Genomic DNA, 115,343 nt, shown 5'->3' on the forward strand with positions numbered 1-115,343 from the left:
GATCGACCTCGTGATCGAGGAGAAGGAATTCGTCGCCATCATGGGCCCGTCCGGATCGGGCAAGTCCACCGCGATGAACATCATCGGCTGCCTCGATGTGCCGACATCCGGCCACTACCTCTTCCAAGGCATTGACACGACCGGCTTCGACCGGAGTCAGTACACGCTGCTGCGCCGACACATGCTGGGTTTCGTCTTCCAGGGGTTCAACCTTCTGGCACGGACGTCGGCAGTCGAAAATGTCGAACTCCCGCTCATCTATCGTGGTGTGGACCCGCGCGAGCGCCGCCGCAAAGCCATGTACGCGCTGGGCCAGGTGGGTCTCGCCGGTCGTGAAGGTCACACGACGCAGGAACTCTCCGGCGGCCAGCAACAGCGCGTTGCAATTGCCCGCGCCATCGTCACCAATCCGGCCGTGCTTCTGGCCGACGAGCCGACCGGCAATCTGGACACGAAAACCAGCCGCGAAATCATGGATCTCATTACCCAGCTGAACCATGAAAACGGAATCACGGTGATCATGGTAACGCATGAAGACGACATCGCGGCCTATGCCAAGCGCAACCTCCGCTTTGTCGATGGTCACATCCAGTCCGACAGCCTGCTTGCCCCGGAGCGCGCTGATGTTCTTTGAAACGATCAAGCTCGCGCTGCGCGCCATCCGACGCAATCTGCTGCGCTCCTTCCTGACGGTACTGGGCGTCGTGATCGGGGTTGCGGCGGTGATCGCCATGGTCACCATCGGCAACGGCACGACGGCGCAGGTCAGCGCCGAGATCTCGAAACTGGGCACGAACCTGCTCTTTGTCCGGCCCGGGCAGTTCGGACCCGGGCGCGCATCGACAGATGCGAAAAAGTTCACACTGCGCGATATCGAGGCGATACGCGAGCAGGTCGGCGGATTGAGGGCTGTAGCCGGGGTAAACCAATCGACACAGACTGTGGTCTTTGGTGGGCAGAGCCGATCCGTCACCATTATTGGATCCGGTGGGGACTACTTGGTCGCCCAGGACTGGGAACTGGCATCCGGTCGCAGCTTCATGACCTCCGAAGAGCGTGGCGGACAATCGGTCTGCCTCATCGGCGAAACCGTACGGTCCCGCCTGTTCGGCTCCACCCCGGCGCTAAACCAGAGCGTAAGGGTTGGCAGCGTGCCCTGCGAGGTGATCGGTGTTTTGGCGAAGAAGGGTCAAAGCGGCATGGGCAACGATCAGGATGATGTCGTGATGATGCCGCTCAAGGTATTCCAGCGGCGGATCGGCGGATCGAATGATGTGTCCAGCATCATGGTGTCGGCGGAGAACGGCATATCTACCTCCAAGGTCCAGGCAGACATGGAGCGGCTTTTGCGCGAGCGACGCAAGATCGTTGCCGGGCGCGAGGATGATTTCTCCGTCAATGACATGACCCAAATGGCCGCGACCCTGACCGGCACCACGACACTGATGACAGGCCTGCTGGGTGCGGTCGCGGCCGTCTCCCTGCTCGTCGGCGGCATCGGCATCATGAACATCATGTTGGTCTCCGTCACAGAACGCACCCGCGAGATTGGCATTCGCCTTGCGATCGGGGCGGTAGAAAGCCAGGTCCTGATGCAGTTTCTCGTCGAAGCCGTGACGCTCTCGGTCTTTGGCGGCCTGGTCGGCATCGCGCTTGGCCTGGCCATCGCCTATGGTTCTGTAATGCTGATGTCCGTACCCTTTGTCGTCAGCCCGTCCATCGTGCTCCTCGCCTTCGTTTTCTCGGCCGCGATCGGCATGGTCTTCGGCTATTTTCCGGCAAGGAGAGCAGCACAGATGAACCCGATCGATGCCTTGCGGCACGAGTGACCGGTTCCTGCGCCAAAATGAAAACGCCCGGCATCGGCCGGGCGTATCAAGGCAAGCTTGGCTTAACCGTTCAACCGACGAAAGCCCGTTCGATGACGAATTCGGCCGGCTTGTTGTTGGCACCTTCGGTCAGTCCGGCTTTTTCGAGCAGCGCCTTGGTGTCCTTCAGCATCGCGGTCGAGCCGCAGATCATGCCGCGATCGATCGCGGGATCGAGCGGCGGGACGCCGAGATCGGTGAACATCTTGCCGTTCTCGATCAGATCGGTGATGCGACCCTTGAAGGGATAATCTTCGCGCGTCACCGTCGCATAATGCTTCAGCTTGTCGCCGACCAGTTCCGCCAGGAATTCGTGGTTCTTGATTTCCTCGACAAGGTCGAAACCGTATTTCAACTCCGCGACGTCGCGGCAGGTATGCGTGAGGATGACTTCCTCGAACTTCTCATAGGTTTCCGGATCGCGTATCAGGCTCGCAAAAGGCGCGATGCCGGTACCGGTCGAGAACATGTAGAGACGCTTGCCGGGGGTAAGCGCATCAAGCACCAGTGTCCCCGTCGGCTTCTTGCGCATGAGCACTTTGTCACCCGGCTGGATACGCTGGAGATGCTGGGTCAGCGGACCATCCGGTACCTTGATCGAGAAGAACTCAAGCTCTTCATCCCAGGCAGGACTTGCGATCGAATAGGCGCGGTAGATCGGCTTGCCATCAACCATCAGACCGATCATGGCGAATTCGCCCGAGCGGAAGCGAAAACCTGCCGGGCGGGTCATCCGGAAACGGAACAAGTGGTCTGTATAGTGCGTCACGCTCAGAACCGTCTCGGCGAACACGCCGTCCGGTACGATCAGTTCCGCATTGTCGGTCTTTACGGGAGCATTCATAGGCTGTTGGTCCTATCGTTCGGTCGATTGGGAGGAGCCTATAAACCAGACCATCCCATTCCACAATTCAGCCGGCATGCAGATTTTGCAGCCGATATAGCCATCAAACAGACGGCGGCATCCTTGACCAAGGTCAACACACCGCCATCACATACGCATTTTCTTATGTCTCAGGTGCCGGTACCGCCAACGCGGCGCCAGCTAAAGCCACCCGTTCGATCCGACGCGCGAGCCGTAGGCTGGTACCGCTGCGCGACACCCGGCAGACAGTTTGCTGCCAGTCGCGCCAAGGCCGTCGTATTCCTCACGGCAAAGCTGTCAAAGCCTGTCCGCAGCATCAGCGGGACCTGGTCAATCAACACATCTCCAACAGCTCGCACTTCGCCCTTGTAGCCAAGCCGTTCGCGCAGCAGCGTTGCATGGCTAAAGCCGCGTCCGTCGTTGAAGGCCGGAAAAGCGACGGCAATCAATGCGATACGGTCCAGGTGAGGCTCAAGCTTCGTCACGTCATCTGCCGGCGCCACGAGCACCCCGAGACCGCCAGCATTGCTTTCCCCCACTGCCGTCAGGAAGGCGTCGAACGGCAAAACGACCTTCTCGGCCTCGCCCGCCTTGCGCTCTTCCGTTTCGATTACCCAGGCATCGCTCTCGACGAAGCCGTTTTCATTCCAGATCTTGGTCATGGTCTTCCCGTACCCTCAGGCTGCTTCCACAGCGGCATTGCCGTAGAGCGCGTCCTTGAACGGCTTCGGCCCGACGCGGCGATAGGCTTCGAGGAAGGTTTCTTTCGGATCCAAGCGTAGGCCAATATAGGTATCGACGATCTTTTCGACAGCATCTGTCACTTTCTCGGGCTCAAAGCCGCGACCGATGATCTCGCCGATCGAAGAATTCTCGTCACCAGAACCACCCAGCGTGATCTGGTAAAGCTCAGCACCCTTCTTCTCCACACCAAGAAGACCAATATGCCCGACATGGTGATGTCCGCAGGCATTGATGCAGCCGGAGATCTTGATCTTCAGCTCACCGATTTCCTGCTGGCGAGCCTGCGAGCCGAAACGCAGCGACAGCTCCTGGGCAACCGGGATCGAGCGGGCATTGGCAAGCGCACAATAGTCGAGCCCGGGACAGGCAATCATATCCGTGATCAGGTTCGAATTCGCAGTGCCAAGACCAGCTTTTTCGAGCGCCTGATAGAGCGGATAGAGATCTCCCTTGGCAACATGCGGCAGGATAAGGTTCTGTTCATGGCTGACGCGGATCTCGTCGAAAGCGTAGCGTTCGGCAAGGTCGGCGACGAGGTCCATCTGCGCATCGGACGCATCGCCCGGCGTGCCGCCGATCGGCTTCAACGAGATCGTCACCATGCCATAATCGGGATGGACATGTGCCTGGACGTTCTGCGCGACCCAGGACGCGAAGGCCGCATCGGCCTTTTGCGCACGGGCAAGGGCTTCCCACCCGTCGGCGCGGGCGGCCAGTGCTGGTGGGGCAAAATAGGTTTCGATCGCACGGATATCCGCATCCGGCAGCTTCAGTTCGCCGTCGCGGATCTGGTCGAACTCAGCCTCGACTTGACGCGTCAGTTCCTCAACGCCGGTTTCATGCACTAGAATCTTGATGCGTGCCTTGTACTTGTTGTCGCGGCGGCCGTGCAGATTGTACACGCGCACGATTGCGGTGACGTAGGTCAAAAGATCGGCCTCCGGCAGGAAGTCTCGGATCTTCTTCGCGATCAGCGGTGTGCGGCCCTGACCACCGCCGACATAGACGGCAAATCCGAGTTCACCCGCTTCGTTCTTCTTCACGTGCAAGCCAATGTCGTGAACCTGGATCGCGGCGCGGTCCTTTTCGGCGCCGGTAACCGCAATCTTGAACTTGCGCGGCAAAAAGGAAAACTCAGGATGCAGCGAGGACCACTGACGGAGTATTTCGGCATAGGGGCGAGGATCGGCGGCCTCATCGGCTGCTGCACCAGCAAAATGGTCTGCCGTCACGTTGCGGATGCAATTACCAGAGGTCTGGATGGCGTGCATCTCGACGCTGGCGAGATCGGCAAGGATGTCGGGCGTGTCTGAAAGCTTCGGCCAGTTGTATTGGATGTTCTGGCGTGTGGTGAAGTGGCCATAGCCGCGGTCATACTTGCGGGCGATATGGGCCAGCGTGCGCATCTGCTTGGAATTCAGCGTCCCATAAGGAATAGCAACGCGCAGCATGTAGGCGTGGAGCTGGAGATAGACGCCGTTCATCAGGCGTAATGGCTTGAACGCGTCTTCCGCAAGTTCACCCGACAGGCGGCGGGCCACCTGGTCGCGGAACTGCTCTACGCGCGCCGACACAAAAGCGTGGTCGAATTCGTCATAACGATACATGTGTTACCTCAGGCCTCAAGCCGCAATGAATGCCGGGTCGGCATAACCGTGACCCTCTGCATATGCAATGGTGGGGCCTTCAGCCCGGATACGTTCCCGCAGACGCAGTGGACGCAACTTGCCGTCCTTTTCCTCGATTTCAATGACATTTACGTCCACAACGAGGTTGCTGGCGAAAGCCTGCTTGCCGGCGGTCTCGAGGGCCTCGACCGCCTCGGCATGGCGGGCAACGAAGGCTTCCTGCAGACGCTCGGTCCACTGGCCATTGGCATCCAGCCAGACGGCGATGCCGTCGGTCAGGCGGTTTGCTGTGAGAACCTTGTCTACCATCCTCAAATCCTTGCAAGTTGCGGTTCGGCCGGAGCGAGCGCACCAAGCGGCTCGGAACGGCTGAAATCGGCGCCGGCGACAGCGTCGCCGATGATGACCATGACCGGACCAGACAGCTCGGTACGAGCCTCCAAACCCGGCAATTCCTTTAGCGTACCGTGCAGCAGGCGGCTATCGCGACGCCCGGCATTTTCGACAACGGCAACCGTCGTATCCTCGGCGAGACCGCCTGTCATCAGGCGCTCGGCAACGGAGGCTGCGACCGTGCGGCCCATGTAGACGGCGACGGTTGCGCCCGACAGCGCAAGCCGCGCCCAATCCGGCAAAACATTGCCCTGCAAATCATGGCCGGTCGTGAAGACAAGCGACGAGGAAACGCCGCGCAGCGTCAGCGGCAGTTCGAAATCGGCGGCGGCTGCGAGTGCCGAAGTAACGCCGGGCACGATCTCGTAGGCAATACCTGCATCCCGCAGGGCAGCCATTTCCTCGCCAGCCCGGCCGAAGACCAATGGATCGCCAGACTTCAGGCGAACGACACGCTTGCCAGCATGGCCAAGCTCAACGAGGAGCGCATTGATCTCGCTCTGGGACTTGGAATGGCAGCCCTTGCGCTTGCCGACCGGAATCCGCTCGGCGTCACGGCGCCCCATATCGACAACCTCGCGCGGCACCAGCGCATCATAGACGATCACGTCGCATTCCATCATCAGGCGATGAGCGCGCAGCGTCAGCAGGTCCTCGGCACCCGGACCGGCACCGACGAGGAAGACGCGGCCCTCAACGCGGTCAGCGGCAACGCCCTTCAGGAGACGGGTCGCTTCGCGGCGGGCAAGACTGATCTCGTCACCCTCGACATGGTCAGCCACCCTGCCCTTGAAGAAATTGCGCCAGAACAGCCGGCGCGGTGCACCGCGCGGCACGAGGCGATCAACGGCACGACGATAGGAATTGGCAAGGCGGCCGAGTTTACCGAGCGAGCGCGGCAGGAGGCGGTCGATATCGGCACGGATCATCTGGGCAAGCACCGGGCCGACGCCTTCCGTGCCGATGGCAACAGCGATCGGGGCGCGGTTGACGAGGGCGGGCGTGTAGAAATCGCAATAGTCGGGCTGGTCGACCGCATTGGCGGGGATGCGGGCGGCGCGGGCGGCAGCCACGATCTCGCGGTCGAGAGCACCCTCACCCGTTGCGGCAAACACAAGGCGCGCACCATCCACCTGGGATGGTTGGAAGGACAAAGCCACCTGCTCAATGCCGTTTTGGGCGAGGAAGGCAGCGTAATCCTCTTGCGGGTCATCGGCGTAGGCAATGATGCGGGCTTCGGTGTTCTTCAACAGACGCGCCTTCGCATAGGCCTCATCGCCGTTTCCGAAAACGGCGGCGACCTCGTTCTCGACCTTGAAGAAGGCCGGAAAGACCGAAAGCTGTTTGTCCTGCTGTATCATGAATCATCCGATGTCAGAGGGTCACACTATCGCTTTTGCGCCGGCAAATTTGAAGAAACATAAATCCCCTCGCCCTTGGCCCTGCGTATTTCTTTCCTAGTCATATCGCTGTTGCGAGCAAAAGTGACCGGAGCATAATTCTCTATAAGTTCGGTGAAGATCTGGCGCACCGAACCGCAAAAAGTTGGAGACAGGCAATCATTTTGCTTTCTGCGGCCGTCGCGCAAGCGCTAGGATCGCACGGCAAAACGATGCGGAGCGACCCACGTGACCACGGCCGAACTTACTCGTCGACTGCTTGATGTAATCGAGCACGACATTCTTCCATTGACAGCCGAAGGCGTAGCCGCAGGCAACAAGATCTTCGGTGCAGCTATTCTGCGCAAGTCAGATCTCTCTCTGGTGCTGGCGGAAACCAACAACGAGTTGGAAAATCCGCTCTGGCATGGCGAAGTCCACACGCTGAAACGTTTTTATGAACTGGGCGAGCGGCCAAACACGAAGGATCTGCTCTTCCTCTCAACCCACGAACCTTGCACCATGTGCATGTCGGCGATCACCTGGGCTGGCTTTGACAATTTCTACTACTTCTTCAGCCATGAGGATAGCCGCGACGCCTTTTCCATTCCGCATGACCTGAAGATCCTGAAAGAGGTTTTCGGACTGGAGCCAGGCGGCTACCGCAAACACAATGCCTTCTGGCACAGCCACGCGATGATCGAAATGGTCGCATCCGCAGACGACGCGGAGAGACTTACCTTGTTCGAACAGGTCAGCCGGATCAAGAGTACTTATGACGGGCTTTCACAGGCCTATCAGTCGTCAAAGACCTGCAACGACATTCCGCTCAACTGAGCACGCAGACAGGACATCATGGACGCTTCCACCGACATTCACCGCCTGCTTGAAATCATGGCAGCGCTGCGCGATCCCGAAACTGGGTGTCCGTGGGATATCGTCCAGACATTCGAGACGATCAAGCCCTATACGATCGAAGAAGCCTATGAAGTCGCTGATGCGATTGAACGCAAGGATCCGGACGACATGTGCGAAGAACTGGGAGACCTCCTGCTGCAGGTCGTCTTCCATGCGCGCATTGCCGAAGAAGCGGGCCAATTCGACTTCGGCGCAGTGGTCGCAGCCATCACGCGAAAAATGATCCGGCGGCATCCGCATGTGTTTGAGCGCTCCGATGCCGACACCCCCGAAGCGGTGAAGGCACAGTGGGACAAGATCAAGCAGCAGGAGAAGGCGGAGCGGACGGCAAGGCGCGCGGCGCGCGGTATAACCTCCGATCCAAAGGCTGGCCATCTCGGCTCCGTGCAACGCTCATTTCCGGCGCTGACCGAAGCTCTCAAATTGCAGGAGCAGGCCGCCAAGGTCGGCTTCGACTGGTCGGAAGCGGCCCCAATCCTCGACAAGATCGAGGAAGAGATCGGCGAATTGCGAGAGGCGCTGGCCGAGAACCGGCCCGACAAGGTCAAGGACGAACTCGGTGACTTGATCTTCGCACTGGTCAATATTGGCCGGCACGTGGGCGCGGAGCCCGAGCAGTCGCTACGAGGAACGAATACAAAATTCCGAAATAGATTCAGGTATATAGAAACAGAACTTCAAGCGAATGATGAGAATTTGGAGAATGCCACGCTGGATCGGATGGAAGAGCTCTGGCAGGCGGCAAAGACCCTTGAGCGACAGATCGGCTGAACCTGCATGAAACTCGACGGTCTCGATGTGGCCATTGCAGGTGCCGGTGTCGGGGGCCTCGCGCTTGGCACCATGCTTGCCCGGTCCGGCGCCCGCGTCACGCTTTACGACCAGATGGAGGCACCGCGTCCCGTGGGCTCCGGTTTTGTGCTACAGCCGACCGGAGCCCAGGTTCTGGCAGCGATTGGCTTGCTTGCCCCGGTGGCCGCTCGCGGGCGACGCGTCGACCGGATGGTCGGGCGACTTAGGGACGGGGGCAAACCCGTGCTCGATGTGCGCTACAGGTCGGACGAATTCGGCATCGCCGTTCAGAGGGTGGCGCTGTTCGATGTGCTGTTCGAGGCGGCGCGCGCTGCCGGTGTTACCTTTGAAACATCGGCACGGATCAGCGGCGTCGAGCCGGGAGAGCATCCTCGCTTTGTCTTCGTTGATGGCCAGCGATCAACGCCAGCCGATCTTGTCATCGACACCATGGGGGCCAATTCCCCGATCGGCAACCGCCCGGACAGCGAACTGAGCTACGGCGCGCTATGGGCGACCGTACCCTTTCCGAAAGGCGGCGTATTCCAGGAGAACCTGCTCGAACAGCGGTATGACCGCGCTTCGCGTATGGCCGGCGTGCTGCCGGTCGGCACGGCCCGTGAGGGGGCACCCGCCATGGCAACCTTTTTCTGGAGCCTGCGGACGACAGACTATGCGGCATGGCAGACGGCCGGCCGTAACGCATGGCTGGAAGCGGTAGGAAGGCTCTGGCCGGAGGCCGTTCCGCTCGCCGCCGTCGCCGAACCGGTCCATGCCCGCTATCGCCATCTGACCCGCCAGCCGGTGCTCGGGCGCCACGCACTGAAGATCGGCGATGCTTGGCATGCGACCAGCCCGCAACTCGGCCAGGGCGCCAATATGGCACTGTTAGATGCAGCGTCGCTGGCATCCGCACTGATCCACGCCGAGGACATCGGCGCAGCCATAGGTCAGCATCTGCGGCAAAGGCAGATGCATGTGCACAGCTATCAGTTCCTGAGCCATTGCCTGACACCCTTCTACCAGTCGGATAGCCGCCTACTGCCGGCGCTCCGCGACCACCTGATCGCGCCCGTGACGACGCTGCCTGGCATTCGCTCTATCATCTCGACGCTGGTGACGGGCGATCTTCTCGATCCGGTTGGGCGGCTGCGCCTCCCAGAGGCCTTCGCGCGTACATGCCGTCGCGGCGAGAAGCATCGTGAGGATGAGGGCTCGGCCCTCTAGAGTTTACCCGTCCATTTTTCCGAGTCATAGGCATCATCAGCGCGTGTCTGGGGTGCCCCAGACCCTGGCGTGAAGGCCTTCAGAAGGTCCGACAGCTCACGTGAACGCTTGTCCCAGATTACACCGAGATGATGCATGATCTCAGGACTCCTGGCGCTATCGTCTCCAGTCGAAGCCCTAACAACCTGCAGATAGTTCGGGAAGGCCTCCATAAGTGCTCCGAACAAGCGTGATCCGATCGATCTCACCCCATACCAGAGTTAAATTGGTCGGAAACCCAAGCATGATGCCGTTGTCGGAAACTTCAAGGATCAAGGCGTTGCGTGGATCAAAAACCGGCAGCCGCTTCGTGAGGCTTCCGACCAGGGCAATGCTAAAGCCTGAGCAGAAAATAGAAACGGCAATGTCAGCGACCACAGGGGTCGAAAGCCAATCAGACACGCCCCGCCCCAGGTGCCACCCCATTACCACGAGCATAACGGTCAAGAGTGTTTTGTAAATCTTTCGACTGCGCCGAAGCTCGAAAACAACATGACGACTACGCGCTGTATCATCGCGCTTACTACCTGCGCCTCCCATCTCGCCCCTCAGGCCAGAGCACTTAGCGCTCCCAGTCTTCCTTGTCAGTCGCCTTCTTGCTCCCGAGCTTGCGCTCGAGCTCGTCCGCCTGGCGGTCGGTCAGCCGCACATCAAGGCTGACGCTGCCATCCTCGTGGTCCTCGCGACTGCTGACGACAGCATTGCCATAGAGCCAGGACACGACCGCCTGCTTGTCAGCGGGAACCATGATCGTGGCCTCAGTCAAAACGCCTGAGAGCCGCTGCGAGATCGTCTCCAGCAGGACATCGACACCCTCGCCCGAAATCGCCGATACAGGCCGGACATTCTCTCGACCGGCAGCCTTTTGCAGGATGCCGTCATGATTGTCGGGATCAAGACGATCGATCTTGTTCCAGACCTCGATGATCCGCTCCGAGCGCTCCTTCTCGTCGATCCCGAGATCGTCGAGAATGCGCAGAACATCTGCGGACTGGGCGCCGTTATCAGGATCGGCCATATCACGCACATGCAGGATCAGATCGGCTTCCAGTACTTCTTCAAGCGTGGCGCGGAAGGCGGCGACAAGGTGCATTGGCAAGTCAGAAATAAAACCAACCGTATCCGACATGATGACGGTGCGGCCATGAGGCAGCTTCATTCGCCGAAGCGTTGGATCAAGCGTGGCGAACAGCATGTCTTCGGCCAGAACACCGGCACCGGTGATCCGGTTAAACAACGTCGACTTGCCCGCATTGGTATAACCGACCAGCGCGACAATCGGATGCGGCACCTTGCGCCGCTTGGCGCGGTGGAGCTGACGGGTGCGGACCACCTGCTCCAGCTCACGCTCCAACTTAATGATCTTGTCCTGCAGCTGCCGGCGGTCGGCTTCGATCTGGGTTTCACCCGGCCCGCCCATGAAACCAGCACCACCGCGCTGCCGTTCAAGGTGGGTCCAGGAGCGCACGAGGCGGCCCTTCTGGTAATTGAGGTGCGCGAGTTCGACCTGCAGCGTTCCTTCCTTGGTGGACGCCCGGCGGCCGAAGATTTCGAGGATGAGGCCCGTCCGGTCGATGACCTTGGCGTTCCAGGCCTTCTCCAAATTGCGCTGCTGAACCGGTGTCAGCGGATGATCGACAATGACGAGACCCGCATCGTGCTCGTCAAGCAGCGCGGTTACCTCGGCGATCTTACCGGTGCCGAGAAGCGTCGCCGGCCTTGGCTGATTGACAGCCACGATCAGCCCCTGAACGATGGTGAGATCAATCGCTCTGGCAAGACCGATCGCCTCTTCGAGGCGCGCTTCGTTAGATCGTCCGGGAGCGGGCGGCGCTCCATCGGGCAGGCTCTGGGGCCTTGCCTGCTTGAGGACTGGGACGAGCACGAGGACACGCATATCATCCCGGTGCTTTTCGCCTTCCGGGATGATCGACTCATTCTTGGTATCGCGGGTTGTTATGATCTCAGTCCTGTGCGGAAGCGTTTTCGTCGTTCTCGAACATCGTCATCGGCTGGCCCGGCATGATGGTCGAGATGGCGTGCTTGTAGACCAATTGCGAATGGCCGTCGCGACGAAGAAGAACGCAGAAATTGTCAAAGGAAGTTACGACACCTGTCAGCTTCACACCATTGATCAGAAAGATCGTGAGGGAGATCTTCTGCTTGCGGACGGTGTTGAGAAAAAGATCCTGCAGGTTTTGAGAACGTTCCGCCATGGCGCCGCTTCTTTCTTTATTGCCGGCCGTTTTCGACCGGTGTGATTATTCTTGACTGCTGGTAAGGAAGCAGGGACTTGCCCTCGCACCCCTCCTCAGGCGAATGTGGTATCAAATCGCCGTCTTCTCCGCAATGTCGAAAAACGCCGGGCAAGAGCGTTCACGCGCCCTGTTCAAGACGGGATGGCAGTGACGAAACGATCGCAGTCCACGACCTGTACCAGGTGGCCTAGACGCTCGAGACACTGCGAACTTATGCCCCAACCTCAGAAATACTGGATCGACACACGAAAGAGCTGCTCGACATGGCGCACAGAGTCGGCAGCCGCAAAAAGCACGACCCGATCCCTGGCCTTGATCTTAGTATCCCCATCCGGACGGATCACGGTCTTATCGCGATAGATGGCGCCAATCCGGAGCCCCGGCGGCAATTCCAATTCGCGAAACGGCCTGCCGACCAGAGGTGACGTCTCAAGTGCCTCAGCCTCGATGACCTCTGCCTTGCCCTTCTGCACCGCATACACTGCGCGGATACGGCCCTTGCGGACATGCTGCAGAACGCGCGAGATCGTCACCGCCCGTGGATTGATCGCCGCATCGATCCCGATGGAACCGGCAATATCGTGGAAGGACGGGTTGTTGATCAGCGCCATGCCCGACTTGCAGCCGAGACGTTTTGCCATCGCCGTACCGAGAATATTGGTCTGGTCGTTGTTTGTCAGCGCCACCATCAGATCGGCATCCTGGATATCGGCCTGCTGCAGAATATTCTGATCGAGAGCTGACCCATGCAGGACGATGCCATTCGGCAATTGGTCGGACACCATCAAAGCGCGATCGCGATCGCTCTCGATGATCTTCAGGCGCACGCGCGGCTGCATCTTCTCGATGGTTTGCGCAACATAGTAGCCGATGTTACCGCCACCGGCGATGACGATCCGGCCCGCCTCCTGCTCTTCGTGGCCAAACAGGCCAAGGGTCCGTCGCGCATGATCCTTCTGGCAGATCACATAGGCAAGATCGCCGACATGAAGCTGATCCTGGGATCGCGCCACGCTGAGGCGACCATTGCGATAGATCGCGCACACTGTCGCCATCAGATCGGGAAAGAGCTCGCTCAACTGGTTGAGCGGCGTGTCGACGACTGGGCAGTCCTCCATGCATTCGATGGCGAGCATGGCAATCGTGTCATCGGCGAAACGAACGATGTCGGTGGCCCCGGGGAAAGAGATGCGGCGCAGCACCATTTTGCCGACCTCGATTTCGGGCGAAATCGTCACGTCGATCGGAAGGTTGTCACGGCTGAAGAGATCGGAATATTCGGGCCTGAGATAATTCTGCGAACGGATACGCGCAATCTTGGTCGGCACATTGAACAGCGAATGCGCCACCTGGCAGGCCGTCATGTTGATTTCGTCATAAAGCGTCACCGCAATCAGCATATCTGCCTGATCGGCACCAGCCAGCGCCAGAACGTCCGGATGCGCGCCGTGCCCGACATAGCCGCGAACGTCCAGCGTTTCCGTGATGTGTGTAATCAGCGAGGCCGACGTATCGATGATCGAGACGTCATTGTCCTCCTGAGACAGACGTTCGGCGATACCGTAGCCGACCTGTCCGGCTCCGCAAATGATGACCTTCATGCCGTTCTCCCCTGCCTGACGGCGTAAAATCCGGACTCGACCCCGCCCGCTTATACGCCAAGGGATTTCAGTTTGCGATGGAGGGCCGACCGCTCCATACCGACAAATTCAGCGGTCCGGGAGATATTGCCGCCAAACCGGTTGATCTGAGCGATCAGATAGTCACGCTCGAACATTTCACGCGCCTCCCGGAGCGGAAGGGTCATGATATGCGTGTCACTGCGAGCAGACACCTTCGGCAGCATGTCGGAGAAATCTTGCGGCAGCATATCAGCCGAAATCGGCGTATCAGGGCTGTCGCTCTGAACGAGGATCAACAACCGCTCCATGTTATTGCGCAGCTGGCGGATATTCCCCGGCCAGTCATTGGCCTGCAGCACCGCCATCGCGTCGTCACCGATCCGGCGCTGACGAATACCAGCCTGTTCAGCAATCTGGCGCATGAAGAGATCGACCAGGAACGGAATGTCCTCACGGCGCTCGGCGAGCGCCGGCACTTTGATGGGCACAACGGCAAGCCGATGAAAGAGGTCCTCGCGGAGCCGCCCTTCGGCGATCATGCCTTCCAGGTTGTAAGCGCTGGACGAGATGATGCGCACATCGACCTTCACCCGCTTGGAGCCACCGACGCGCTCGAACTGCTGGTCGACCAGGACCCTAAGGATCTTGTTCTGCGTCTCGCGCGGCATTTCACCGATCTCATCGAGATAGAGGATGCCACGATGGGCTTCCTCGAGCGCGCCGATCTTGCGCGGCTGTCCAGGCGCGCCCTCTGTTCCGAATAGCGCAATCTCCATGCGCTCAGGCGTAATCGCGGCAGCATTCAAGGAAACGAAAGGCCCGGCGGCTCTGCTGGACCGCCTGTGGATCATCCGCGCCACCAGTTCCTTGCCAGAACCAGATGGACCCAGGATCATGATACGGCTGTTGGTTGGCGCCACCTTCTCGATGGTCTGGCGCAGCTGCGATACCGCAACCGAGGTGCCGATCAGCTCCATCGCATCACCGGTCCGCCGTTTCAGCTCGGAAACCTCGCGCTTCAACTTGGAGTTTTCGAGCGCGCGCTCGGCGATCAGAATGAGACGGTCGGCCTTGAACGGCTTTTCGATGAAATCGAAGGCACCCCGCTTGATCGCCGAGACCGCCGTTTCGATATTGCCATGGCCGGATATCATCACCACCGGCAAGTCGGGATGGCGTATCCGGATCTCATCGAGCAGGGAAAGCCCGTCAAGACGGCTGCCCTGCATCCAGATGTCGAGAAAGACGAGACGCGGAACACGATCCGAAATTGCTGCGAGAGCGCTGTCAGCGTCATGCGCCGTGCGGGTTTCGTGTCCCTCATCGCTGAGGATCCCGGAGACGATCTCGCGAATGTCCTCTTCGTCATCGACTACCAGAATATCAGAGGCCATTGATCACTTCCTTGTCGTTCACGCTTTCGGCAGACGGCGCATCCGCGCGCGGCAGGATAATGCGAATCATCGCACCCCGACCTCGATCGAATTCCGCCGGCGCATCGTGCAGCTCGAGCTGTCCGCCGTGCTCTTCAATGATTTTCTTGACGATAGCGAGACCGAGCCCTGTGCCCTTCTCGCGCATCGTCATGTAGGGCTCCAGGATGCGGTGCCGGTTTTCAGTCGGCAATCCGCGACCATTGTCGATGACATCGACCATGAAGCGGTCATTCTGGTCATCGAAATGCGACCGGACCATGATCTTGCCGCCCTCGCCCAGCTCCTCCCGGGGAACGGACTCGATCGACTCGACGGCATTCTTGACGATGTTGCCAACCGCCTGGGCCAGCATGCGAGCATCGAAGCTGCCGATCAGAGGGGCATCGCCGAAATCGCGCTGGAAATCGATGTCCGCACTACCAATTTCGCGAAGGAAGACGGCATCCGTCAGCACTTCGCGCAGATCCACTCGCTGTTTCGTCGGCTTCGGCATGCGAGCAAAGGAAGAGAACTCGTCGACCATGCGGCCGATATCCTCGACCTGCCGAATGATCGTATCCGTGCATTGATTGAAAACCGCCTTGTCGTCCTCGGCGATATGTTTGCCATAACGACGCTTAAGACGCTCAGCGGAGAGCTGGATCGGGGTCAGCGGGTTCTTGATCTCGTGTGCGATCCGCCTTGCGACATCGGCCCAAGCGGTGGAACGCTGCGCCACCACCAGATCAGTGATATCGTCGAGCGTGATGACGTAGCTGTCTTCTGATCCGCGCGTTTCTTCGCGGGTGACCTGAACGTTGAGTGTCCGCTCTTTGCCGCCACGAATCATGTTGATCTGTTCTCGGTACTCGCCGCGATGGCGAACGGCCGCCTCCGACAAGACACGATCGACTTCGGGCGCAACAAGGGCGAGCTTCTGGCCAATTAGCTCATCGGCGGGCAAAGCAAGAAAGAATTCGACGGAGGGATTAACGATGGAAATGATGCCGTCGCCCTCAACGCCGATGACGGCAGCAGTGACACCGGAAAGCACCGCTTCGATGAACCGGCGCCGATCGTCGACCTCGTCTTTCGCCTCAAGGATTTCGTCGCGCTGCGACCGGATCTGGGACACCATCTTGTTGAATGTCCGCGACAGACTTCCGACGTCACCATCAGCTGCCCGGACCGGAACCAGAACATTGAGATTGCCGGACGCAATGCTGTCCGCAGCACCGATCAGTAGTCTAATAGGACGCACGATCCGGTCCGCCACGGCAATCGCGGTCCAGATGGCTGCCAGAAGCACGATCAGGGCAAAGCCCAGATAAAGAATGGCAAAGGCGATCTGCAGTGTCGTTCGCCCATCCTCCATCGCCTTGTATTCGGCGGTGTTGTCTTCCATCAGGCGCATCGCCTGCATGACCTTCGGGTCAACCGCCCGGATCGTGTAGAGATAGGTACCGGAAAGCGAATCGAGCTTGATGATCGCCCCGACAAGATTGGTTACTCCCGGCGGAATGAGCGTCGGCTGACCGGCTGCAGCGCTTTGCAGCGCATCGCGCGGGATCGCCGGCAGCGGCTTGTCCGTATCAATATCCGCCTTGGTGATCGACGAACCGTCCTCGCGGACGAGAAAGGCGCCGAGCATGCCACGACCTCTCGCCTGTCGTGTCATGAGTTCCACGAAGCCGGTCCGGTCGAGATAAAAGAGAGCCCGATTCCGCTCGAGGTCGTTGGCCATCGAGATTGTCTGCCCCTGCAGATAGCTCGCATTTTCGAGCATATAGGCCTGGGCGACGTTCAGCGAAGACGAAACGATCGACTGTGTTCGGATCGAGAACCAGCGATCCAGCCCGACGTTAAGGGTGATTGAGGCAAAGATCGCGACGAGAATGGCCGGCGTGATGGCAATAACCGAAAACAGCGTGACAATGCGAACATGCAGTCGCGCCGCAGCTCGCCCGCGATTACGCGCCTTGAACAGCCGCAGAAGCTCGCGCACGATCAGCACCATCAGCCCGACGATGAACAGCGAATTGATCACGGCCGAGGCCGCCAAAACTCGCGTCGTCGGCTCGATTGGCGTCAGCCCGAGCAGAATGGGCAGCGTGAAGCTGGCGCTGAGCAGAGCACCGCCGGCGAGCAGAAGTCCCGGCAGGGCAAAAGAAGCCCTGCGGTCTTTGGCCAATGCGGCATCAAATTCCGCAACTGAGGTCACCCCCACGCCTGCCATTCCATATTCCCCCGGGTCCGTATTGCGCGGACCTCTATGCATCCAACACCGTCATGGGTCGTCACCGGGAGCAAACTGCCGGTTCGACACAGTCAACGTGGCTTTTGAGCAACGTATTGTGGCGAAATTGCAACGGAGGTTCCCGGCATGTCAAGCCGAGCGGGAGCTGCGATAGACGGAAACGCCGAGTTCGCGGATCTTCTTGCGCAAGGTATTGCGATTGAGCCCGAGGAGATCAGCAGCCTTGATCTGATTTCCGCGTGTCGCCGTCAGCGCGGCAAGGATCAGCGGATACTCCATTTCGGTCAGCACACGGTCATAGAGGCCGGCCGGCGGCAGGGCGTCACCAAAACCTGCAAAATAGGTGCGCATGTTTTCCTCGACCGCCTGCGCGATCGTCATGCTGCCAACGGGCACGCCTGCCTTGGTGATTGGACTGTCGGAAATATCCGCCCGCAGCTCCTGCTCGACGATTTCGCGGCCGATGACATCCTGTGGATAAAGCGCCATCAGGCGGCGAACAACATTCTCAAGCTCGCGAACATTGCCCGGCCATGCATAGGATTTCATAACTTCGAGCGCATCCTGGTCGAAACGCTTTGCGTCCAGCCCTTCCTTCTCGCCCTGCTGGATGAAATGCCGGACGAGGTCGGGAATGTCCTCCGCGCGATCGCGCAGCGGCGGCAGCCGCAACGGAACCACGTTGAGGCGATAATACAAATCCTCGCGGAAAAGACCCTGATTGATGGACTGCTTCAGGTCCTTGTTGGTCGCAGCAACAATACGGACATCCGTGCGGATCGGCGTGCGCCCGCCAACGGTCGTATATTCGCCTTGTTGCAAGACGCGCAGAAGGCGCGTCTGCGCATCCATCGGCATGTCGCCAATCTCGTCAAGAAAGAGCGTGCCCCCCTCGGCTTGTTCAAAGCGGCCCGTAGAGCGTGTCTGCGCACCGGTGAACGCACCCTTCTCGTGACCGAACAACTCCGATTCGATCAGGTCTCGTGGAATGGCTGCCATGTTGATCGCAACGAAGGGACCGTGGCGGCGCTTGCCGTAATCGTGAAGAGCCTTGGCCACCAGTTCCTTGCCGGTGCCGGACTCACCCGTGATCATCAACGTCAGGTCAGTCTGCATGAGACGAGCAAGGACGCGGTAGATTTCCTGCATGGCTGCAGAACGACCGACAAGCGGCATCCCATCCTGCATGTCGTCGTCGAGGCGCGCCGGACGCTTCTTCGGTTCGGACAGGGCCCGGCCAATGATCGCGATCAGTTCGGTGAGATCGAAAGGCTTCGGCAGATAGTCATAGGCGCCCTTTTCGGAAGCCTTGATTGCAGTCATGAAAGTGTTCTGCGCGCTCATCACAAGCACGGGCAAGTCTGGCCGGGCCTTCTTGATCCGCGGCAGGAGATCAAATGCATTCTCGTCCGGCATCACGACATCGGTCACCACGAGATCGCCCTCGCCGGCCGACACCCAGCGCCACAAAGTGGCGGCGTTCGAGGTGATGCGCACATCATAGCCTGCCCGGCTCAAGGCCTGGTTCAGGACCGTGCGGATCGCAGCATCGTCGTCTGCAACAAGAATTGTGGCCGTCATTCGTATGTTCCCGTGGATTTGGCAATCGGCGCGTCGTCGAGTGCAATTTCTTTCGACATTGGCATCAGGACGCGGAAGGTGGTGCGGTTCGCCTGGCTCTCGCATTCGACGATGCCGCCATGGCCGCCGATAATCTTGGCGACCAGAGCCAGCCCCAACCCCGAACCATTGGTCTTGGTCGTAATGAAGGGATCGAAGAGATGCGGCAGAAGGTCGGATGGAACGCCAGGACCGTTGTCATGGACGCAGAATTCGAGCGGCAAGGAAATCTTCTCGCGCGAGCCGGCAACCGAGAGACGGATACCCGGACGATATGCCGTCGTTAGCTGAATCTCTCCGTCCGACCGTTCGCCAATGGCCTCGGCGGCATTCTTCACCAGGTTCAGGAACACCTGCACCAACTGGTCGCGATTGGCAAAGACCGGGGGCAACGACGGGTCATAGCTTTCGGTGATGCGAATGTTGCGCGCAAAACCCGCTTTGGCGACCGCCTTCACCTGATCAAGGACCGAATGGATGTTGATCGACTGGCGATCCACCGGACGCTCATCCGAGAACACCTCCATACGATCGACCAACGACACAATCCGATCAGTCTCATCGCAGATGAGCCGTGTCAGAGCCCGATCTTCATCGGTAACGGCAGTCTCCAGCAGCTGCGCGGCACCTCGAATGCCCGAAAGTGGGTTCTTGATCTCATGCGCCAGCATCGAGGCAAGCCCTGTGACTGATCGCGCGGCCGCACGATGCGTCAACTGCCGGTCGATCTTGTCGGCCATCGAGCGTTCCTGAAAAACGACAACGACATTTCCCGGCTGGCTCAGCACCGGAGCGACATAGAGATCAACGAGTTTTTCCTGGCCAAGTCGCGGCGAACTGAGGTCGACGCGGTATTCATTCACCGGCGCGCGACGTTCGCGCACCTGCTCGATAAGGGATAGAAGCGGACTGCCAAAGGGAATGAAGGTCGAGATACGATAGCGCGACAGATGTGTCGCGCTCGCGCCGAAAAAGGCCTCAGCCTCCCAATTGGCAAAAGCGATATGGCCGTTGGCATCCACCATTACCACGGGATTCTGGATGGCGTTCAAGACGGCCATGGCGAGGCCGGTCCCCTTGTCATTCGCCGTCATGCGGCCTCCTGTATGGCCTGGCCGGCAATCCCTTTGGAGAGAGCCTGCATCAAAGCCTTCGCAACCTGTTCGGGGTCCTTGGATGTCATCAGCGCCGCTTTTTCATCGGGCGCCACATCTTTTGCATGGCGATCAAGATACCAGCCGAGATGCTTGCGGGCATGCCTGACGCCAACATCCGCGCCATAATGCTCCAGCATCATCCGGTAGTGTTCCAGTGCGATGGCCGGAATGTCAGCCGCCTGCGGCCCATCATGCCCTGCCAATTGACCGGCATGCCAGGGACGTCCCTGGCAGGCCCGGCCGAGCATCACGGCATCCGCCCCCGACCGACGCAGGATATCAGCTGCGTCATCAGCCGTTTCCACATCGCCATTGGCGACCAAGGGAATCCGGATCGCGTCGCGCACGGCAGCAATCGCGTCCCAGTCGGCCCGCCCCTCGTAAAACTGCATCCGGGTACGGCCATGGACCGTGACCAACTGCACGCCAGCATCTTCAGCGCGCTTGGCGATATAGGGCGCATTGATGGAAGCACTGTCCCAGCCAAGCCGCATCTTGACGGTCACCGGGATCTTGACGGCCTTGACTGTCGCCTCGATCAGCGACAGCGCGTGGTCCGGTTCGCGCATCAGGGCAGATCCGGCATAACCGCCGATCACCTTCTTGGCCGGACAACCCATATTGATGTCGATGATATCGGCCCCGTTAGCCTCGGCAATCACGGCAGCCTCTGCGAGCCATTTCGCGTCTCGGCCGGCAAGCTGCACCATGTGGGGAGACAACCCTGCCCCCTTAAGCCGCGACCAGCTTTCAGCAGCATTAAACACCAGCTCCCGGCTGGCAACCATTTCAGTGACGACCAGCCCTGCGCCATAGCGGAAGGCCAATTGGCGGAACGGCAGGTCGGTGACGCCCGACATCGGCGCGAGCACAACACGGTTGCGTACGCGGACGGGTCCGATCTGAAACGGACTATCTAGGGTGACAGACGTCAAATGACTATCTTTCGAGCATCAGTGCATTCTGCACTATTTTTAGACAGTACCGAGGCGATTGCCAAGAGGCAAAGCCATGCCGTCGATAAAAAATCGTGCAGATGCTGGAAAAGGGATGTTCGAGCCGATAGAGCACGGTTGCGAAGATAATGTGTCATGGACCAGGCAGGGCAATGGAGCAAGAGCGGAGCAGAACAATCGGGATCATCCTCGTCGCTGCAGGCCGCGGGGAACGCGCAGGCGCTTCAGTCGAGGGACCCAAACAGTATCGGCGGATCGGTAACAAGCCGGTCATCTGGCACACACTGAAGCTTTTCCTCGAATGGCCCAAAAGTGGCCCCGTAGTTGTCGTCATTCACCCAGACGATGACACACTTCTAAAGGCCGCCACCTCGGATTTAGCCAGGCAGGATCACTTTATGATCGTGACCGGCGGTGCAACACGGCAGGAATCGGTCCTGAACGGATTGAGGCGTCTACGGGAAAGCGGCGTCGAACACGTCATGATCCATGACGGCGTTCGGCCCTTTGCGGACCATGCGCTCTTGGATCGGATCGCGACAGAGCTCGCCGCCGGTAAAGCCGCACTCCTGCCCGCGGTTGCCGTTACCGATACAATAAAACGGGCCGACGCATCCAAGGTTGTGACCGATACAGTTCCTCGCAAGGATCTCTTCGCCGCCCAGACACCACAAAGCTTCCACTATGAAACCATCCTGGCCGCTCATGAGCGGGCCGCACGCGAGGCAAGCATCGACTTTACAGACGACGCCTCGATTGCCGAATGGGCCGGCATCCCGGTTCATATCGTCGAAGGCTCCATCGACAATATTAAACTCACAGTGCAGAGGGATATCACCATGGCCGACGAAAAACTGAAGCGGGCCGCCCTCCCCGATGTCCGAACCGGCAACGGCTACGACGTCCACCAGCTCGAATCCGGCGAGGGCGTGACTCTGTGCGGCGTCTTCATTCCACACGACCAGAAATTGAAGGGTCACTCGGACGCGGATGTCGCCCTTCACGCTCTGACGGATGCGCTGCTCGCCACCTGTGGCGCAGGCGATATAGGCGATCACTTCCCCCCTTCCGACCCTCAATGGAAGGGCGCACCCTCGCGGATTTTCCTTGAGCACGCAGCCGACATCGTTCGCAAGGCGGGCGGCACGATCATGAATGCAGACGTTTCGCTAATTGCCGAAGCACCTAAAATCGGCCCGCATCGCCAAGCCATGCGCGAAAGACTCTCCGAAATCCTGGGCATCTCACTCGACCGCTGCTCGGTCAAGGCAACAACCAACGAGACGATCGGCTTCGTCGGCCGTCGTGAAGGCATCGCGGCAATCGCCACCGCGAGCGTCGTCTTCCGGGGAGCGGACTGATGGGGCTCTATCCCGCAGATATAGAAACCAAGGCTGCGACAATCATCGCTGCCTACCGCGAACGATGCTGGATGATCACAACGGCGGAATCCTGTACCGGCGGCTTGATCGCCGGCGCTCTGACGGAGATCTCTGGCTCCTCCGCCGTGGTGGACCGTGGCTTCGTCACCTATACCAATCAGGCGAAGATGGATTTGATCGGCGTCTCAGCCAAAACGCTGGAGGCCTTCGGGGCAGTCTCTAAGGAGACAGCCCTGCAGATGGCCAGTGGCGCGCTGATGCGCTCAAGCGCTCATGTTGCTGTGGCCGTCACCGGAATTGCCGGACCGGGAGGCGGATCGGACGAAAAGCCGGTCGGGCTCGTGCATCTGGCATTGAAGACCCGAAGCGGGCTGACCGATCACCGGGAAATGCGCTACGGGGAGATCGGTCGTCACCCGGTAAGGCTTGCGACGATTAACACGGCCCTTGAAATACTACTCAGAGCTGTGGAATAAGTCGATGTCAGCGGCATCGCTATTTTGCCACGGTTAATATCCCTTGCCCAATTTCCTGAAGGTTTGCATTTTCACATTTGGAGCAGCCGAATGAAGGCCTGGCAGATTTTCCGGCACGCCCTACGTCAACTCACCAGGAATTTCAAAGCAGCCGTCTCGGTCTCTGCCTTACCTCTAGGACTGGCGCTGATCGGATTATTGTTAGTGTCGGGTGACATCCTACTCCTTTCCCCACAGCAGATGCAGCAGCGCGTCAGCACCGGCCAAGCTGCGGGTGATGCCGGAAGATCCTTGATTGCGGTGGTTATCTTCGGTGTCGCATTTCTCTGGACAGCCGTTGCATGGCATCGTTTCGTGCTGCTGGGCGAACTGTCAGGTTGGCGCCCGCCCTTTCACGGGCGCCGAATGGCGGCTTACTTCGGCAAAGGGCTGTTACTCGGCCTGATCCTGATCATTCCGGCACTGATGCTGATGGCCTTCATCGCCATGCTTGCTGCGAGCCTGCCCGCTGGTCTTGTGCCCTACACCCTCTTTCTCGTCATACCGGCCTATCTCGGCCTTTCCACGATCACCCTTCGGCTGGCAACGATACTGCCAGGAGTTGCTCTCGGCCATCAGACTCCGCTTCTTGAGGGGCTGACGACGACTGGCGGAAACGGCCTTGTTTTTCTCGCGCTCGTGGTAATCCTGGCGCTCGCAGGACTCGTCACCGACCTCATCGCCCAAGCTCTCGCCGGCATCTCGCTAGGTTTGGTGTTTGTCTGGTACATCCCCGCCCAGTGGTTCCTGACCATGCTCGGGCTCTCTGTCCTCACCACGCTGTACGGCCATTACATCGAGCAGCGTCCGTTGATATGAATACTCAGAGCTCGGCGTAGATCTTATCCGCCCGCGTCTCGAAGGCTTCCGAGAACATCCGGAATGCACGGTCGAACATCGAGCCCATCAAGGCGCCGAGAATCCGGTTCTTGAATTCGTAGTCGATGAAAAAATGCACGGCGCAACCGCCATCGCCCGCCTCTTCGAAACGCCAGCGATTGTCGAGATACTTGAACGGTCCCTCGATGTATTTGACATCGATCGCCCGCTCCGCCGCGGTCAGCAGGACTTGGGTCGTGAAGGTCTCGCGGATCGCCTTGTAACCCACCGTCATGTCCGCCAGGAGCAGCTCCTTGCCATCACGTTCGCGGCGCGAGCGAATGCTCAAGGCCTCGCAAAGCGGCAGGAATTCCGGATAGCGCTCGACATCTGCCACAAGGGCATACATGCGGTCGGGCGAGTGCTTGACAAGGCGGCGGGTTTCGAACTGTGGCATATCTGGGACTTAAGCAGGGATCGCCTCGAGATCAAGAAGCTTGGCCATCTCACCATAGGATTTCAAAGCCAGAACAGTGGCACCAGAGTCACCGCGACGACCAGTCGCTGCCCCACGTGCTTATATCAAGCGCGAGTGAGCAACTTCTCCCGCGCCGCCTTCAGGCGTGCAAAATCATCACCGGCGTGATGCGAAGAGCGAGTCAGCGGGCTCGAGGACACCATCAGGAAGCCCTTGGTGTAGGCAATGTCCTCATAGGACTTGAACTCTTCCGGCGTAACGAAGCTCATCACCTTGTGGTGCTTACGGGTCGGCTGGAGATACTGGCCGATGGTCAGGAAGTCGACATCGGCAGTGCGCAGGTCGTCCATCAACTGCAGCACTTCATTGCGCTCCTCGCCAAGGCCGACCATGATGCCAGACTTGGTGAACATGGTCGGGTCGAGTTCCTTCACCCGCTGCAACAGGCGCACCGAGTGGAAGTAACGCGCACCGGGACGCACCGTCAGGTAATTGCCGGGAACGGTTTCCATATTGTGGTTGAAGACATCCGGTTTGGCGGCAACGACGCGCTCAAGAGCGCCCGGCTTCTTCAGGAAGTCCGGCGTCAGGATTTCGATCGTGGTTTCCGGCGAAGCCGCCCGGATGGCCCAGATCACCTTTTCGAAGTGCTCGGCGCCACCATCGGCAAGATCGTCCCGGTCGACGGACGTGATGACCACATGCGAGAGGCCCATCTGCTTGACGGCCTTCGCAACATTCTCAGGCTCAGCCATGTCGAGAGCATTGGGCTTGCCCGTCGCAACATTGCAAAACGCGCAGGCACGGGTACAGATCTCACCCATGATCATGAAGGTCGCGTGCTTCTTGTCCCAGCACTCGCCAATATTCGGGCAGCCGGCTTCCTCGCACACAGTCACCAGCTTGTGGCTGCGCACCAGTTCGCGGGTCTCATGATAACCCTTTGAGGTCGGCGCCTTGACGCGGATCCACTCAGGCTTGCGCATCACCTCGGTGTCCGGCTTATGCGCCTTTTCCGGGTGGCGAACGCGCTTCTCGTCCACGACTGCTGCTGTCGGATTGATCCTGTCGAGGATAGTGACCATGGTCTGACCCTGCCTGCGCCGCCAAAAGCGGAATTGTCGATATTACCGCCGAAGAAGCTTGGCGACGAAGAGAAGAAGGCTGGCACCAATGAAACTGGTGAGCAGGTAGCCCAACCAGTCGCCTTCAACGAAGATGCCGAGACGCCGGAAGATCGCCGCCGCAACCGCAGCGCCAACAATGCCGATCACGATGTTCATCAGGACCCCGAAGCGCATGTTCATGAACTTGCCAGCAAGCCAGCCCGCAAGGCCACCGAAGAAAATTGTCGCTAGAATGCCGACTTCGAACCCTGCCATAAACCGCTCCCGTTAAAAATCGCCCAATGGATGCTGCCGCCTATATAGGCGGCAGCATCCGCTGTCACAACTGGCCGTCAAGCGTTGAGCACGCGGCCATAGGCATCCAGCACGCTTTCCTTCATCATTTCCGACAGTGTCGGATGCGGGAAGATCGTGTGCATCAGTTCTTCTTCCGTTGTCTCGAGGTTCATCGCGACAACGAAGCCCTGGATGAGTTCGGTCACTTCCGCGCCGACCATATGGGCACCGAGCAGTTCGCCTGTCTTCTTGTCGAAGATCGTCTTGATCATGCCCTGGTCTTCGCCCAGCGCGATCGCCTTGCCATTGGCGGCAAAAGAGTAGCGACCGACGCGGATCTCGCGACCCTCGGCCTTGGCCTTGGCTTCCGTCAGACCGACAGAAGCGACCTGCGGGTTGCAATAGGTGCAGCCCGGGATCTTGGCCTTGTCCATCGGGTGAACGCCCGGAACACCGGCGATCTTCTCGATGCAGATGACGCCCTCATGCTCGGCCTTGTGGGCGAGCATCGGCGGGCCGGCAACGTCGCCGATCGCGTAAAGGCCCGGCACATTGGTCTTGCCGTAGCCATCGATGACGATGCAGCCGCGATCGGTCTTCACGCCGAGGGCCTCAAGGCCGAGGTTCTCGATATTGCCCTGGACGCCGACGGCGGAGATCAGGCGGTCAGCGGTGATCGTCTGGACCTTGCCGTCCTTGGTCTCTACATGGGCGGTGATGGAGTTGGCGCCCTTGTCGACCTTCGAGACCTTGGCCTCGGTGATGATCTTCAGGCCACGCTTTTCCAGCTGCTTGCGGGCGAAGGTGGAGATTTCCACGTCCTCGACCGGCATGATGTTCGACATCAGTTCGACGACGGTCACATCCACGCCCATGGAGCGGTAGAAGGAGGCGAATTCGATGCCGATGGCGCCCGAGCCCATGACAACCAGCGACTTCGGCATGAAGTCCGGCTTCATCGCTTCGAAATAGGTCCAGATCAGCTTGCCATCCGGCTCGATGCCCGGAAGCGCACGCGGACGGGCGCCCGTGGCGACGATGATGTGCTTCGCGGTGTAGGTGCCCTCGCCCAGCACGCCCTTCGGAACCGGGTTCTGCGGCTCGACGACGGGCTTTGACATCTTGCCGATGACGACTTCGCCGGGCTTGGAAAGCTTGGCTTCGCCCCAGATGACGTCGATCTTATTCTTCTTCATCAAGAAGGCGACGCCACCATTCAGGCGGGCCGAGACGCCGCGCGACCGGGCGACCACATCCTTCACGTCGGCGGTCATCGTGCCGTTCAGCGTCAGACCATAGGATTTTGCGTGATTGGCGTGATCGAGGATCTCGGCAGAGCGCAGCAGGGCCTTGGTCGGGATGCAGCCCCAGTTGAGGCAGATGCCGCCCAGATGCTCGCGCTCAACGATCGCGGTCTTCAGACCCAATTGAGCGGCACGGATGGCGGTAACGTAACCGCCAGGGCCGGAACCGATGATGATGACGTCATAGGCATTCGACATGGGTGCTTCCACTCCTCGGTTTACGGACCTCCGATCGGCAACCGCCGGAGGTCCGGTGCGGGATTGGAAGCGAACCCCTGCTTAAACGGCAGGCAAGCCGGCTTCCGGTTCATGACGAACCAGCATCCCGTAGATTTCATCCTTGAGCTGCATCCGCTTCTTCCGAAGTTCGACGATGTGGAAGTCGTCTGCAGGCTCGATATCGGTTTCGGCCCGGTGAATCACCCCGTTGACCTCATGATAGGCCTCGAACAGTCTGGCGAAATGCCCATCCGTTTCCTTCAGATGGCGCATCAGCGCGACGTGTTCCGGGAATTCCGCTGCCAGTTCGTGCGGTGTGTTTGACATGATCCCATCTCCTCTTTCGGGGTTGATGGGCTCAGGTTAGACGCAGCGCAGAAGACCTCCTTGATATTGATCAACGCGCCCTGCCGGAGGATGCAGGATGCGACCTTTCTTCAAAGCCCGAGCATCATCCGGACGATCGGCTCGAGGCCTCGTCCAATGGCGCGGGTGTCTTCGGCGTCTAGATGGATGCCATCAAGCGGCGTGGTTTCGGCCACCGATCCCGCGTCGAAGAATCCACATCCCGATTCGTCCGCCGCATCGCGATACATGCTGGCGAGCATGGCACCCTCGTCCACCGAGTGGTTGAACATGGCGCCGAACACCGAATTGGCCGTCTCACGGATCGCAGGCGGTGCGACGATCAGGATCTCGGGCTCTGCAAATTCGAAACCCCAGTCATGCTTTTGCACGAGCTTGACCAGTCGCTTGACGCCGCTGGTCGCGCCGATGGCCGTTCCTTGGATCCCGCGCTTGAGATCGTTGGTCCCCAGCATGATGATCACGAGGTCGATCGGCTTGTGCGTCGCCAGGATCGTCGGCAACAGCTTTGCGCCATTGCGTTCACAATCACCCAGATGATCGTCATAGGCGGTGGTGCGGCCGTTCAGGCCTTCGGCGATCACCCGGACCCCATGACCGAGCGCCTTTTGCAAGACGCTCGTCCAGCGGTCCTCGTAGGAATGCCGACCCAGGTTCACCGGGTCGTATCCCCATGTCAGGCTGTCGCCGTAGACAAGAACGGTCTTCATGGCACCGCCCCCTCAATCAGACCAGCATGCCCATCGGATTTTCGATGTAGCGCTTGAAGGCACCGAGCAGTTCGGCACCGAGCGCGCCATCGACGCAGCGGTGGTCGGTCGACAGCGTCACGGTCATGACATTGGCAACCTTCATCTCGCCCTTCTTCACAACAACCCGTTCTTCACCGGCACCAACCGCGAGGATCGTTGCATGCGGCGGGTTGACGACAGCCGAGAAGCTCTTCACGCCCATCATGCCCATGTTGGACACGGCCGTCGTGCCCCCCTGATATTCCTCGGGCTTCAGCTTGCGGTCCTTGGCACGCTTGCCGAGATCCTTCATCTCGTTAGAGATGGTGGACAGGCTCTTTTCCTCGGCCTTGCGGATGATCGGGGTGATCAGGCCGCCCGGGATCGAGACCGCCACGCCGACATCGGCATGCTTGTGCTTGACCATGTTGGTGTCGGTCCAGGAGACGTTGGCATCCGGCACGTCGCGGAGCGCGAGTGCGAGGGCCTTGATCACCATGTCGTTGACCGAGAGCTTGTAGGCCGACTTACCGTCCTTTTCAGGGGCAGCGGCGTTCAGCTGGGCACGCAGTGCCAGCAGTGCATCCAGTTCGCAATCGACGGAGACGTAGAAATGCGGGATGGTCTGCTTCGATTCCTGCAGGCGCTTGGCAATCGTCTTGCGCATGCCGTCATGCGGCACGAGCTCGTAAGAGCCTTCGGCAAAGTTCTTGAGGACGGCCTCTTCCGACGCACCCTTGGCCAGAACCGGAGCGGCGGCCGGAGCAGCAGCCGTTGCCGGAGCCGCCTTGACGCCACCGGCGGCAGCCTTCTCGACGTCGCTCTTGACGATGCGCCCCTTTGGACCGGAGCCGGACACAGACTTGATGTCGAGACCGGCATCCTTCGCCATCCGGCGAGCAAGCGGCGAAGCGAACACGCGCTCGCCGGTCGCGACGGCCGGCGCGGCAGAAACAGCTGCCGCAGGAGCGGATGCCGCAACCGGTGCCGGAGCAGCTTCAGCCTTCGGCGCAGGTGCAGCCTCGGCTTTCGCTGGCGCCGAACCACCGCCTGCTGCGGCAGCGGCCACGTCTTCGCCGTCCACTGCGAGGATCGCGATCAGCGCATTGACTTTCACGGCCTCGGTACCGGCCGGAACGACGAGCTTTGCAACGACGCCCTCGTCGACAGCTTCCACTTCCATGGTCGCCTTGTCTGTCTCGATCTCGGCGATGACGTCACCGGCTTTTACCGTGTCGCCTTCCTTGACCAGCCACTTGGCCAGATTGCCCTCTTCCATCGTCGGAGAGAGTGCCGGCATGGTGATGTTAACAGGCATGTGCCTCACCTCCCCTTATTTGTAGCAGACGGCTTTGACGGCCTGGACCACTTCGCCGACATTCGGCAGAGCGAGCTTTTCGAGGTTTGCCGCGTAAGGCATCGGCACATCCTTGCCGGCGATCGTAATGACCGGAGCGTCAAGATAGTCGAAGGCTTCGCGCTGAACTACGTTGGCGATGAAATCACCGACGGAAGACTGCGGATAGCCTTCTTCAACGGTCACCAGACGGCCGGTCTTCTTTACCGAGGCAAGCACAGTCGGCAAGTCCATCGGACGGATGGTGCGCAGGTCGATCAACTCGACATCGATCCCGTCCTTGGACAGTTCTTCGACTGCCTTAACCGCATAGGTCATGCCGATGCCGAAGGACACGATCGTCACATCCTTGCCGGTTTTGTGGATCCGCGCCTTGCCGATCGGCAGAACGAAGTTGTCCATCTTCGGCACTTCGAAGGAATGACCGTAAAGGATCTCGTTTTCCAGGAAAATGACCGGGTTCGGATCGCGGATGGCAGCCTTGAGCAGACCCTTGGCGTCGGCTGCCGTATAGGGCATGACGACCTTGAGACCCGGGATCTGGCTGTACCAGGCAGCGTAGTCCTGGCTGTGCTGCGCGCCGACGCGGGCAGCCGCACCGTTTGGACCGCGGAACACGATCGGCGCACCCATCTGGCCGCCGGACATATAGAGCGTCTTGGCGGCCGAGTTGATGATCTGGTCAATCGCCTGCATGGCGAAGTTGAAGGTCATGAACTCGACGATCGGCTTCAGGCCAGCCATGGCAGCACCAACGCCAACACCGGCAAAACCGTGCTCGGTGATCGGTGTGTCGATGACCCGGCGCGCCCCGAATTCCTGCAGCAAGCCCTGCGTGATCTTGTAGGCGCCCTGATATTCGGCGACTTCTTCACCCATGACGAAGACGTCGTCATCCGCGCGCATCTCTTCGGCCATGGCTTCGCGTAGCGCTTCACGCACCGTCATCGTCACCATTTCCGTACCGGCCGGCACATCCGGATCGGCAGCAATCTCAACCTTCGGCTGGGCCGGGACAGCAGCAGATGCAGCCGGCGCGGCAGCGACCGGTGCGGATGATGCTTCTACCGAGGCGGCAGCGGCCTTCGGGGCCGGAGCAGCATCGGCACTCTCGCCGTCCTGAAGCAGGATGGCGATGGCCGTATTGACCTTCACGTTCTCCGTTCCGGCCGCAATCAGCAGCTTGCCGAGCACACCTTCATCGACGGCTTCCACTTCCATGGTCGCCTTGTCGGTCTCGATCTCAGCGATCACATCGCCGGACTTGACGGTGTCGCCTTCCTGCTTGATCCACTTGGAGAGCGTGCCTTCTTCCATCGTCGGAGAGAGGGCGGGCATCAGAATTTCGATAGGCATGGGTTCCCTCCCCGATTACAAAAGAATGTCGGTGTAGAGCTCGGAAACGTCCGGCTCCGGATCGGCCTGGGCGAAATCGGCACTATCAGCAACGATGTCGCGCACATCCTTGTCGATGGCCTTCAGCTGGTCTTCCGAAGCCCAGCCATTTTCCAGGAGACGAGCCTTGACCTGTTCGATCGGATCCTGCTCCGACCGCATCTTCTGCACTTCTTCCTTGGAACGATACTTCGCCGGGTCGGACATGGAATGGCCGCGATAGCGATAGGTCAGCATTTCAAGAATGATCGGGCCCTTGCCCGAACGGCAATGCTCGAGCGCCTCGTCGGCAGCTGCCTTCACGGCGCGCACATCCATGCCGTCCACCTGGATGCCGGGAATGCCAAAACCGATACCGCGCTTGGAATAGTCAGCCTGCGCGGTTGCGCGCGCGGTCGACGTACCCATGGCGTAGCGGTTGTTCTCGACGATATAGATGATCGGCAGCTTCCAGAGCGCCGCCATATTGAAGCTTTCGTAAACCTGGCCCTGGTTCGCTGCGCCGTCGCCAAAATAGGCAACAGACACCGAGTCATTGCCGCGGTAACGGTTGGCAAACGCCAGACCGGTGCCGAGCGAGACCTGAGCACCAACGATGCCATGACCGCCATAGAAATGTTTCTCTTTCGAGAACATGTGCATGGAGCCGCCCTTGCCCTTCGACAGACCGCTGCGGCGACCCGTCAATTCCGCCATGACGCCACGGGCGCTCAATCCAAGCGCCAGCATGTGCCCATGGTCGCGATAGGCGGTAATGACCTGGTCACCTTCCTTCTGCGCCATCTGCATGCCAACAACGACAGCTTCCTGGCCGATGTAAAGGTGACAGAAACCACCGATGAAGCCCATGCCATAAAGCTGGCCGGCCTTTTCCTCGAATCGGCGAATGAGGAGCATTTCACGATAGGCGTGAAGCTCTTCATCAGCGGTGAAGTCCGGCGTATTTTTACCGGTGAATTCCTTGCTGGCGGTTTTAGCGGGTGACTTCCGGCTGGAAGCGGTCGCGGATTTGCGCGGCGCCATACATCCCTCCCATGGTTATTATGGTCCAAAGTGAGCCACAGAATAGGGAAGAATGACGGCCGCCGCAATGCCATAAATGCATGGCTCGCATTCCACGCAAACCATTGAAAAAAAACAAATATATCGGATTAACCGAATTCCGGTTAATCAAAAATACGTATTGAATATGACGATTTCGTCCGGCCTCGACATATTGAGCTGATAGCGCGCCTTCTCATCAATGATGTCTTCGTCAAGCGAACCATCACTCAGCAGACTGACATCCTTCTCCAGCGTCGCGCGCTGCTCCACGAGCTTGGCGAGTTCGGCGCTGCGCTCAATGCGCAGTTTTTCGTATTGCTGCCCAGCCCGGAGACCATAGTCCCCATGAATGGAATGATAGCCAAAATAGGAGAGGAAAGCGATGGCAACGGCGGGCAAGACGAAGCGACCGTATTTTTTCTTCTTGTAGTGTCTGGTCCACATGCCGACGAAAGCCCTGAAACGCGTTACTGGCCTTCAGTCTATCGGGCAACCCTTAACCCTTCGTTGACCCTGTCAGGCAAGGAGTGAGAAACCTCCGCAAAGACCAGCCAGCACCCGCCAATCAGTCATCGACAGTGAACACCCTTTGGCGCAAGTCCTGCCAGGCATCAATGTCGGCGGCAACCAGAAGCCCACCCGACACATGCCGCGGCAGATAGGCGGAACCATCGAACCGTGCAACATGGGCGCCAGCCTCGTGCATCATCAGGCTGCCGGCGAGATGGTCCCAGGGCATGAGCTTGTTGTACATGGCGAAATCCATATGGCCCTGCGCGAGCAGCCGATATTCGTGCGCCGCGCACCGATAGCTGGTGAACAGGCGCACCTCCGCGAGGTTGGAGAGAATGCGACGACGAGCATCAATGTCGAAGAAACCGGTATTGGCGATGCCGATCATCTGTGAAAGCGGCCGGCTCGGGCGCATGAACATCTGCTCCTGACTTCCGTCCGGCCTGCAGAGCCAAGCACCACTGCCCTTCTCGCAGAGGGCCCAGTCATTGCCGATCGGATCATAGATGATGCCGGCAACCGTTTCGCCCTTGCTGATCACCGACAGCATGACCCCGAACAAAGGCAATCCCGACGCAAAATTGAAAGTGCCATCGATCGGATCGACCACGACGGCGAGATCCGCATCCGTCAGCTTCTCCAGAAGGCCCGGATCCGCTGCGACCGATTCCTCACCGACGAAAAGCGCATCGGGCATCAACGCCTCGACGGCCGTCCGGATCAGGCGTTCGGCAGCCTCATCGGCCTCCGTGACGAGATCGATCGCCTCAGATTTCATCCGCACATCGCCATCCCCCAGATTGCGGAACCGTGGGAGGATCTCCACCACAGCAGCCTCCTGCAGGATGTTGGCGAGGGCTGCGATGTCGATGTTGCTCGTCATGAAATCTCTCCGATAAAACAGTCAGCCAAGACCAAGGCTTCAACATCCGACCTTCTAGCCGCTGGAAGGCGTCAAAGTACAGTGCGAAAGCCTGGACGATCGGTTGTCTCGGCTCGGGAAACATGCATGATCGTGAAAACAACACAATTCGGAGCCGGCCCCTGCCATGATTTCCAGGCGTTCCCTGATATCGACCGCCACCCTCCTCCTTGCGTCATCTGTCCTGCCGGCCGAAGCGGCGACGAAGAAAAAGGCGAAACTGGCAACGGGCCAGATCTACCTCTTCCGGGGCTTCGCCAATGTTTTTTCGATGGGCCTCGACACGCTCGGAAAACAACTCGCCGCGGAAGGCATCAAGGCCGAAGTCTTATCCCTGCCAAACTCTGCGAGCTTCGCGAAACGTATTGCGGATCGTTACAAGAGCTCCAAGGAGGCACGACCCATCGTGCTCATCGGGCACTCGCTTGGCGCCGACATGACCTTTGCGATTGCGAGCGCACTGAAACCGATGAAGATACCCGTCGAGCTGATCATCAGCTTTGACCCGACCGGCAGGGGGCCGGTGCCCGGCAATGTGAAGAAGACACTGAATTTCTTTACCGGCGACGAGAGCATCTGGTCACCTGTGCTACCGGCGCCCGGCTTCAAGGGCGAACTCAGCAACATCAACCTGCGCCAGGGCGAAACGGCAGTGAAGGGCATCGGCCACTTCAACGTTGACAAGAACCCCGAATTGCACGCCCGGTCGATCCAGGAAATCAAGAAGGTCCTTCGCCGCCGCGCGTAGACGAAATCAGGTCAGTTACAGCCGAAGCGACGCGCCACACTGCCTGATCTAGAACACTCCCGGAACGAGCCTCTTGGTACGCACGCAATAGGCGTCATACTCAGCGCCGAACGTCTCGCGCATCATTGCTTCTTCACGAGACTGGCGCACGCAGTAGAGGGCAAGGACCGCCACGAGCCCGGCGAATCCTGCGATCCAGTTGGGGATCAGCAGCGCTTGCGCGATGCCCCAGAGCATAAACGACGCATACATCGGATGGCGGACATGGGCATACACACCCTGCGTTACCAGCCGATGCCCTTCGCGGACCTCGAGAGTCACCGACCAATTCGTCCCCAGATCCTTGTGGCTGCGGCGAAACAGCCAGAGGAAGACGGCACCCGTCAGGACACCGGCGACGACGAGAATGGGCGAGTGCGAACGATCGGCAAGGCCACCCAGCAAACCAGCACGCCAGGCAATCGGCATGAAGGCCAGCCCGAGAGCGCAAAGTGTGAGCAGGGAAATGTCGAGTGGTGTCCGCTTGTCGAGCCTGGTCTTCTGCCGGCGCGCCCGGCGCATGGCCGGATAGCGCATGGCGCACCACGCCACGAGCATGATCGCCCAGAGAACGAAGGAAAGCCTGATCATGAAGTACCCTTTACTTTTTCCGGATCGACGCCCGCAAGCGGCAGGAATCCCGGTCTTGCCTCCTCTAGCCGCCGCGTACCGCAGCAGATCATGAAGAAGTCGTAGAAGTATCGCCGGCTGTTTGCCGAAATGAACTGGTAGTGCACGCGGAAGAAGTTGCGCTTGATCCGCTTGTAGACGTCGGGCTTGAGCATTTCGCGAAAACGCACCTGAAACTGCTGCGGAAAGACGTCACGGCGTTGATGCGTAAGACCAGCCAGGCGATAGGGGTCGCATTTATAGAAGTTGATGATGTCGGTCAGCGCCTGAAACTCGGCCCAGCGAATTTCGGAACATTTCGCCAGTGCCGCGAGCCTCTCCCGGGCGCGCGCTGCCGCAGGGTGAAGGGCGACCTTCAGCGATGTCGACCCGACCGTCAGCAGGGTAAAATTGACGGACTCGCCCTTCTTCTCAAGCCTATCGGCCAACAGTGCTGCAACATCGAGGATCAGCGCGCCGCCAGTCGAGTGTCCGATCAGCAGCACTTCGTCGTGGCGGCCCTCTGACAGTCGGCCGTCAATCATCGCCACCCAGGATTGGACCCGCCCATCCATGTCCGTCCGCCGGCAATGCAGATGCTCGCGACTGAACGACCAAAGGTCCATCAGGTGGAAAACGAAATAGCGCTTTCCAAGGTAACGGCCCGCGGCATAGGCAACGGCGGCACCCGCGGCCGCAGGCAAAATGGCGCCACCTGGCAGGCCGAGCAATGATACAATCCGAAACGCGACATGCCCTAGCCACAGGAAACCGAGAAGGGCAACAAACGGATAGAGGAAATAGAGGGCAAAGCGCCAATTGGTCTGAAAGAACCGAAACATCGTGCCGCTAACGACATAGTCGAAGAAGGCGAGCAGATAGGCCCACAGACGCACCGGAAATGCCCGTGCTCCATCGCGCCTCACAATATCGTCGAAGCTCAGGAACGTGATGTCGGCATCGCAACCGCCGTCCGGCCCCGTGTAATGAACCGTTGCGGTCGCGGAGGAATGATCGTCCGCATGAACTGGCACATCCATGCGCGCGTCGACTGACCAGCAGACGCAGAACCGCTCCAGTTCTCTGCCGATCCTGCGAAAGAAACCCTCGGCATCGTTGCGCTCATAGCCGCCGACGAGAAATACGGCACGTCGGGCCACCACCGGCCGGCTCAACTCAGACATACAGTCTCCCCAACCCCTCACAATTTCCGATATGCATAGGCACATCGGCCACCCTCTCTTCGCCAATCTGCAAGATGGCTCAAGCCGCGTCCAGCATCTCGCGGAAATTCAACAGATTTATGAGAGAATTTCCTCGTATCCAAGCCGGATTGTATCGGCAAGACGGCGCGACATCACTCTTTCGGCTGCGCCATCAACCCAGCAAAATCGAAGAGCTTCGGATCCAGCAGATGCGAGGGGTCGACATGGGCAAGAGCCCGCAGCATGGCATCCTTGCGCCCGGGCATCTTGGCTTCGATACCGGCCAGCATATCCTTCATCGCATTGCGCTGCAGCCCATCCTGCGAGCCGCAAAGGTCGCAAGGAATGATTGGGAATTCCATTGCCTGCGCAAAACGCGCCAGATCGTCCTCTGCAGCATAGGCAAGTGGCCTTAGCACGAAGAGATCCTTCTCGTCGTTCAACAGCTTGGCCGGCATTGCCGAGAGGCGTCCGCCGTGGAAGAAATTCATGAAGAAGGTTTCGAGGATGTCCTCTCGGTGATGGCCAAGCACCAGCGCTTGGCAGCCCTCCTCCCGAGCGATTCGGTAGAGATTGCCCCTGCGCAGTCGCGAACAGAGCGAGCAGTAGGTGCCGCCGCTCGGCACCTTTTCCTTCACGATCGAGTAGGTGTCGCGATATTCGATGCGATGCTTGACACCGATCGATGCGAGATAATCGGGCAGGACATGCTTGGGGAAATTCGGCTGCCCCTGGTCGAGATTGCACGCCACCAATTCCACAGGCAGAAGTCCCCGCCATTGCAAGTCGAGCAGAATGGCGAGCAGTCCATAGCTATCCTTGCCGCCAGAAAGTCCGACGAGCCAACGCTTCTGGCCCTTCAACATGTCAAAATCTGTCATCGCCTGGCGCACCTGCCGGATCAGGCGCTTGCGCAACTTATTGAAAGACACGGACTGAGGGGCGTGTGTAAAAACCGCATGAACACCCGACAGATCGAGCTCGTCATCGGCCTCGACGGGCTCAGACCCTTGCATGTCGATCGCCCCGGTCGCATTGACAATGTTCATGATGACTCCAGCCTTTGCGGCATTTCGAAAATGCAATGCCCGCTCCCGCCGCCAAGATCAAGTCCTGATGACGGCCGGACCGGAATGCTTGATCAGGCCCCGAACACGGACCAGCCCGTCCTGGAGGCCAGCATTTCCAGCGCAGCCGAGCCAAGCGCAGAATTGCCGACCTTATTCAACCCTGGCGACCAAACAGCGATCGATGCCTTGCCAGGCGCCACGGCCAGGATCCCGCCGCCGACACCGGATTTGCCCGGAAGACCGACCTGATAGGCAAAATCACCGGAACCATCATAGTGACCGCACATCAGCATCAAGGCATTGATACGCCGCGCACGCTTAGGCGACACCACCGAAAACCCGGTCAGCGGATTGGTGCCGCGATTGGCGAGAAACAGGCCCGCATGGGAGAGCTGCACGCAGCTAAGCGCCAGCGCACACTGGTGAAAATAGACGCCGAGGACATGCTCCACCGGATGATCAAGATTGCCGAATCCATGCATGAAATTGGCAAGGGCGAAATTTCTGTAACCCGTTCGCTGCTCGGACTGCGCAACCTTTTCGTCAATCGTCAACGTCTCGTCATCGGCCAGGTAACGCATGAAGCGCAGATATTCACCAATCGCCTCACGCGGTGCATGGCCGGCCAACACCATATCACTGACGACGATGGCGCCGGCATTGATGAAGGGATTGCGCGGAATGCCGTGCTCGTGTTCGAGCTGAACGATGGAATTGAAAGAGGAACCAGAGGGCTCTCGACCAACCCTTTTCCAGATCGCCTCACCCGCTTTGCCAAGCGCCAGTGTCAGCATGAAGACCTTGGAGATACTCTGTATGGAGAAGGGAACATCGGCATCGCCAGCCCTAAAAGTTTGCCCCTCGACGGTCGTGATGGCAATGCCGAACTGCTTCGGATCGACGCGTGCAAGCTCGGGGATGTAATCGGCGACCTTACCCTCACCAAGCCTCGGCTCGAGCGTCTTGACGATATCGTCGGCGATCGCTTGCAGATCCATTGTCATTCCCCTGCCCAAACGGATATCGCGCCATCATCGCGGCTTGATCTTGCAGTGCAAACAGAAAAAGCCGCCCCGAGGGGCGGCTTTCCACAAATCCGTCGCGCTGAAATCAACGCGAGTAGAATTCGACGACCAGCTGCGGTTCCATGATGACCGCATAAGGAACGTCCGACAGCATCGGCACGCGAACGAAGGTTGCAACCATCTTGTTGTGGTCGACTTCGATGTAATCCGGAACGTCGCGCTCTGCGAGCGAAACCGATTCCAGAACCGTGACCAGCTGCTTCGACTTCTGACGAACTTCGATAACGTCGCCAGCCTTGCAGCGGTAAGAACCGATGTTGACGCGAACGCCGTTGACCGTGACGTGGCCGTGGTTGACGAACTGACGGGCAGCAAACACCGTCGGTACGAACTTGGCGCGGTACACGATGGCGTCCAGACGCGACTCGAGCAGGCCGATCAAGTTTTCGCCAGTGTCGCCCTTGCGGCGGTTGGCTTCTTCGTACGTTGCGCGGAACTGCTTCTCGCGGATGTCGCCGTAGTAGCCCTTCAGCTTCTGCTTAGCGCGCAGCTGCACGCCGAAGTCAGAAAGCTTGCCCTTGCGGCGCTGACCGTGCTGGCCAGGACCGTATTCGCGGCGGTTCACCGGGGACTTCGGACGGCCCCAGATGTTTTCGCCCATACGGCGGTCGATTTTGTACTTGGATGATGCGCGCTTGCTCATCGTATTTCCTTCTCAAAGGGTTACAGCGGCTTGTTACCAATCCACCTTAAGGAAACACGCCCTCCTCTTAGCCTCCGTTTCCGAGGCTCTGACAGGCTTCTCACGTAAGCTAACGGAGAAAACCACGGGACATGTCAAAACAAACACCGGGCATTTCGGCCCGGCGTTGCGGCGTCATTAGGGGGCAGATGAAAAAATGTCAACAACCGGACTTGAACTTCGCCCATTCCAATCCAATTATGGCGATAACGTAGCACCGGGCCCCTCTGACGCGAGTGCCGGATTCCCGTGATGTCGGAGCTGCGAGTATCAACATAATCCGGCAAAGGATGTCCGCAATGGATTTTCTTTGGATTGACATTCTGGGCAAGCCTGCCTGGATGTGGCTCACCTTTATCGTCGTCGTTCTCTTTCTTCTCGCACTTGATCTTGGCGTCCTTCACAAGGACAGCCGTGAAATCGGCATCAAGGAAAGCTTCATCCTCTCTGCCTTCTACATCACGCTCGGCCTTGCCTTCGGTGGCTGGATCTGGTTCCAGAGCGGCGAGCAGGCAGGCCTTGAATATCTGACCGGTTTTGTTGTCGAAAAAAGCCTCGCAATGGACAACATCTTCGTCATTGCGATGATCTTCAGTTATTTCTCCGTCCCCCGTGCCTACCAGCATCGGGTGCTCCTCTGGGGTATCCTTGGTGTGATCGTGCTTCGCGGCGTGATGATCGGCGCGGGCGCTGCCATCGTCGAAAATTACAGCTGGGTTCTCTACATCTTCGCGGCCTTCCTGATCATCACCGGCATCAAGATGCTGATGACGGCAGACCAGGAATATGACGTCTCAACCAATCCGGTTCTCAACGTCTTGCGTCGCAGGCTGCCCGTTACCGATGGTCTGCGCGACGAGAAGTTCGTGGTGCGCGAGATCGACCCAAAAACCGGCAAGCTGAAGCGTTTCGTCACCCCGCTTTTCCTGGCCCTGGTCATGGTTGAACTGGCGGATGTGATCTTTGCCGTCGATTCGATCCCGGCGATCTTCGCAATCACCACCGACCCCTACATCGTTTACACCTCGAACATCTTCGCAATCCTTGGCCTGCGCGCACTCTATTTCGCGCTGTCTGCCCTGATCCACCGCTTCGCCTATCTGAAGTACGCTCTAGCCGTCGTCCTGATCTTCATCGGTTCGAAGATCTTCCTGGCTGACATGTTGGGCCTTGCAAAGATCCCGCCGGTCGTCTCGTTGACGGTCACCCTGGGCATTCTTGCAGCCGGTATTCTGGGCTCGCTCTGGGCGACGCGCAACGACGTGGCAGAGCCACAAGAGACGCCACCCAAGGCCTGATATCTACCGAACAGACAATGGAAAGAGGGGCGGCCAAACACCGCCCCTCTCTTTTTGTTGAGCCGTTTTCTTCCAGAAAATCGATCGTAAGGACCCGATAAGGCTGACAGTCCGAGGTAATTGGGCTATCCCATAGCTCCCTCCCCTATGAGCTTATTGCACCTGATGATCTCCCCCACAGTTCGCCTGATTGCCTTCGCCCTCTCATTCGTCGTCGCCCTATCGCCTTGCCTAACAATGGCCGAGGCTGCGGCACCGCCCCACGCGACCATCCTGGTCGATGCCGCGACCGGCCAAGTGCTTGAAGCCTCGAATGCGGACCAGCGCGTCTATCCAGCATCACTGACCAAGATGATGACGCTCTATCTGACCTTCGAAGCGCTGCATTCCGGCAGGCTCAACTGGGACCAGAGACTGGTCGTTTCGAAGAATGCGAATGACAAAGAGCCCTACAAGTTTGCGATCGGCGCCGGAAACACGATCACCGTTCGCGAAGCCGTAACGGGCATGGTGGTACTGTCCACCAACGATGCGGCCACTGTTATCGCTGAGACACTTGCCGGTTCGGAAGCAGCCTTCGGCCAGCTTATGACCGCCAAGGCCCGCGATCTGGGCATGGCGAACACTGTATTCACCAATCCGTCCGGCCTGCCCGATCCCGCGCAGGTGACGACCGCCACCGATATGGCACGCCTAGGCCTGGCGCTGATCCGAGACTTTCCCGAGGAATACAAGCTGTTCACTCTGCGGAACATGACATTTCGCAGCATGAAATTGCGCGGCCACAACGCCTTTCTGACACAATACCCCGGCGCAGACGGCATCAAGACCGGCTATACAAAAGCATCCGGCTACAACATCGTCACCTCAGCCACCAGAGGCGGCCGCCGTCTGGTCGGCGTCGTGATGGGCGCCAGAAGCGGTGAGGCGCGGACGGAAGAAATCGTTGGCATATTCGAACGATATCTTGGACCGCGCATGATCCAGGACATTACCAATGTAAAGGCAAAGCCATGACGGACACTGTTCTCGACCGACTTCTTCGCTACGTGGTGATTGACACCCAGTCCGATCCGACCTCGGACAGCCAGCCCTCGACAGAGAAGCAGAAAGACCTCGCCCGTGTTCTGGTCGAGGAATTGCTTGGACTCGGCCTGACCGACGCCCACATGGACGAGCACGGCAACGTCTATGCCACCATTCCCTCGAACTCCGACAAGGACGTTCCGGTCATCTGCTTCTGCTCGCATATGGACACCGCCCCGGACTTCACCGGGACCGGCGTGAAACCGCAGTTGGTCCGGAATTATCAGGGTGGAGACATCAGGCTTATCGGTGATACGAGCCAGGTAATCCGGGTCGCAAGCCATCCCGAACTTCTGAACCAGATTGGCAACGACATTGTCACCACTGACGGCACAACCTTGCTCGGCGCGGACGACAAGGCCGGCATCGCCGAAATCATGACTGCCGCTGCCATCCTGATCGCCAATCCGGACATCCGGCACGGCACGATCAAGATCCTCTTCACAACCGATGAAGAGATCGGCCGAGGCGCTGACAAGGTGAATCTGGAAAAACTCGGCGCACGCTTCGCCTATACGATGGACGGCAGCACCGTCGGCGAGATCGAAAACGAGACGTTTTCGGCCGACGGCGTGACGATCGACATCACCGGCCTCGCCATGCATCCCGGCTACGCCAAGGACAAGATGGAAAACGCGATCAAGATCGCCAGCGACATCGTCGCCCGTCTGCCGCGTGACATGGCACCGGAAACGACGGATGGCCGCATCGGCTTCATTCATCCCGTTGGCATCTCCGGCAGCATGGAATCGGCGCATATCCAATTGATCCTGCGGGATTTTACCGAAGAAGGCCTGAGGGAAAAGGAAGCATTGCTGCGGGCGATCACCACGGACGTCTTGGCGACCTATCCGGGCTCGACCCATACGTTCCAGGTCAAGCATCAGTATCGCAACATGAAGCAGGTGCTCGATCAGCATCCTGAAATCATGGACAACCTTGCCGAGGCCGTACGCCGCGTCGGCCTCGAACCCGTTCAGCACAGCATCCGGGGCGGCACCGACGGCTCACGGCTTTCCTTCATGGGCTTGCCCTGCCCCAATATCTATACGGGCGGCCACGCCTATCACTCGCCGCTCGAATGGGTCAGCGTTCAGGATATGGAAAAGTCGGTCGAAACGATCGTCGAACTGGTCCGGGTCTGGGAAGAACGCGCAGCCTGATTGAGTGCGCGAACAGCGGCGGCCTATTCGGCCGCCGTCTGCGCTGGCGCATCGCCATCCATCAGATTGGGATCACCCGGCCGGGTCTCGGCTTCGAGATCCGGGAAGGCAACGATGCGCTTACCGGCAAAATCGGTATGCACCACCACCAGCCCCTGCTCTTCGAAATAGCCGAGAAGACGCCGTGCCCGGCGCGCTGAATGCGTGCCATAGGCCTTGGCGATCCGCGGATCGGATGGGCATTCCTCCTGGCGCAGGGCCGCCTTTGCCAGAAGAAGGAAAACGCCCTGCAGATCGTCGGAAACGCGAACAGAAAGCTCGAGCGCCTGCGCCCAGCCTTCGCTGGCAGCCGTCTCCTCGTCGACACCAGCCCTGGCAATCGCGACGCGACGGCGGAATTCGCCCATCGGCATCGGCGGACCGTTAACGCGGCGCATACGCGCCCGCACCAGAAACTCCTGATAGAGAACACTGTCCGTGCGATAGGCTGCCTGCGGATCGCTCAGAATTTCCGCCAGAACCGCCGAAAGCCGATCCTCTCGTTCTTCCGCCGACATCTCCGGCGTCCTCGGCGCGCTTTCAGCCGCCGAGGACATCCCGGACAGCGGTGTCGACCGGGACAATTCCGCGAGAATATCCGTCGTCGGTCGGGGTGCAGGTGCTGTACGCCGAACGACCGGCCGCGTGAACTCCTCCGGGTCAGGCGTGAAGATCAGGTCCTCGACGTCCTGTGGCGCATCTGGCAAGGGCATCAGCATCGGCGACGAAGAGCGCGCCGAGGTCTCGACCGCGCCGATCACGATCGGCAGCGGACGACGCGACATCGCCGGCCCGAGAGCGACGAAGTTGCCGCGCTGCAGATCGCGGAACATTTCCGCTTGACGGCGATCCATACCGAGCAAGTCGGCCGCACGCGCCATGTCGATATCGAGGAAGGTTCGGCCCATCAGAAAGTTTGACGCTTCCGCCGCGACGTTCTTCGCAAGCTTTGCGAGGCGCTGTGTCGCGATCACACCCGCCAGACCACGCTTTCGACCACGGCACATCAGATTGGTCATGGCACCCAGCGACATCTTGCGCGCATCCTCGGAAACATCTCCGCCCACCGAAGGCGCAAACATCTGCGCCTCGTCGACAACGACAAGCACAGGGAACCAGAATTCTCGATCCGCATCGAAGAGACCATTGAGGAATGCGGCCGCAGCACGCATCTGCTGCTCGATATCGAGACCTTCCAGCGTCAACACACAGGAGACACGATGGCGTCGGATGCGGTCCGCAATACCCGCGAGCTCGGCTTCAGTCCGCTCGCCGTCCACGACCACATGGCCGTATTTGTCGGACAGCGTGACGAAGTCGCCCTCGGGATCGATGATGACTTGCTGGACCCATTGGGCCGACTGCTCGAGCAAGCGGCGCAGAAGATGCGACTTGCCGGAGCCGGAATTGCCCTGAACCAGAAGACGCGTTGCCAGCAGCTCCTCGATATCGAGCTTTGCAGGCTGGCCGCCCTGCACCGTTCCCATATCGATTCCGACTTTCACTGACGCCACCCTTGCATGCTCACAGACTCAGACCGACCGACACGGCTTGCCAGACATTCCCTGCTTTAGCAAAAAATTCACCCTGCTACGCAGCGAAAGACACGGCATCAACAAGGAATTTCCGACCGCCGATCCCGACGACGGCATGGATCGCGCATCACCAGGGATGCACGATCCATTCATGCGGCTCACACTCTGAGATCCCAGAGAGAGAGCCGCCGTGGACTCAACTCCTCGTCCAGGGGCAAACCGATATCCCGCAGCATGCGCGGGGGCAGCCCGGAGACTGAATTGTTCATCGTGCGGCGGCGCAAGAGGCCCTCCAGCAGCGCAAAGACCATGCGCCGCCCACCGAACCGCTGAAGCAGCTCGTCGATCCTTTCGTTCAAGGGAATTTCAATCAGAGATTGTTCTTGAGACATGACTTGACCATCCCGGTTCGCGACAGCGACCAGGTCCTTTCGGTTGAAAAAATGATAGATGTCGGCCGGAAGAACGCGATGACACGCGCGCATCGACCTATCGGATCAAAAATTTGAGAAAGACGCCTAAACGGCTGGGAAAAGAGCCTAGAGGCTCATCGGGTGCATAGCACCGGCATATATACCGGGGCCGATACCGATCCGCCAGAAAGGCGCATGAACGAATGAAAATGAGTCATATGTCGCCTCCTGTAAGTTGAGAGTTGCGGATGGCGAAAACATGCCACGGGATTCTTCGCCCGACAAGACTGCAATCGAGAATTGCGTGAAAATGCCCGGTAGCGTGGCAAGACTGCAACATAATGTCGCAGTCGGCGCGGCTCAAACCAGACCGCCGACCGGCGGAGCGACAGACAGGCCCATGCCCTGCATCAGGCGACGGGTGGCGAAGTCCTGGCTTCCCGAAGTAAAGATGGCAAAATCAAAACCGTCGGGATGCTCAGCGCCCTCGACTTGGGGCACGAGGCGGCGCGCCTGGCGTGCGATGGCCTCGGCCGGATCGAGCCAATCCACCGGCCAAGGCGCCAACCTGCGAAAGACATTGGCGAGAAAAGGATAATGCGTACAGGCAAGCACCACGATATCGGTGCGCGCGCCATCCTGCTCAACGAAGCAGGGCGCGATCTCGGCAAGCACGTCGGCGTCGTCAACGGCATCGCCACGAATATAAGCTTCTGCGATCCGGGCGAGGTTTTCAGATCCGACAAGCCGGACATGGCATTGAGAGGCGAAGGACTGGATAAGGTCACGCGTGTAGGCACGTTTGACGGTTCCAGGCGTCGCCAACACCGATACGAGCCCAGATCGCGTCCGCTCCGCAGCGGGCTTGATCGCCGGCACGGTTCCGATGAACCGCATCGTTGGAAAGGCCAGCCGAAGCTCGGCACCAGCCAGTGTGAACGCGGTGTTGCAGGCCACAATCACCGCTTCGGGATCGTACCGATCGAGCAGCCTGTCAAAAAGATTGACGATCCTCGCCTTGAGCGGCGCTTCCTCCCAACCGCCATACGGAAATCCCGCATCATCCGCGACATAGATGAAGCCGCGCTCGGGCATCAGAAGGCGCGCCTCACGCAGAACGGTCAGCCCACCGATACCAGAATCGAAGACGAGGATCGGCTTCGAGCCGACCGTATCGCTATTACTTGCCGGCGCCTTCGTCATTCGATCCATCTTCCGCCACCACAGCCTTTATCGATGTGTTGATCTGCCCAGGCCGCGAAAAGCGGTCGAGCGACGTAATCACACCGCGAACCACATGGATTTCAGGCGTCGTGAAGGCCCGCCGGGTGAACACGGCGCGCAGATTGTCGATCATCCTCGGCTTTTTGTTGGCAGGATGAAAATACCCCCTGATGTCGAGTGCCTGCTCCAGGTGTTCGAACATGCCGATCACCTCCTCTTTCGTGGCCTGCGGCTGCTGCGGCGCGTCAAACGGCACGGCATGCGGGTCCTCGATCTCGGACTTCATCCATTCATAGGACATCAGAAGCACAGCCTGGGCGATATTGAGTGAGGCGAAGGCCGGATTGACCGGGAAGGTGACGATTTCGTCGGCAAGCGCCACATCCTCGTTCGATAGGCCCGATTTTTCCCGTCCGAACAGGATACCGGTCTTCTCGCCCGAACGGAACCGCTTGCGAAGCGTCTCTGCAGCGGTCACCGGTGAGCGCACGGGTTTGAAGCCGTCGCGAAAGCGTGCCGTGGTCGCATAGACGAAGTTCAGATCGGCAACAGCCTCTTCCAGCGTGTCGAACACCACGGTACCGTCGATGACGTGGTCTGCCTTCGCAGCTGCAGACCGGGCCTTATCGGAAGGCCAGCCGTCGCGGGGATTAACCAGCCGCAACTCAGCCAGTCCGAAATTTGCCATGGCCCGAGCCACCATTCCGATGTTTTCGCCGAGCTGCGGCTCCACCAAAATGATCGCCGGCCCCTCGGCCAGCATTTTGCGCTCGCTATTCGTTCCCGCCATGACATGCCCTTTTGAGATTACCGGGCTCCCCTTGGCACAAAATCACCGAACCATAAAGAGCCTGACTTATTCCTTGGGCCAGGCACCGGTAACACGGAAGGTGAGATAGTCTCGCGTAAAATCGGCATATTCGTTCTTGACGGAGGTCGACACATCCCCGCCGTTATAGTCGCGGTTCCAGAAATTATCGATCACCGCGCGACCACCCTCTTCGATGACATGGAAGATCACCCCAGGCTTTGACAAATCCGGTGTCAGACCGAAGCAGGATACCGCGTCGAAATAGACGGAGACGGGCGTGATGTCGCCGGATTTGGTCCCTGCTTCAATTCGAACCTTTTCAAGCTCACAGGAATCCTGACCACCAATGATGACATCATAACCGGTCATATAGCCGGCACCATCCTGGAGCTCATCCGTCTTCTGCGCAAGCCGGTACACCTCCACGAAGCTCTGGCTGTAGATCGTCGAAAGGAGCGTATCGTCGAAATAGCCGGACGCCTGCGCATCAGGTCCGCCCGCCTCTTTCCAACCGGCAACGCGCATGAGCACCTTGACGGGATCGCTCGGCTCGGAAGCCATGACGGTAGCTGCCGGGAGCGAAAGCAGCATGATCAGAGATCCGGTCAACACTCGGATCAATCTCATTGACCGCCAACCGCGAGCAGTTCCTCCTTGATCGACGTGCCCGACACGTGATCCACGACTGGATAAATATCGTCGATGACAGGCCGCCCATCTTCTGTCTCAACGTGAAAGATCAGGACCGTATCCTGCTGGTATTCGGCTTCCTTGCCGAAACAGCCGCGGTTCTTGAAAAGTGCGGTTACCTGCCCGTCTCCATCATTCTCGATACGGATATCCTCGAATGGGCAACCGTCCTGCCCCTGGGCAATCGGATCATAGGAAAAAGGAAAACCGGTGGTTTCGCCGTCTGCTATATCATAAGGCGGATTTTTCGATGCCTTGTAAAATGCCTCAGCGAAGCTCTTGCTGAACACGCGGTCTAGCCGATCCTTGCTGAAGACTTCCTCGTACTCGCCGCCCTCATCCCAATTGCGCGCAGTCGCCTCCACCACCTCTCGCACAGGATCCGTGTCATCAACGGCGTAGGCAAAAGGAGCAACCAGCAAATAGGACGAAAGGACGGCAGGCAGGACGCGCTTCATGGGACCTCTCCGGGCAGACGGTGTTGGGCATCGATATCCGGTCACACACAGACAGACAGTCGCCGGATCTGCTGCCAGTCCTAGCGCAATATTACGCCGCAATCTCGGACCAAGATTGGCACGACACGCCATGACCGGACGGCGAAAGTTCTATCCCCGAATTTCGCTGAATTCGCCCTCTCCTGTTTGCCTTGCTGTGAGAGAATGTTATAGGCAGCCATCGGCAGGGCGCCCTCCCCGCGCTCGGGCCACAGGCTCCAACCCCGTGAGGATATTCATGAGCAAGATCAAGGTAGCCAACCCGGTCGTCGATCTCGACGGCGACGAGATGACCCGCATCATTTGGCAGTTCATCAAGGAAAAGCTGATCCTGCCCTATCTCGATCTCGATATCGAATATTACGACCTCTCGGTGGAAAACCGCGATGCGACCAATGACCAGGTAACGGTCGATGCTGCCCACGCCATCAAGAAGCATGGCGTCGGCATCAAGTGCGCGACGATCACACCGGATGAGCAGCGCGTGAAGGAATTCAACCTGAAGGAAATGTGGAAGAGCCCGAACGGCACAATCCGCAACATCCTCGGCGGCGTGATCTTCCGCGAGCCGATCATCTGCAAGAACGTGCCCCGCCTCGTTCCCGGCTGGACCAAGCCGATCGTCGTTGGCCGTCATGCCTTCGGTGATCAGTACAAGGCAACCGACTTCAAGTTCCCCGGCAAGGGCAAGCTGACGATCAAGTTCGTCGGCGAAGATGGCGAAGTCATCGAAAAGGAAGTCTACAACGCGCCTGGCGCCGGCGTTGCCATGGCGATGTACAACCTCGACGAATCGATCCGCGAATTCGCACGCGCCTCGATGATGTACGGCCTGATGCGCAAGTGGCCGGTCTATCTGTCGACCAAGAACACCATCCTCAAGGCCTATGATGGTCGCTTCAAGGATATCTTCGAAGAAGTCTATCAGACAGAATTCAAGGCGAAGTTCGACGAAGTCGGCATCGTTTACGAACACCGCCTGATCGACGACATGGTCGCTTCCGCTCTGAAGTGGTCGGGTGGTTACGTCTGGGCCTGCAAGAACTATGACGGCGACGTTCAGTCAGACACCGTGGCACAGGGCTTCGGCTCGCTTGGCCTGATGACCTCTGTGCTCCTGTCGCCCGATGGCCGCACGGTTGAAGCTGAAGCGGCCCACGGCACGGTAACGCGTCACTACCGCCAGCATCAGAAGGGTCAGGAAACCTCGACCAACTCGATCGCCTCGATCTTCGCCTGGACCCGTGGCCTCGCCCACCGCGCCAAACTGGACGACAATGCCGAGCTCGCCAACTTCGCAACGACGCTCGAAAAGGTCTGCATCGACACCGTTGAAGCCGGTTACATGACCAAAGACCTGGCGCTGCTCATCGGTCCCGATCAGCCGTGGCTGTCGACCACCGCCTTCCTGGACAAGGTGGACGAAAACCTCAAGAAGGCCATGGCGGCCTGATTGAATCGATCCAAGATCGCATGACAAAACCCGGTCACGAAAGTGGCCGGGTTTTTACGTTTCGTCGCCATCTTCAGCGGCATCAATCGCCTCAAAGCGCTGACGAATGCTGCGCCCCAGTCTCTGACCGGAGATGTTCAAACCACCGATGGGAAGATCGAAACTTTCGAGCCGCTCCGGATCGTCTTCGTTGACATAGCGGATGGCAACGATCCAACGCCCACCGGCACGCCGCTGCGCCACATCAACGATATTGACCCAACCGATCCGGGTATCTGTCGGAAAATGAATGATTTCTTCGTCATTCAATTCGATAACGGGCTTCATGGCCGCCATCAGACGCTTCAGCCCCCTATGGAGAGCCACATAGCTACCAACGAAAAACAACAGATACAGAAGAAAAGAGAGGGAGGCCCAGTTCCCGGCCAGCAACTGGCTAAGCAGCCCCCCTGCGGCGATCGCAATCATGATCGCCGCGGTAACGGCAAACATCAGGCCCGGCGCACGGCGCGGATAGGCAATCTGGACGTTTAATGACAACGGTTCAGTGGGCATGAAATCTCATATCGCGATGTAGCCCTCTCCACAATTGTTGACCGTCCTGAGCTCAACAGTGCTTTCGCCTTCGGCACGTCCGCCCGACGACCTCATCGCGGGAGATCGTTCACGCCCGACCCGAGACGATGACTACGGCGTTAACGCCTCGAGCGCTGTCGATACTGGCTCAACGCGATGACCGCCTTTTTGAATTGCGGGTGCTTCATACTCGACGGCAGTCAACCGATCCCGGCCGGCTTTCTTGGAAACGTAGAGCGCCCTGTCGGCGGCTGCCAGAGCAAGATTGAAATCAAGGTCGCCCTCGGGAAGTATGGCCGCCCCAATACTGACGGTCAGATGGAAGTGACGCCCCTCAAAACCAAAGGATTTGCGGCGAACACATTCCAAAAATGTCTCCAGGATCTGAACCCTGCCATTCGCGATCGACGCGGTCAGGTAGATCCCAAATTCCTCGCCCCCTAGACGGCCGCACTGCGCGCCGACAGGCAATTTCGACAGCAGCTCTTCGGCAAGCATACGCAGCGCCGCGTCACCAGCTCCGTGGCCGTGGTTGTCGTTGATCTGTTTAAAATGATCGGCATCAATCAACGCCATCACGGCCCCGGCAGCCGACCCGCCACTCTTTTGCCGATCGCGGCAAACCGCATTCAGAAATGCTCTGCGATTTTGAAGACCGGTGAGGAAGTCAACTTCGGACGCGCGCTTGTAGTTCAGCGACATCCGTTCATGGACCATGGAGAAGATTGCCAGGGCGGCAAACAGCGCTTGAATGAAGTACTCGAACAGCAAAGCGCCGTACCAGATGGTCGCATGACCATCCTGGATGGTCGGCTGATCGATAGCAATCAAAACCAGACGAACAAGATAGAACAACCCATGCAAGCCGAAAGCAAAAATCGCGAAGCGTCTCGCGGGTAATGGCTCTGTGGAATGACCTTGATGGACAACGAGAGCGACCATCAAAGAGTAAGCTGCGTAAAGGACCGAAGCGAACAACACCCGCGCCGACAGGTTGTTTGAAAACTCGGGCCAGAACGCGAACAGCGCCAGCCACACACCTCCGCCGAAGAAGGCGATTGGCACCGCACCTGCCACCCTGCGCTGGTCGAATGCAAGACAGCCGAGCCATACAAGACCCAATGCCCAAATCGACAGCGAATTGCCCATCCCCAAGCTTAGAAGATCCGGAATGACATCACGCAAAGCCAGCAAAAACAGACCGATGCATGCTACCCAGAAGCCTGCGGTCCAGCACACAAGTGCTTTGTTCGACCGATCGGACATCCAAAGCAGAGTGAGGAAGATAGACACGATCACAAATGCCGCCGAAAGGCAGAGCATAAGACTAGGGATATGAAACAGCCGGTCCAACGAAAGCCCTTGCCTGTGATGCGAAACGTCGAACTCGCCCCTTCAAATTAAGGGGAAGCATTGGCATCCTTGCCTTCGCCAAAAAAGGCTGGCCCGCTAGACCAGCCTCCATCTGTCGCAAAAATGCGTCAGTTCAGCGCAGCCGCAACGGCTTCGATCGCCTCATCCGCGCGCGCGCCATCCGGACCACCAGCCTGAGCCATATCCGGACGACCACCGCCACCTTTGCCGCCCAGCGTAGTGGACGCAATTCGCACGAGATCAACGGCACTGAAGCGCCCAGTCAGATCCGGTGTAACCGAGACGACGGAACTGGCCTTTCCATCATCCCCAACGGCAATCAGGACGACCACAGCACTCTCCAAGCCTGACTTGGCATCATCAGCGAGGCCCTTGAGATCTTTGGCATCGACGCCGGACAGACTGCGGCCGATGAAGTTGATGCCATTGATCACACGCGGTGCATCCACACCGGCCGTGCCGCCGCCCATGGCAAGCTTACGCTTGGCATCCGCGAGTTCCTTCTCGAGCTTGCGACGCTCGTCAACAAGCGCCTCGACGCGCGACACGACATCGCCGGCCTGAACCTTCAATGACGAGGCAAGCGCCTTGATCCGTTCATCCTGCTCAGAGAGATAGGTCCGTGCGGCCTCGCCTGTCAGTGCCTCGATACGGCGAACCCCGGCGCCCACCGCGCTCTCGGCCACAAGACGGACCAGACCGATATCACCGGTGGCGTTGACATGTGTGCCCCCGCAGAGTTCGATCGAATAGGGTTTTCCGGCCTTTTCGCCGCGCACAGCGGTGCCCATCGATACCACGCGGACTTCGTCACCATATTTTTCGCCGAACAGCGCCATCGCGCCTTCTGCAATCGCGTCGTCCACGGCCATCAGGCGGGTGGTGACTGGCGCGTTCTGCAAGATGATCTCGTTCGCCATTTCTTCGACGATCTTCAACTCTTCGGCCGTAACCGGCTTCGGATGGGAGATGTCGAAGCGCAAGCGCTCCGGCGCGACCAGCGACCCCTTCTGGGCCACATGCGTTCCAAGCACTTCGCGCAGCGCCTCATGCAGCAGATGCGTAGCCGAATGGTTGGACCGCAGACGCGAGCGGCGCGCGTGGTCAACGGTCAGCGTGACCGGCACACCTGCCGTGACAATCCCGTTGGAAACGGTCGCGACATGGACGAATACGCCCTCGCCCTTCTTCTGGGTGTCCGTAACGTGAAGCGAGAAGCCTTCACCGACGATCACGCCAGCATCGCCTGTCTGACCACCGGATTCGCCGTAGAAAGGCGTCTGATTGACGACAATCTGAACCTCGGCACCTGCGTCAGCACGCTCGATGACCTTGCCGTCCTGAACGATTGCCAAGACCTGACCTTCGGCAGTTTCGGACGAATAGCCGAGGAACTCGGTCGCTCCGAACTTCTCCTTGAGCTCGAACCAAACGGTCTCCGTTGCCTTGTCGCCCGAACCCGACCAGCTGGCTCGCGCCTCGGCCTTCTGTCGCTGCATTGCGTCGTTAAACCCGGTCAGATCGACGTGAATGCCACGGCCACGCAAAGCATCCTGGGTCAGGTCCAGCGGGAAGCCGTAGGTATCATAAAGCTTGAAAGCGGTTTCGCCATCGAGCTTGTCACCATCATTGAGATCAGCGGTCGCATCAGACAGCAAGGTCAGACCGCGCTCCAGTGTCTTGCGGAAGCGCGATTCTTCAAGCTTGAGAGTCTCTGAAATCAACGGCTCAGCACGGACGAGCTCAGGATAGGCGCGCCCCATCTGCTGAACGAGCACGGGCAAGAGCTTGTAAATGATCGGATCATGCGCACCCAGCAACTGTGCGTGACGCATGGCGCGACGCATGATGCGGCGCAGAACGTATCCACGGCCTTCGTTAGACGGCAACACGCCATCGGCAATCAGGAAGGCCGACGAGCGCAGGTGATCCGCAATCACCCGATGGCTGGCACGGCGTTCGCCCTCGGCCTTGACACCTGTGAGCTCGACCGAGGCATCAATGAGAGCACGGAAAAGATCGATTTCATAATTGTCATGCTTGCCCTGGAGAAGAGCAGCGACACGTTCAAGGCCCATGCCAGTATCGATCGAAGGGCGCGGCAGATTGACGCGTTCTTCCTTGGTGACCTGCTCATACTGCATGAAGACGAGATTCCAGATCTCGATGAACCGATCGCCGTCCTCATCCGCCGATCCAGGAGGGCCGCCCCAGATATGATCGCCGTGGTCATAGAAAATCTCAGAGCATGGACCGCAAGGCCCGGTATCGCCCATGGCCCAGAAGTTGTCGCTGGTCGGGATGCGAATGATCCGATCATCCGTCAGACCGGCAATCTTCTTCCACAGGCCATGCGCCTCGTCATCGGTGTGATAGACCGTGACCAGGAGACGGTTCTTGTCGATGCCGAATTCCTTGGTGATCAGATTCCAGGCGAGCTCAATCGCGCGTTCCTTGAAGTAATCGCCGAAGGAGAAGTTGCCCAGCATCTCAAAGAAGGTGTGGTGGCGCGCCGTATAGCCGACATTGTCCAGGTCATTGTGTTTGCCACCCGCACGCACACATTTCTGCGCGGTAACCGCCGTCGAATAGGGGCGCTGTTCAAGGCCGGTGAACACGTTCTTGAACTGAACCATGCCGGCATTGGTGAACATCAGCGTCGGGTCATTGCGCGGGACCAGCGGGCTCGATGAAACGACCTCATGACCGTTCGTCTTGAAGTAATCGAGAAAAGTCGACCGGATGTCGTTTACACCGCTCATGTCACGCCCTTCATTCAGGCCAGTTTTCGGCCATTTCGCAAAATCAATGGCTTTTATCGCCCGTCAGGATCGCTGTCCAGCGGCGCAATGGAAAACCGGCCGCGTCTCCCTCGAAACGCGGCCGGTTTAAGATCAAATCAGAGATCAGGAGATCTCACGCATCATCAGCACCGTCACCATCATTGGCATCCGGCCCACCATTCTGCAGGAACTTCTCCGCGATCAGGCCGGCATTTTGCCGCAAGGCCATCTCGATTTCCTGGGCAACGGCCGGATTGTCGCGCAAGAAGAGCTTGGCATTCTCGCGCCCCTGCCCCAACCGTTGACTGTTGTAGGAGAACCAGGCACCCGACTTCTCGACAATCCCCGCCTTGACACCAAGGTCAACCAGTTCGCCGGTCTTCGACACGCCCTCGCCATACATGATGTCGAATTCGACTTGCTTGAAGGGAGGCGCCATCTTGTTTTTCACGACCTTGACGCGGGTCTGGTTGCCGACCACCTCTTCACGATCCTTGACCGCGCCGATACGGCGGATATCGAGGCGCACCGAAGCATAGAACTTCAGCGCATTGCCGCCAGTCGTGGTTTCCGGCGAGCCGAACATGACACCGATCTTCATACGGATCTGGTTGATGAAAATCACCATGGTCTTCGACTTCGAAATCGAAGCCGTGAGCTTGCGCAGTGCCTGACTCATCAAGCGCGCCTGAAGGCCAGGCAGGCTATCACCCATTTCCCCTTCGATTTCCGCACGCGGCGTCAGCGCCGCCACCGAGTCGACAACAAGCACGTCAACCGCGCCGGAACGCACCAACGTATCGGTAATTTCAAGCGCCTGCTCACCGGTATCTGGTTGCGAAATCAGAAGATTTTGCAGGTCAACGCCAAGTTTGCGCGCATAGACCGGATCAAGTGCGTGTTCAGCGTCAACAAACGCGCAAATGCCACCTTTTTTCTGGGCTTCTGCAATGGTCTGAAGCGCCAGCGTCGTCTTACCCGAGCTTTCAGGCCCGTAAATTTCAATGATACGCCCCTTCGGCAGACCGCCTATGCCGAGTGCGATATCCAGGCTGAGAGAACCGGTCGAGACCGTCTCGACTTCGACCACACTCTCGTTCGCGCCGAGTTTCATGATCGAGCCCTTGCCGAACGATCGTTCGATCTGCGAGAGCGCCGCTTCCAATGCCTTGCTTTTATCCACCGATTTGTCCTCTACCAGCCGCAAAGAATTCTGTGCCATTCGATCCACCTTTAGGTTATTGAAGCCGCATAGGCAATGAAGCCGCCGATGGACAATATGTACACTTTTTGTTCTCATTTTGCAAGAGCCACTCAAGCCTCTGGAATTAATGAACTTTCCGTCTCGCGTTCGAACTTTGTTCCAGGCAAAAGACGAGGGGTAAGGACCTGGCAGCCTACCGACGCGACGAAACGCTGCGGCACTGCCCGATTCGCTCTTCAGCCAGGCTTTGGGGGCTCAGATGAACCTTGATCTCCTGGCCATCGGCGGGGCCCATATCGACCGGCGCGGGCGCATCTTCGGGGAGACAAAACCGGGGGCAAGCAATCCCGGCAAATGGTTCGAGGAGGTTGGCGGCGGCGTCTTCAATGCCGCATCGAACCTGTCGAGACTTGGCCGAAACGTCCGATTGATCGCTCCGCGTGGCGGCGATGCGGCCGGTTCGCAGGTGTCCGAGGCCGCCGAGAGAGCAGGGCTGGACGACCAGCCGGTAATGTTTCTCGACCGTGCCACCCCGAGTTATACCGCGATCCTGGAACGAGACGGCAATCTTGTGATCGCATTGGCCGACATGGCGCTCTACGACGCCTTTGTCGCACGAAGGTTGCGGGCGCGCAGCATGCGTGACAGCCTCGATGACGCGAATTATGTGCTCTGCGACGCCAATCTTCCGGCCGACACACTGTCTGCGCTATCGAAAGACTGCGCAGCCCGCGGACGACCACTCGCGGCTATCGCGATTTCCCCCGCCAAGGTGATGAAGCTGCATGGCGCTGTCGCTCATCTCGACCACCTCTTCATGAACAGCGCCGAGGCGGAAGCAATTGCCGGCGAACGCGCCAGAACACCAGAGGATTGGCCTCGCCTCCTCAAATCTTGCGGACTGCGCGGCGGAACAGTGACGAATGGGAGCGGTCCAGCCGTCGCCTTTGCCGGCAATCAGGTTGCTGTGATCGAGCCGACAGCACTGTCCGAAGTTGCGGATGTCACGGGTGCCGGTGACGCCTTCGCATCCGGATTTCTCGATGCGCTTATGTCCGGCGCCGACCTCGCGGAGCGTCTTCGCCGCGCCGTCGCCTGCGCCGCGATCACGCTTCGAACCGCGCGGGCTACGGATGAAAACCTGTCGCAGGTGCAGCTCGACACGCAAATGGCCCTTGTCCCGCACGCCCGTTTCCTGCCATGAGGGCATGATCTACCAAAGAGAGTTCCGTCATGACACGTCCCGTCTCCCCGCTCCTGCCGATCACCTATTCGAGCGAAGTCAGCGCCGCAAAGCAGCGCGGCGCGCCAATCGTCGCGCTTGAGTCGACCATCATCACCCATGGCATGCCCTATCCCGGCAATATCGAAATGGCCCGGAGTGTCGAGGACATCATTCGCCAACAGGGCGCTGTCCCCGCGACGATCGCAGTGATCAAGGGCATGCTGCATATCGGGCTTGAGCCGCAGGAACTCGAGACCCTGGCCCAACTCGACAATGTCATGAAAGTTTCCCGCGCCGATCTTGCCTTTGCTATCGCCGAGCGTCGCCATGGCGCAACCACGGTGGCTGCAACGATGATTGCAGCCTCGCGCGCCGGCATCAAGGTGTTCGCAACGGGTGGCATCGGCGGCGTGCATCGCGGTGCCGAAGAGAGCTTTGACATCTCGGCCGACCTGGAAGAGCTGGCCTGCACCGGCGTCATCGTGGTCTGCGCTGGCGCCAAGGCGATTCTTGATGTGCCGAAAACGCTGGAAGTCCTGGAAACACGCGGCGTACCGGTTGTAACCTATGACTCGGAAGAGTTTCCGGCATTCTGGTCCCGCGCATCCGGTCTGCGCAGCCCCTTGAGCCTGCCGAGCCCGGCTGCGATCGCCAACTTCCAGAAGACGCGCGATCAGCTTGGCATTGATGGCGGCATGCTGATCGCCAATCCGGTACCGGAAGCCGACGAGATCCCGCGCGAAGAGATGGAAATCTATATTGGCCGGGCACTCGCCAATGCCGAGCGTGACGAGATCACTGGTAAGGCCGTGACCCCTTATCTGCTCGATAATATCTTCCATTTGACGGGTGGCCGCAGCCTGAAGACCAATATTGCCCTCGTTGAAAACAATGCCCGCCTCGCAGCTGAGATTGCCGTGGCCATGGGCAGCTGAACGGGCTTAAGATCAAGGTCGACCGATTAAAAGAAAACCGCCAGCTCACGCTGGCGGTTTTCTTTTATGCACAACACGACATCCTGTCGCTTGCGTCAGGTTTCGCCATCGAGCATTTCGCGGACCGCAACCGCCAACTGCTTGAGCGAGAAGGGTTTGGGAAGGAAACCAAACTTGGCATCGGCCGGGAGGTTGCGCGCAAAAGCGTCCTCAGCATAGCCCGATACAAAGATGAACTTCAGGTCTGGATAGCTCTTGCGCAGTTCTGTCAGAAGCGTTGGGCCGTCCATCTCTGGCATGACAACGTCCGAAACGACAATATCCACCTGACCATTCAGCTCATCCATAATGTCGAGCGCCTCGACGCCGGAGCCCGCCTCGTGCACCGTATAGCCACGCGTCTCGAGCATGCGCTTGCCGCCGCGGCGGACAGCTTCCTCGTCCTCGACAAGCAAGACCACGGCGGACTTGCCGGTCAGGTCTTTCTGTTCGGCCGCCGCGCCATTTTCGGAAGGTGGCACGACTGTAATCGTGTCTCCATCGATGACGGCAGTTGCCTGCCCGGTCTCGTTGACAGGCTGAACGTCAGGAATATGACGCGGCAGGAAGATCCTAAACGCAGTACCCTTGCCGACTTCGGACTCCGGATAGATGTAGCCGCCAGACTGTTTGACGATGCCATAGACCATGGCAAGTCCAAGTCCGGTGCCCTTGCCCACTTCCTTTGTGGTAAAGAATGGCTCGAAGATCTTGTCCATGATCTCGGGCGCAATGCCCGTTCCCGTATCGGCAACCTCGATCAGCACCATGTCTTCGGCCGGCAGTCCGCGATAATTGAAGGCCTCCGCCTCCGCAGCGGAAATGTTGCGCGTCGAAACCGTCAGAGCACCGCCTTGCGGCATGGCATCTCGCGCATTGACGCAGAGATTGATCAGTACCTGCTCGAACTGTGACAGATCGGTTTTCACCGGCCAGAGGTCACGTCCATATTCGACCTTCAGCTTGACATTGGTGCCCGAAATCAAACGATCGACCAACATGCGCAGATCGCCGATGACGTCGGTCAGATTCAAGACCGATGGCCGCATCGTCTGCTTGCGCGAGAAGGCCAGCAACTGGCGCACCAGAACGGCGGCACGGTTGGCATTGCGTTTGATTTCCATCAGATCGGCAAAGCTCGCGTCCGATGGCCGTGCCTGCAGGAGCAGGTGATCGGACGACAGAAGGATGGCCGTCAGCACGTTGTTGAAGTCATGTGCAATGCCGCCCGCAAGTGTGCCCACCGCATTCATCTTCTGCGTCTGCGCCATTTGCGCCTCAAGCGCCTTCTGGTCGGTGACGTCGACGGCATAGACGATGGCCGCCTCTTCGGGCGCCTCGTCGCTCTGGTCGATCACAGCATTGACGTAAAAACGGAAATTGCGCGCGTCATTGCTTGGGTGACGGCTGTCGATTGGCGAAATATCGACCTGCCGGTCCTTTGCCGAGGCCAGTGCACGGCGAAACTCCTCGCGTTCGCTCTCATGCAGCACGACCTCGATCCGCTCCTGGCGGTCGATTTCGTCGCGAGAAATGATGTCGGAGAACAGCTTCATGAACGGCGCATTGGTGCGCAGGATGCGGCCTTCGCCGTCCACGGAAGCAATCGCCATCGGCGTATTGTTGAAGAAACGGGTAAACCGCATAGATGCGACCGAATCCGACTGATCGGAGCCATCGCCCTGCTGGCGGGACAATACGATCGAGCGGCTTTCGCCCGGCGCACCGTCACGGGCGGCCCGAACCCGGTGGACAAGGCGCACGGGCAGGCTCTGACCGTTGGTACGGCGCAGATCGAGATCCAGCGTTTCAGTGCGTGACTGGCCGGGCTCCGCCTGAACCGAATCGATCAGCGCCATGCCCTCACCCGCCACGAGGTCGGAAATCGAGAGAGAGCCAGGATTGAACTGCGTCAGGTCTACGCCCAGCCATTCTGCAAGCGTCGCGTTCAGATAGTAGATCTCACCCTTGCGACCGGCAGAGAAGAAGCCGGCAGGCGCATGATCGAGATAGTCGATCGCGTGCTGCAATTCCTTAAAGAACCGCTCCTGATCGTCCCGCTCTATCGTGATGTCGGACAATTGCCAGACATGCAGGCCTTTGCCCCGTCCCTCACCAGGCAGGAGCCTTGCCTTGAGACGATACCAGTGTGCGCCAGAGCCATTGGCCGTCTGGCTGCCAAGCGGCTTCAACAGCCGAAATTCCTCGTAGGTTTCGCGCCCTTCGCGCAAACCATTGGTCAATCGATACAAGGCCTCGCTGGATTCGCGGTGACGCGACAATAAAGCTTCCAGCGTCTGGACGTCCGTGGCCTTCTGTGCGCCGGTCATCGCGCCATAGGCGGTATTGGCATAGACGATACGGCCCTGCTCGTCGGTGATCAGCGTGCCTTCCGGCTGGCTCGCAAGAAACCGTCTCGACAAGCTGTCGCCCTGCGGCTGCGGCATGACTTCGACAAAACCGATCACGGCGGAAACGATGAAGAAAATCCCCATCATCGCCAACACGCCAAGGATTCCGAGAAAGAGTTCGTTGTCCAGTTGCTCGCGGAAGAACACGAAGGCAGCCGAAGCGGCGATCAGCACCAGCGCCAGGACGAGAATGCGCAATGCCGTACCGGCACCGCCGCGGCGCTCGACCAGGGCGCCCTCTCCGTCGCGGTCCGTCTGTTGTCGTGTCATCAATGCCTCTCGCTCATCACGCGCCCCCGTCAACGTCAACGAGAATCGTGCAGCTTCTGTTTATCAACTTGGCTTGCCTGCAAAAAGCAAAGAAAGGGTTCAAGACCCGCCTTGAGCGGCCTATCCCACAGGAATGCCGCAATCAGTGGCCATTCTCTCTCATTTGATCGCTGGTATCGGCTGCGCGCACCCCTGAGCGCCGATTGCGCATTGGAACATCTTCTGCCAGAAAAGCCAGCAATAGGGAGCGTATCATATGGTTGACGAACTGATTTCGGCTTACGGCGATAATTTCATGGTCGCTGCCTTGGGGGTCGCTCTCGGGCTCCTCTGCCTCTTCATCGTCTTGTGGTTACTGCGCAACCGAGCGCCCTCGCCCTTTGTGCGCGGCGGAAGAAACCGGCAGCCGCGGCTACAGGTTCTCGATGCCGCCGCCGTCGACACGCGCCGCCGCATCGTCCTCATCCGCCGCGACAATGTCGAGCACCTCGTGATGATCGGCGGTCCGACGGATATCGTCATCGAGAGTGGCATCGGCGATGACCGCGCCTATTTGTCAACCGTGGCAGTTCAGGCAAGCGAGCGCGAGACGATTCCGGCCAAGAGCGTTGCAGAGCCCGTTTTGGTGGCGCCGACCGAGCGTCCGTTACCTGTCATGCCCGCCATCGCCGAGACCACGCCGAAGGCTGAGGCCGACCCCGCACCCAACGCTTCCCCGACGCCTGAGATGCTCCAGCCACCGATCCAGGTCGAACGTCGCGGACAACCGGCTGCGCCGGCAATGCGCGCGCCAGACGTTACGCCGCAATCCGCGCCCATGTTCGCATCCACGGAGGCACCCCGGCAAGTTCGAATGGAAACCCCAGTGGCCGCTCCAGTCGTCGCAAAAGCGATGACCAAACCTGTGGAGCCGAGCCCCACTCCCGCGGTCGACGTCGGTACACTGCGTGCGGAGGAACGCACGCCACGCAGCACGTCTCAGCCAACCAACTTCGCAAGCGAACAGCTTGTCCCTCCGGTTACGGCAACAGCCGCGCAGGCGGATATCGCTCCGCTTGCTGCCGCCTTCAGCGCGGCAACCGCCACGGCTGGACCGGTGATGGCAATGGCAACCACGTTGCCAGAGAAGGTGGAACCCGTAGCAACGATCGCGCCACCAATGGCACCGATCATGCCTGCGGCGCAGATCCCGACATTCTCCACGTCGGCCACCTCCCATCCGCGGGCAGAAATCGCGATCAATGCGCGAGATGATCGCGCTGGAACCATCGATCAGGCAGCCATCCCAGACATTCGGCCAGAGATCTCGGCCACTGAGGAAACCGCACCACAGATCGAGGCACCTCAGGCACCATCGTCGCTCCGCGAACCGGTTTTCAGCCTCGACCATTCGGTCGAGCCTGAATTTGCAGCACCAGTCGTGACCGTGGAACCTGTTTCGGACGAACGCGACGAACTGGAACACCTGTCAGCAGCGAGGCCGTTGCCACAGCGCACAGAGCCGACCTTGGAGAGCGCACCGCTCAAGACCGAAATCCCGGATGTCGAGGCAGTGCTCGAAGCCGCCCGGCAAAAGGTTTTGGCACCGGAACCCCGTCGCGAACCACGTCCTTTCGAAGCCGAACGTTTCACGAGCAAAACCGTAACGCCATTCGCGGCAGCCGCCGCCGAAGAGCCAAAACGCGACATCAGCGAATTCGAGCGCGTGCTTGAAGAGGAGATGGCCCTGCATCTTGCCGCCAGCCCCACGCCGGGCCCTGCGGCCGCTGGTCCAAGACCCGCCGTCTCGCAGGTTGTGCCTGACGTTCTGACTGAAACGCCACGCCTGCCTATGGACCTCATTCTTGGCGAGCGCCGGCAGAATGCTGTGGATGACTCAAAGCTGACACCCGATGCGGAAAGCGCCAACGAACCCAGCCTGCAAAACGAAATAGCCCGTATCTTCGGAGAGATGTCGGCGAGCCGCAATCCGTAAGTCAGGATCAATACTCGACCCAAACGACAATCGGCCCGCCTTGCGGCTGGCCGATTGAAAACAAGGCAGTGAAATTGACGAGATCGCCGAGACCTCGACAATTTCAGCCCCCCTTTGTCCAGAGATCATTCGTCGCGATAGACTTTTTCGCGCCGTTCATGACGCTCTTGCGCCTCTATCGACAAGGTGGCGATTGGACGAGCATCAAGCCGCTTCAATCCGATCGGCTCGCCGGTTTCCTCGCAATAGCCATAGGTGCCATCGTCGATGCGCTGAAGCGCCGCGTCGATTTTGGAGATCAATTTGCGCTGCCGGTCACGGGCGCGCAATTCGATGGCACGGTCTGTTTCGGAGGAAGCCCGATCGGCGAGATCAGGATGATTTGCGCTTTCTTCGGCCAGGTGATCGAGTGTCTCCCGCGCTTCGCGGAGGATCTCATTCTTCCAGGCGACGAGCTTGGCTCTGAAGTAGGCACGCTGGCTAACATTCATGAACTCGTCGTCTTCCGACAGAACGTAGCTGCTAAGATCGATCTTCTCACTCAACGCGATTCTCCTGAAGAACATCTCACTGGGCGGGTGTATATCCTTTCATTGCAAGCGGTTCAAGCCTTGCAAGCATTGAAGACACCTTTTTAAGTCTGTCACAATTTTCAGCTAAACTGCTATTTTTTAAGCATTAATTTTTGAGAACTGGTCGACACCAGAGACTTCCCCTTACGCAAGCCACTGTTGCTGCCCAACCAGCGGACAGTTGACGCGGAGGGGCGTAAGCAGCTAGGTCAGAGCTCGTTGATCTCATGCGGAACCGACGGATGACGCCCTTCCTTTCGCCTCCCACGCGCCTTTATCTGCTGCGTCATGCCAAGTCGGGCTGGGCCGAGCCGGGCGGTCGCGATTTCGACCGAACACTTTCCGACGCCGGTTTCGCCGAAGCAGAACTCGTTGCGGACGCTGCCGCAGATCGTGGCTACCGACCGGAACTCGTCGTAAGCTCCACCGCCAGGCGATGCCGTCAGACGTTCGACGCTTTCGGACGCGCCTTTCCAGGCCTGGAAGAGGTTCGTTTCGTCGACGAACTCTACAATGCGCCAGCAGATACCTATCTTGAACTTCTGGGCGCGACGCGCGGCGTCCAGTCTCTCATGTTGATTGGGCACAATCCGGCGATGGAAGAAGTCTTAGCTCATCTTTGCGGCCATGACGTCGTCGGACGGACAATACCGGACGGATACCCAACCTCAGGCCTCGCAGTCCTGGAAGTGGCCGACAAAACATGGGCGCTGAAGGATTTTCTGATCGGCTGACGCCTCCCGGCAGACAGACGCGACGCCGCCCTCTTTTTCCATGTTGATCGAGATCCTATATCGGAGACTGCCGACGCAGAGCCCTGCTTCAACATGACGACCAGCAAACCCTAGTAGGATATGACATTGCCGCCATCGCTGAGTGGACTTGTCGACGAAGCCGCCATCGCCTTCGACAACATCGCCGACCGCGCTTCGGGTCTTGTCAATCCGACGATCAGACTGGGTGTCACCGGCCTGTCGCGTGCTGGAAAAACGGTCTTCATTTCGTCACTGGTTCACAACTTGCTGCATGGTGGCCGCCTGCCGCTATTCGAACCCTTGCGTTCCGGTCGGATCGCCAGCACCCGGCTTGAAGAGCAACCAGACGACGCCGTGCCCCGTTTTCAATATGAGGACCACATCAGGGCACTGGTCCATGACCGGATCTGGCCAGATTCGACTCGCGCGATATCAGAGCTACGCCTCACGATCGACTATCGGAGCGCCAGCACCTGGTCGCGGATGCTTTCACCAGGTCGCCTGTCGATCGACATCGTCGACTATCCGGGCGAATGGCTGCTCGACTTGCCCTTGCTGGATCAGGACTACCGGACATTCAGCGAGACGACCGCAGCGCTGTCCGTATCAGGCGTCCGTGCGGAACTGTCGCGGCCGTGGCGCGAGCTGGCATCAAACCTCAATCCTGACGCCCCTGCCGATGAGATGACGGCAAGACGCCTGGCAGAAACCTTCACCACCTATCTGAGGCTCTGCAAATCAGACGAACGGTCCCTGTCCACGCTGCCTCCCGGCCGCTTTCTGATGCCGGGTGATCTGGAAGGCTCACCTGCCCTTACCTTCGCTCCGCTTCCTGTCCTGGCCGACGGCACTGCCCCCAAGGGTTCGTTGCGTGCGATGATGGAAAGGCGGTTCGAGGCGTACAAGTCTGTGGTGGTCAAACCTTTCTTTCGCGAGCATTTCGCCCGGCTCGATCGGCAGATTGTTCTCGTCGACGCCTTACAGGCGCTCAATCGCGGCCCCGAAGCTGTACAAGACCTGGAACGCGCCCTTGGCGATGTCCTCGCCTGTTTTCGTGCGGGCTCCAACAACATCCTGACCTCGCTCCTTCGCCGTCGGATTGACAAGGTTCTGGTTGCGGCAACAAAGGCCGATCACTTGCACCATGAGAGCCATGACCGGCTGGAAACGCTGACACGTCGACTCGTGAACCGGGCGGTGCAGACCATCGGTTCCACCGGCGCCGGGATCGAGGTCATGGCAATTGCTTCGGTTCGGGCAACACGTGAGGGAAATGTTCGCCAGGACGGCCACGACCTGCCGGTGATCGTTGGTACACCCATAAAGGATGAGCGCATCGGCGACGAGATCTTCGACGGTGAACGCTCGACTGCAGTCTTTCCGGGCGACCTGCCGATCGATCCAGAGGCTTACTTTCGGTCGGTTGATGCCGGCGAGAGCGCCGCCGCACTCGCGGATCTGTCCATTGTCCGCTTCCGCCCGCCGCTTGTCGACAGGAAGGGATCGATCAACCTGTCTGTGCCGCATATCCGGCTTGACCGCGCCCTTCAGTTCCTGCTGGGAGATCGCCTCGCATGACGCGTCCAAAAGATCCATCTTCGACCGAAACTGGACAAGACAAGCCGCGCCGACCCGCTTCCTTTGCCGTCGCAAGCGATGAGAGCACGAGCGCCTCGGCTCAAAGCCCTGCCCGCGCACCGCGCAGCTTTGCCGCACCCGTCGAGATCGTCCCTGATGACCAAGACCCATTCATCGCCGGCACGGATGTCACCGAAACGCCTCAAGCTACCCCTCGCAAACGACGCTTTTCATTTGCCAAGCTGGCAGCCGGCGCCTTCAGCCTGCTTCTGTCACTGGCGATTGGCCTTTGGACCGACCAGTTGATCCGGGATCTGTTCGCACGTGCCGACTGGTTGGGCTATACCGCAGCCGCGGCTGCCTTTGTCGGCCTTGCAGCCGTCCTGGGCCTCGTTGTGCGGGAGGGCCTCGGTCTCTATCGCCTTGAAGCCGTCCAGTCGCTGAAGGCACAAGCCGAAGCCGCTTCCGCATCACGTCTGCGGCCTCCGGCACAATCCGTTGTTGACAAGCTTGTGTCTCTGGTCGGCCATCGTGCCGAGACGGCCCGCGGCGTGGCCGCGCTCACCGCATCAAAGGACGACATTATTGACGGCCCCCAGCTGATAGAGTTGGTCGAGCGGGAACTTCTGTCACCCCTCGACGCACAGGCCCGTAGCCTGATTCTGAACTCTGCCAAACGCGTCTCGGTCGTAACAGCCGTCAGCCCCCGTGCAGTTGTCGACCTCGCCTATGTCATCTTCGAAGTGGTGAGGCTTGTGCGCGCCATGGCAGAGCTCTATGGCGGCCGTCCAGGCTCTCTTGGCATGCTACGATTGCTGAGGGATGTCATCGCGCATTTGGCGGTCACTGGCTCGATTGCTGTCGGCGACGGCATTGCCCAACAGGTCCTCGGTCACGGCCTTGCCGCACGGCTTTCAACACGGCTCGGTGAAGGGGTAATCAATGGCCTGATGACGGCACGAATCGGTATCGCAGCCATGGACCTCTGCCGCCCCCTGCCTTTCCGGGCCAACAAGCGACCGGGAATTGGCGACTTCGTGTCAGATCTCACACCTTCGGTAACGGGAAGAGGCAGCAACACGACCACCTGAGAGCGGTCGCGACTTGACCTGTGACGTTTGTCGATTGTATCAGCGGAGACGAAAGGGTAATGCAATAATACATTAACCATTTTCCGGCTACCGTATGTGCGGGCTCACTGGTTTCTCGTACCAAGGTTTATCGATGTCTATTTGCTCCACTTCGACACTCGGCCGTTGCGCCGCGATCCTCGCCGCGGTGGCTCTGACACCGGCAACCGTTGCCGATGCGGCTTCGCGCGACAAGCGCTTCTTCGAATCCGTTGCAGGCATCTGGAAGGGGCCGGGAGAAATTGTCGCGGGCAAGTACAAAGGCACCAAGTTTACCTGCAACCTGACCGGCCTGGCCGCCGAAGGCCGGGAAACCGGCCTCAAGCTCGACGGCACTTGCCGCGTCGGCGTATTCAGCCAGCCAATGTCGGCCGTCATCTCGAACAAGGGTGATGGCTATAAGGGCCAGTTCCTTGATGGCGCAGATGGCAAGGGTCTCGATATCGTCTCCGGCCAGGTCGCCGGCAATCGTGCCGTGATGGGCATCAATCGCGCCAAGTTGAACGGCGCAATGGTGGCGCGCCTCGATGAAGATGATTCGATGAACATCACAATTTCAGTCAAGGTTGAAGATCAAATGATCCCGGTCATCGGCCTCAAGCTGAACCGTCAGGACGTCGCGCAGGCTTCAAACGACTAAGCGCCTTTTGAAACTTGAATGCTTACACGATCAACCGCGCCACCAGGCGCGGTTTTCGTTTGCAACCTGAATTCCCGTCTGATCACTCGCGCTCAACCAAGAAGCAACGCTGCGCCCAGACACGGCGAGATCAGGACGAATGTCCGCCAGGGGCAACAAGACGAACGCCCTCTGCGTCATGCGTGGATGCGGCAGCGTCAGAACGTCCACATGCAGTTCAATATCGCCATAAGTCAGGATATCGATATCGATCGTCCTTGGACCCCAACGCTCTGAGCGCACACGCTTCATCTCACGCTCAATGTCGAGACACGCAAACAGCAGAGCCTCAGGCTCAAGACGCGTCTCGATCGCGGCGCAAGCATTGTAAAAATCCGCCTGATCCGTCTTGCCCCAGGGCGGCGTTCGATAGAGCCTGGACACGTCGAGCACACGACAGTCCTCCCGCTCATCCAGACGCTGCAAGGCATGCGCCATTGCGGCCGCCGGATCGCCGAGATTGCCGCCAAGACCAAGCGTCGCGAAATGCCACATGTCAGGCTCTGAACTGCTCAACGCTCACCTGCACATGGTCGAGGATGCCGGCGATCGGAGCACTCGGCTTGCGCACAGTGGCACGCACACGCAGAATTTCCGGAAACCGGTCGAGCAAACCGCGCGCAATTGCAAGCGCCAGAGCCTCGATCAACTGCCGACGCGCACCCGTCACGATTTCTTCAATGACCTGAAACGCAATGCCGTAGTGCACGGTCCCATCGAGCGTATCGGTCTCGGCGGCAGCCTCCGCATCGACATCGAATTCTGCATCGACAAAAAAGCGCTGCCCAAGCACTGCCTCCTCGGCGAAGACACCGTGATGGGCAAAGAAACTACAGTTCTTCAAGGTAATGGTGAAGATGGCCGCCATGTCAGGCGTGTCCTCCCGATTGTTCAGGCGCGCCGATTGCACGGCGCGCAGCGAGCATAGCATCGGCGACCAGCAGCGCATCCCGGTTCATCGCGACATTATGGACACGGAAAACGCAGGCACCAGCCATACGAAGGGCAACAGTGGTGGCGGCGGTCGCCACATCCCGATCCACCGCATCGCGACCTGTCAGGGCACCGAGGAAGCGCTTGCGCGAAGTACCCACCAAAAGCGGCAGTCCATAGGCTCCGAGTTCTTCGATACGGGCCATCAGACCCCAATTTTCCTGCGGCGTCTCCTTGGCAAAGCCAAATCCTGGATCGAGCACTATGGCTTCGCGACGCACGCCGGCTCGTTCTGCAATCGCGAGCGAACGATCGAGAAATGCAAACTGATCCGCGATCGGATCAGAAAGCCGCTCGCGATCGCGGCCCGTATGCATGATGCAGAGGCCAGCGCCCGCAGCAGCAACGACCTCGGCCATCGCCGGATCCCGCTGCAAGCCATAGACATCATTGATGATATGAGCACCGGCATTGAGAGCGGCAGCCGCAGTATCGGCTCTGTAGGTATCGACGGAAATCAGCGCATCGGTCGAGGCGACAAGTTCTTCGATCACCGGAATGATCCTGGCCTGCTCCTCTTTCGCATCCACTCCGGCCGCGCCCGGCCGCGTGGATTCCCCGCCGACGTCGAGAATGGCCGCACCTGCCTCAAGGCAGCCACGAGCATGACGGACGGCTGCGTCCGTCGTTGCGTGCAGTCCGCCATCGGAAAAGGAGTCCGGAGTCACATTGACGATCGCCATCAGCGCGCCAATCTCACCCAACGGCAAGGAGCGCCCATGGCCAAGCTGCCAGATAAACTTGTTATCGATTGTCACCGGGCCTCTGTCGTGTTCGAGGAAAAGCTGCAAGGGTGGAAATCGCCTTCCGGCTCGGCTATGCCCGAAGGCTTCGGGGAATACAACATTGCGGATTGAAGAATGAAGAGAATACCCCGCCTCCGAACCGTTCTAATGATTGCATGTCTGGTTCTCGCCGTTTCTCCCGCAGCTCGTGCCGAAACGGTCGTGCGCAAGACAATCACCTATTTCGACATCGGCGGACGGAGTGCAGCAGATCTTGACGCGGAGTTGAGCCGCAAAGGACCACTGACCCAATCGACTGGTGGTCGTCATCCGGGCGCCACACAGATCCGCTTCGGCGGCGACGTGACCTACGCCCACAGCGCCGGTCGCTGCGCGATCGATGACGCAACTGTGACCTTGAAGACGAAACTAATTCTGCCCCGATGGAAGAACCGCCGGCGTGCCAATGCCGATCTGGGGCTGATCTGGGATGCCTTGTCCGCCGACATTAAACGTCATGAAGAGCGTCATGCCGAGATTGCCAAGCAGCATGCCTATGAACTCGAGCGCCGATTGAAGCGCTTGCGTCCGGAGGTGGACTGCGACCGGCTACAGGACCGCGTTTCTCTGGTGACGGAGGAAGTGACCCAGGCGCATGACAGAGCGCAGATGACGTTCGACCGAATCGAATCGAAAAATTTCGAAGACAGAATGATTCGGATCCTGCGCTACCGCGCACAAACGCGGCAGAAGCCGTAAAAAGTCATCCCGAATTTTTGCCAAGCGCAGATGCATGGCTGCACCAGCTTGCCCGAAACTTGCGCCGCCACCTGTGAATAACTGGCAATTTGTGAGCGTAGAACTTGCGTGAAAACTGAAATAAGGTTGTGCTCAATCAACTTGCAGCAGCAACCTCATCCAAGTTCTCCCAGGCGCGTTCTGGTGCCGCAGGTGTTTCCTCCCTCGCCTGCCTGGCGATGCGCCCAATTGCCCCGCTCCCGCAAAAGCGAGAGCGGGGCTTTTTTAGGAAAGCTCAGCCCTGCCGCTCCGGCACATGCACGACGAGACCATCAAGATCAGCCGTAAGCTTGATCTGACAGGAAAGACGCGAGGTCGGTCGGACATCAACGGCAAAATCCAGCATGTCTTCTTCCATCGGCGACGGAGTCCCGACCTTGGCGGCCCAACCATCGTCAACATAGACATGACAGGTAGCGCAAGCACAGGCACCACCACATTCGGCATCGATACCCGGCACCGAATTACGAACGGCATTCTCCATGACCGTCGACCCATCCTGGGCCGCGATGTCGAAACGGGTGCCGTCGAACGCGACAATGGTAATATTGGCCATACTGTTAACCCATGCTCCGCTTGATTTTTACACGGGCGATGTCTTCCCCCAAATCCCGGGGGCAGTCAACACGCCCGACCATGCGGCCAATTGGCGGTCAATCCAGCCGCAAGCCTCTCAACGAGCAAGCTTCAAGATGAAGTGCTCAGCCGCAAGAACGGCAGCGCTGACGCTCGCGACGGTATCGGGCGTCACGCCCTTGGTTTCAATCAGTTCCGCAGCGGTGACGACATCCAGAGCGCCAACAGTCAGCGCCGAATTGCGCAACCGGGTTGCCGCCTGACGGGTTTCCGCCTGCGATGACCCGGCCGACAATGTCAGCAGGCAGCCGCGGGCCTGGCGGGCAAAGCCCTGCAGGAGTTCAAGTTCTGCTCCCTTGTCACCGCGCGTCTGCACGGCAATGGCAATCAGGTCGACCGGCCGAGTCTTGCTCGAGCCGGGTGCCCGTATGACATCTGGAGCCTCAAAGGCGATGTTCAGAGCCGCAGTCATGGAGGCCGTCCTTCCGTTATCCACTTCAAAGTTCCGGACGGCACAAATGACATGAGACCATCGACACCAGGTTAAGTGTCCCAAGACGGGACAGAAAAACCTGCCAATATGGTTAATGCTTTCGAACACGCGGGGATTAAACGGTTTTCCGGCTAAACCAAGGTTGAAATACTGTTAACAAGGGCAGAGGTGCTCCCCCGTCACCAAGCGCATTAATTGTATAAAAACCCCGAATGTGCCACTACGATACGGTAGTACGGGTCTGTAGCGGCAACTTGCATTGGATGCGGGCAGGAAAATATCGGGCTTGGGCGGGCTGGGACCACACATTTGGCCAGTTTCAGGTCTGAAAGGTGCCGCGTTCATTGTGGCGGTGAACAAGCAGCCGGTGTACGAAGGTGTGATCGGTGTCACGGACATGGAGCCAGACAGCGGTCGGCGTCACCGAATATGAGTGGTAACGAGGCGTAACCCTATGGCGAACAAGAAGTCTGACTCGATCGATGAAAGTGCGTTCCAGGCACTGGAAGCGGCGCTGAGCATCGACTTCGAAGACGAGGCGGCCCCTTCATCGAAGCAGGGCCCGCACGGCGATTCGGAAACGTTGGACGGCGGCACAAAAAAGCGCACGGCGGCAAACAAGCCATCGGACAAGCGCACCCCGCGTTCCGAGATGCAGTCGGAGCCGGCACCTAAGGCACCGAACCTCGCAGCCGCAAACGATGCCACACGTCGCCCGACCTCCGTTCTGTTGCGCCAGCTCGAAAGCACCTCGATCAGCCACGCAGTTCGCAATGCAACCGTCATATCCGCTCTGTGGATCCTCGGCGCACTCGGCCTCACACAATTGCTCTACGGCGCAACGATCTGGCAGGCCGACAGCGTAGCCGAGGTCCTGGCCGCGCCTGGCCTGGTCGCGATTTTCGTCGGCACATTCCTGCCGATCATGCTTTTCTACGCCTTCGCCATCATGATGGCCCGTGCCCATGACCTGCGCAATGCCGCTCGATCCATGGCGGAAGTCGCACTCCGCCTCTCCGAGCCGGAAACGATCGCGACAGAGCGCATCATGACCGTTGGTCAGGCCGTTCGCCGCGAAGTCTCCGCGATGAATGAAGGCATCGAGCGCACAATCGCCCGCGCCACCGAGCTCGAAGCTCTGGTCCACGCCGAGGTTACCGCACTTGAACGCAGCTACACCGACAACGAATTGCGCGTCCGCAGCCTCGTGCATGAACTGGGCGCCGAGCGCGATGCGATCGTCAACCACGCCGAGCGCATCCGCTCCTCGATCGTCGGCGCGCACGACCAGCTGAAGGAAGACCTTTCGCTCGCAACGGAAGAGATTTCCGTCCGCCTGCAGACCTCGGGCGAGGCCTTTGCCTCGATGATCGACACGCGCGCGGCGACACTGATGGAAAAGTCGGATGCTGCGGTCAACGCACTCGGCTCGCTCCTCGCTCACAAAACCGACAACATGGTCCAGACGCTGGCTGCATCCGGGATCTCGCTGTCGTCCGAATTCGACACACAGCTCAAGAGCCTCACCGATACGCTCGGCGCCCGCGGCCGCGAACTGCTGACCGAATTCGAGACCCGCGCCTCGACCCTCGACGCCAACACCGAAAAGCTGAATTCGGCTCTGCATGATCGGGCCCGCCAGCTTAATGAAACGCTGCTTGAGCGCACCCGTGACATCGCCGAGAGCCTGAAGAGCGGCGAACGCAACATTTCCGGCTCGCTGGACGAAGTCCTGTCGACCCTCAACCTGTCGCTTGAAGAACGTGGCAAGAGCTTTCGCCAGAGCCTGCAGGCAAGCGCCGATGACGCCATCGTCGACATGGATCTGCGCTCGGGGCTGTTCGAGGAACGCTTCCAGACGACGATTGGCCAGATCAACACCACCTTCGATGACCGCGTCGCCGAATTCGCCAGCGCCTTCGACCAGCGCGCCGGCACACTCGACAGCAAGCTCATGGAGAGCCTTGCCCGCATCAACGAGACCGTCAATGGTGGCTCCGAGTCGATCGAAGGCATCCTGACGTCCAGCATCGACCGCCTGGGCACCACCCTCACCGACCAATCCCTGGCCCTCGCGCTGAGCCTCGACACGAACCATCAGATGATGGACGAAACACTGTCGAGCCGCGCTCAGGAAATCGCCGATGCGATGTCGGCACGCGCCGCAGCGCTGACGGAAGGTCTGGAGACAGCCAAACGCAGGATCGAACAAGTCCTCGAAGAACGTGGCGGCGCCCTCTCCAGCGCGATCGTGGACAACCAGAGCCGCTTCGAAGAAACCTTGTCGAGCCGCGCCGAACAGGTGGTCAATGCGCTCGAGTCAAACCAGGATCGGCTTGCCGAGACTCTGGACGCCAAGAGCCGCAGCCTCGCCTCGCTGCTCGAAACCAAGAGTGCCGAGATCGCCGATACGCTCGAAACGAAGAGCCTTGAACTCGACATCACACTTTCTGGTCGCAATGCTGGTCTTACCGAAGCATTGGACGCCACGAGCCGCAATCTCGCCTCTCTGCTGGATGCGAAGAGCGCGGAAATTGCCGACACGCTCGAGACCAAAAGCCTCGAACTCGACCTGACCCTGACGGCCCGTAGTGCCGACCTTTCCGAGACCCTTAACGAGAGCCAGCGCCGCCTCGACCAGAGCCTCGAACAGCGCGCAGCCGGCATCATCGAAAGCGTCGCTGACGCCGACCGCCGCATCGATTCAGCCTTTGCCGACAAGGTCGATGTAATCCGTACGGCCTTTGGTGAAAATCAGGACCGGCTGGACATGTCGCTGGCCAGCCATACGAGCTATCTCGCATCGACCCTGGAAGACGCTTCCGCCACCCTGTCCCGCACCCTCGGCGACAACACCGGCAAAATCGTTGACGTGGTCACGTCAGGTGTGAACGACATCGACAACCGTCTTGTCGGGACCCACGAGCAGATCCGCGACATCCTGGAAGGCCGCGCCCAGGCAATCGCCCAGACGCTCGACAACGGCCAGCGCTCGATTGCCGACACGCTGGGCACCGCCCAGACCACCATGGCCGACACGCTGGGCAGTGCACAGCAGGCGCTCGCCACGACACTGGGCGATGCCCAACAGGCTCTCGATCACACGCTCAGCGAACACGGAACGTCGATCGGGGCATCGGTCGCGGCCGGCGCGAGCATGCTGGAGATGAGCCTTGAAGATCACGAGGAAAGCCTGCGCAAGGCCATCGACGACAGCAGCCGCATGCTCGATGACCGCCTGCGCGGCACTGCCGGCGCGCTGACCGAACAGATCCGTGATGCCGCAGGCGATATCACGCGCTCGGCCCAGGACTTCTCCGGCGTGGTAGAACAGTCCGTCAGTGGCATGACCTCGCGTCTCGACGAGACCAGCTCGCGTATCGAGCAGAGCCTCGGCACGCTGGAAGACCGCCTGCGCAACGGTCTCGACGGCGTCGACGCACGCGTCAACGATGCCGGCGAGAAGTTCGCGGCCCGCCTCGATGACAAGGTCTCGATCATCGAGCGCGTCAGCCAGGAATCCAGCATGCGGGTTGCCCAGGCCCTGGACGATGGCGCAGCCAAGGTCGCAGATACATTCGACACGCGCACGACCCAGATTGACGAACGTCTGAACACCATGGACCGCGCTTTGAGCGTCGGCCTTGAAAACGTCAATCGCACTATCGAAGGCAAGGCTGCCGGCCTCGCCGCGGCCCTGCGCAGCGCCGTGACCGATGCCGCCAGAGACCTCGATGCCGAAGCACAGCGCTCCGTTGAACGTCTGGCAGCCAGCGGCAACCGCCTGACCGAGCAGCTCGACGAACGCAGCACAGCTCTCAGCCGCACAGTCGAGGAACAATCCGACGAGCTCGCACGGCGCATCACAGACACGCAGAACCGTCTTGCTGGCCAGGCGGCCATGGTGGCGGAAACCTTCTCCCAGGCTGGCGACGTCATTGCCAACAAGGTGTCCAGCGCCGAAGCTCTGGTCAGCGCTCAGGTTTCGAACCTCACCGGCACACTCACGGACGTCACCTCGACGCTCGAGCAGCGTGCTGCCGCCATTCGTGATGCGATCTCGGGCAATACCCAGGAGCTCAGTGCATCGATGGATGCCGTCGAAAAGGCGCTGGAAGCCCGCGGCAACTCGATCCGCAACGTCCTCGACGATCGCACGCGCGAACTGAACTCGATGCTGTCGACCCGCTCGGCCGAATTGTCGCGCCTGATCGACGAGAAGGCCATGCCGGTCATCGAAACCTACGCCCAGACCGGCCGTGTCGCGGCAGATCAGATCAGTGCGGCGGCCGCCCAGAGTGCGGACCGCCTGCGCGCGGAAAATCAGGCCCTTGTCGGCGCCATCAACGAACGCACAGAGCGAGCTGTCGCCTCGCTGTCGAATGCCGAGCAGAATCTGGTCGCCAGCGCAACGCAGCTGATCGACCGCCTCGGCGACAGCAATGCCGGGATCGCCAACGTCATCGAACAGGCCGTCGGCAGCATCAGCGCGCTGGACAGCCGCCTCGACTCGACAGCCGCACAGTTCAACGAGACGGCTGGCAAGGCGACCGACCTCATGTCGACTTCCAACCGCCTTCTCAGCGATCAGCTTGGCCGTCTCACGACCGTATCCGGCGAAACCCTGTCGCAGGTTTCTTCGATTGTCGGTCGCTTTGGCGACCACACCAAGGTCCTTGGCAAGGCTTCGGAATTGCTCTCAGCAGCACAGTCCAATCTTGTCGGCACCCTTGAGGAGCGCCAGCAGGCACTTCGCGAGCTGTCGGTCGGCCTGGTCAAGCGCTCTGAAGAGATCGAGACCACAATGCAGGGCCTCGGTCGGATGGTCGAAACCGCCTTCGACCGCGCCGAGCAGCGCTCTGGTCAGATGGCCGGCAATCTGCGCCAGAGCGTCCAGTCGTCCTTCACCGACATCGGCCAGATCCTGAGCGAGACCGAAAAGCGTGCCCAGGGCACGGCCAACACTATGCGCGATGCCCTGCTCTCTGCTGAGAAGGAAGCGCATCTTTCGATCGAAAAGACCCTGTCGGAAGCCGAACAGCGTTCCGCAGCCCTGTCCGATCGTCTGCGCGGCGGCCTGTCGACGTCACTCGCCGACATCGACCACCTGCTGCAGGAAGCTGGCCGCCGTTCCGAAGGTGCTGCCTCGACCCTGCGCGAAGCCATGCGCCAGGCCGTTGAAGAAGCCGTGGCCCGCTTTGCCGGTGCAACGGACGAGATCCGTCGCTCGGCTGGTGACATCCGCAAGGAACTCGACATGACGCGCGACGAACTAAAGCGCGGCGCCTTCGATCTTCCTGAAGAGGCCAAGGAAAACGCAGCGGCCATGCGCCGTGCGGTTTCCGAGCAGATCAAGGCTCTCCAGGACCTGTCGCAGCTCGTGGGTCGCACCAGCCAGAACCTGGAAATCTCCGAACCGGTGGCACAGCGCGCATCAGCGCAGGCTGAAGTCCGGCGCGCAGCCACGGGCCAGATCACCTCGCAGGCCCGCCCGACAGAAACCTTTGCCCTGCGTGGCAGCCTTGACGCCACTGATGCCTCTGCACAACCTGCAGCCCGTGGCGAAGGTGGCGGCTGGATCAGCGACCTGCTGCGCGCAGCCTCGCGCGATGAAGCCTCGGAAGCGGCCCCGACCCGGCCTGCTCCCGTCGCCCCACGCGCAGCGCAGGAACCTGCACCGGCCGCACGCCAGGGTGACAACCGAAACCCGCGCCACATGGTTGAATCGCTGAATTCGCTGTCTGTCGACATCGCACGCGCCATCGATCATGAAGCCTCTGTCGATCTGTGGCGTCGCTATCAGCGCGGCGAGCGCGACATCTTCACCCGTCGCCTCTACACGTTGAAGGGTCAGCAGACCTTTGACGAGATCAAGCGCAAGTACGATCGCGAGCCGGAATTCCGCGTCGCCGTCGACCGCTACATCGCCGATTTCGAAAAGCTGCTCGGCGACGTCGCCCGCACCGACCGGGACAAGACGATTACCCAGTCCTACCTCACCTCCGATACCGGCAAGGTCTACACGATGCTGGCACATGCCGCAGGCCGCTTCAGCTGAAGCAGAGGCTGGCCGAAGGCTTGAACCGACCACCTGATCTAATTGAAAAACCCCGGATCGCGTCGCGATCCGGGGTTTTTCAATGGGTGCCTGTAAAGTCGCCGGTCAGATAGACTTCAGTGTCCATGCCACGATATCGGCTGTCACCGTAGCAAAGGCCCTATCCAGAGCCTCGACATAGTCGGCATTGCTGCTGCTTGCCGAGCGGGCTTCTGCGCGGAAGCTGCGCTGCGCCTTAACGGAGCCATTGCGGTCATTGAGAAGTTTTACCGAAATCTCCACAACCCCACGATCGCCACCGCTCGCGACCACTTCAAATGTGCGAACATCGGTCACCAGCTGGTAGTCGATCGCCAGGCCCTGGCCAGGTCGCCCGACACCACCCAGACGTCCAGTGTTCTCGAAGGCCTCGATCAAGTTGGACTGCACAACGCGGGTGAGCCGGTCGCTCCACTGTGCCTTGCTCAGATAGCGGATTTCAGAACCCGATACGCGAACGAGGATCTGCTCGCTATCGAGCGCCTTCAACGCCACTGGATCCGCCACCAGCAATTGCCGTGATCGAGCCGACGCCGTTGTTGCGACATCGACAGGTGAAGCCGAGAGGTCAAACGTATCGTTCACCGCAGACGAACTGCATCCGGACAGGCCCAACAACCCGATTGCCAGAACGGAAGGGAGCAATGCGCCTCTCGTTCGGTTCGTCGGCCGCGATGCGGCATGAGCCGTAAACATCATCATTGCTGCTTTTCCCTTCAGCCCTGTCATCGACGCGTCCGCCCGTCGAATTCCTTGACCGTGTCGCCGCCGAAGAGGAGACGTTGCGGATCCTGATCGAAATTGGTGATGGCGTCGTTCAACCCGCGCACGGTCTGGCGCGTGTCGTTCACCAGTGTCTGGATGTCGCGCAACCCGCTGCTCGAGAAGCGCTGGAGATTTTCGGCGATCGGCCCGATACGCGAATTCAGGTTCTCCGCGGCCTCGCGGATCGTGACCAGCGTCTTGCGCGCTTCGGCACTGAGGGAATCTGCTTCGCCGGATCCAAGGAAGGCATCAACCTTCTTCAGGATGCCGTCGACCTGCGTGGAGGCATTATTCAGACGGTTCGCAAGCTGCGTGAAGTCGTCGATTGCGCGGTCGATATCGCCCTTGCGATCGGCAAAACTGTCGGACAACTCGCGGAAATTCGCCAGTGCCTGTCGCGCATCACCGGTTGCAACCGACACATCATCAACCACGCGCCCGATCTTCTGGCTATCAACCGCAGCAATGAGCGCATCGACGCGCGTCAGCGTCTGGTCAGCATTATTGCCGAAGCGACGGAAGGTGTCGGATGTCTCCTTGAAACTGTCCATCGTCGGGCCGACCCTGTCGGAGGCCGAGGCAAAGCTTGCTGTCGCACGCTCGGTATTGCTGAGGATCTGGTCGATCTTGTCGGAATTCAGCGCCTTGAACAGTTCTTCGGCAGCGCCCAATGTCGCGTCAAGGCGACCGGACAGGCCCGAGACCGAATCCGAAAGCGCACTGACGCTGCTCAGGAACTGATCGATCCCCTTTGCATTGTCAGCAAGCGACTTTGAAAAGGTCTCGGCATTGCGAACCGTGTTCGTCAAAGGCGCACGCGCATCCACAATAAAGCCCTGGAGCTCGCCGATCGCATCATCGGCCCGCTGGAGAATGCGGTCTGCCGTCGACAGAAGGTTTGTCACGCTCGACTGATCTGCCATCAGCACGGCAGGCTCTCCGGTATCCAGCGCCCGGCGAAGAATACGTTCACCGGAGCCGCTTCCTGCACCCGAGAGTTCGATATAGGCCGCACCCGTCAGGCCCTGGATCTCCAGTACAGCCTTGGTCGTGGCGGTCACCGGTGCATCTGCGCGCACCTCGGTAAAGGCCACAGAGAACTGCGGGTCTTCGTTGTCGATATAGAGATTGCGCACCGAACCGACAGCAATGCCGTTGAAACGCACTGCAGATCCGACAGTCAGCCCGTTGGCAGACCCCGGAATGCGGATGGCAAGCGGCGCCATGGGACCACCGCGACCATATTCAGCCATCCAGTAGACGAAGCCGAAAGCCGCCGCGATCACCAGCATGGTGAAAAAGCCCACGATTGTGTAATTGGCTTTGGTTTCCATAGGTCACTCTACCGGATGTCTGGCGGATGCATCCGCACGGGGAATGGAACGGGCGCGCTTGCCCTTGAAATAGGACTGCACCCAGGCATCATCGAATGCGAGCATGTCGTCCAGGGTTCCTTCGACAAGAACCTTCTTTTGTCCGAGCACCGCGATACGGTCGCAGACGGAAAACAGACTGTCGAGATCGTGAGTGACCATGTAGACGGTCAATCCAAGCGTATCGCGCAATTGGGCAATCAATTCGTCGAACTCGGCAGCGCCGATCGGGTCGAGACCGGATGTCGGTTCATCAAGGAAGACCAGATCCGGGTCCAGCGCGAGCGCGCGCGCCAGCGCCGCGCGCTTGATCATGCCGCCGGAGAGTTCCGAAGGGTAGCGATCAGCGGCCTCTGGCTTCAGTCCCACCAGTTCGATCTTGAGATAGGCCAGTTCATCCATAAGCCACTGCGGCAGATCGAGATATTCCCGCATCGGCAGCTGAATATTTTCCTTCACCGTCAAAGACGAGAAAAGTGCGCCATGCTGGAAAAGAACCCCGAGCCGCGTGTCGAGCATCATGCGCTCGACATCGCTCACGGCATCATAGTCTGCACCCAGGATCTCGATCCTGCCTGAGCGGCGCGGCAGCAACCGGAGAACCGTGCGCATGAGAACCGATTTTCCGGCCCCTGACGCCCCAACGAAGCCGAGGATCTCACCGCGATAAATGTCGAGGTTCAAATGGTCGAGGACAATATTGTCGCCGAAGGCAACCGTCAGGTCCTTCACCGACAGGATGGGCTGTCGGACCTTCGTCTTCTGTGCGGTCTCATCACGCATTCCGCACCTCAGAACTCGATTGCTGCGTAGAACATGGCGAACAGACCGTCCACCAGGATCACGACGAATATGGATTTGACGACGGAGGCCGTGACATGTCGACCGAGCGACTCGGCACTGCCGCCCACCTTCATGCCCTCAACCGCGGCAATGATGCCGATGATCAGTGCCATGAAAGGCGCCTTGATCATTCCGGTGGCAAGTGTCGAGTAGTCGACTGCCTCATGCAAACGGCTGAGAAACACTTCGAACGTGATCCCCGAATATCCCCAGACCACAACGGCTGCACCGAACAAAGCTGCGAAATTTGCAAGGATCGTCAACAACGGCAAGGCGATCGTCAGCGCCACAAGCCTCGGAAAGACAAGAACACCGATCGGGTTGAGACCGATGACCTTCAACGCATCGATCTCCTCCCGCATTTTCATCGAGCCGATTTCGGCCGTGATAGCACTGCCCGAGCGACCGGCAATCATGATCGCAGTCAGAAGCACACCGATTTCACGCAGCTGGAGAATGCCGACGAGGTCGACGACAAAAACTTCCGCGCCGAAATAGCGAAGCTGAAAGGCTCCTTGCTGGGCAATGATCGCGCCGATCAGGAAGGACATGAGAAGAATGATCGGAACGGCGCGCACGCCCATATGGTCGAGCTGATTGACCACGGATGCAGGTGATACGCCCGCGCCGCGTCCAAGCTTCGTTTGGGCGCCGCGCACGGCCGACCCCAGGACGAACATCATCGCCACCAGATCGTCCCAGAGCGAGATGGTTGCCCGACCAACGGGCTCGAAAATGCGATCGACGAGCCGCCGGTCATCCACCGATTTCTCGGGCGCCTGGACGCGCTCAGGCAGCGCCTCGATCATCTCGCGCATTTCTGCGGTGCCGCCCGTGATCTCGATGGCACGGCCCTGGGCGTTGCGTTGCGCGACGAAACGGCGGACCAGCCACGCCCCGGCCGTATCCATGGCCGTTACGTCAGTCAGATCGACAACTTCACGACGTCGGTCATCGGTATCAACCAGATCGCCGGCGCTCCTGACCACGGCACCGATCTGGTTGTTTTTCCAGCTGCCCCCAAGCCGAATGAGGCGCTGCTCGCCGGCGCTCTCGTCGATATCGATGCGGGCTGAATCAGGTTGAACCGATGTCAAGGAGTGGCAGCTTCCCAAGATGCAGACCGGCGAATCCAAGCCGGCCCCGAAACTAGAACATGGCGCGCACTATAACGACCCGCGTCGCGGATGTAATCCTTAACGAAACCCTAAGCACAAGATGTTGCTCGTTTGGCGGGACCATTGATTTCTTTGCAACAGTAACGGCATTCACGCCGCCCGTATGCCTTCGTCGCGCGCAGCCTCGCCAAGACCAGCAAGCGAGACCGGCACCATCTGCGGCTCGCCTGACATGCGAGCAGCCGATTCGCTTACGCGACCAGCCCAGGAGATGAGTTCAAGCCGACCGTCATGGTGTTCGGCAATGGCAGTGCAGCTCTCCACCCAGTCGCCGGTATTGACGTAGTGGATGCCGTCGATGTCTTCCATCACCGCGTGGTGGATATGACCGCAGATCACACCATCGACGTCGTTGCGCCGGGCTTCTTCCGCCACGACCTTCTGAAATTCGCCGATAAAGTTAACAGCATGTTTCACCTGCAGTTTCGCCCAGGCTGAAAAAGACCAGTAGGGCATGCCGAGGCGCCGGCGGACTGCCGCGAGGATGACATTGATCGCAATCGCCGTGTCATAGGCCCAGTCACCGAGATAGGCGAGAAGACGGGCATTTCGCACAACAACATCAAATTCGTCGCCATGCAGAACGAGATACTTCTTGCCGTCTGCCATTTCATGGATCATTCGCTCGGCAACTTCGATGCCACCGAAGTGTGTGCCGGGGAAGCCGCGCAGGAACTCGTCGTGATTGCCCGGAATATACACAATCCGGGTCCCTTTGCGCGCCTTGCGCAGCAGTTTTTGAACCACATCATTGCAGGGTTGCGGCCAGTACCAGCTCCGTTTCAGGCGCCAGCCGTCGATGATATCGCCGACCAAAATGATCGTCTCGGCCTCATGGATACGCAGGAAGTCGAGCAGGAAATCCGTCTTTGCCGCCTTCGATCCGAGATGAACGTCGGAGATGAATAGGGTGCGGAAATGACGCGCGTCACTCTCTGTTTCCACGGGCTTCGTCCTTTCATACTGTCACGCTAGCGCTTAACCAGACTCGTGTTGCAGGATGATGACATGCCCTTCTCGCCTTCCTTCCCGGGCACCGGCGAATGGCGTCTGCGGGAACGAATGGTGGAACTAAAGTCTACCACTGCTGGACATTTCGTGTATGACGTTGACGGTATTGACGACATGAAACGCCCGGTGGACTGATGAATTCCGACGAGACGAACAAGCAGCAATCTGTGAACCCGACCGCTGACCTGGACGAACAGGCCCTCTTCTATCATCGGTATCCGCGACCCGGAAAACTGGAAATCCAGGCGACAAAACCGCTCGGCAACCAGCGTGACCTGGCCCTGGCCTATTCACCGGGCGTCGCTGCTCCCTGCCTCGCCATCAAAGACGATCCGGCTGCTGCCGACGACTACACCGCGCGCTCTAATCTCGTTGCCGTCATCTCCAACGGCACCGCCGTGCTCGGCCTTGGCAATATCGGCCCATTGGCCTCCAAGCCGGTCATGGAAGGCAAAGCCGTTCTATTCAAGAAGTTCGCCGGCATCGATGTCTTCGACATCGAAATCGATGCGCCAAGTGTCGAACAGATGGTCTCGACCATATCTGCCCTTGAGCCGACCTTTGGTGGCATCAATCTCGAAGACATCAAGGCGCCGGAATGTTTCCAGGTCGAAGACCAGTTGCGCGAGATGATGAACATTCCGGTCTTCCATGACGACCAGCATGGAACCGCAATCATTGTTGCCGCCGCCATTCTGAACGGGCTCGAGCTCGCAGGGAAGTCGATTGCCAACGTCAAGATCGTCGCATCCGGCGCTGGCGCCGCTGCACTGGCCTGCCTCAACCTGCTGGTGATTTTGGGAGCAAAGCGCGAGAACATCTGGGTCCATGATATCGAGGGGCTTGTCTATAAGGGCCGCAACGAGCTCATGGATCGCTGGAAAGAAGTCTATGCGCAAGAGACCGATAAACGCTCGCTTCACGAATCAATTGAAGGCGCGGATGTCTTCCTTGGTCTCTCCGCCGCCGGCGTCCTGAAACCTGAACTTCTCGCCCAGATGGCGCCAAAGCCGCTGATCATGGCGCTCGCCAATCCCAAGCCCGAAATCATGCCCGAAGAGGCACGCGCAGCGCGTCCGGATGCCATGATCTGTACCGGACGCTCGGATTTTCCGAACCAGGTCAACAACGTCCTGTGCTTCCCGTACATCTTCCGCGGCGCACTGGATTGCGGCGCCACCACGATCAATGAAGAGATGAAGATGGCGGCCGTGCGCGCCATTGCGGCGCTTGCCCGCGAGGAAGTCTCGGAAGTCGCGGCCCGCGCCTATAGCGGCGAGACCCCCGTCTTCGGACCTGATTATCTGATCCCCTCACCTTTCGATCCGCGTCTCATTCTGCGCATCGCTCCGGCCGTTGCTCGCGCTGCTGCCGAAAGCGGTGTCGCCCGCCGGCCAATTGCCGATTTTGACACCTATCTCGATCAACTCAACCGCTTCGTCTTCCGCTCCGGCTTCGTGATGAAGCCGATCTTTGCTGCGGCAAAGACGGCATCAAAGAAGCGCGTCATCTTTGCAGAAGGCGAAGACGAACGCGTACTGCGCGCAGCCCAGGTCCTGCTCGAGGACGGGATCGGCGAACCGATTCTGATTGGCCGTCCGCAAATCATCGAGACACGCCTGAAGCGTTACGGCCTCAGGGTGCGTCCCGGCGTCGATTTCCAGCTCGTCAATCCGGAAGACGATCCGCGTTATCGCGACTATGTCGATGAGTATTTTGCGCTTGTCGGCCGTGCAGGAATCAACCCAGAAGCCGCCCGCACGATCGTGCGTACCAACACCACCGTCATTGGCGCGCTTGCCGTCAAGCGCGGCGATGCCGATGCGCTGATCTGCGGCGTCGAAGGACGCTACGACCGCCATGTGAAGGACGTTCGCCATATCATTGGTAAGCGTCCGGGCGTGCGTGACTTCTCGGGCCTCAGCCTGCTGATTTCCCAGCGCGGCGCCATCTTCCTGACCGACACCTTCGTCACCGACGATCCGACCGCGGAAGAAATTGCCGAAATGACGGTCATGGCGGCCCACGAAATCCGCCGCTTTGGGATCACTCCGAAAGCCGCACTCCTGTCGCATTCCAATTTCGGTTCTCGACCTTCGGCCAGCGCCAGCAAGATGCGGGCAGCCCTTGAAATCATCCGGGCGGAAGCACCAGAGATCGAGGTTGATGGCGAAATGCAGGGTGGCTCGGCCTTATCGGAAGTCTTGCGGAAACGCGCCATGCCCGACAGTACGCTGACGGGTGAAGCAAACCTCCTGGTCTTCCCGAACCTCGATGCCGCAAACATTTCGCTCGGAATCGTTCGCACCATGATGGATGCCTTGCATGTTGGCCCAATATTGCTTGGGGCGGCCATGCCGGCGCATGTACTCTCGTCTTCGGTCACCTCGCGTGGGGTCGTCAACATGGCAGCGCTCGCCGTGGTCGAAGCGTCTCAGCCTGTCGCCTGATTGCTCTTGAGAACCGTCGGCATCGCCCAGGCCGGAATTCGTGCCAGATATTTTCAGAACCGAAGCATTATACTGGGCCCTTGAAATTTAGGGGCCAGTTTATGGTTCAGCACGAAGTCTATTTCGACGTGCGCATGTGGTTGGAGAGCCAGGAGGCTCCCGACCCAGCTGCGTTTTTGATCAAGCTCCATTCCGCATTCTCGGCAAGACTGCTCGTCTATCTCGATGGCAGCCTGGCCGAGGGCCGTCTGGATGTCATCCGCTTCCATCACTACCCCACCGCAGACCATCGGCGTCTGGCGCGAAATCTGCGCGAACAACGGCATCTGCCGCATGTTGCGGCACTTTTCTCGGCACTGGAACCAACGACAATTGATTGGTCACCCTTTGTCGAGCGACGGACACGAGGTGAACCGGATCCGTCACAGTCCCAGCCTGTGGCCGCCGTTGTCTATCCACTCCTGACCAGTGCCGGGCATCATGCCTGCCTGATCGTGATCCCCTCACCCTCCATTGATGACATTGCGGCATGGCGCATGGCGAACGATCGGGACATCGCCAGTCTTGCTGCGATTTTTCACGCGAGATTGACCCGTTCAGTCGAGATTCACCCCCCGAAGCACCTTACCGCTGTCCGGCTCACCAGACGGGAACGCGAAACATTGGCCTGGATTGCCGGCGGTAAGAGCTACTGGGAAACGGCGATGATTCTCGGAATTACCGAACGAACGGTCCGATATTTTATGGCGAATGCCCGAAGAAAGCTGGACGTCGTAAACAATTCGCAGGCGGTGGCAGAAGCTGTCTGGCAAGGCCTCATTCCTCGCTTAATCGAAAGGCCCGAACAGTAAACGCAGGGTTGCGTCGATCTTATCACAGATTGCAGAGTTGAAAGCTGTCGCCACCGCCAGTTTCAAAACCAGGAACCAAAAGTCATCTTTGTTGTTCCATTCTCAACGAAGGAGCAAGCGCATGATCAGGATCATTAACGGTTCCCGCCGTCACCAATTTCCCTCCGACATCGATGCCATGCATCGGCTGCGGAAAAAGGTCTTCCACGATCTCCTTGGCTGGGACGTCTCCGTCCAGGAAGAATGGGAGATCGACAGTTACGACCGTGCCAACCCGCTTTACGTCCTCTCTTATGGCGAGAATGGTGCACTTCGCGGGTCACTCCGCCTCTTGCCAACGCTCGGCCCGAACATGCTGGACGACACGTTTCCGATCTTGCTCGGCGACGGGCCTGAGATCCGCGCCGCAGACATCTGGGAATCAAGCCGGTTCTGCATCGACCCAGACATCTCGCAGGACCGTGCCAGCAATCAGGTCACGATCGCCGCTGCCGAACTGATGTGCGGCGTGGGCGAGCTTGGTCTTGCCTCCGGCCTCTCGCATATCGTGACCGTGACTGACGTTTTCCTTGAGCGCATGTTCAAGCGCATGGGATGCCCCGGAGAGCGGATTGCTGCACCACACCGGATCGGATCGGTTCAGGCCGTGGCGGTTGCCTGGGAGGTCAGCGAAGACTTGCTGGAACGCATGAAGATCGTCGCCGAGATCGATGGTACGGTTCTCGAAGAACCGATGACACTGAACGCCGCCCGGGCTGCGTGATGCTGCGACGGCCGCCTCTTTTGGGGCGGTCGTCTCGACTTGTTTATTTTAGTGTCGGCCACTGCTACGTATGCATCAACGCCTATTGAATGGCGCACAGCAATACGTTCATTACCGAAAGTGTCGGCGTGGCCAAACGACGGATTCTTCCCCTGATCTTGCTGGTCGGCCTGACGATGGGGGGCAGCGACGCCCTTGCCGATGTCTGCCGCACTTTGGAGGCCAATTTCCACAAGGCCGTGCAACAGGCCGCAGATCCAGTCGCCGCCGCACGTTATGCCAGTGCCGTCGCCCAGCAAAACCTCGAACTGAGAAGGGTCCGCCAGGATCAGCGTCGGCTTCGCTGCTTGAACTCCTCGATCATTCAGATCCGCCCAGATGGCGGTAGCGACTGTGGTGACATCGCCAAGTCCATCGATAGAATGGAAGAGAACCTCTCGATCCTCACCGCAAAACTGAAAGAATTGCGCGGCCAGCCGACGCGAGAGCAAAGGATCGACGAACTCGTCGCCAATGGCTGTAGCCTGGAAGGCATCGAAACGGACGAGCAGAACGTGCGGACGCCGTACCTCGATACAGTCCCCGAGGCTGATCGGGCGAGTAGGAATCCTGACCAATCCGAAAGACCGCGCCTCCTGCCGACCGGCAATGTCCGAACGCTCTGCGTCCGGACCTGCGACGGTGGCTTCTTCCCCATTTCGTCACAGAGTTCGGCGACCTATTTCGAGCGTGACGCCACCCTGTGCCAGAACATGTGTCCGGGCGTAAAGACAGAGCTGTTCTATCAGCCCCCCCTTCAAGGAGATGCCGCAGACATGATTTCTGTGGCGACTGGCCAGCCATATCGCGACCTGCCGTCAGCATTTGCTTATCGCAGCCGCGGCCGTGATAAGAGTTGTTCCTGCAATTTCTCCAGCAATCGCGGCAGTGGTGCGGGCATCGCCAAACAAGCTGAACCGCAAACGTCCATCCGCCAGCTGAGCGCCCCCGCTGTCAGCTTGCAGAACAAGTCGATTCCAGCACCAGAGCGAGATCTCGACGAAGCGGCGCTCGGCGCACGCAAGGTTGGGCCGGTCTTCCTGCCGCCCGACAAGGGCACGATCAACCTTCGGAATCCTGCCCAGCCCGGTCCTCAACCATTGCAGGAATGACCGCGTCAGAAGCAAAACCTGGCTCGTCCCAACCATCCAGATGCACGAGACTGCCCAGCGGCAACCGATTGCGCCAGCCTTTGACTTCCAGTTCGGGTTGGCAATAGAGTTCCGCGACGAAGCCGACGCACAAATAGCCGATGATCTGGATATGCTTGGGAATTCCGAGCACAGCCTTCACATCCTCCTCGTGGAAGATGCTGACCCAACCAACCCCGACACCCTCGGCCCTCGCAGCAAGCCAGAGGTTCTGGATGGCACAGACGGTTGAATAGGCGTCCATATGCGGATTGTGGGTGCGACCGAGAACGACAGGCCCAGCACGGCCGGGATCACAGGTCACGCAGATATTGAGGGGTGCTTTCTCTATGCCATGCAGTTTCAGGCTGTCATAGATCGCGCGCTTCTCCTCAGGAAACATCGCGGCGGCCTCGCGATTGGCCCTCTCAAAAGCCTCGCGAACAGCGCGTTTGCGCGCTGCATCGCGAACAAGAATGAAGTCCCAGGGTTGCATGAAGCCAACGGATGGCGCCGCGTGAGCAGCCTCCAGCAGGCGCATTACAAGGTCATCCGGCAAGGGATCGCAGACAAACTGGTCCCGGACATCGCGCCTTGTATGTATGGCGCGATAAACCGCGGCGCGTTCGGCTTCGGAAAATGAGGATGCGGGCGCAAGTGCGCCCCGGTACGCGTCGTGCATCGCTTGGTCCCCAACAATGCGCAACCGCCCGCCGTCCGCGCGGGCTAGTCTATAATGTCAGGCCGGTCTTCTGACTCGGCGTCCTCCGTTTCACGCAACCTTCCCGGTCATTCCGACCAGTGGCTGGGTCTCCCCCGCGTGAACGTCAGCCTTACAGCGTTGGGCACGTGCCGGAATTGCACCGACTTCCCGATTCTCCCGCCTGCGCGGGCACCTGACAGCCCAAGGCTTACACCCTGATAGGAGGCGCGCGCAAGAAGGCTGGCCTTGCCTATGGATTTTCCGGGAAGTAGCGCACATAGGCAAAGGCTCCGCCATCGGGAGACCAGTTCGGCACATTGATCGTGCCTTGCCCGCCGAAGAGTTCGAAAAGAACTTCCTGATTGCTGCCGTCCATATCCATCAGGCAGAGTTTGACATCCTTGTCGCGCGGATGGTCGAAGACATCTGGCGCATAGGAAAGATAGAGAACCTTGTCGTTGTTCGGCGACGGATGCGGAAACCAGTCCCCGGAATCGCTGTTTGTCAGGCGCTGCACGTCACGGCCGTCAGGGCGCATGCGCCAGATCTGCATCAGCCCGCTGCGACTGGAGTTGAAGTAGATCCATTCGCCATCCGCCGACCAGTCAGGACCATCATTGCGTCCCTCACCCTGTGTCAGACGCAGTTCGTCTCCGCCATCGACCGGGATGGTGTAGATATCAAAGATATCATCACGGATGCCGCAATAGGCAAGCGTCTTTCCGTCCGGTGACCAACCATGCCAATAGGAGGGCATGTTTTTCGTCACCTGACGCGGCATGCCGCCTTCGGCCGGCAGGACATAAATACAGGACTGACCAACCAGTGTCCTGTCGCAGATCGCCAGCATGGAACCATCGGGCGAAATGCCGTGATCATTGTTGATGCGAATTGCAAAACCGGTATCGACCTCTTCCGGCTCGCTATCCTCATCAAGCCAGATCCGATGCAGCAGTCCATCACCATTGATCAGCAGATACGAACCGTCCGGCGACCAGTTCGGTGCTTCGACCAGAAGATCTGTTTCCCAGACCACGGTCGATGTTCGGGTTTCCATATCGTAGATTTCAACCGAACTGCGCATCACACCATCTTTCTGCCGGGACGAGCGCCCGAATCTTTATTGTACGCGTGCCGTCTGCTCGTGCTCAGTCACGATCGCGGTAGCGATTGGTAATCGGATAGCGGCGATCTCGGCCGAAGTTCTTCTTTGTGATCTTGACGCCGGGTGCGGACTGGCGACGCTTGTATTCCGCCAGATAGAGCAGATGCTCGACCCGGTGCACCGTTGCAATCTCATGGCCACGCGCAACGATCTCGTCGACGCCCATTTCTCGCTCCACCAGGCATTCAAGGATGTCATCGAGCACCGGATAGGGCGGCAGCGAATCCTGGTCTGTCTGGTTCGGACGAAGCTCGGCGGATGGCGCCTTGGACAGGATGTTGGCCGGGATGACCTCCCCAGAAGGTCCGAGCGCGCCGGGCGGCACATGGCTGTTGCGCCAGGCGGACAAGGCATAGACCTGCATCTTGTAAAGGTCCTTGATCGGGTTGAACCCGCCATTCATGTCGCCATATAGCGTCGCATAACCAACCGACATTTCCGACTTGTTGCCCGTCGTTACCACCATAGAGCCGAACTTGTTCGAAACAGCCATGAGAATGGTGCCACGCGCCCGGCTCTGCAGGTTTTCCTCGGTGATGCCGCTCTCCGTGCCTTCGAACATGTCCGAAAGGGCTGAGAGAAAGCCCTCGACCGGATCTGCGATCGGCACGATGTCATAATGGCATCCAAGCGCCTTCGCACAGGCTGCTGCATCGGCGAAACTTTCTTCCGACGTATAGCGGTAGGGAAGCATGATTGTCCGCACGCGCTCCTCCCCCAGCGCATCGACGGCGATCGCCGCACAGATCGCGGAATCGATGCCACCGGAGAGACCCAGAACCACGCTCTTAAAGCCGTTTTTGTTGACATAATCCCGGAACCCGAGAACACAGGCGCGGTAATCCGCTTCCTCACGCTCCGGGATCTTAGACATCGGCCCCTCGTCACAGCGCCATCCCTCGGCTGTCCGCTTCCAGGTGGTGACAGACAGCGTCTCTTCGAACTGGCTCATCTGAAAGGCCAGCGACTTGTCGCCGTTGAAGGCGAAGCTTGCGCCGTCGAATACCAGCTCATCCTGTCCGCCCAACTGGTTGGCGAAGATCAGTGGCAGACCAGTTTCGATGACCTGGCGAAGCACGACCTGATGACGAACATCCACCTTGCCACGATAGTAGGGCGAACCGTTCGGCACGAGCAGGATCTCCGCGCCTGTCTCGGCGAGCGTTTCACAGACACCGAGATCATTCCAGATCTCCTCGCAGATCGGTACACCGATGCGCACTCCACGGAAATTCACCGGGCCGGGCATCTCGCCCTCGACGAAAACCCGCTTCTCGTCGAATTCGCCATAGTTCGGCAAGTCGATCTTGTCGCGCAGAGCAAGGATGCGTCCCGCATCCAGGATAGCCACGGAATTGTGTCGGCCTTTCTCTCCCAGACGAGGGAAGCCGATGATCACGCCAGGACCGCCATCCGCCGTATCCTTCGCCAATTGCTCGACGGCTGAAAGGCAAGCCTGCAGGAAGGCAGGCTTCAGAACGAGGTCTTCCGGCGGATAGCCGGAAATGAACAACTCGGTCAGCAACAGGAGGTCAGCCCCCTGGCTGGCAGCATCCTGGCGCGCAGCGCGCGCCTTGGCGAGATTGCCGGCGACATCGCCGACCGTGGGATTGAGCTGCGCAACGGCAATGCGCAGGACATCTGAGATTTTCTTCGGTTCGCTCATGAAGTCGGTTTACCCGCTTGCAGACGATCTCGCAACGTCACCCGCCGCGCTTGCGCGCGGGAAATGGTGCGACCGTAAAATCCGTCGAAATTACACTGGGAACACCGAGGTAACCATCATAGTTCATGTGGCATTCATGACGGTTATGTGACAGCTAAAGAAAGAATTCGTGTCGTCTGCCTGCCCTCCGGAGACAGCCTTGGAAAAGTTCAACGCAAAATCATTGGTGACCAGCTTCGGTTCGACGGGTGACGTCGCTGCACGAGGTGATCGGGCAGGCGCCAAGGTCATCCGGATCGCCGGGCAGCTGACCCTGGTTACCCTCACGGCGCTTATGGCGGTCTTTGCGAGCGAATGGTTTGCCCGCGGCGATACAGCCGATATTTTGCCCTATCTGACGTCGACGATGCGGCCGGGCATGATTGCGGTCGGCGTCGTCGCGCTGGCGATCCTGGCGCTCGACGCCCTGCTGGGTCGCTCGTTGCAGTCGGCGGTTCTCGTCGTCCCTATGGCCGTCCTTCCGGCCTTCTTCTCCGGCCAGAAACAGCAGTATCTGTCTGACCCGCTCTATCCGAGCGACCTGCTCTTCGGTCGGCAAATATTCGAACTTCTGCCGGCCATGGTTGCTGCACAGCCGCTTTTGGCTGTCGCCGTATTCTCCGGCGCGGCTGTCGCCATTTCAGCCGTCCTTTACTTGATCATTCGCGGCCGCAAGATTTTCCCGCCGCTCTCGGCTTTCGGCCGGGTGACGCGCCTGGTCATCGCCTTGCCGATCCTCTTCGGTTTCGCCAGCATCATGAATCCGATGACCTATTCGGAAACCAGGGATCGGCTGAACATCATTCCCATGCTTTGGGACCAGACCGAGAATTACCGTCACAACGGCTTCCTTCTTGCCTTTGCGATCAACGTACCAATGGCCAAGGTCAGCGCGCCAGATGGCTATGGCAATCTCGCCGTGTCCGACATCCCGACGGATCGCATCCCAGCGACCTTTTTCTCCGGGCGTCGCGCCGACGTGATTTTCCTGATGAGCGAATCCCTCTGGGACCCCACCCGTCTCAAAAATGTGGGCTTTTCCGCCGATCCGATGCCGACAATTCGCGGCAAGCAGTCCGGCAATGTCTTTTCGCCTGAGTTCGGCGGCATGACCGCCAATGTCGAATTCGAGGCGCTGACGGGTTTCTCCAACGCGTTCCTGCCCTATGGCAGCATCCCTTATCAGCAGTATATCCGTCGTCCGGTTCCCTCGCTTGCAACCTTCTTCGAATCGAAGGGTTACAAGACCAAGGCGTTTCATCCGTTCCAGAGCTGGTTCTGGAACCGGAAGAAAGTCTATGACGCGCTCGGCTTCCAGGAGTTCCACTCTGAAGAGACGATGCCTGTCATGAGCAAGCGTGGCCAGTTCGCCTCCGACGACGCCCTTACCCGCTACATCATGGACGAGGCAGAGCGCACCGAGGGTCCCTTCTTCTTCTTCGGCGTGACGCTTCAGGGCCACGGTCCTTATGAACCCGGCCGCTATGCAAAGAATGCCGTGACCCTGGATGCGCCGATGATGTCGCCCGCCAATGCCAGTGCGCTTGCGACCTATACGCAGGGCGTGAAGGAGGCCGACGACAGCCTGAAGACGCTGATGGACTGGGCGAAGAAGCGCCAGCGGGAAACCATTATCGTCGTCTTCGGCGATCACCTGCCGCCGCTGAACGAGGTGTATACGCAGAGTGGTTACATGCCGAATGTCGTGGCTACGCGGCGTGCGTCAGTCGAGACCATGAAGCGCGAACACGAAACACCGCTTGTGGTCTGGTCGTCGAAGCGTGGCGTGCAGAAGAACCTTGGCACCGTCAGCCCTGCCCTTTTGCCGCATTACATCGTCCGTCTCGCAGGCTACCGCCACCCCTTCTACACGGGGGTCCTGGGACGGGTCAGCGAGCGCTATACCGTAATCGACCGCCACCAACTGGTAGGTCGCGGTGACAAGGCGCAAGCGGACTGGTCCCTGTCCGGCCAAGTCGATCCGCTGATCCGCGATTATCGCTATCTGCAGCACGATATGATGTTTGGTGAAGGTTATTCCATGGAGCGTTTCTTTCCCGAGCAGGAGGGGCGCCTTGCTCCGGCAAGTTGAGTGGCCGAGCTTATTTCTCGACGCCATTTGCAGCCAGTGCGAAATCTCGCCTGTTGCGGGTTTCACGGAAATAATTCATAGGCATATTTTGCGATAGTAAGCGTAGTGCTTTACAGCAGTTATATCTGCTTTGTTGAAGCATTGCATCGCTGCCGCTTCATTAGGCCTTTGAAATCGAGCTATTGCCATGCCGCTCCTGACGCGTGCCGAAATAGTCAATCACCCCCTGTTCCCATCGATTGAAAAACAGATCGCCGGGCACCTGATCGGAATCCACAACAAGACCCCGCGGATGTCGAGGCTGAAGGCCTCCCATCGCAAATGGCTTCTGACACAATCGCTTTTCTCTCTCGCCTTGCGTCGCAATCCCGAAGACCCACTGTCGGGCCTGACAGCGACGCGTTTCATCGAGACAGCCATGCGACTGGGCGCAGCGAGCCGAAACACGGCGACTGCCTACCTCGCCGAACTCGTGGCCTACAAGTTTCTGCGCGACATTCCCGACGTCCCCGACAAGCGGGTGCGGGTCCTGGAGCCAACGGAAATCAGCCTTGAAGGCATGAGAAGCTGGTTTCACGGCCATATGGCATGCCTGGACCGGCTCGACGGCGGTGCACGAGAACGCACCTGCCTCGCAGACGATCGCATTTTTCGGTTGGCGCAGCCTATGGCCGCCGATGCACTGGTGGAGGAGCCGCTTTGGCGGGATCCCCCGGAGACCATCGGACATTTTCTGTGGTCGGATCTTGGCGGCATGATACTTCACGATCTGATTGCCAGGCTCGACAGCGTCGACCGTTCCGCTGACCGCGTGTTTGCAGGCCCCGTGACACTCGTCGAGTTGAGCGATGGCTATCAGGTATCCGCAACGAACCTGAAGCGGATGTTCAAGAAAGCGGAGAGTGACGGCCTGCTCGGATGGGAACTGCCCCGCCGGCGAGGGAACCTCTGGATGAGCCAACGCTTCATCGAGGACTACTTCATCTGGCAATCGGCAAAATTCGCCCACTTGGACCTGGCCTATCACCAGGCAACTGCGACACTCGGCATCGTCGAAACGACTGTCGCTGCGGCCTGATGTTGGTCACCTAGGTCTTGCTGGCATCGAAGGCTGGAAGGGCTTCAGAGATTTCGTAGAAGTCGCCCTTATCAGCGCAATAGATGTGATAGCCACCTGTAAGACCAGTCGGCTTATCGAAGAGACCCGCCATCAGCGAGATGATCTCCTCGCCGTCGGCTTTCCAGAAAAGCGCTGATCCGCAATGGCGACAAAATCCACGCTCGGCATCCGGACTCGACCGATAGCGGCTGACATGCTCTTCGCCTGAAATGTGGACCGCACTCGTTGGGGCGCTGGTCGTCGCATAATAGAGACCTGTCTGCCGCCGACACTGAGAGCAATGGCAGAAGCTCACCGGTGCCAAATCACAATCCACAGTCACTGTGACTGCCTCGCACAGGCAGCGACCATGATGCGGCCCAGTCGTTCCAACCATATCTTGTCCTCCAAGCGATCTCCAAGAGAATCTTTATGAGGACGGGACTGGGGTCAAACGCCGAAAACTGATGCTTGGCTTCAATTGGCCGAAATGAGGCCCATCGCCAATCACATTAAACCTCTGGCAGATCCCTGGCGGAAAAACCGGGAGATGATCACAAACAAAAAGAGCCGGTCGATCAGGACCGGCTCTTTCTAACGTCAGCATGGATTGCGCGGCACTCCTCAGCCGTTCGCGACCATCATGCGCTTTTCGTCACGACCGCTCTTCATGCGTTCGGCAAGCAGGAAGGCGAGTTCCAGCGCCTGGTCCGCGTTGAGACGCGGATCGCAATGGGTGTGGTAGCGATCAGCCAGATCGTTGCCAGTCACTGCACGCGCGCCACCCGTGCATTCGGTCACGTCCTTGCCGGTCATCTCGATATGGATGCCGCCCGGATGCGAGCCTTCCGCACGGTGGATCTGGAAGAAGCTTTCGACTTCCGACAGGATCCGCTCGAAGGGACGGGTCTTGTAGTTGTTGAGCGTGATCGTGTTGCCGTGCATCGGATCGCAGGACCATACGACCTTGCGGCCTTCGCGCTCAACCGCACGGATGAGCCGCGGCAGGTGCTCGGCAACCTTGTCGTGACCGAAACGGCAGATCAGCGTCAGACGGCCGGCTTCGTTCTGCGGGTTCAGGATGTCGATCAGGTTCAGAAGGTCGTCCGCCTGAAGCGACGGGCCGCACTTCAGACCGATCGGGTTCTTGATGCCGCGGCAATATTCGAGATGCGCATGGTCAGCCTGGCGGGTCCGGTCACCGATCCAGATCATGTGGCCGGAGGTGGCATACCAGTCACCCGAGGTGGAATCGACGCGCGTCAGCGCCTCTTCATAGCCGAGAAGCAGGGCTTCATGGCTGGTGAAGAAATCGGTCTCGCGCAGGCTCGGATTGTTCTCCGACGTGATACCAACGGCCTTCATGAAGTCCATGGTTTCGGAGATACGATCCGCCAGCTTGCGGTAACGTTCAGCCTGCGGGCTATCCTTGACGAAGCCCAGCATCCACTGGTGCACGTTCTCGAGGTTGGCATAGCCACCCATGGCAAAGGCGCGCAGCAGGTTCAGCGTGGCCGCCGACTGGCGGTAGGCCATCAGCTGACGGTCCGGGTTTGGAATGCGGGCATCAGCGGTAAACTCGATCCCGTTGATGATGTCACCGCGGTAGCTCGGCAGCTCCACATCACCGATCTTTTCCATGTCGGACGAACGCGGCTTGGCGAACTGGCCGGCGATGCGACCAACCTTGACCACCGGCAACTGCGCACCAAACGTCAGGACAACAGCCATCTGCAGGAAGGCACGGAAGAAGTCGCGGATGTTGTCCGCACCATGCTCGGCAAAGCTCTCGGCGCAATCGCCGCCCTGAAGCAGGAAGGCGTTGCCTTCCGCGACCTGGGCCAGCGACTTCTTGAGGCGACGGGCTTCGCCCGCAAAGACCAGCGGCGGATAGGTCGAAAGCTGCTGCTCGGCAGCCTTCACTGCATCGAGGTCCGGATAGGCCGGAACCTGCTTGATCGGCTTCTGCCGCCAGCTGCTCGGGGTCCAATTCTGCGCCATGGTCGTCACCTGTCTCGATTAGAACTGCGGCATCCTCCCGGCCGCAACGGATGGGGGCTTATAAACGGTTATGCATAGGTTGGAAAGCCGCGATTTCGGGAGATTCGCACCACGTTTCGACGCTTCTGGAACATTCAGCAGACAGTCTGCTGAGCATGCGAAAACGGAAGCATGAAGGGCACCCCTCCCCCTTCATAACCCAAGAGATCCGCAGGATAATCCCGTTATCCACAGCCACAGCGACGCCTGCCCCCATGGATTGTGTTGCAATCCGAAACACTCTGACGGAAGCTTTCCTTCATTCGAATATGCCGATTGGGCACAGATTCGTCAGGAGGTCAGCTTCACGCAGGTTTCGAGAATTACCGGTCATATTGAGGGGTATGGAGGCATGTTCAGAAGTCGCAAGACTTCAGGCGTATCTAAAGAGGAACGCGTTATGGCGTATGATTGGACTGGCGTACAAACCCGCAGAACCCGCAGAATGCGGATCTTTCTTTTTTCGACGCTTGCCATTGCAGCAGCGGCATTCTCTCTCGGCCACTTCGGCCTGTGATGATCAGGGGCATGCGCCCCACCCGATCTCCGATATTACACAAGAACATTGGGGCGCCTGGTAGCGCCCCTGTCTGTGCGTCAGACACGTTCTCCATTGCGGATACGGTAACTTGGCGCATACATGGTGACCAATTCCTCTGCTGCCGTTGGATGAACCGCCATCGTTCGATCGAAATCGTCCTTGGTGCATCCCGCCTTCAAGGTGATGCCAAGCAGCTGCGCCATTTCGCCCGCATCATGACCGAGAACATGCGCGCCGACGACCTTGCGGTCCGCGGCGTTGACGATCAGCTTCATGATCATCTTTTCAGTGCGGCCGCTTAGCGTCGCCTTCATCGGCCGGAATTGCGCCCGATACACTTCCAGTTCCTGATATTTGCGCGAAGCTGCCTCTTCAGACAGTCCGACAGTCCCGATCTCCGGCTGCGAAAACACCGCGGTCGCAATCAGATCATGATCCGGCTTCGTCGGCTTGCCTCTGAACTCGCTCTCGATGAAGCACATGGCCTCGTGGATCGCGACCGGTGTCAACTGCACACGGTCGGTCACATCGCCGAGCGCGAAGATGCTCGACACATTCGTCCGCGAATAGTCGTCGACGATGATGGCTCCACGCTCATCAACTTTGACGCCAGCGGCCTCAAGTCCAAGCCCGGAAGTATTGGGGTCTCGACCAAGCGCCAGCATAACCTGCTCCACAACCAGCCGCGTCCCGTTCAACGTATCAACTTCGAGGTTGCCGGCCGCCGACTTTGACACCGAGGCAATGTGATCCTGGCAGATGATGCGGATCCCCTTCTCGACCATCGCCTCATGCAAGCCACGGCGCATGTCCAGGTCGAAGCGGCTCAGGATCTCAGCGCCGCGATAAATCAAGGTTGTTTCGACGCCGAGCCCATGGAAGATGTTCGCGAATTCGACCGCGATGTAACCACCGCCAGCGATCAGGATTGAGCGTGGGAGGCTGTCCAGATGGAAGGCTTCGTTTGAGGATATGCAGTACTCATAACCCGGCAGAGCGGCATGCGGATTAGGCGTCCCGCCAACCGCAATCACGATGCGTTCGGCTGTGACCTCCTTGCCGTTCCTGACGAGGCGCACGCTGTTTGGCCCGGTGATTTCGGCGCGACTTTCGATAATTTCGACACCGGCCCCTTCGAGCCCCTTGCGGTAGAGACCTTCAAGGCGCGCGATCTCGCGGTCCTTTGCGGCTAGGAATGTCGGCCAGTCGAAACGCGCCTCGCCCACCGTCCAGCCATAGCCGGCAGCATCCTCGAAATGTTCGGGATATTGCGATGCGTAGACCATCAATTTTTTAGGCACGCAGCCACGAATGACGCAGGTGCCGCCAAGACGATACTCCTCGGCGATCGCCACACGTTTGCCAAGCCCGCCGGCGAGACGCGCGCTACGCACGCCGCCGGATCCGCCTCCGATGACGAAGAGATCATAATCGTACTGGCTCATCGCTGGCTCCTTATGCGCGTGCAAATTCAAACCGGATATAGGGTGGATCCCAGGCAAAAAGAAAGCCCGGGACATGTCCCGGGCTTGAATGTTTCGTCAAACGCCACTCAGGGCTTCGGCGCTTGCGCCTGCACGGCCTGGAGAAGGCTGTCATTGACCTCTTTTTCCAGATCGCGAGCGACGCCGGCAGTCCAGATGTCGGCTGCCTTCAGCAGTTCGCGTGTGGCGATCGGGCCGTCCTTGAGAAGTTTCTTGCCCGTTTCGCTGCTGTAGAAAGCCGTCATTTCCTGCAGTTCTTCCGCGGTGAAGGCCTTGGCGTAAACCAGGGCAGCCTCACGCTCCAGATCACCGCGACGGCTGGCGAGCTTAAGGGCGGATTCCTCGACCTTCATCGAAATCTCGTCTTCGAGGTTCGGATAGGCCTGGATGAGCTGACCGGTCAGCCGGTCCATGATGTTCGGAAGAATGGCATCGAAACGGTTGGTGACGCCAAGCGCCGAAATGGCGCTGCGAGCAGCCTGAAGGTGCTCGGGCGCAACATCCTGCGCCTGCGCCGAGACACCGCCCAGCATGACGCTGCCGGCGACGACGGCGATCGATGCGAAACGGCCGAAACGCGAAATGCTGATCATGAAATTCTATGCTCCTGTTCGTATTTAGCCTTCATCTCTCGCGCGCCCGCCGGTCCGGCGATGATTGCGAGGGACGCAATGTTTATGAAGAGACCGTGCTCGACGACGCCGGGGATCGCGTTCAACTGGGTCGCCAAAGCGTCTGCATCAGGAATGCGGCCAAATGATGCGTCGAGGATCAGGTGACCGCCATCCGTGGTGAACACACTCTCATCCGAGCGGGCCCGAATCTTCATCTCTCCCGAGAGCCCCAACTTCGCGCAGAGACGCTCAATGGCGATCTGCGTTGCGGCCTGACCAAAGGGATTGATCTCGATCGGCAGGGGGAAAGCGCCCAGGCAATCGACCACTTTCGTCTCGTCGGCGATCACGATCATCCGGTGCGATGCTGAAGCGACGATCTTCTCCCGCAGCAAGGCCCCACCGCCTCCCTTGATCAGCCGTAGCTGGGCGTCGATCTCATCCGCGCCGTCAATGGTGAGGTCCAGCTCGGGCAACTCGTCGAGCGACTTCAAGGGCACGCCCAGTTCGACGCACAGCCGCGCAGTCCGCTCCGATGTCGGCACACCTTCGACCTTGAGGCCTTCGGCGACCTTTTCCGCAAGCAGGCGGACAAATTCCTCCGCCGTCGAGCCCGTCCCAATCCCAAGCCTCATCCCGTCTTCGACATGTGCGAGCGCCGCTGCTGCGGCCTTGATCTTCATTTCGCGCGCGTCCATGCGCCAAAAGCTCCCGATCGTTTCGATGAAAGCTGTTTACACGGCCAAATCGCTGAACGAAAGCCCCGGACATGCTGGCGCGTTGCCTTTCAAGCGGATTTGGCCTAACGCCGGACCAGGCGGCATTTGCGGAAGGGCATCATGGAAAAGACAACCATCGTCTTCGATCTCGACGGCACACTGGTCGATACGGCACCGGATCTCGTTGGCAGCCTCAATCACACCATCGCAGCCAGAGGCCTCGCCCCGGTGGGCTATGAAGACCTGACATTCCTGGTCGGCCAAGGTGCGCGCATGATGATCCAGCGGGCGTTTGCCCTGCGCGGCGTGCCAATCGAAGACAGCGAACTACCAGATCTCATGGACCGGTTCATCGCCCATTATCGCGGCGCCATGCCGGGCATGAGCCGACCCTATCCGGGCGTCGTCGAGGCGCTGGAACGGCTGCAGGCAGCGGGGCACGTACTTGCCGTCTGCACCAACAAGCTGGAGGAACTTGCCGTCCCGCTTCTCAAGGGGCTGGGTCTGGAGCATTACTTCGCAACAATCGCGGGCGGAGACACCTTTCCCGTCCGCAAGCCCGATCCCGACCACATCGTCCAGACCGTCATCAAGGCAGGCGGCAATGCGGACCGGATCCTGATGATCGGCGACAGCATCAATGATATCGCAGCCGCCCGTGGCGGCGACATCCCGTCGATCGCGGTCACATTCGGCTATTCGGACGTCCCTGTCGAAACGCTCGGCGCCAGCCACATCATTGCGCATTTCGACGAACTGACGCCGGACCTCGTCATCTCACTGACACGCTGAGCCCAAACTAAAAATGGCGGGCCCTGCCCGCCATTTCGACTGTTTGGCGCAATCAAGCCCGCGGTGTGCGCGCGTCCGTGGTCACCTTGAACGCCTTCTGCGTAGCCGTATCGCGCCCATAGACATCGTCGAAATACTGAACGACGCCATTCTTGTCCGGCCATGCCGTGAAATAGGACACATAGACCGGGATCTTCTGCGGAACCTGAACGGCCCGGTTCTGCCCCGTCGCGATCTGTCGTCCGATCTCCTCGACCGTTGTCCCCATGACGGCAGCAGCCATCACACGCGGCTCCGCGAGACGCACGCAACCATGGCTGAGAGCGCGCATGTCACGCTTGAAATAGCTCTTCGACGGCGTGTCATGCATGTAGATCGCGTGATCGTTCGGGAACAGGATCTTCAATTCGCCGAGCGCATTGTCGCCACCCGGTGGCTGGCGCACATCGACGGCATGCGTGCTGTACCAATCGACTTGGCTCGAAGCGACCTTGCGACCGCCATAGGAGACTTCGTAGCCCAGGCGATCAAGATAAGAAGGGTCCTGTCTCAGCTTCGGGAGCATCTCGTTGACGATGATCGACTTCGGCACGCCCCAGTAGGGGTTGAACTCGACCGTCTGGATCTGGTCCTGGAAGAAAAAGGTCTGGTTCGCTTTCGATCCCACGACGACGCGCATGGACAGTTCTTCACGGCCGTCATTGATGTAATGGACATTGAAGGCGGGCTGGTTGATGAAGACGTAACGCTGACCCAAATCCGCCGGCAACCAGCGGACAGCTTCCATGGCAACTTTCAGCTTCTCGATCTTCTCGGCATTGCTGTGGCCAGTCATGGCGCGGATCGTGGCTGGGCCAACCACACCATCAGGCTTCAACCCCCGTTCCTTCTGGAAGGCCTTGACGAGCTCGACCAGTTCGGGACCGTACTGCGTGCTCTGACCGAATGCAGTGAAGGTCTCGGCATGATCCTTCAGCACAGCCTCAGATGCCACCTGCTTGATCGCACCAACCACGTTCACCAGTTCGGGATTGGCCTCTCCCGGCTTCACCACGGTGCCGGCCGCAACGGTGATCGGCTGCGCACTGGCCTGACTGTCTTCCGCCCGCAACCGCGCGAGTTCATCGCGCATGGCGACGAATTGTGGGCTCTGCGGATTGCGCGAACGCAAATAGGCCGCCACATCTGGGCTGCGACGCAGCATATCGAGCACCGGCGCGAGATTCACCGACTTGCGCTTGAAATCATAGTAGCCCGAGATCCGGTTCGGATCGATACGGCCTCGCGTCGTATCCTGGACGTAAGTGAGAACTTTGGCCGAGAGAGCCAGTTCGAATGACATGAGATCACGCAGCGCGCGGTTGGGATCCGCCGGATCATTGACGGCAGCAGGAGCAGTCAGAGCATAGTCTTCGGGCGAAAGCCCGTACTGGTCGGCTTCCGTCAAGGCATCCAGCATCTGACGGCCACGCTCGCTCACACCGTTCGGCGTGACCCAGATCAGCGGCTTCTGTGTATCCGAATAATAGGCTTCGACGACCTTGGCCACGTCATCGGTAGCGCGCACCTTAACCTCTGCCGCAAAACTGCGAGGCTCGAGCGGCGCTGTAGTCGTCGGCGCGACAACTGGCGCTGCGACATCAGCACTACCGACAGCGGCAGGTGTCGAAGGAGCATTCGAAGGCGCTGAGGCCTTGATCACAATCAGCCTCGTCGCTTCAGGCTTGTAGGTATAATACTGCGGTCCCTTCACCTTCGGCAAAGGTTCCGGATCGCCCATCTCCAGGCCGCCGCGCGCCTGCTGTTCGAGGCTCATCGGAGCCGACTGCTGCTGCTGCCTTGCCTGTCTGCCTGGCCCGCCGCGCAGAAGATCAAGAAGCGTCGTTGCATCGGCTTGGCTGGGCATGCCGCCGAGCACGGTGGTGACCGCCAGGAAGGCCGTGAACATGGCGCTGCGGTTTATCGTCATTCTCACTCTCGTCTCTTCCATCTGAGTCCCAAGGACTCACCGCCCATGCGGGCATTCGTGCTGATCTTTAGGCGATCGGCGATTACTTGAAAAGTTGGCCGCCCAATCGAGCCGGTAACTCTCTCGGTCAACTTCGCGTGACACGATAGGCCCTGATGATGTGCTGCATCGGAACTAGGCGTGACCATCAGTTAAATTTCCCTAAACCTTAAACATTCGTTCACAGGGCTGCAGTGATCGCTCTCACTGTGATGGCAGATTGCGGGCAGGCGTCACCCAAATATGACAGGGTCCGGACAAATGTGTGGCGGAGGATGAAAGCTGGGATATTCATTAGTTGACTTAACCAATCAAGATTGAGACCTGCTTGTATCCGTGGCGCACACACCTAAATCCAGACCTGATACCGACCGAGCCGACAGAAGGATGACATCCAATGGCACTCCGCACAGAAACTGATACTTTCGGCCCTATAGAGGTTGTTGCCGACCGCTATTGGGGTGCACAGGCCGAGCGTTCACTCGGCAACTTCAAGATCGGCTGGGAAAAGCAGCCCCTGCCAGTGGTGCGGGCGCTCGGCATCGTCAAGCAAGCAGCGGCGCGCGCGAACATGGCACTCGGCAAGCTGCCAGACGATATCGGCAACGCGATTATCGCAGCCGCCCAGGAGGTGATCGACGGCAAGCTCGACGCCCACTTCCCGCTGGTCGTCTGGCAGACGGGATCTGGCACGCAGTCGAACATGAATGCCAATGAAGTCATCTCGAACCGCGCAATCGAGATGCTGGGTGGAGAGATGGGCTCGAAAAAGCCCGTCCATCCCAACGACCACGTCAACATGAGCCAGTCGTCGAACGACACCTATCCGACGGCCATGCACATCGCCTCGGCCGAGCACATCGTCCACCACCTTCTGCCGGCCCTGAAACATCTTCACGCTGCCCTTGATGCCAAGGCGCGCGATTTTGCGCATATCATCAAGATTGGCCGCACGCACACGCAGGACGCAACGCCGCTGACCCTCGGCCAGGAATTCTCCGGTTACGCAGCCCAGGTCGCATCCTCGATCAAGCGGATCGAACTCACCCTCCCCGGCCTTTATGAGCTTGCCCAAGGCGGAACGGCTGTCGGCACGGGACTGAACGCGCCGATTGGCTTTGCCGAAAAGGTAGCCGAGGAGATCGCAGCCATCACCCACCTGCCCTTCGTGACCGCACCGAACAAGTTCGAGGCGCTGGCAGCCCACGATGCGATGGTCTTTTCTCATGGCGCCATCAACGCGGCTGCGGCTGCCCTGTTCAAGATCGCAAACGACATCCGCTTCCTCGGCTCCGGGCCCCGCGCCGGCCTCGGAGAACTGGCACTGCCCGAAAACGAACCGGGCTCCTCCATCATGCCGGGAAAGGTCAATCCGACCCAGTCCGAAGCCCTGACCCAGGTCTGCGCCCATATCTTCGGCAACAACGCCGCGATCACCTTTGCAGGCAGCCAAGGCCACTTCGAACTCAACGTCTTCAATCCGATGATGGCTTATAATTTCCTTCAGTCGGTCCAGTTGCTCGGAGACGCCGCGATGTCCTTCACCGACAACTGCGTCGTCGGCATCGAGGCCCGGGAGGACAACATCGCCCGAGGCGTCGAGAATTCTCTGATGCTGGTGACGGCGCTGAACGCGCGACTGGGGTATGACACCTGCGCAAAGATCGCCAAGACCGCACATCGCAACGGCACGACACTGCGCGAAGAAGCTGTCGGCGGCGGCTATCTGACCAATGAAGAATTCGACGAATTTGTGCGTCCGGAGCTGATGATCGGACCTCGATGACATCATTCATCAGCAACACGGCGCGGCATCTGCCGCGCCGCAGATACTATTAGACCTCCAGCGCTTCAAGGCCGGTACGATTGGTGTCCTTGGCCCGGAATAGCGCCATGTCTGCTTTGTGGATCAGATCAGCAATCGCGTCTCCTGGACCGCGCACTGAAAGGCCGAAGGTGACCCGCATATCGCCACGCTCCAGAGGCCCGACCTCCAGACGGTCGACCGCGAGGCGGATGCGCTCACAAATCGACAAGACTTCCGCCGGCATATCTCCCGGAAACAGCAAAACGAAAGTCTTGCCGGACATGCGCGCTGCGATATGGCGCTCCTGCAACAACTGCCTGACGATATCACCCACTGCAACAAGGGCCAGGTCACCCGTTTCACGCCCATGGATGTTTTTCACGACATCCATTTCTTCAAGCTCGAACACGACAACGGTCACGGGCGCTGCTGAACCCGACAGACGTGTCAGTCGATCGACCTGAACACTGTAAGCAGCGCTGCCGTTCAGCAGCCCGGTCAGCGGATCAAGTGCGGCCTTGCCCTCCACGCGCTCGGCCAGTGCGGTGATCTCGCCAACCATACCGCAGACGGCCCGCGTCACGACGGCAATCTCGTCATCGCCGCGCTTGTCGAGCATTTCATCGGCAAAGCTGCCGTTGATCCGATAGGTCGTGATAACAGCTGCAAGCTTGCGCAGCGGCGCCGTCAGCAACCACATGCCGCCGATACATGACAGCGTTCCGGCAAGCGTTGCGAACAGAACGGCAAGGACCAGAGCCGTTCCGCCGGGTTCCGAGACCGACTGAAACGTGATCAGCAAGGCGATCAGGGGCAGGTGGATGCAGACAAAACTGATCATGAAGATCCGGGCCACGATCGAGTGATACCACTTCCGCCGGCGTTTCCTGTCGGATGTCATTTTTGCTCCCTGAGCGCTGCAATATTCATAAAGAAACATATCGTTTGTGGAGAAATTCGCACAAGAATACAACCCGACGCCCCCAGCTTTCGGTGCATTGAAATATTAAGCGCTTGCCCTTAAACCACCGAGCTTTCCAGCCCTTGCCGCGAAAGGCCCCGTGATGGCAGACGATCTGTTTCCCCTTGGTGAAGACAACACTCCCTATCGCAAGATTACCTCCGACCATGTGTCGGTCGAGACTTTCAAGGGTGAGGAGATCCTGACCGTGGAACCGGAGGGCTTGAGGCTCCTGGCCGAAACTGCGCTCTCGGACATCAACCATCTTCTTCGTCCTGGCCACCTGAAACAACTGGCCGCAATCCTCGAAGACCCAGAAGCGACCGACAACGACCGCTTCGTCGCCTACGATCTGCTGAAGAATGCAAACATCGCGGCAGGTGGCATCCTGCCGATGTGCCAGGACACAGGTACGGCAATCGTCATGGGCAAGAAGGGCCGCAAGGTCTGGACCGATGGCGGTGACTATGAAGCCCTGGCGGCGGGCGTGCGCGATGCCTATGAGCGTCGGAACCTGCGCTATTCACAGCTCGCACCGATCAAGATGTTCGAGGAAAAAAACACCAAAACGAACCTGCCAGCGCAGATCGACCTCTATGAAGAAGGCGAAGACGCCTACAAGTTCTTGTTCATGGCGAAGGGCGGCGGGTCTGCCAACAAGACATTCCTTTATCAGGGGACGCCATCGCTCCTGACCCACGACCGCATGATCGACTTCCTCAAGGAGAAGATCCTCACGCTAGGGACGGCAGCCTGTCCGCCCTACCATCTGGCGATCGTGATCGGTGGGCTTTCCGCCGAAATGACGCTGAAGACCGTCAAGCTCGCTTCGGCGCGCTACCTCGACAATCTGCCGACTGAGGGCTCAGAGACCGGCCACGCCTTCCGCGACCTGGAAATGGAAAAAGAAATCCACAAGCTGACCCAGTCGCTCGGGGTCGGCGCTCAGTTCGGTGGCAAGTATTTCTGTCACGACGTGCGTGTCATCCGCCTGCCCCGCCACGGCGCATCGCTACCGATCGGCCTCGGCGTCAGCTGTTCCGCCGACCGCCAGGCGAAGGGCAAGATCACGCGTGACGGCATCTTCATCGAACAGCTCGAAACCGATCCGTCGAAATACATGCCGGAAATCGACGAAAGCGCCCTTTCCTCTTCCGTCGTCAAGATCGACCTGAACCAGCCGATGGCCGCGATCCTGAGCGAACTCAGCAAGCATCCGGTCAAGACACGGCTCTCGCTGACAGGAACAATCATCGTCGCGCGCGACCTCGCCCACTCCAAGATCCGCGAACGACTGGAAAAGGGCGAAGGCATGCCCGACTACATGAAGAACCATCCGGTCTATTATGCCGGTCCAGCCAAGACGCCGACCGGTTACGCCTCAGGCTCCTTCGGGCCGACAACCGCCGGCCGCATGGACAGCTATGTCGACCAGTTCCAGTCCTTCGGCGGTTCCATGGTGATGTTGGCGAAAGGGAATCGCTCGCGCGCCGTGCGCGAAGCCTGCAAGACCCATGGCGGCTTTTATCTCGGCTCCATCGGTGGCCCTGCGGCGCGCCTCGCCCAGGACTGCATCAGACATGTCGACGTGCTCGAATATCCGGAGCTCGGTATGGAAGCTGTCTGGAAGATCGAGGTCGAAGACTTCCCCGCCTTTATCGTCACCGACGACAAGGGCAACGACTTTTTCCAGGAGTTTAACCTCGGCTAACGTCAGGCCGGCGCCGCCATGGTGGCGCAATTGGATTTTTCATGAAAAGAAGGGCTTGGGGCGCCACCTCAAGCCCTCGCCAATTTTGCACCAGTGACATATCGTTGCCCGGCCATTAATTCTTTACCAAGAATTTTACGCTACTGAATCTGGAGCCTTGAAAAAGGGGCGACGAGATTGGAGCTTGCCGAATGACGACGGCACAACCGCCAAAGATCCAGACACCGGACGTTTCGGCGCAGATTGCCTTTGCCATGCGCTCCATGGGCGTCGCTCCAATTCCGCGCAACTATGAACTCTTCTATGAGGCCTATATCGGCTCCAATCCCGCGCTGACCCGGGACCTGGTATCACTGGGAAGCCGCGCGACACAGGACGAGATCGATCAGCTGCGCGAACAGCATTTCGGCAATCAGCAGGAAAAGATCGAAAGCGCGCACGGCAAGCTGATCGGTGAACTGGAAGCACTGCTTCGGCTTTTGCGCCAGGAACAATCCTCGCTCGAAAGCTACAATCGCCTCCTCGGCGAAACCTACAGCCGCATCAGCTCGAAGAATTCCAACAGCACCGACATCTTGCGCAACGCCATAGCCGTGCTGAGCGAAGCGACGGGCAACACCATGGCGCATGGCGAGCAGACCGTGGAGCAGATGTCGCAACGCTCCCAGGAAATGGATGAGGTTCGCCGCGAACTCGACGAATACAAGCGGATCGCCAACACCGATTCACTCACACGACTTTCCAACCGCCGCGCCTTCGACGAGAAGCTCGCTTCCGTCTACGCAAGCGGAGAGCGACCTTTGGCAGCCTTGCTTCTGGCCGACATTGACCACTTCAAGAAGGTCAACGATCTCTATGGTCACCCGGTCGGCGACAAAATCCTGGCAACCGTGGCGACGATCATTCGCAGCAATGTTCGCAAGGAATCTTTCGTCGCTCGCACGGGCGGCGAAGAATTTGCCGTAATCATCGAAGGCTATACCGCCGAAGAAGTGCACCAGATGGCCGAGAAGATCAGGCTGGCGCTGGAAAGCACGCCGTTCAAGAACTCAAAGACAGGCGTCAATTACGGCCCGATCACACTGTCGCTCGGCTACTCCATGGCAGCCGAATCCGAGGATGCAGGTGAGCTCTATTCAAAGGCCGATACCGCTCTCTATTGTGCCAAGAACAATGGCCGCAACCGGACCTTTGGCTTTGAGGACGGCATGAAAAAGGACTTCACCAAGAGCTGGCTGCTTTACAAGCGCTGAGCTGCACCTTCCAGCGCGCCCGTCACCACATGGTCTTCGAAGCTCTTGCTGGCCATTCGCGATCATAGGTCTCCTGATCGAAATCAGCCTTCGCCGCCTTCAACATCTCGCCGGGTGTCGGCAGGCTGGCAGCTGCCACATGTGCCTCGGCGTTCCAGAGCCCGGCACGCATGACGGCACGAGCGCACTGGAAATAAACCTCATCGATCGAAACCAGGATGACGCTGCGAGGATGACGTCCATCCATCATGAAGCTCGCAAGTAGACCAGGCTCAACCGAGACCTCGGCCCGTCCATTCACACGCATCACGCTTGCCGAACCTGGAATGAGAAACATCAGCGCCACCCGCGGATCGCGAACGACATTGATGAGCGAATCGATCCGGTTGTTGCCACGCCAATCGGGTAGTGCCAACTCGCGATCACTCTCGATCCTGACGACAGACCCAGCGTCGCCGCGCGGCGAACAATCGAGCCCTTCAGGCCCAACGGTTGCCAGGGCGACAAAGGGCGACGCCTCGATCATCTGGCGATAAGGCGCCGTGAGGCTATGCGTGACCTTGGCAGTCGACGCCTCGGTGACATCGCCATAATAGGCCTTCAACTGATCGACGTCGCGAATAATGGTCATGCCGTCTTCCCTTCCAAGCCCTTGGTATTTCTCGACTTAGGCACGGGATGTGACAGAGTCACGACGATGCCCGCCGCACACTCTCGTGCGGAGGCATTTCACGCAACAGGAAATCTCCGACAGCCGAAATCACCTCGGCGGCACTGACAATACGGCGATGCCCGTGGCCATTGGCCCAAAGATGTCGGACATGGGGAGATACCCCGATATAGCGCTGCGCATGACCGACATGCACTTCCTTGTCGTCCTCGGCATGGACGACAAGAAGCGGCCGATCGATACGGCGCGCAACTGCGACACCATCAAGTTCATCAACGCTGCATCCGACAAGATCGAAGGCACGCGAGCGCATGGCAGCGATGCTGGTACGCCCGAGCCCGACGCTTTTGGCAAAACCATTGAACACGTCCGCCATGCTCGATGGCGACCCGATCAGGGCAATGCGCCTTGCCTTTAGCGTGCCGATATCAGCAAACACGCCCCCGGCTGCCATCATCACGGCAGCACCGCCAAAGGAATGCCCGACGACACCGTCAAAAGCGCCGAATTGCCGTTCAGCCGCAAGGATCGCCTCCGTCGCGATACGCAGATCGAGTCGCCGGCCACTGGACGCACCATGCCCCGGAAGATCGAGCAGAACCACATCCGCACCTGCCTGGCGCAGTCCGACCGCCAATGCAGAAAGATATTCCGCACGCGAGCCCCAACCGTGAACCACGAGAACCCGCGCAGGCGACGGATCCCCCGATGATTGCGGCCAGTGGTGCATCGCTGCCATCCCCTTCGACAAGGCGAGCTTCGTTACGATCGCGCCGCGAAGACGTTCCCGCCCGACGTCAAACGCCTCCCGCGCCTTTGAGCCCTTCGGCCTGCGCGACGGTGTCAGGCAAAAAAGCTCGAAGGCCAGCCGACCGGAGACCGCCGGCGCCATGCGTTCAAGCTGCGAAAGCGTCAGACGGGTGACCTTGTGAGCCAGAGATGCCATAGTGAGAATCCCACATAAATGTTCAATGATGAACAATAAAGAACGAGAATGACGAAAAATCAAGCCTTCCCTTGGGATCATCCGCGATTTCGCAGCTGGATTGCGGTTGGCCGGGCCTGTCAGTTGATGCAGCAGACGCTGGCGCGAGCGCTGAGCCCCCTCGACCTCAAGCCCCCCCATCTCGACATTCTGGTCAATCTCTATCGCTTCGAAGGCATTTCGCAGCAGGAACTGGCCCGAAAGCTCTTGGTCGGTCGCTCGAACATGAGCATGCTCTTGCCGCAGATGGAAAAGCGCGAGCTGCTTGAACGACGCCCCGATCAGAAGGACAAGCGCATCTTGCGGTTATACCTGACCCCGGCCGGCAGAGCACTGACCGAGAAAGCAATGCATATCCAGACAGACCTGATCGAGCGGACACTCTCCGTCACACCGGTCGAGGACTGCAGCATGATCGCCGACCACATGGATCGCCTGATCCAGCGGATGCTCGCTTCGGATGGTGATGTGGTATCGGACTGAAACCGTCAGCGGGGATCCCGGCTGAGGCCCTTTTGGGCAAGATCGCGCTCATAATCGGCAAACTGGCTTTCGCCGCTTGTACCGAGTTCGCGAAGATAGACCCAGGTAAAGATGCCGGTATCATGGCCGTCATCGAAGGCGATCCGGACCGCATAGTTTCCGGTCGGCACCATCGCCCTGATGGCAACATGGCGTTTACCCGGCACTGTCACTTTCTGACCAGGCCCATGTCCCTGAACTTCAGCAGAGGGAGACAGCACGCGCAGCATTTCCGCCGGCAGGGATATGGCGATGCCGTCGTTGAAGCTGACCGTCAGCAACCTGCGGTCCTTGGAAACCTTCAATTCGGTGGGCCAGAGATCGTTCACGGCACGTCCTTTCAGTTGCCTCAGGCGCGACAGTTAGGGTCAAGCCTCAGTGCGCGCAAGCCTAATTCACAGCGATTGATGCGCAAAGCTTGACGCTCTGCCGAGCAAGCTCCACATTGAAGAAAAGGGAGAGAAACCTTGGACCAGACACCCGGCGCCTGGAGTGCCGCGACAGCACTTGCCAATGTCAAAGCACCCATGATCGATCCATTTGGCCGATCCGTCAGCTACCTGCGCGTTTCGGTCACCGACCGCTGTGATTTTCGCTGCACCTATTGCATGTCCGAAAACATGACCTTCTTGCCGAAGAAGGATCTGTTGACGCTGGAAGAGCTCGATCGTCTCTGTTCGGCCTTCATTACGAAGGGCGTGCGCCGGCTTCGCCTGACCGGCGGCGAGCCGCTCGTGCGCAAGAACATCATGCATCTCATCAGGGGCCTCTCCCGTCACCTGGGAGCAGGACTTGATGAATTGACGCTGACGACCAACGGCTCCCAGCTTGCCCGCCATGCGGAGGAACTGGCGGCTTGCGGGGTGAAGCGGATCAATGTGTCGATTGATACGCTCGACCCTGACAAGTTTCGCCAGATCACACGCTGGGGCGACATTGAACGGGTCATGGAGGGCATTCGGGCTGCCCAAGCCGCTGGGATCTCGATCAAGCTCAACGCGGTTGCACTCAAAGATTTCAACGAAACCGAGATTCCCGATCTTATCAGCTTCGCCCATGGAGAGGGCATGGAACTGACCCTGATCGAAACCATGCCAATGGGCGAGATCAGTGAGGACAGGACGGACCGTTACCTGCCGCTGTCACAGGTCCGCAGAGAACTCGAAAATCGTTTCACCCTGACCGATATCCCATTCCGGACCGGTGGACCGGCCCGCTATGTCGAGGTCAAGGAAACGGGTGGGCGGCTCGGCTTCATCACACCCCTCACCCATAACTTCTGCGAGAGCTGCAATCGCGTACGCCTTACCTGTACTGGCACGCTGTACATGTGTCTTGGCCATGACGATGCAGCCGACCTGCGCACGGCGTTGCGGGCTTCGGATGATGACGGCTACTTGTCGGCTGCCATCGACGAGGCCATTTCGCGCAAGCCGAAGGGCCACGACTTTATCATTGATCGCCGCCAGCAGCGGCCAGCTGTCAGCCGCCACATGAGTGTCACGGGCGGCTGACCAAAGTTTCAAGGGTCGGCCGTCTCAGGCCGAGCGACGTTGGCGGCTCCGGTCGGCCTGCCCGACATCCGTGCTGAAACGCGCGATTTTCTGCATCAGGATCTCGACACGCTGGCGAAGTCCGTGGATCTCGGCGTTGTTCTCCTCGACCATCGCCGCATTGCGCTGCGTGATCCGCTCAACATCTCTGACCGCCGTCGTCACTTCGCTGATACCGGTCGACTGTTCGCGCGTGGCCGACGAGATCGACTCGACAAGCGCCTGAACTTCTTCCACCTGGTCGATGATCGCCTGCAACGCGACACCGGTGTTTTCAACGAGTGCAACACCCGTCTGCACCTGACTTCCGCTCACCTGGATCAGCGCCTTGATCTCCTTGGCCGCATTGGCGCAACGCTGGGCCAGATCGCGCACCTCCTGGGCCACCACGGCAAAGCCCCGACCAGCTTCACCGGCACGGGCGGCTTCGACACCGGCATTCAGGGCCAGGAGATTGGTCTGGAACGCAATCTCATCGATAACGCCGATGATTGTCGAAATCTTGCCGGAGGACTGGTGAATCTCTGCCATTGCAGCAACCGCCTTGCGCACCACCTCACCGGACTGCCGCGCCTGCTCCCGCGCAGCATTGACCGAATGCGCGGTCCGCCCGGCACCATCCGCCGTTGAGGAGACGACGCTGCTCAGATGCGACAGCGCCCGCACGCTTTCCTCCAATGCGGCCGCCTGCTGCTCTGTACGGCGAGCGAGGTCGTCCGCCTGCGAGGCAAGATTGGTCGTGCCTGCGTTGATATCGATGCTGGCACCCCGCACCTCTTCGAGGGTCGCCCGCAGCGCCTCAACGGCCTTGTTGTAGGTTCCGGCCATGGCGACAAAATCGGCTGGCAGATCATCCCGCATGGAGACGTTCAATTGGCCATCGGCCAAAGCCTCCAGCACGGTAGACAAGGCCTGAAGTGCTGCGCGCTGGTCAGCTTCGACACGTGCCCGCTCCGCCGTGCGCTGCTGGCCCTCCTGTTCGGAGCGTGCCCGGGCCGCCATCGCCTCCTCTTCCAGCCGCCTGTTCTCCAGCGCGGCATCGCGGAAGACCGTCACGGAACGGACCATGTCACCGATCTCGTCACCCCGTTCCCGTCCGTCGATAGCAACCGACAGATCGCCACCCGCCAGACGGGTCATGACTCCCGTGATCCGCTTCAGGGGTCCACGCAGCGTCTCGATCAACATCAACGCCCCGATGATCGCCAGAAGCGTGCCCACAACCATGGTAACAACGGATATCGTTGCCGATCGCTCGCTATCCTCACGACCGATCTCTTGAGCCTGCGAAACGAAGTCGCGCAGCGAAGCCATGGCGGCCGACACCCGCTGATTGGCATCGAGACGCAAACTCTGCCATTCAGCTTCCGCCTGCAGACGGGCATCGGACGCGGTCACGATAGTCTTTACCGAAGGCGCGACCTTGGAGGCAAAATCTCTCAAGCTGTTGTTCTTGGCGCCAAGCTCGGAGATACGGGCGGCCATTTTCGTCACAGCGTCCAGATTGGCCATGAGCAGCGATCGGCTATCGTCGCTCAATTCGGTTCGCAACTGCTCGATGCGCAACTCGAGGCTTGCCACTTCCAGCGCGACCTGGTCGACCAGCCCCATCAATTCCCGCTGATCCGCCACCAGCTTGTCGAGACTGACGAAGCGATCAGCAGCGATGTCGGCATTCTTGGCCGCTTGCAATGTGATGTTTTGCTCGATCAAAACCAGCTCGGCGAGAACCTTATTCAGTGACTGGGCACGTGTATCGTCATTGTCTGTCGACTTCAAAATGGCGTCGATCTGGCCAACCGCAGTCGAAACCTCGCCGACCCGCACCTTGCCTTTTTCGGAGACAATCGCTTCGGCACGAACAATGTCGCGCTGCAGCGGTTCGACATAGAGCTTTGCTTCAGCCAACTGCTCCTGCGGCGTGAAACCCATTTGGACTCCCACGCGCAGCTTGCCAAGGCGGTCGAGCAAGGTCTTGAAGGCCGATGCATCGAAGAGCAACTCCTTGGCGAAGCGTTCCTTGGCTGAAAGATCCTGTCGGACAAAATCGATCTGTTTGACGATAGCTGCCCCGTCTGTCTGCAAGCGATCGACTGCCGTGGAGAGATCGGCATCAAGCCTGTCGCGGCCCTGCTTGTTGGTCGCCATGGCAGCGGTCTGATCGCGCATGGCGGTGCTGAGCGTCCGAAGTGCGGCAAGATCGGCCGTCTGAGCCTGGGTGGAGAGAACGCCGTCCAGCACAGCAAGTCCCGCCTCTTGGCGGTCGACTGCGGCAAGAAGGGCGGACTGACGTTCCGAACTCGGCTCCAGACTGAACTCCTGCAAGGCAGCCTGGAGCGTCTCGAGATCGCTGATATTGCCGATGGTGGCGCGAGTAACAGTCATGTGGCCGTTCAACATCGTCGCTGTCTTGTAACCGAGCATGCCGACGCCGGCGATGAGCAGAATGAGCGGAATGACGAACAGCAGAACCTTGGTAACGATCCTGCGGCTCTGCAGGAGACGATCGATAAAGCCCATTGCAACCTCGATAAGTGAACAGAAATAAAGTATTGCGCGACCCAAACGGGATCGCCACGACCGTAATTCGATCATCCGTTGCGTCGATTGCACAATGGTTAATGCCGACATGTACTTTTTGGTGCAATGCACAAGGCGTTCCCGGTTCCGTCGCGGTCACGCATGGTCTAAAACAGCCCCGCAAGCACGGGACTCACCAATGGCATTATCCGACAACAGCCGAGGCGCCATGTTGATGGCGGTCTCGATGGCTGGTTTCACCTTCAACGACGCGCTGACCAAATCCGTGACCGGTGACCTGACCATTGGCCAGATCATGTTCATCCGGGGGGCCTTCACCACGGCGCTCGTCTATGTCGTGGCCCGCAAGCTTGGTGCACTTGATCATATCCGCAACATTGTCCAGCCGCTGATCCTGTGTCGGATCGCCTTCGAGACGATTGCGGCCATCAGCTTTTTGATGGCGCTAGGCCAGGTGCCGCTCGCCAATGTGTCCGCAATCCTGCAGTCCCTGCCGCTGGCCGTGACGCTGGGTGCGGCACTCTTTCTCGGCGAGCCAGTTGGCTGGCGTCGCTGGGGTGCCATCATTGTCGGCTTCCTCGGCGTGATGATCATCATCCAGCCTGGACCAGAAGGCTTCACGGTCGCCTCGGTCTACGTGATCTTCAGTGTCATCACCGCTGCCGGCCGGGATCTCGTCACCCGGCGGATCGATCGGACCGTCTCGTCACTGACCGTAACCCTGTTCACCGCCGCCTCTATCTCGATGGCGGGTTTGCTCATTACCCCTCTCTTCGGCGGTTGGCAGCCCGTTTCCGCCTGGACCTTGGGGAAACTGGTTATTGCCTCGGTCTTCCTCTTTGCCGGCTATCAAGCTGTGATCATGGCCATGCGGGTCGGAGAAATCTCCTTTATCGCGCCCTTCCGTTATACAAGTCTGCTCTGGGCCGTAGCGCTGGGCATGCTGTTCTTCGAGGAAGTGCCGGATATCTGGATGGTCATTGGCGCGACGGTTGTCATAGGCTCGGGGCTTTATACATTCTATCGTGAAAACAAGCGCAAGGCCGCGCTGGCCAGCAAGATCGACCCAGGCTCCCCCGCCTGAACGTTGCTTTCGAAGGCCACACCCAAAGGATAGACCTTGCCCCAGAGCCGATTTCTCGACCCATCGACGCCACCGCATATCGTGACCCTGGTGGCGATTGCAGGTCTTTCGGCTTTGGTCATGAACATTTTCCTGCCCGCCATGCCGGCAATGGCGAAAGATCTCGGCGTCGACTATTCGAGCGTACAGATCCTGGTCTCCGGCTACATCGCCATGACCGCCTTCGTCCAGCTGATCATCGGTCCACTCTCCGATCTCTATGGTCGCAGACCCGTTTTGCAGGGCTCGCTCGTTGTTCTGATCCTCGCCTCGCTGATCTGCATCGTCTCGACATCGCTCGAAGTTCTTCTTGCTGCCCGCATGTTCCAGACGGCCGTCGTGGCGGGTCTGGTGCTATCGCGCGCGATCATCCGGGATATGGTCCCTGCTGAGCAGGCTGCGTCGATGATCGGCTATGTGACCATGGGCAT

The 115,343-nt window shown here is 59.3% G+C and carries 102 protein-coding genes and 1 riboswitch (2 of these 103 only partly in view); of the genes, 36 read left to right on the forward strand and 66 right to left on the reverse strand.

The genetic code is table 11. From position 1 onward, the window contains the following. A protein-coding gene (locus IP76_RS12870) for an ABC transporter ATP-binding protein (RefSeq protein WP_054158619.1) crosses the window boundary here: on the forward strand, window positions 1-634 show its 3' portion. It extends 83 nt beyond the left edge of the window; only the last 634 of its 717 coding nucleotides appear in the window; the start codon falls outside the window, past its left edge; its stop codon occupies window positions 632-634. Beyond that, on the forward strand, window positions 624-1,829 hold the full coding sequence (locus tag IP76_RS12875) for an ABC transporter permease (RefSeq protein ID WP_054158620.1): 1,206 nt from the start codon (window positions 624-626) through the stop codon (window positions 1,827-1,829). The genes IP76_RS12870 and IP76_RS12875 overlap by 11 nt, the downstream gene beginning before the upstream one ends. Before the next feature lie 70 nt (window positions 1,830-1,899). Here the strand turns inward: IP76_RS12875 and IP76_RS12880 are convergent, their stop codons facing one another. From IP76_RS12880 to cysG, 5 genes are all read right to left on the reverse strand, one after another. After that, window positions 1,900-2,712: a ferredoxin--NADP reductase gene (locus IP76_RS12880; protein WP_054158621.1), complete on the reverse strand. Its 813-nt coding sequence runs from the start codon at window positions 2,710-2,712 to the stop codon at window positions 1,900-1,902. 170 nt (window positions 2,713-2,882) lie between these two features. Beyond that, the gene (locus tag IP76_RS12885) at window positions 2,883-3,395 is read right to left on the reverse strand and encodes a DUF934 domain-containing protein (protein ID WP_054158622.1); all 513 of its coding nucleotides are present in this window, start codon (window positions 3,393-3,395) and stop codon (window positions 2,883-2,885) included. 15 nt (window positions 3,396-3,410) lie between these two features. Further along, a complete protein-coding gene (locus tag IP76_RS12890) occupies window positions 3,411-5,084 on the reverse strand; it encodes a nitrite/sulfite reductase (protein WP_054158623.1) in 1,674 nt (557 codons plus the stop codon). A 15-nt stretch (window positions 5,085-5,099) separates the two neighbouring features. Next, complete coding sequence (locus tag IP76_RS12895; RefSeq protein ID WP_054158624.1) at window positions 5,100-5,414, reverse strand: DUF2849 domain-containing protein; 315 nt, start codon at window positions 5,412-5,414, stop codon at window positions 5,100-5,102. A gap of 2 nt (window positions 5,415-5,416) precedes the next feature. Next, window positions 5,417-6,859, reverse strand: coding sequence for a siroheme synthase CysG (cysG, locus tag IP76_RS12900; RefSeq protein WP_054158625.1), 1,443 nt, complete (start codon window positions 6,857-6,859; stop codon window positions 5,417-5,419). Between the two features lie 267 nt (window positions 6,860-7,126). On the opposite strand from cysG, the gene IP76_RS12905 reads away from it, so the two are divergent. Genes IP76_RS12905 through IP76_RS12915 form a run of 3 tightly spaced genes read left to right on the forward strand, consistent with a single transcriptional unit; the run spans window position 7,127 to window position 9,814 of the window. Beyond that, entirely contained in the window at window positions 7,127-7,714 is a 588-nt protein-coding gene (locus IP76_RS12905; RefSeq protein WP_054158626.1) for a deaminase, read from the forward strand. An 18-nt stretch (window positions 7,715-7,732) separates the two neighbouring features. Then, window positions 7,733-8,566 carry a nucleoside triphosphate pyrophosphohydrolase gene (gene mazG / locus IP76_RS12910; protein ID WP_054158627.1) on the forward strand — a complete coding sequence of 278 codons (834 nt, stop codon included), beginning with the start codon at window positions 7,733-7,735 and terminating at the stop codon, window positions 8,564-8,566. Window positions 8,567-8,572: 6 nt separating this feature from the next. Then, window positions 8,573-9,814: an NAD(P)/FAD-dependent oxidoreductase gene (locus IP76_RS12915; protein WP_054158628.1), complete on the forward strand. Its 1,242-nt coding sequence runs from the start codon at window positions 8,573-8,575 to the stop codon at window positions 9,812-9,814. A gap of 177 nt (window positions 9,815-9,991) precedes the next feature. On the opposite strand, the gene IP76_RS12920 is transcribed toward IP76_RS12915, so the two are convergent. The 9 genes from IP76_RS12920 to dusB form a co-directional block, all read right to left on the reverse strand. Then, window positions 9,992-10,255: a hypothetical protein gene (locus IP76_RS12920; RefSeq protein ID WP_156318565.1), complete on the reverse strand. Its 264-nt coding sequence runs from the start codon at window positions 10,253-10,255 to the stop codon at window positions 9,992-9,994. 160 nt (window positions 10,256-10,415) lie between these two features. After that, window positions 10,416-11,750, reverse strand: a complete 1,335-nt coding sequence (gene hflX, locus IP76_RS12925) for a GTPase HflX (protein ID WP_054158630.1) — start codon at window positions 11,748-11,750, stop codon at window positions 10,416-10,418. A gap of 67 nt (window positions 11,751-11,817) precedes the next feature. Beyond that, the gene (gene hfq, locus IP76_RS12930) at window positions 11,818-12,069 is read right to left on the reverse strand and encodes an RNA chaperone Hfq (RefSeq protein ID WP_054158631.1); all 252 of its coding nucleotides are present in this window, start codon (window positions 12,067-12,069) and stop codon (window positions 11,818-11,820) included. A gap of 266 nt (window positions 12,070-12,335) precedes the next feature. Beyond that, window positions 12,336-13,712 (reverse strand): Trk system potassium transporter TrkA, encoded by a 1,377-nt coding sequence (gene trkA, locus IP76_RS12935; RefSeq protein WP_054158632.1) that lies wholly within the window; start codon window positions 13,710-13,712, stop codon window positions 12,336-12,338. A 50-nt stretch (window positions 13,713-13,762) separates the two neighbouring features. Further along, complete coding sequence (locus IP76_RS12940; protein WP_054158633.1) at window positions 13,763-15,127, reverse strand: sigma-54 dependent transcriptional regulator; 1,365 nt, start codon at window positions 15,125-15,127, stop codon at window positions 13,763-13,765. Then, window positions 15,117-17,384, reverse strand: a complete 2,268-nt coding sequence (locus IP76_RS12945; protein WP_054158634.1) for a PAS domain-containing sensor histidine kinase — start codon at window positions 17,382-17,384, stop codon at window positions 15,117-15,119. The genes IP76_RS12940 and IP76_RS12945 overlap by 11 nt, the downstream gene beginning before the upstream one ends. A 150-nt stretch (window positions 17,385-17,534) precedes the next feature. After that, window positions 17,535-18,986 carry a nitrogen regulation protein NR(I) gene (gene ntrC, locus IP76_RS12950; protein WP_054158635.1) on the reverse strand — a complete coding sequence of 484 codons (1,452 nt, stop codon included), beginning with the start codon at window positions 18,984-18,986 and terminating at the stop codon, window positions 17,535-17,537. Beyond that, a complete protein-coding gene (locus IP76_RS12955) occupies window positions 18,983-20,119 on the reverse strand; it encodes a nitrogen regulation protein NR(II) (RefSeq protein ID WP_054158636.1) in 1,137 nt (378 codons plus the stop codon). Before IP76_RS12955 ends, ntrC begins: the two co-directional genes overlap by 4 nt. Beyond that, entirely contained in the window at window positions 20,116-21,117 is a 1,002-nt protein-coding gene (gene dusB / locus IP76_RS12960) for a tRNA dihydrouridine synthase DusB (protein ID WP_054158637.1), read from the reverse strand. Before dusB ends, IP76_RS12955 begins: the two co-directional genes overlap by 4 nt. Before the next feature lie 173 nt (window positions 21,118-21,290). Between dusB and IP76_RS12965 the strand changes: the two genes are divergently transcribed. The 3 genes from IP76_RS12965 to IP76_RS12975 all read left to right on the forward strand — a co-directional run bounded on the left by IP76_RS12965 (window position 21,291) and on the right by IP76_RS12975 (window position 23,854). Then, entirely contained in the window at window positions 21,291-22,499 is a 1,209-nt protein-coding gene (locus IP76_RS12965) for a bifunctional 2-C-methyl-D-erythritol 4-phosphate cytidylyltransferase/2-C-methyl-D-erythritol 2,4-cyclodiphosphate synthase (protein WP_082352525.1), read from the forward strand. Further along, window positions 22,499-22,996 carry a CinA family protein gene (locus IP76_RS12970; protein ID WP_054158639.1) on the forward strand — a complete coding sequence of 166 codons (498 nt, stop codon included), beginning with the start codon at window positions 22,499-22,501 and terminating at the stop codon, window positions 22,994-22,996. Before IP76_RS12965 ends, IP76_RS12970 begins: the two co-directional genes overlap by 1 nt. Before the next feature lie 90 nt (window positions 22,997-23,086). Next, complete coding sequence (locus IP76_RS12975; protein ID WP_054158640.1) at window positions 23,087-23,854, forward strand: hypothetical protein; 768 nt, start codon at window positions 23,087-23,089, stop codon at window positions 23,852-23,854. A 4-nt stretch (window positions 23,855-23,858) separates the two neighbouring features. On the opposite strand, the gene IP76_RS12980 is transcribed toward IP76_RS12975, so the two are convergent. From IP76_RS12980 to IP76_RS13030, 11 genes are all read right to left on the reverse strand, one after another. Further along, on the reverse strand, window positions 23,859-24,311 hold the full coding sequence (locus tag IP76_RS12980; RefSeq protein ID WP_054158641.1) for a type II toxin-antitoxin system RatA family toxin: 453 nt from the start codon (window positions 24,309-24,311) through the stop codon (window positions 23,859-23,861). A gap of 125 nt (window positions 24,312-24,436) precedes the next feature. Further along, window positions 24,437-25,417, reverse strand: coding sequence for a lipoyl synthase (lipA, locus tag IP76_RS12985; protein ID WP_054158642.1), 981 nt, complete (start codon window positions 25,415-25,417; stop codon window positions 24,437-24,439). Window positions 25,418-25,459: 42 nt separating this feature from the next. Then, entirely contained in the window at window positions 25,460-25,714 is a 255-nt protein-coding gene (locus tag IP76_RS12990; RefSeq protein ID WP_054158643.1) for a GlsB/YeaQ/YmgE family stress response membrane protein, read from the reverse strand. A gap of 77 nt (window positions 25,715-25,791) precedes the next feature. Beyond that, window positions 25,792-27,237, reverse strand: coding sequence for a dihydrolipoyl dehydrogenase (gene lpdA / locus IP76_RS12995; RefSeq protein WP_054158644.1), 1,446 nt, complete (start codon window positions 27,235-27,237; stop codon window positions 25,792-25,794). Between the two features lie 81 nt (window positions 27,238-27,318). Then, window positions 27,319-27,585: a YdcH family protein gene (locus IP76_RS13000; protein ID WP_054158645.1), complete on the reverse strand. Its 267-nt coding sequence runs from the start codon at window positions 27,583-27,585 to the stop codon at window positions 27,319-27,321. A gap of 110 nt (window positions 27,586-27,695) precedes the next feature. Further along, window positions 27,696-28,334: an SGNH/GDSL hydrolase family protein gene (locus IP76_RS13005; RefSeq protein ID WP_054158646.1), complete on the reverse strand. Its 639-nt coding sequence runs from the start codon at window positions 28,332-28,334 to the stop codon at window positions 27,696-27,698. A 16-nt stretch (window positions 28,335-28,350) separates the two neighbouring features. Continuing rightward, window positions 28,351-29,673, reverse strand: coding sequence for a pyruvate dehydrogenase complex dihydrolipoamide acetyltransferase (locus tag IP76_RS13010; RefSeq protein WP_054158647.1), 1,323 nt, complete (start codon window positions 29,671-29,673; stop codon window positions 28,351-28,353). A 15-nt stretch (window positions 29,674-29,688) separates the two neighbouring features. After that, on the reverse strand, window positions 29,689-31,068 hold the full coding sequence (locus tag IP76_RS13015; protein ID WP_054158648.1) for a pyruvate dehydrogenase complex E1 component subunit beta: 1,380 nt from the start codon (window positions 31,066-31,068) through the stop codon (window positions 29,689-29,691). A gap of 15 nt (window positions 31,069-31,083) precedes the next feature. Then, window positions 31,084-32,130 carry a pyruvate dehydrogenase (acetyl-transferring) E1 component subunit alpha gene (pdhA, locus tag IP76_RS13020; protein WP_054158649.1) on the reverse strand — a complete coding sequence of 349 codons (1,047 nt, stop codon included), beginning with the start codon at window positions 32,128-32,130 and terminating at the stop codon, window positions 31,084-31,086. A 147-nt stretch (window positions 32,131-32,277) separates the two neighbouring features. Further along, the gene (locus IP76_RS13025; protein WP_054158650.1) at window positions 32,278-32,595 is read right to left on the reverse strand and encodes a septum formation initiator family protein; all 318 of its coding nucleotides are present in this window, start codon (window positions 32,593-32,595) and stop codon (window positions 32,278-32,280) included. Window positions 32,596-32,716: 121 nt separating this feature from the next. Further along, the gene (locus IP76_RS13030; RefSeq protein ID WP_054158651.1) at window positions 32,717-33,547 is read right to left on the reverse strand and encodes an inositol monophosphatase family protein; all 831 of its coding nucleotides are present in this window, start codon (window positions 33,545-33,547) and stop codon (window positions 32,717-32,719) included. Window positions 33,548-33,713: 166 nt separating this feature from the next. On the opposite strand from IP76_RS13030, the gene IP76_RS13035 reads away from it, so the two are divergent. After that, complete coding sequence (locus IP76_RS13035) at window positions 33,714-34,334, forward strand: thioesterase domain-containing protein (protein ID WP_054158652.1); 621 nt, start codon at window positions 33,714-33,716, stop codon at window positions 34,332-34,334. A 48-nt stretch (window positions 34,335-34,382) separates the two neighbouring features. Here IP76_RS13035 and IP76_RS13040 read toward each other — a convergent pair whose 3' ends face one another. The 5 genes from IP76_RS13040 to rpsD form a co-directional block, all read right to left on the reverse strand. Further along, window positions 34,383-34,964 carry a protein-S-isoprenylcysteine O-methyltransferase gene (locus IP76_RS13040; RefSeq protein ID WP_054158653.1) on the reverse strand — a complete coding sequence of 194 codons (582 nt, stop codon included), beginning with the start codon at window positions 34,962-34,964 and terminating at the stop codon, window positions 34,383-34,385. Further along, entirely contained in the window at window positions 34,961-36,166 is a 1,206-nt protein-coding gene (locus IP76_RS13045; RefSeq protein WP_054158654.1) for a hypothetical protein, read from the reverse strand. Before IP76_RS13045 ends, IP76_RS13040 begins: the two co-directional genes overlap by 4 nt. A 173-nt stretch (window positions 36,167-36,339) precedes the next feature. After that, entirely contained in the window at window positions 36,340-37,236 is an 897-nt protein-coding gene (gene ttcA / locus IP76_RS13050; RefSeq protein WP_054158655.1) for a tRNA 2-thiocytidine(32) synthetase TtcA, read from the reverse strand. A gap of 92 nt (window positions 37,237-37,328) precedes the next feature. Beyond that, entirely contained in the window at window positions 37,329-38,261 is a 933-nt protein-coding gene (locus IP76_RS13055; RefSeq protein ID WP_054158656.1) for a glutaminase, read from the reverse strand. 106 nt (window positions 38,262-38,367) lie between these two features. Beyond that, window positions 38,368-38,985 carry a 30S ribosomal protein S4 gene (gene rpsD / locus IP76_RS13060; protein WP_054158657.1) on the reverse strand — a complete coding sequence of 206 codons (618 nt, stop codon included), beginning with the start codon at window positions 38,983-38,985 and terminating at the stop codon, window positions 38,368-38,370. A gap of 338 nt (window positions 38,986-39,323) precedes the next feature. Between rpsD and IP76_RS13065 the strand changes: the two genes are divergently transcribed. From IP76_RS13065 to pepT, 3 genes are all read left to right on the forward strand, one after another. After that, complete coding sequence (locus IP76_RS13065; protein WP_054158658.1) at window positions 39,324-40,322, forward strand: TerC family protein; 999 nt, start codon at window positions 39,324-39,326, stop codon at window positions 40,320-40,322. 165 nt (window positions 40,323-40,487) lie between these two features. Continuing rightward, window positions 40,488-41,339, forward strand: a complete 852-nt coding sequence (locus tag IP76_RS13070) for a D-alanyl-D-alanine carboxypeptidase family protein (protein ID WP_054158659.1) — start codon at window positions 40,488-40,490, stop codon at window positions 41,337-41,339. Next, window positions 41,336-42,571, forward strand: coding sequence for a peptidase T (pepT, locus tag IP76_RS13075; protein WP_054158660.1), 1,236 nt, complete (start codon window positions 41,336-41,338; stop codon window positions 42,569-42,571). Before IP76_RS13070 ends, pepT begins: the two co-directional genes overlap by 4 nt. A 23-nt stretch (window positions 42,572-42,594) precedes the next feature. Here pepT and IP76_RS13080 read toward each other — a convergent pair whose 3' ends face one another. From IP76_RS13080 to IP76_RS13105, 6 genes are all read right to left on the reverse strand, one after another. Further along, the gene (locus IP76_RS13080) at window positions 42,595-44,115 is read right to left on the reverse strand and encodes an ATP-binding protein (protein ID WP_054158661.1); all 1,521 of its coding nucleotides are present in this window, start codon (window positions 44,113-44,115) and stop codon (window positions 42,595-42,597) included. A gap of 188 nt (window positions 44,116-44,303) precedes the next feature. After that, window positions 44,304-44,630: a DUF1127 domain-containing protein gene (locus IP76_RS13085; protein ID WP_245281456.1), complete on the reverse strand. Its 327-nt coding sequence runs from the start codon at window positions 44,628-44,630 to the stop codon at window positions 44,304-44,306. Between the two features lie 288 nt (window positions 44,631-44,918). Beyond that, a complete protein-coding gene (gene murI / locus IP76_RS13090) occupies window positions 44,919-45,761 on the reverse strand; it encodes a glutamate racemase (protein ID WP_054158662.1) in 843 nt (280 codons plus the stop codon). Continuing rightward, window positions 45,739-46,572, reverse strand: a complete 834-nt coding sequence (locus IP76_RS13095) for an RNA methyltransferase (RefSeq protein WP_054158663.1) — start codon at window positions 46,570-46,572, stop codon at window positions 45,739-45,741. The genes murI and IP76_RS13095 overlap by 23 nt, the downstream gene beginning before the upstream one ends. Window positions 46,573-46,638: 66 nt before the next feature. Continuing rightward, complete coding sequence (locus tag IP76_RS13100; protein WP_156318566.1) at window positions 46,639-47,184, reverse strand: hypothetical protein; 546 nt, start codon at window positions 47,182-47,184, stop codon at window positions 46,639-46,641. A 32-nt stretch (window positions 47,185-47,216) separates the two neighbouring features. Further along, window positions 47,217-47,741, reverse strand: a complete 525-nt coding sequence (locus tag IP76_RS13105; RefSeq protein ID WP_054158665.1) for a hypothetical protein — start codon at window positions 47,739-47,741, stop codon at window positions 47,217-47,219. A 277-nt stretch (window positions 47,742-48,018) separates the two neighbouring features. On the opposite strand from IP76_RS13105, the gene IP76_RS13110 reads away from it, so the two are divergent. Next, entirely contained in the window at window positions 48,019-49,233 is a 1,215-nt protein-coding gene (locus tag IP76_RS13110) for an NADP-dependent isocitrate dehydrogenase (protein WP_054158666.1), read from the forward strand. Between the two features lie 54 nt (window positions 49,234-49,287). Here the strand turns inward: IP76_RS13110 and IP76_RS13115 are convergent, their stop codons facing one another. The 4 genes from IP76_RS13115 to recA form a co-directional block, all read right to left on the reverse strand. Further along, window positions 49,288-49,788 carry a hypothetical protein gene (locus tag IP76_RS13115; protein WP_054158667.1) on the reverse strand — a complete coding sequence of 167 codons (501 nt, stop codon included), beginning with the start codon at window positions 49,786-49,788 and terminating at the stop codon, window positions 49,288-49,290. A 132-nt stretch (window positions 49,789-49,920) separates the two neighbouring features. Beyond that, window positions 49,921-51,162, reverse strand: a complete 1,242-nt coding sequence (locus IP76_RS13120) for a GGDEF domain-containing protein (protein WP_054158668.1) — start codon at window positions 51,160-51,162, stop codon at window positions 49,921-49,923. A 128-nt stretch (window positions 51,163-51,290) separates the two neighbouring features. Then, window positions 51,291-53,945, reverse strand: a complete 2,655-nt coding sequence (alaS, locus tag IP76_RS13125) for an alanine--tRNA ligase (RefSeq protein ID WP_054158669.1) — start codon at window positions 53,943-53,945, stop codon at window positions 51,291-51,293. Window positions 53,946-54,099: 154 nt separating this feature from the next. Further along, complete coding sequence (recA, locus tag IP76_RS13130; RefSeq protein WP_054158670.1) at window positions 54,100-55,188, reverse strand: recombinase RecA; 1,089 nt, start codon at window positions 55,186-55,188, stop codon at window positions 54,100-54,102. A gap of 241 nt (window positions 55,189-55,429) precedes the next feature. Here recA and IP76_RS13135 point away from each other — a divergent pair, with 241 nt between their 5' ends. Next, window positions 55,430-56,374: a carbohydrate kinase family protein gene (locus IP76_RS13135; protein ID WP_054158671.1), complete on the forward strand. Its 945-nt coding sequence runs from the start codon at window positions 55,430-55,432 to the stop codon at window positions 56,372-56,374. A 29-nt stretch (window positions 56,375-56,403) separates the two neighbouring features. Beyond that, a complete protein-coding gene (locus IP76_RS13140) occupies window positions 56,404-57,330 on the forward strand; it encodes a pseudouridine-5'-phosphate glycosidase (RefSeq protein ID WP_054158672.1) in 927 nt (308 codons plus the stop codon). Between the two features lie 95 nt (window positions 57,331-57,425). On the opposite strand, the gene cckA is transcribed toward IP76_RS13140, so the two are convergent. Further along, entirely contained in the window at window positions 57,426-60,050 is a 2,625-nt protein-coding gene (cckA, locus tag IP76_RS13145) for a cell cycle histidine kinase CckA (protein ID WP_054158673.1), read from the reverse strand. A 256-nt stretch (window positions 60,051-60,306) separates the two neighbouring features. Here cckA and IP76_RS13150 point away from each other — a divergent pair, with 256 nt between their 5' ends. Continuing rightward, window positions 60,307-62,025 carry a flagellar biosynthetic protein FliO gene (locus tag IP76_RS13150; RefSeq protein ID WP_054158674.1) on the forward strand — a complete coding sequence of 573 codons (1,719 nt, stop codon included), beginning with the start codon at window positions 60,307-60,309 and terminating at the stop codon, window positions 62,023-62,025. 125 nt (window positions 62,026-62,150) lie between these two features. On the opposite strand, the gene dksA is transcribed toward IP76_RS13150, so the two are convergent. Continuing rightward, window positions 62,151-62,570 carry an RNA polymerase-binding protein DksA gene (dksA, locus tag IP76_RS13155; protein ID WP_054158675.1) on the reverse strand — a complete coding sequence of 140 codons (420 nt, stop codon included), beginning with the start codon at window positions 62,568-62,570 and terminating at the stop codon, window positions 62,151-62,153. 269 nt (window positions 62,571-62,839) lie between these two features. Between dksA and IP76_RS13160 the strand changes: the two genes are divergently transcribed. The 4 genes from IP76_RS13160 (at window position 62,840) to IP76_RS13175 (ending at window position 66,700) form a co-directional block, all read left to right on the forward strand. After that, the gene (locus IP76_RS13160) at window positions 62,840-63,331 is read left to right on the forward strand and encodes a histidine phosphatase family protein (protein ID WP_054158676.1); all 492 of its coding nucleotides are present in this window, start codon (window positions 62,840-62,842) and stop codon (window positions 63,329-63,331) included. 126 nt (window positions 63,332-63,457) lie between these two features. Continuing rightward, entirely contained in the window at window positions 63,458-64,930 is a 1,473-nt protein-coding gene (locus IP76_RS13165; protein ID WP_054158736.1) for a YcjX family protein, read from the forward strand. Continuing rightward, window positions 64,927-66,021 carry a YcjF family protein gene (locus IP76_RS13170; RefSeq protein WP_054158677.1) on the forward strand — a complete coding sequence of 365 codons (1,095 nt, stop codon included), beginning with the start codon at window positions 64,927-64,929 and terminating at the stop codon, window positions 66,019-66,021. The genes IP76_RS13165 and IP76_RS13170 overlap by 4 nt, the downstream gene beginning before the upstream one ends. A 133-nt stretch (window positions 66,022-66,154) precedes the next feature. Further along, complete coding sequence (locus IP76_RS13175) at window positions 66,155-66,700, forward strand: hypothetical protein (RefSeq protein ID WP_054158678.1); 546 nt, start codon at window positions 66,155-66,157, stop codon at window positions 66,698-66,700. 30 nt (window positions 66,701-66,730) lie between these two features. Here the strand turns inward: IP76_RS13175 and folK are convergent, their stop codons facing one another. Genes folK through folP form a run of 3 tightly spaced genes read right to left on the reverse strand, consistent with a single transcriptional unit; the run spans window position 66,731 to window position 68,415 of the window. After that, entirely contained in the window at window positions 66,731-67,234 is a 504-nt protein-coding gene (folK, locus tag IP76_RS13180; RefSeq protein WP_054158679.1) for a 2-amino-4-hydroxy-6-hydroxymethyldihydropteridine diphosphokinase, read from the reverse strand. A 1-nt stretch (window position 67,235) separates the two neighbouring features. Next, complete coding sequence (gene folB, locus IP76_RS13185) at window positions 67,236-67,607, reverse strand: dihydroneopterin aldolase (RefSeq protein WP_054158680.1); 372 nt, start codon at window positions 67,605-67,607, stop codon at window positions 67,236-67,238. A 1-nt stretch (window position 67,608) separates the two neighbouring features. After that, window positions 67,609-68,415, reverse strand: coding sequence for a dihydropteroate synthase (gene folP, locus IP76_RS13190; RefSeq protein WP_082352531.1), 807 nt, complete (start codon window positions 68,413-68,415; stop codon window positions 67,609-67,611). Between the two features lie 177 nt (window positions 68,416-68,592). Between folP and IP76_RS13195 the strand changes: the two genes are divergently transcribed. Beyond that, a complete protein-coding gene (locus IP76_RS13195; RefSeq protein ID WP_054158682.1) occupies window positions 68,593-69,216 on the forward strand; it encodes a DUF922 domain-containing Zn-dependent protease in 624 nt (207 codons plus the stop codon). A gap of 274 nt (window positions 69,217-69,490) precedes the next feature. Here the strand turns inward: IP76_RS13195 and IP76_RS13200 are convergent, their stop codons facing one another. Continuing rightward, window positions 69,491-69,811, reverse strand: a complete 321-nt coding sequence (locus IP76_RS13200) for a 2Fe-2S iron-sulfur cluster-binding protein (RefSeq protein ID WP_054158683.1) — start codon at window positions 69,809-69,811, stop codon at window positions 69,491-69,493. Window positions 69,812-69,928: 117 nt separating this feature from the next. Beyond that, entirely contained in the window at window positions 69,929-70,303 is a 375-nt protein-coding gene (locus IP76_RS13205) for a hypothetical protein (protein ID WP_054158684.1), read from the reverse strand. 475 nt (window positions 70,304-70,778) lie between these two features. Between IP76_RS13205 and IP76_RS13210 the strand changes: the two genes are divergently transcribed. Next, entirely contained in the window at window positions 70,779-76,382 is a 5,604-nt protein-coding gene (locus IP76_RS13210) for a hypothetical protein (protein ID WP_054158685.1), read from the forward strand. Between the two features lie 105 nt (window positions 76,383-76,487). Here the strand turns inward: IP76_RS13210 and IP76_RS13215 are convergent, their stop codons facing one another. The 5 genes from IP76_RS13215 to IP76_RS13235 form a co-directional block, all read right to left on the reverse strand. After that, window positions 76,488-77,117, reverse strand: a complete 630-nt coding sequence (locus IP76_RS13215) for an ABC-type transport auxiliary lipoprotein family protein (protein ID WP_054158737.1) — start codon at window positions 77,115-77,117, stop codon at window positions 76,488-76,490. A 29-nt stretch (window positions 77,118-77,146) separates the two neighbouring features. Further along, window positions 77,147-78,520 (reverse strand): MlaD family protein, encoded by a 1,374-nt coding sequence (locus IP76_RS13220; protein WP_054158686.1) that lies wholly within the window; start codon window positions 78,518-78,520, stop codon window positions 77,147-77,149. Window positions 78,521-78,523: 3 nt separating this feature from the next. Next, the gene (locus tag IP76_RS13225; protein WP_054158687.1) at window positions 78,524-79,342 is read right to left on the reverse strand and encodes an ABC transporter ATP-binding protein; all 819 of its coding nucleotides are present in this window, start codon (window positions 79,340-79,342) and stop codon (window positions 78,524-78,526) included. A gap of 8 nt (window positions 79,343-79,350) precedes the next feature. After that, complete coding sequence (locus IP76_RS13230) at window positions 79,351-80,499, reverse strand: ABC transporter permease (RefSeq protein WP_054158688.1); 1,149 nt, start codon at window positions 80,497-80,499, stop codon at window positions 79,351-79,353. A gap of 171 nt (window positions 80,500-80,670) precedes the next feature. Then, window positions 80,671-81,525: a UDP-2,3-diacylglucosamine diphosphatase gene (locus IP76_RS13235; protein ID WP_054158689.1), complete on the reverse strand. Its 855-nt coding sequence runs from the start codon at window positions 81,523-81,525 to the stop codon at window positions 80,671-80,673. 200 nt (window positions 81,526-81,725) lie between these two features. Here IP76_RS13235 and IP76_RS13240 point away from each other — a divergent pair, with 200 nt between their 5' ends. From IP76_RS13240 to IP76_RS13255, 4 genes are all read left to right on the forward strand, one after another. Further along, the gene (locus IP76_RS13240) at window positions 81,726-84,041 is read left to right on the forward strand and encodes an NADP-dependent malic enzyme (RefSeq protein ID WP_054158690.1); all 2,316 of its coding nucleotides are present in this window, start codon (window positions 81,726-81,728) and stop codon (window positions 84,039-84,041) included. A 101-nt stretch (window positions 84,042-84,142) separates the two neighbouring features. Continuing rightward, window positions 84,143-84,892 carry a helix-turn-helix transcriptional regulator gene (locus IP76_RS13245; RefSeq protein WP_054158691.1) on the forward strand — a complete coding sequence of 250 codons (750 nt, stop codon included), beginning with the start codon at window positions 84,143-84,145 and terminating at the stop codon, window positions 84,890-84,892. Window positions 84,893-85,013: 121 nt separating this feature from the next. After that, a complete protein-coding gene (locus IP76_RS13250) occupies window positions 85,014-85,655 on the forward strand; it encodes an acyl-homoserine-lactone synthase (protein ID WP_054158692.1) in 642 nt (213 codons plus the stop codon). Window positions 85,656-85,744: 89 nt separating this feature from the next. Further along, a complete protein-coding gene (locus tag IP76_RS13255) occupies window positions 85,745-86,806 on the forward strand; it encodes a DUF2865 domain-containing protein (protein WP_054158693.1) in 1,062 nt (353 codons plus the stop codon). Here IP76_RS13255 and bluB read toward each other — a convergent pair. From bluB to IP76_RS13270, 3 genes are all read right to left on the reverse strand, one after another. After that, window positions 86,757-87,506, reverse strand: a complete 750-nt coding sequence (bluB, locus tag IP76_RS13260) for a 5,6-dimethylbenzimidazole synthase (protein ID WP_054158694.1) — start codon at window positions 87,504-87,506, stop codon at window positions 86,757-86,759. The genes IP76_RS13255 and bluB overlap by 50 nt on opposite strands. Window positions 87,507-87,548: 42 nt before the next feature. After that, window positions 87,549-87,739: riboswitch (cobalamin riboswitch) on the reverse strand. A gap of 38 nt (window positions 87,740-87,777) precedes the next feature. Further along, the gene (locus IP76_RS13265; RefSeq protein WP_054158695.1) at window positions 87,778-88,611 is read right to left on the reverse strand and encodes a TolB family protein; all 834 of its coding nucleotides are present in this window, start codon (window positions 88,609-88,611) and stop codon (window positions 87,778-87,780) included. 64 nt (window positions 88,612-88,675) lie between these two features. Beyond that, on the reverse strand, window positions 88,676-90,358 hold the full coding sequence (locus IP76_RS13270; RefSeq protein ID WP_054158696.1) for an NAD+ synthase: 1,683 nt from the start codon (window positions 90,356-90,358) through the stop codon (window positions 88,676-88,678). 334 nt (window positions 90,359-90,692) lie between these two features. On the opposite strand from IP76_RS13270, the gene IP76_RS13275 reads away from it, so the two are divergent. After that, on the forward strand, window positions 90,693-92,489 hold the full coding sequence (locus IP76_RS13275) for an LTA synthase family protein (protein WP_082352532.1): 1,797 nt from the start codon (window positions 90,693-90,695) through the stop codon (window positions 92,487-92,489). Between the two features lie 292 nt (window positions 92,490-92,781). After that, complete coding sequence (locus tag IP76_RS13280; protein WP_245281457.1) at window positions 92,782-93,567, forward strand: hypothetical protein; 786 nt, start codon at window positions 92,782-92,784, stop codon at window positions 93,565-93,567. 10 nt (window positions 93,568-93,577) lie between these two features. On the opposite strand, the gene IP76_RS13285 is transcribed toward IP76_RS13280, so the two are convergent. From IP76_RS13285 to rpiA, 5 genes are all read right to left on the reverse strand, one after another. After that, window positions 93,578-93,985 carry a GFA family protein gene (locus tag IP76_RS13285; protein WP_054158699.1) on the reverse strand — a complete coding sequence of 136 codons (408 nt, stop codon included), beginning with the start codon at window positions 93,983-93,985 and terminating at the stop codon, window positions 93,578-93,580. Window positions 93,986-94,212: 227 nt separating this feature from the next. Next, window positions 94,213-95,589 carry a class II 3-deoxy-7-phosphoheptulonate synthase gene (locus tag IP76_RS13290; protein ID WP_054158700.1) on the reverse strand — a complete coding sequence of 459 codons (1,377 nt, stop codon included), beginning with the start codon at window positions 95,587-95,589 and terminating at the stop codon, window positions 94,213-94,215. A gap of 636 nt (window positions 95,590-96,225) precedes the next feature. After that, a complete protein-coding gene (gene gor / locus IP76_RS13295) occupies window positions 96,226-97,614 on the reverse strand; it encodes a glutathione-disulfide reductase (RefSeq protein ID WP_054158701.1) in 1,389 nt (462 codons plus the stop codon). A gap of 107 nt (window positions 97,615-97,721) precedes the next feature. Beyond that, entirely contained in the window at window positions 97,722-98,246 is a 525-nt protein-coding gene (locus IP76_RS13300; protein WP_054158702.1) for a DUF2059 domain-containing protein, read from the reverse strand. After that, the gene (gene rpiA / locus IP76_RS13305) at window positions 98,243-98,965 is read right to left on the reverse strand and encodes a ribose-5-phosphate isomerase RpiA (RefSeq protein ID WP_054158703.1); all 723 of its coding nucleotides are present in this window, start codon (window positions 98,963-98,965) and stop codon (window positions 98,243-98,245) included. The genes IP76_RS13300 and rpiA overlap by 4 nt, the downstream gene beginning before the upstream one ends. 141 nt (window positions 98,966-99,106) lie before the next feature. Between rpiA and IP76_RS13310 the strand changes: the two genes are divergently transcribed. Continuing rightward, on the forward strand, window positions 99,107-99,778 hold the full coding sequence (locus IP76_RS13310) for an HAD family hydrolase (protein WP_054158704.1): 672 nt from the start codon (window positions 99,107-99,109) through the stop codon (window positions 99,776-99,778). Between the two features lie 52 nt (window positions 99,779-99,830). Here the strand turns inward: IP76_RS13310 and IP76_RS13315 are convergent, their stop codons facing one another. Continuing rightward, window positions 99,831-101,726, reverse strand: a complete 1,896-nt coding sequence (locus IP76_RS13315) for a murein L,D-transpeptidase (protein ID WP_245281460.1) — start codon at window positions 101,724-101,726, stop codon at window positions 99,831-99,833. 457 nt (window positions 101,727-102,183) lie between these two features. On the opposite strand from IP76_RS13315, the gene fumC reads away from it, so the two are divergent. Continuing rightward, a complete protein-coding gene (fumC, locus tag IP76_RS13320) occupies window positions 102,184-103,572 on the forward strand; it encodes a class II fumarate hydratase (protein ID WP_054158706.1) in 1,389 nt (462 codons plus the stop codon). Window positions 103,573-103,621: 49 nt separating this feature from the next. On the opposite strand, the gene IP76_RS13325 is transcribed toward fumC, so the two are convergent. After that, complete coding sequence (locus tag IP76_RS13325; RefSeq protein WP_054158707.1) at window positions 103,622-104,494, reverse strand: GGDEF domain-containing protein; 873 nt, start codon at window positions 104,492-104,494, stop codon at window positions 103,622-103,624. A gap of 163 nt (window positions 104,495-104,657) precedes the next feature. Between IP76_RS13325 and IP76_RS13330 the strand changes: the two genes are divergently transcribed. Then, window positions 104,658-106,265, forward strand: coding sequence for a fumarate hydratase (locus IP76_RS13330; protein WP_054158708.1), 1,608 nt, complete (start codon window positions 104,658-104,660; stop codon window positions 106,263-106,265). Between the two features lie 191 nt (window positions 106,266-106,456). Next, window positions 106,457-107,518 carry a GGDEF domain-containing protein gene (locus IP76_RS13335; RefSeq protein WP_054158709.1) on the forward strand — a complete coding sequence of 354 codons (1,062 nt, stop codon included), beginning with the start codon at window positions 106,457-106,459 and terminating at the stop codon, window positions 107,516-107,518. 22 nt (window positions 107,519-107,540) lie between these two features. On the opposite strand, the gene IP76_RS13340 is transcribed toward IP76_RS13335, so the two are convergent. Together IP76_RS13340 and IP76_RS13345 are read right to left on the reverse strand one after the other, a co-directional pair. Continuing rightward, window positions 107,541-108,149 carry a pyridoxamine 5'-phosphate oxidase family protein gene (locus IP76_RS13340; protein WP_054158710.1) on the reverse strand — a complete coding sequence of 203 codons (609 nt, stop codon included), beginning with the start codon at window positions 108,147-108,149 and terminating at the stop codon, window positions 107,541-107,543. A 58-nt stretch (window positions 108,150-108,207) separates the two neighbouring features. Continuing rightward, window positions 108,208-109,134, reverse strand: coding sequence for an alpha/beta hydrolase (locus IP76_RS13345; RefSeq protein ID WP_054158711.1), 927 nt, complete (start codon window positions 109,132-109,134; stop codon window positions 108,208-108,210). 48 nt (window positions 109,135-109,182) lie between these two features. Between IP76_RS13345 and IP76_RS13350 the strand changes: the two genes are divergently transcribed. Then, window positions 109,183-109,656 (forward strand): MarR family winged helix-turn-helix transcriptional regulator, encoded by a 474-nt coding sequence (locus IP76_RS13350; RefSeq protein WP_054158712.1) that lies wholly within the window; start codon window positions 109,183-109,185, stop codon window positions 109,654-109,656. 5 nt (window positions 109,657-109,661) lie between these two features. Here IP76_RS13350 and IP76_RS13355 read toward each other — a convergent pair whose 3' ends face one another. Next, the gene (locus IP76_RS13355; protein WP_054158713.1) at window positions 109,662-110,024 is read right to left on the reverse strand and encodes a gamma-butyrobetaine hydroxylase-like domain-containing protein; all 363 of its coding nucleotides are present in this window, start codon (window positions 110,022-110,024) and stop codon (window positions 109,662-109,664) included. 198 nt (window positions 110,025-110,222) lie between these two features. Here IP76_RS13355 and moaA point away from each other — a divergent pair, with 198 nt between their 5' ends. After that, window positions 110,223-111,209, forward strand: a complete 987-nt coding sequence (gene moaA, locus IP76_RS13360; RefSeq protein WP_156318568.1) for a GTP 3',8-cyclase MoaA — start codon at window positions 110,223-110,225, stop codon at window positions 111,207-111,209. Window positions 111,210-111,233: 24 nt separating this feature from the next. Here moaA and IP76_RS13365 read toward each other — a convergent pair whose 3' ends face one another. Beyond that, entirely contained in the window at window positions 111,234-113,768 is a 2,535-nt protein-coding gene (locus IP76_RS13365; protein WP_054158715.1) for a methyl-accepting chemotaxis protein, read from the reverse strand. A gap of 199 nt (window positions 113,769-113,967) precedes the next feature. Between IP76_RS13365 and IP76_RS13370 the strand changes: the two genes are divergently transcribed. Both IP76_RS13370 and IP76_RS13375 read left to right on the forward strand, forming a co-directional pair. Further along, window positions 113,968-114,873 (forward strand): DMT family transporter, encoded by a 906-nt coding sequence (locus tag IP76_RS13370; protein WP_054158716.1) that lies wholly within the window; start codon window positions 113,968-113,970, stop codon window positions 114,871-114,873. Between the two features lie 36 nt (window positions 114,874-114,909). After that, window positions 114,910-115,343, forward strand: the start of a protein-coding gene (locus IP76_RS13375) for a multidrug effflux MFS transporter (protein WP_054158717.1). The gene runs 775 nt beyond the window's last position; 434 of the gene's 1,209 nt are visible here — the first part of the coding sequence; the start codon lies at window positions 114,910-114,912; its stop codon lies off the right edge, out of view.

The organism is Rhizobium sp. AAP43 (assembly GCF_001296045.1).
Taxonomy (GTDB): Bacteria; Pseudomonadota; Alphaproteobacteria; order Rhizobiales; family Rhizobiaceae; genus Allorhizobium.

What these genes read in the sequence shown, in the direction of transcription:
- IP76_RS12875 (WP_054158620.1), top strand. Translation starts at nt 624, where the DNA reads ATGTTCTTTGAAACGATCAAGCTCGCGCTGCGCGCCATCCGACGCAAT.
- IP76_RS12880 (WP_054158621.1), bottom strand. Translation starts at nt 2,712, where the DNA reads ATGAATGCTCCCGTAAAGACCGACAATGCGGAACTGATCGTACCGGAC.
- IP76_RS12885 (WP_054158622.1), bottom strand. Translation starts at nt 3,395, where the DNA reads ATGACCAAGATCTGGAATGAAAACGGCTTCGTCGAGAGCGATGCCTGG.
- IP76_RS12890 (WP_054158623.1), bottom strand. Translation starts at nt 5,084, where the DNA reads ATGTATCGTTATGACGAATTCGACCACGCTTTTGTGTCGGCGCGCGTA.
- IP76_RS12895 (WP_054158624.1), bottom strand. Translation starts at nt 5,414, where the DNA reads ATGGTAGACAAGGTTCTCACAGCAAACCGCCTGACCGACGGCATCGCC.
- cysG (WP_054158625.1), bottom strand. Translation starts at nt 6,859, where the DNA reads ATGATACAGCAGGACAAACAGCTTTCGGTCTTTCCGGCCTTCTTCAAG.
- mazG (WP_054158627.1), top strand. Translation starts at nt 7,733, where the DNA reads ATGGACGCTTCCACCGACATTCACCGCCTGCTTGAAATCATGGCAGCG.
- IP76_RS12915 (WP_054158628.1), top strand. Translation starts at nt 8,573, where the DNA reads ATGAAACTCGACGGTCTCGATGTGGCCATTGCAGGTGCCGGTGTCGGG.
- hflX (WP_054158630.1), bottom strand. Translation starts at nt 11,750, where the DNA reads ATGCGTGTCCTCGTGCTCGTCCCAGTCCTCAAGCAGGCAAGGCCCCAG.
- hfq (WP_054158631.1), bottom strand. Translation starts at nt 12,069, where the DNA reads ATGGCGGAACGTTCTCAAAACCTGCAGGATCTTTTTCTCAACACCGTC.
- trkA (WP_054158632.1), bottom strand. Translation starts at nt 13,712, where the DNA reads ATGAAGGTCATCATTTGCGGAGCCGGACAGGTCGGCTACGGTATCGCC.
- IP76_RS12940 (WP_054158633.1), bottom strand. Translation starts at nt 15,127, where the DNA reads ATGGCCTCTGATATTCTGGTAGTCGATGACGAAGAGGACATTCGCGAG.
- IP76_RS12945 (WP_054158634.1), bottom strand. Translation starts at nt 17,384, where the DNA reads ATGGCAGGCGTGGGGGTGACCTCAGTTGCGGAATTTGATGCCGCATTG.
- ntrC (WP_054158635.1), bottom strand. Translation starts at nt 18,986, where the DNA reads ATGACGGCCACAATTCTTGTTGCAGACGACGATGCTGCGATCCGCACG.
- IP76_RS12955 (WP_054158636.1), bottom strand. Translation starts at nt 20,119, where the DNA reads ATGACGGCGAATGACAAGGGGACCGGCCTCGCCATGGCCGTCTTGAAC.
- IP76_RS12965 (WP_082352525.1), top strand. Translation starts at nt 21,291, where the DNA reads ATGGAGCAAGAGCGGAGCAGAACAATCGGGATCATCCTCGTCGCTGCA.
- IP76_RS12970 (WP_054158639.1), top strand. Translation starts at nt 22,499, where the DNA reads ATGGGGCTCTATCCCGCAGATATAGAAACCAAGGCTGCGACAATCATC.
- IP76_RS12975 (WP_054158640.1), top strand. Translation starts at nt 23,087, where the DNA reads ATGAAGGCCTGGCAGATTTTCCGGCACGCCCTACGTCAACTCACCAGG.
- IP76_RS12980 (WP_054158641.1), bottom strand. Translation starts at nt 24,311, where the DNA reads ATGCCACAGTTCGAAACCCGCCGCCTTGTCAAGCACTCGCCCGACCGC.
- lipA (WP_054158642.1), bottom strand. Translation starts at nt 25,417, where the DNA reads ATGGTCACTATCCTCGACAGGATCAATCCGACAGCAGCAGTCGTGGAC.
- IP76_RS12990 (WP_054158643.1), bottom strand. Translation starts at nt 25,714, where the DNA reads ATGGCAGGGTTCGAAGTCGGCATTCTAGCGACAATTTTCTTCGGTGGC.
- lpdA (WP_054158644.1), bottom strand. Translation starts at nt 27,237, where the DNA reads ATGTCGAATGCCTATGACGTCATCATCATCGGTTCCGGCCCTGGCGGT.
- IP76_RS13000 (WP_054158645.1), bottom strand. Translation starts at nt 27,585, where the DNA reads ATGTCAAACACACCGCACGAACTGGCAGCGGAATTCCCGGAACACGTC.
- IP76_RS13005 (WP_054158646.1), bottom strand. Translation starts at nt 28,334, where the DNA reads ATGAAGACCGTTCTTGTCTACGGCGACAGCCTGACATGGGGATACGAC.
- IP76_RS13010 (WP_054158647.1), bottom strand. Translation starts at nt 29,673, where the DNA reads ATGCCTGTTAACATCACCATGCCGGCACTCTCTCCGACGATGGAAGAG.
- IP76_RS13015 (WP_054158648.1), bottom strand. Translation starts at nt 31,068, where the DNA reads ATGCCTATCGAAATTCTGATGCCCGCCCTCTCTCCGACGATGGAAGAA.
- pdhA (WP_054158649.1), bottom strand. Translation starts at nt 32,130, where the DNA reads ATGGCGCCGCGCAAATCCGCGACCGCTTCCAGCCGGAAGTCACCCGCT.
- IP76_RS13025 (WP_054158650.1), bottom strand. Translation starts at nt 32,595, where the DNA reads ATGTGGACCAGACACTACAAGAAGAAAAAATACGGTCGCTTCGTCTTG.
- IP76_RS13030 (WP_054158651.1), bottom strand. Translation starts at nt 33,547, where the DNA reads ATGACGAGCAACATCGACATCGCAGCCCTCGCCAACATCCTGCAGGAG.
- IP76_RS13035 (WP_054158652.1), top strand. Translation starts at nt 33,714, where the DNA reads ATGATTTCCAGGCGTTCCCTGATATCGACCGCCACCCTCCTCCTTGCG.
- IP76_RS13040 (WP_054158653.1), bottom strand. Translation starts at nt 34,964, where the DNA reads ATGATCAGGCTTTCCTTCGTTCTCTGGGCGATCATGCTCGTGGCGTGG.
- IP76_RS13045 (WP_054158654.1), bottom strand. Translation starts at nt 36,166, where the DNA reads ATGTCTGAGTTGAGCCGGCCGGTGGTGGCCCGACGTGCCGTATTTCTC.
- ttcA (WP_054158655.1), bottom strand. Translation starts at nt 37,236, where the DNA reads ATGAACATTGTCAATGCGACCGGGGCGATCGACATGCAAGGGTCTGAG.
- IP76_RS13055 (WP_054158656.1), bottom strand. Translation starts at nt 38,261, where the DNA reads ATGACAATGGATCTGCAAGCGATCGCCGACGATATCGTCAAGACGCTC.
- rpsD (WP_054158657.1), bottom strand. Translation starts at nt 38,985, where the DNA reads ATGAGCAAGCGCGCATCATCCAAGTACAAAATCGACCGCCGTATGGGC.
- IP76_RS13065 (WP_054158658.1), top strand. Translation starts at nt 39,324, where the DNA reads ATGGATTTTCTTTGGATTGACATTCTGGGCAAGCCTGCCTGGATGTGG.
- IP76_RS13070 (WP_054158659.1), top strand. Translation starts at nt 40,488, where the DNA reads ATGATCTCCCCCACAGTTCGCCTGATTGCCTTCGCCCTCTCATTCGTC.
- pepT (WP_054158660.1), top strand. Translation starts at nt 41,336, where the DNA reads ATGACGGACACTGTTCTCGACCGACTTCTTCGCTACGTGGTGATTGAC.
- IP76_RS13085 (WP_245281456.1), bottom strand. Translation starts at nt 44,630, where the DNA reads ATGCGCGCGTGTCATCGCGTTCTTCCGGCCGACATCTATCATTTTTTC.
- murI (WP_054158662.1), bottom strand. Translation starts at nt 45,761, where the DNA reads ATGACGAAGGCGCCGGCAAGTAATAGCGATACGGTCGGCTCGAAGCCG.
- IP76_RS13095 (WP_054158663.1), bottom strand. Translation starts at nt 46,572, where the DNA reads ATGGCGGGAACGAATAGCGAGCGCAAAATGCTGGCCGAGGGGCCGGCG.
- IP76_RS13100 (WP_156318566.1), bottom strand. Translation starts at nt 47,184, where the DNA reads ATGCTGCTTTCGCTCCCGGCAGCTACCGTCATGGCTTCCGAGCCGAGC.
- IP76_RS13105 (WP_054158665.1), bottom strand. Translation starts at nt 47,741, where the DNA reads ATGAAGCGCGTCCTGCCTGCCGTCCTTTCGTCCTATTTGCTGGTTGCT.
- IP76_RS13110 (WP_054158666.1), top strand. Translation starts at nt 48,019, where the DNA reads ATGAGCAAGATCAAGGTAGCCAACCCGGTCGTCGATCTCGACGGCGAC.
- IP76_RS13115 (WP_054158667.1), bottom strand. Translation starts at nt 49,788, where the DNA reads ATGCCCACTGAACCGTTGTCATTAAACGTCCAGATTGCCTATCCGCGC.
- alaS (WP_054158669.1), bottom strand. Translation starts at nt 53,945, where the DNA reads ATGAGCGGTGTAAACGACATCCGGTCGACTTTTCTCGATTACTTCAAG.
- recA (WP_054158670.1), bottom strand. Translation starts at nt 55,188, where the DNA reads ATGGCACAGAATTCTTTGCGGCTGGTAGAGGACAAATCGGTGGATAAA.
- IP76_RS13135 (WP_054158671.1), top strand. Translation starts at nt 55,430, where the DNA reads ATGAACCTTGATCTCCTGGCCATCGGCGGGGCCCATATCGACCGGCGC.
- IP76_RS13140 (WP_054158672.1), top strand. Translation starts at nt 56,404, where the DNA reads ATGACACGTCCCGTCTCCCCGCTCCTGCCGATCACCTATTCGAGCGAA.
- cckA (WP_054158673.1), bottom strand. Translation starts at nt 60,050, where the DNA reads ATGACACGACAACAGACGGACCGCGACGGAGAGGGCGCCCTGGTCGAG.
- IP76_RS13150 (WP_054158674.1), top strand. Translation starts at nt 60,307, where the DNA reads ATGGTTGACGAACTGATTTCGGCTTACGGCGATAATTTCATGGTCGCT.
- IP76_RS13160 (WP_054158676.1), top strand. Translation starts at nt 62,840, where the DNA reads ATGACGCCCTTCCTTTCGCCTCCCACGCGCCTTTATCTGCTGCGTCAT.
- IP76_RS13170 (WP_054158677.1), top strand. Translation starts at nt 64,927, where the DNA reads ATGACGCGTCCAAAAGATCCATCTTCGACCGAAACTGGACAAGACAAG.
- IP76_RS13175 (WP_054158678.1), top strand. Translation starts at nt 66,155, where the DNA reads ATGTCTATTTGCTCCACTTCGACACTCGGCCGTTGCGCCGCGATCCTC.
- folK (WP_054158679.1), bottom strand. Translation starts at nt 67,234, where the DNA reads ATGTGGCATTTCGCGACGCTTGGTCTTGGCGGCAATCTCGGCGATCCG.
- folB (WP_054158680.1), bottom strand. Translation starts at nt 67,607, where the DNA reads ATGGCGGCCATCTTCACCATTACCTTGAAGAACTGTAGTTTCTTTGCC.
- folP (WP_082352531.1), bottom strand. Translation starts at nt 68,415, where the DNA reads ATGGCGATCGTCAATGTGACTCCGGACTCCTTTTCCGATGGCGGACTG.
- IP76_RS13195 (WP_054158682.1), top strand. Translation starts at nt 68,593, where the DNA reads ATGAAGAGAATACCCCGCCTCCGAACCGTTCTAATGATTGCATGTCTG.
- IP76_RS13200 (WP_054158683.1), bottom strand. Translation starts at nt 69,811, where the DNA reads ATGGCCAATATTACCATTGTCGCGTTCGACGGCACCCGTTTCGACATC.
- IP76_RS13205 (WP_054158684.1), bottom strand. Translation starts at nt 70,303, where the DNA reads ATGACTGCGGCTCTGAACATCGCCTTTGAGGCTCCAGATGTCATACGG.
- IP76_RS13210 (WP_054158685.1), top strand. Translation starts at nt 70,779, where the DNA reads ATGGCGAACAAGAAGTCTGACTCGATCGATGAAAGTGCGTTCCAGGCA.
- IP76_RS13215 (WP_054158737.1), bottom strand. Translation starts at nt 77,117, where the DNA reads ATGTTTACGGCTCATGCCGCATCGCGGCCGACGAACCGAACGAGAGGC.
- IP76_RS13220 (WP_054158686.1), bottom strand. Translation starts at nt 78,520, where the DNA reads ATGGAAACCAAAGCCAATTACACAATCGTGGGCTTTTTCACCATGCTG.
- IP76_RS13225 (WP_054158687.1), bottom strand. Translation starts at nt 79,342, where the DNA reads ATGCGTGATGAGACCGCACAGAAGACGAAGGTCCGACAGCCCATCCTG.
- IP76_RS13240 (WP_054158690.1), top strand. Translation starts at nt 81,726, where the DNA reads ATGAATTCCGACGAGACGAACAAGCAGCAATCTGTGAACCCGACCGCT.
- IP76_RS13245 (WP_054158691.1), top strand. Translation starts at nt 84,143, where the DNA reads ATGGTTCAGCACGAAGTCTATTTCGACGTGCGCATGTGGTTGGAGAGC.
- IP76_RS13250 (WP_054158692.1), top strand. Translation starts at nt 85,014, where the DNA reads ATGATCAGGATCATTAACGGTTCCCGCCGTCACCAATTTCCCTCCGAC.
- IP76_RS13255 (WP_054158693.1), top strand. Translation starts at nt 85,745, where the DNA reads ATGGCGCACAGCAATACGTTCATTACCGAAAGTGTCGGCGTGGCCAAA.
- bluB (WP_054158694.1), bottom strand. Translation starts at nt 87,506, where the DNA reads ATGCACGACGCGTACCGGGGCGCACTTGCGCCCGCATCCTCATTTTCC.
- IP76_RS13265 (WP_054158695.1), bottom strand. Translation starts at nt 88,611, where the DNA reads ATGCGCAGTTCGGTTGAAATCTACGATATGGAAACCCGAACATCGACC.
- IP76_RS13270 (WP_054158696.1), bottom strand. Translation starts at nt 90,358, where the DNA reads ATGAGCGAACCGAAGAAAATCTCAGATGTCCTGCGCATTGCCGTTGCG.
- IP76_RS13275 (WP_082352532.1), top strand. Translation starts at nt 90,693, where the DNA reads ATGGCGGTCTTTGCGAGCGAATGGTTTGCCCGCGGCGATACAGCCGAT.
- IP76_RS13280 (WP_245281457.1), top strand. Translation starts at nt 92,782, where the DNA reads ATGTCGAGGCTGAAGGCCTCCCATCGCAAATGGCTTCTGACACAATCG.
- IP76_RS13285 (WP_054158699.1), bottom strand. Translation starts at nt 93,985, where the DNA reads ATGGTTGGAACGACTGGGCCGCATCATGGTCGCTGCCTGTGCGAGGCA.
- IP76_RS13290 (WP_054158700.1), bottom strand. Translation starts at nt 95,589, where the DNA reads ATGGCGCAGAATTGGACCCCGAGCAGCTGGCGGCAGAAGCCGATCAAG.
- gor (WP_054158701.1), bottom strand. Translation starts at nt 97,614, where the DNA reads ATGAGCCAGTACGATTATGATCTCTTCGTCATCGGAGGCGGATCCGGC.
- IP76_RS13300 (WP_054158702.1), bottom strand. Translation starts at nt 98,246, where the DNA reads ATGATCAGCATTTCGCGTTTCGGCCGTTTCGCATCGATCGCCGTCGTC.
- rpiA (WP_054158703.1), bottom strand. Translation starts at nt 98,965, where the DNA reads ATGGACGCGCGCGAAATGAAGATCAAGGCCGCAGCAGCGGCGCTCGCA.
- IP76_RS13310 (WP_054158704.1), top strand. Translation starts at nt 99,107, where the DNA reads ATGGAAAAGACAACCATCGTCTTCGATCTCGACGGCACACTGGTCGAT.
- IP76_RS13315 (WP_245281460.1), bottom strand. Translation starts at nt 101,726, where the DNA reads ATGTTCACGGCCTTCCTGGCGGTCACCACCGTGCTCGGCGGCATGCCC.
- fumC (WP_054158706.1), top strand. Translation starts at nt 102,184, where the DNA reads ATGGCACTCCGCACAGAAACTGATACTTTCGGCCCTATAGAGGTTGTT.
- IP76_RS13325 (WP_054158707.1), bottom strand. Translation starts at nt 104,494, where the DNA reads ATGACATCCGACAGGAAACGCCGGCGGAAGTGGTATCACTCGATCGTG.
- IP76_RS13330 (WP_054158708.1), top strand. Translation starts at nt 104,658, where the DNA reads ATGGCAGACGATCTGTTTCCCCTTGGTGAAGACAACACTCCCTATCGC.
- IP76_RS13335 (WP_054158709.1), top strand. Translation starts at nt 106,457, where the DNA reads ATGACGACGGCACAACCGCCAAAGATCCAGACACCGGACGTTTCGGCG.
- IP76_RS13340 (WP_054158710.1), bottom strand. Translation starts at nt 108,149, where the DNA reads ATGACCATTATTCGCGACGTCGATCAGTTGAAGGCCTATTATGGCGAT.
- IP76_RS13345 (WP_054158711.1), bottom strand. Translation starts at nt 109,134, where the DNA reads ATGGCATCTCTGGCTCACAAGGTCACCCGTCTGACGCTTTCGCAGCTT.
- IP76_RS13350 (WP_054158712.1), top strand. Translation starts at nt 109,183, where the DNA reads ATGACGAAAAATCAAGCCTTCCCTTGGGATCATCCGCGATTTCGCAGC.
- moaA (WP_156318568.1), top strand. Translation starts at nt 110,223, where the DNA reads ATGATCGATCCATTTGGCCGATCCGTCAGCTACCTGCGCGTTTCGGTC.
- IP76_RS13365 (WP_054158715.1), bottom strand. Translation starts at nt 113,768, where the DNA reads ATGGGCTTTATCGATCGTCTCCTGCAGAGCCGCAGGATCGTTACCAAG.
- IP76_RS13370 (WP_054158716.1), top strand. Translation starts at nt 113,968, where the DNA reads ATGGCATTATCCGACAACAGCCGAGGCGCCATGTTGATGGCGGTCTCG.